The organism is Sellimonas catena (genome assembly GCF_027924685.1).
GTDB classification, from domain to species: domain Bacteria; phylum Bacillota; class Clostridia; order Lachnospirales; family Lachnospiraceae; genus Sellimonas; species Sellimonas catena.
Map to the genome: position 1 here is coordinate 1 of NZ_BSBO01000008.1, position 98,613 is coordinate 98,613.

Below are 98,613 nucleotides of genomic sequence, written 5' to 3' on the forward strand. Positions count from 1 at the left end.
AAGAGCATTCTGTTAAAAAGAAACATAAAATGATCAGATAAAGTCCGAGCTGAATTGTCTGAAAATAAAAGAAATAAACTGATATCAAAAAAAGAAGAAAAAGTGCCAACGATTACTTGACACATACATTGAATCGTTTGGAGTTGAGGTGTAAAATGAAATGTGTTAGAATAAACCGTATTTAGTAAGGAACCGAGGTATTGAATTTGGAATCAAGCAAAAAGCGAAAAGTACAAAAGAAACTCTTCAGTGTGATCTACGGCAGAACTGCTGTCATTCTTCTTCTGATTCTGATCCAGATTCTTGTCATGGTTTTTGGTATTTATTTTCTGACGGATAGCTGGACCTATTTATATGGAGTCTTCAGTATTATCGGTACGATTGCGGTGATTTATATCATTAATTCGGAAGATAATCCGGCGTTTAAGCTGACATGGGTCCTGTGTATCATGGCTCTTCCGATTTTCGGAACGTTTTTCTACATCTATGTCAAATCCGAAATCGGTACGCGGTATATTGGAAAGAGGCTTGAAACCCTCCGGCAAGAGACCGAAGAGTACATGTGTCAGGATATGGAGATCATTGATGCCATGAAGGAGAGTAAACTGGCGAATAAGAATCTGTCCTTTTATCTTGGAAAACATATGGGATTCCCGATTTATGGCAACACCAGGCTGGAATATTACCCTCTTGGAGAGGACAAGTTTGATGCGCTTAAAAGAGAGCTGAGAAAGGCGGAGCATTTCATTTTTATGGAATACTTTATCGTGGAAGGCGGAGAAATGTGGGATGAAGTCCGTCACATTCTGGAAGAAAAAGTAGCCGAAGGCGTGGAAGTCCGGTTTATGTATGACGGTATGTGCAGTATTTCCAAGCTTCCGTCAGATTATCCGTGGTATCTTAGAAGAAGAGGAATCCGGTGTAAGGTATTCAATCCGATCAATCCGATTGTATCCACAATTCAGAATAACCGTGATCACCGAAAGATCTGTGTGATTGACGGCAAGGTAGGATTTACAGGCGGGGTTAATCTGGCGGATGAATATATTAACAGGAGAGAGCGTTTCGGACACTGGAAGGATACGGCGATCATGCTGGAAGGAGATGCCGTACAGAGTCTTACGATCATGTTTCTTCAGATGTGGAATATTGATGAGAAGAAGAGTGATGCCTACGAAAAGTATTTGTATCCTTCCCGTAAACCGTTTGATCCGAAAGACGGATACGTTCTTCCGTACGGGGATACCCCGTACGACAATGAGACTGTCGGTGAGGAAGTATACTTTCATATCCTGAATCATGCAAAAGAGTATGTCCACATTATGACACCGTATCTGATTCTGGATAATGAAATGATAAAAACACTCGCCCGTGTGGCAAAAAGCGGGATGGAAGTGATCATCATCATGCCGCACATTCCGGATAAGCCGTATGCGTTTGCGGTGGCAAAGACATATTATAAAGAATTGATTGAAGCAGGGGCCCGGATTTATGAGTATACTCCGGGATTTGTTCACGCCAAGATCTTCGTATCTGATGATGACACCGCGACAGTAGGAACAATCAATCTGGATTACAGAAGTCTGTATCTTCATTTTGAAGATGGAGTCTTTATTTATAACAATCCGGTTGTCGCGGATATTGAGAGGGACTTTCAGGAGACATTGAAGAAGTGTCACTTTGTGACGATGAAAGAGGTTCAGGAGCGAAGTGTTAAGGAAAAAATCGAAGGACAGGTGCTGAGGCTGTTTGCACCTCTGATGTAGACCTGGATATGTCCCGGAAAGCATCCTGCCGGGCGGAAAGGCTGCGAAATCTTTGGAAAACTTCCGAAAAACGGAAAATCAAATGTACATTTGCCTAAAAATATAGTATAATGCTTAGGTGGTTAAAAAACGATTCACATACAGGAGGATATGTTATGGTAAAAGCAGTAGTAGGTGCTAACTGGGGAGATGAGGGGAAAGGTAAGATTACGGATATGCTCGCAAAGCAGGCCGATATCATCGTCCGCTTTCAGGGAGGAGCAAATGCCGGTCATACGATTATCAACGACTATGGAAAGTTTGCACTTCATACACTACCATCCGGTGTGTTCTATAATCATACAACAAGTGTAATCGGAAACGGAGTTGCACTGGACGTTCCGGTTTTAATAAATGAAATTCAGTCTATCGTGGACAGAAATGTGCCGACTCCGAAGATCAAAGTGTCAAACCGTGCACAGATGGTAATGTCTTACCACAAGCTCTTTGACCAGTATGAAGAGGAGCGTCTTGGAAAGAAATCTTTCGGATCTACCAAGTCCGGAATCGCCCCGTTCTATTCAGACAAGTATGCAAAGATCGGCTTCCAGGTAAGCGAACTGTTTGATGAAGAACTGTTAAAGGAAAAGGTTGTGCGTGTTGCAGAGCAGAAAAATGTTCTTCTGGAGCACTTATATCATAAACCGCTGATTCAGCCGGACGAGCTGTTCGACGAGCTGATGGGTTACAAGAAGATGATCGAGCCGTATGTCTGCGATGTATCTTTATTCCTTCACGAAGCATTAAAAGAAGGAAAAGAGATCCTTCTGGAAGGACAGCTTGGAACATTAAAAGATCCTGATCACGGAATCTATCCGATGGTTACATCTTCTTCCACTCTGGCTGCATACGGTGCAATCGGCGCAGGAATTCCGCCATATGAGATCAACAAGATCGTGACAGTATGTAAGGCATATTCCAGTGCGGTAGGAGCAGGTGCGTTTGTCAGCGAGATCTTCGGAGAAGAGGCAGACGAGCTGAGACGCCGCGGTGGTGACGGCGGAGAGTACGGCGCAACGACAGGCCGTCCGAGAAGAATGGGATGGTTTGATGTGGTTGCATCCAAATACGGATGCCGTATGCAGGGAACAACTGATGTGGCGTTCACAGTACTGGATGTACTTGGCTACCTGGATGAAATTCCGGTATGCGTTGCTTACGATATCGACGGAGAAATCACAACAGAGTTCCCGCCGACTTACCTTCTGGAGAAGGCAAAACCGGTGATCGAAAAGCTTCCGGGATGGAAATGCGATATCCGCGGCATCAGGAAATACGAAGATCTTCCGGAAAACTGCCGGAAATACATCGAGTTCGTAGAAGAGAAGATCGGTTACCCGATCACACTTGTTTCCAACGGACCGGGACGTGAGGATATCATTTACAGATAAAGAAAAACAAGAAAGAGCGGCTGCATGATGATTCATCATGCAGCCGTTTTGGATGTCCGGAATAAGTGGTTCAGAGCGGTTTTGAAATCTATAAAAGCGGAATTCCGTTTACCGCAGCTTCTTCAACCACTTCGTTCGGCCAGATGGAAGACTGAACTTCACCGATATGAGCCTTGCGCAGGTAGAACATACAGATACGGGACTGTCCGATCCCTCCTCCAACTGTATACGGGAGTTCCCCGCCGAGGAGAGATTTCTGGAAATCCAGTTCGGCACGTTCCTCGCAGCCGGCAAGAGCAAGCTGGCGTTTCAGCGCAGCTTCATCGACACGGATTCCCATGGAGGAAAGCTCGAGAGCTGTATCAAGAACAGGGTAGTAGACGATAATATCGCCGTTTAATTCCCAGTCATCGTAGTCAGGAGCACGTCCGTCATGGCGTTCGCCGGACGCTAATGTTTTTCCGATCTGTTTGATGAAGATGGCTTTTTTCTGCTTCGCATAGCGGTATTCCCGCTCCTTCGGCGTACATTCAGGATAGAGATCTTCCAGTTCCTGGGAAGTGATAAATGTAATGTCATCCGGCAGAATTTCTCCGATGTAGTTATAGCGCCGTGCCATAAAGTGTTCGGTTTCCTTCAGTGCCGCATAGACTTTCCGTACCGTGTATTCCAGCGTTTCATCATTGCGCTCTTCTCTGGAGATCACCTTTTCCCAGTCCCACTGATCCACATAGATGGAATGAAGATTGTCGGTATCCTCATCTCTGCGGATCGCACTCATATCTGTATAGAGACCTTCTCCGGAGTGAAAACCATAACGCTTCAGCGCATAGCGTTTCCACTTCGCGAGAGAGTGTACAATCTCCACCTCTTTATCATTCTGCTCTTTTATTCCAAAAGAAACCGGGCGTTCCACACCGTTCAGGTTGTCATTCAGTCCGGATTCCGGACGAACAAAAAGAGGGGCAGATACACGTGTCAGATGAAGGTTCTTTGCAAGAGACCTTTCAAAGTGATCTTTCACCTCTTTGATGGCAACTTCCGTTTCACGGATGGAAAGCGGCGGGCGGTAGCCCTCTGGTATCATTAAGTTTTCCATGTTCGAGTCCTCCTTTAAAAATTATTACTAGTGTAAAATAAAACTTTTATACTGTCAAGAGATAAAGTGATAACAGATAAGAGCGGTTTTGTTTATTTTTTAAGAAAGAAGTTAGATAAATTTTAGAACAGTGCCATAAAACAGACACATTTCGATGGTAAAGTGAAAGATGTAAAGGGGGAGTCATAAAGTTTTTTTCCGTTTCATATAATAGTGATACCGGGAAACAGAAAAAGGAGGTTTTTATATGCAGCAGAGTAGTATACCGGGACGCATGGAAGCAATTTCAATGGAAGAATACTTAAACAGAAGAAAAGAGATGAAAGAAAAAGAAAAAAGAAGCCAGAGAGAAGACGCAGGGGCGGATTTCAACCCGATTCTTTTTTTCAGTCTGGCATGAAATAAAATAGAATAACGCCCGGCCGGAAGTCAGGTCCCGGGCAGATAATAAAACAGTGTGTCCATGGAGAAAATGATTTGCTCCGGGCACACTGTTTTATTCTACAGGAAAATGTTTGCTGAAATCTGATATTCTGGTAAAGAGATTACATATCTTCATCGTTTCGGTGAAGAAGACGGTAAAACAAAGTGTAGGCATAAAGCAGAACAGGAACGAAAATTGTACAGGCGATGGATGCTTTTAACAATCCCAGGGATGCGGAATGATCAATCAATGCAAAAATGAGTGTACTGGCATACATGGTGATCAGAAGAATGATTCCAAGGACAGCCAGAATTCGTTTTGTCTTTTTCATGGTTAAACCTCCTGATGGATTATTTTCATGACAATTATATAAAAGATACGTTAAAAAAGCAATGGAAGAGGGCAGGGTGGTTTTTCTTGCAATATAAAATATCCTGTTATATAATGAAGTCTGCGAAGATTATTTTAAATCAAAGGAGAATTTGATATGAGTACGTTATTGGAACAGTGGAGAGAGACTGCGTATTCCAGAGAGATGACAAAGCAGCAGCTTGAGACTTTCTGGGGCGCATATTTTCAGACTGAAAAAGAAATTTACGAAAAATTACTTTCCAACCCGGATGAGAAAGTGAAAGGCACAGTGAAAGAACTGGCCGAAAAATATGGTGTGGAAGTTATGACAATGGTAGGATTCCTTGACGGAATCAACGAAAGCCTTATAAACGAAAATCCGATCGAGACCATGGAAGAAGATACAGAGGTCAATCTGATCTATGATAAAGAAAAACTTTACAAAAACATGGTAGATGCGAAGGCTGAGTGGCTTTACCAGCTTCCACAGTGGAACATCCTGCTTTCCGAAGAACAGCAGAAAGAGCTGTATAAGGAAGCGAAAAAGATGCATACTTTTGTAAGAGAAGGAAAGAAGATCGGAAGAAACGACCCGTGTCCGTGCGGAAGCGGCAAGAAGTACAAACATTGCTGCGGCAAAAATAAATAATGTCTTTTGTGACAGGAATGTTCTGTCTTCTTTATTATCTGGCTGTATGCCGGTATGTCGGAAGATGGAATTCAACCTTTTCCCGCTTCTGGCTTCTTTGTGGTGTGCTTTGCATCGGGTATGGATTGTTGCAGGAGAGACTTCCGTGGCAGGCTGAACGGGCGGCACTTGTGCTTTGGACACTGCTTTGGACAGCAGTGGCGGCTGTCTGGATCCGGATGTTGCTTTTTGGCAGGCAGAAAGAAGCGAAAGACCTGGAGTATCTGATTGTTCTTGGGGCAAAGGTAGACCGTACCCGGATCACAAGCTCGCTAAAGCTCCGACTTGACAGGGCATACACTTATGCAGTCAGACACAGGGCTGTGAAAATTGTGGTTTCCGGAGGGCAGGGAAGAGGCGAGGATATCCCGGAAGCAGAGGCCATGAAAGAGTATCTGGCCGAAAGAGGGATCGAAAGAGAGCGGATTTTTCCGGAGGACCGGTCTTCCACAACGGAGGAAAATCTAAGGTTTACGGTGCGGCTCATTCCGGAGATCAGGGAAAAGAAAGCCGGCGTGGTGACGAACAGCTTCCACATTTACCGGGCATGGCTTCTTGGAAAGAGGGAAGGGTACCAAAGACTTTTCCCTGTTCCGGCAAAGTCAGAGCCGGTTCTTTATCTGAATTATATGGTGCGCGAAGCACTGGCTGTGCTGCTTTTGCCTGTAAAAGGATGGAGAAACAGGCATTGACAAATAAAATCGGAATGATTATAATTACTCTATATTTGAGAAACGAAAACGTGGTGACGAGACGAGTAGGGTGTGAAACCGGATCCAGAGAGAGAGGCCATTGGCTGGAAGCCTTTTATCACGGACCATCTGAAGACTACCTCTGAGCGGCGGCAAAACCGTCCGGTTTAATACCGTTATCATTATCAGCAAGAGATGTCTTTCATCTTTCGGGGTGGACGGCATAAGCGGGGTGGAACCGCGGGTGAGAACTCGTCCCCTGCAGCGATAGCTGCAGGGGACTTTTTATTTCACAGGGATCTGATTTTACAGTTAAGAAAAGGAGGAACTTGAAATGAACAGTATTAAAGAATGCAGGACGTTGAACAATGGTGTACAGATTCCGTGTCTGGGATTCGGCACTTACAAGGCAGCGGAAGGAAGTACATCAAAGATTATCAAAACAGCTGTCCGGTGCGGATACCGGTATCTGGATACAGCCTCCTTTTATCAGACAGAGACCTATGTGGGAGAGGCTGTGAAAGAAAGCAAAATTCCAAGGGAAGAGTTTTTCCTTGTCTCCAAGGTCTGGAAAGATGAGATGGGATATGATAATACTCTGCGGGCTTTTGAGCAGACATTAAAAAATCTTCAGACAGACTACCTGGATCTGTATCTGATTCACTGGCCGAAGCCATCGCCGGACTGTGAGAACTGGAAGAAACTGGATATCGAAACATGGAAAGCACTGGAGAAGCTCTATCACGAGAAGCGGGTACGCGCTATCGGTGTCAGCAATTTCCTTCCGCACCACATTGAGAATCTTCTGGAATCCTGTGAGGTTGTACCTGCGGTTGACCAGCTGGAGTTTCATCCGGGATATACTCAGGAAGCGGCGGTGCGCTACTGCCAGGAACATGATATTCTTGTACAGGCATGGAGCCCGCTTGGAAGAAGGCGGGTGATGGATGATGAACTGATCCGTGCTCTTGCAGAAAGGCACCATGTGACCCAGGCACAGATCTGCCTGCGGTATGCCTTCCAGAAAGGAATCATTCCAATTCCGAAGGCATCGAGTGAGGAACGGATGAAGAATAATCAGGATATTTTCGGCTTTGAGTTGACGAAAACAGAAATGCAAAAGCTCGATACCATGCCTCCGGTCGGATGGTCAGGTGAACATCCGGACCGTGAGAGGGTTTCCATAGAATAAACAGAATAGAAAGGGGAAGAACAAGATGAAAATTACATTAAAAGACGGGTCTGTGAGAGAGTACGACAAGAGCATGTCTGTATTCGAGATTGCATCCGATATCAGCGAAGGCCTTGCAAGAGTGGCAATGGCAGGAGAAGTCAATGGGGAAGTGGTGGATTTGAGAACGGTGCTTTCCGATGACTGCGAACTCAGCATCCTGACATTCCAGGACGAAGGAGGAAAGGAAACATTCCGGCATACTTCCTCCCATATTCTGGCACAGGCGGTAAAACGTCTGTATCCGGAGACAAAACTTGCCATTGGACCGGCAATTGCTGATGGATTTTACTATGATCTGGACAGAGAGACTCCGTTTACAACAGAGGATCTGGAAAAGATCGAAAAAGAGATGAAAAAGATTGTAAAAGAGGCGCTGCCGATTGAAAGCTTTACACTTCCAAGAGAGGAAGCCATCGCTCTGATGAAAGAAAAAGAGGAGCCGTACAAGGTGGAACTGATCGAGGATCTTCCGGAAGATTCTATTATCAGTTTCTACAAACAGGGAGAGTTTACGGATCTTTGTGCAGGACCGCACCTGATGAATACAAAAGCGGTAAAAGCATTCAAGCTGACAAGCCTTGCAGGTGCCTACTGGAGAGGCAATGAGAAGAACAAGATGCTGACAAGAATCTATGGTACTTCCTTTACAAAAAAAGCAGATCTGGATGAGTATCTGACAATGATGGAAGAGGCGAAGAAAAGAGACCACAGAAAGCTTGGAAAAGAACTGGGGCTGTTCATGCTCAGAGAAGAAGGCCCGGGATTCCCGTTCTTCCTTCCGAAAGGAATGGCGCTGAAAAACGCGCTTCTGGAGTACTGGAGAGAGATCCATACAAAGAACGGCTATGTGGAGATTTCCACTCCGATCATGCTCAGCCGTCATCTCTGGGAGACAAGCGGACACTGGGATCATTACAAAGAAAATATGTATACAACAGTAATCGACGATCAGGATTTTGCCGTGAAGCCGATGAACTGCCCGGGCGGCATCCTCGTTTATGAGTCAGAACCGCGTTCCTACCGTGACCTTCCGCTTCGTATGGGAGAACTTGGTATTGTACACCGCCACGAGAAATCCGGACAGATGCACGGACTGATGAGAGTGCGCTGCTTCACACAGGACGATGCCCATATCTTTATGACACCGGAACAGGTGAAAGATGAGATCAAGGGTGTTGCGCTTCTGATCGATGAAGTTTACAAGCTGTTTGGCTTCAAATATCATGTAGAACTTTCTACAAGACCGGAAGACAGCATGGGAAGCGATGAAGACTGGAATCTGGCTACAGAAGCGCTCAGAGAAGCGCTGGATGCACTGGGAATGGACTATGTAGTCAATGAGGGTGACGGTGCTTTTTACGGACCGAAGATCGACTTCCATCTAGAAGACTCCATCGGACGTACATGGCAGTGCGGAACAATCCAGCTTGACTTCCAGCTTCCGCTGCGTTTCAATCTGGAATATACAGGGGCAGACGGAGAGAAACATCGTCCGATCATGATCCACCGTGTAGCATTCGGCTCCATCGAGCGGTTTATCGGAATTCTGATTGAACACTTTGCAGGGGCATTCCCGACCTGGCTTGCTCCGGTACAGGTGAAAGTGCTTCCGATTTCCGACAAACATCTGGAATACGGAGAGAAAGTATTCGAGGCATTAAAAGAGGCAGGAATCCGCGCCGAGATTGACACAAGAGCAGAGAAAATCGGCTACAAGATACGTGAGGCTCAGATGCAGAAGATTCCGTATATGCTGGTAGTAGGAGCAAAAGAGGAAGAAGAGAGCCTTGTTTCCGTAAGAAGCAGATTTGCAGGAGATGAAGGACAGAAAGCTCTGGAAGACTTCCTGTGCGATATCAAAAAGGAAATCTCTGGAAGAGTGAGAAGAGAAATCGAAACAAAGGAATAGATTATCTGAAAGCTGGACATACTACCTCCTGAGAAATAGAAGGAGGATGAAAAGATGCCAGAATTAAAATGTACGGTGCAGAATTGTATGCACAATCAGAACTATTATTGTAATCTTGACAGTATTCGCGTAGGAGGCGATCAGGCAAAAAATGCATCCGACACATGCTGTGACAGCTTTGAGGAGAGAAAATCCGGAACATTTACAAATGCGTCCATGGAGGCTTCTCCTCTCAGCACGATTGACTGTAAGGCTCAGGAATGCTGTTACAATGAAAACTGCAAATGTAATGCAGGGAAGATCAGTGTAGAAGGCGGCGGGGCATGCAGCTGCGAAGAGACAGAGTGCGCAACTTTCCAGTGCCGGTAAGAAAGAAGTAAGAGAACAGACGGAATGATTTCCGTCTGTTCTTTTGTTGACGCGTTTCAAAGCTTTCGCTATAATAAATTTATATGTGTTTCAACCGGGAGGGAAGAATTTGAAGCGAAAAGATACCAGTCATTCGGGAATCGGAAACAAAAAGGAAAAAGAGCCGGATAAACTGCCTGCTTTTGGAAGAAAAGGCCCGTCCAGAATTCGCCAGTCCTTTGGGAGAGGTCTGACATTTTTCCTTGTAATCGCGGCATGTATCGTTCTTTATTTTGCGTTTCTCAGGGTAGACACGATCTTCGGCGTGATCCGGACGATCATTGGAATTCTGAAGCCGATTATTTACGGATTTGCCATCGCCTATCTGCTGAATCCAATTGTAAAAGCAGTAGACAGATACCTTTGCCCGCTGCTGGAGAAGAAGCTGAAAAAGAAGAGGACGGCAGACAGACTTTCCAGAGGAATTGGAATCTGCCTGGCTCTGCTTGTTTTATTCGCAATTATTATTACTCTGTTGAATATGCTGATTCCTGAACTCATAACAAGCGTTCACAATTTAATGGAGACATTGCCGGGGCAGTTGAACGCAGTGATGGACTCTTTTGATCATATTCAAAAAGAACAGTCGCCCGTCGGTGCTATAGTAGAAAATATTTTGAATCATGCGTCGGAGAATATTCAGAACTGGATTCAAACGGATCTGCTCAGACAGATGAATGTGCTGATGACCAATATAACGACAGGTGCTATTAATGTATTAAGCGAAGTGTTTAATTTTCTTGTCGGATGTATTGTTTCTGTCTACATGCTGTTCGGAAAGGAAACTTTTTCGGCACAGATTAAAAAAATGCTGTATGCGGGCATGCAGGTAGAGCGCGCCAATATGGTGCTGCATATTACAAGAAAAAGCAATGAAATTTTTGGCGGATTTATTATCGGAAAAATCATTGACTCCGCCATTATCGGCGTACTTTGTTTTATCGGGATCACCATTCTGGACATGCCGTACATCCTGCTTGTCAGCGTGATCGTCGGAGTGACCAACGTGATTCCGTTCTTCGGACCTTATATCGGTGCTATTCCAAGTACGATCCTGATTGCCCTTGCAGATCCGCTTAAGGGACTTTATTTTCTGATCTTTATCATTGCCCTGCAGCAACTGGACGGCAATGTGATCGGACCGAAGATTCTTGGAAATTCCACAGGACTTTCCGCGTTCTGGGTGGTGTTTTCCATTCTGCTCGGGGGCGGACTGTTCGGATTTATCGGAATGATCATCGGGGTTCCGACGTTTGCTGTGATTTACTATATCGTGAAGATGGTAGTGGAAGAGAAACTGAAGAAGAAAAAACTGCCTCCGGACACAGAACACTACGGAGATGTAGAGTATCTGGAAGAAGATGGAGAATTTACATATTTAGAAGAAACAAAGGAGAGAAGAGAAGATGCCGATTCGAGTACAAAATGATCTTCCAGCAAAAGAAATACTGGAGCGTGAAAATATTTTTGTGATGGATGAGCACCGTGCGGTGCACCAGGATATCCGTCCCCTGAAAATAGGACTGCTGAATCTGATGCCGCTCAAAGAGGATACAGAGCTTCAGCTTCTGCGTTCGTTTTCCAATACCCCACTTCAGGTGGATGTGACCTTTGTGATGGTGTCCAATCATCAGTCCAAGAACACATCGGCAAACCATCTGAATAAATTCTATGTCCGGTTTCAGGACGTAAAAGACCAGAAGTTTGACGGATTTATCATCACGGGGGCTCCAATCGAGCAGATGCCGTTTGAGGAAGTAGACTACTGGGATGAGATGAAAGAGATCATGGAATGGACAAAAACCAATGTCACCTCCACGATTCATCTGTGCTGGGGAGCCCAGGCAGCTTATTATTATCATTTTGGCATTGATAAATACCCGCTTGATAAGAAGCTGTTCGGCGTATTCCGCCATCGCGTCATGAACAGAAGAATCCCTCTGGTCAGAGGATTTGACGATGTATTTTACGCGCCGCATTCCCGTCATACACAGGTGGATCCGGAGCAGATCAAGGCGTGTGAGGATCTGATGGTGCTTGCAGAGTCTGAAGAAGCGGGAATCTTCCTTGCCATGACTAAAGATGGAAAACAGATTTTTGTCATGGGACATCCGGAATACGACCGGATGACACTGGATCAGGAATATAAGCGTGACAAAGCAAAAGGACTTCCGATTGAACTTCCGGTCAACTATTACCCGGATGACAATCCGGAAAACCGTCCGCTCCTTACCTGGAGATCCAATGCAAATAACCTGTATACGAACTGGCTGAACTATTACGTATATCAGGTGACACCGTACGATATGGTAGGAACACCGTTTTAAGCCAGTATTTTTAAGGAAAGTGAAAGATTTGCAATACCCCACAATCTTTACAAAGTCTTACAAAATTTGACGTATCTGGGCAGAAAAATGGGGGTGCAAAATGGGGTATAGCAGAAAATGAATGGGGTACAAATAAACTATTGAATTTGAATATATGAGAAAAGTCTTAGCATGAGAAAGCCGTATGATACAGTCGTACGGCTTTAAATTTTTTATCACTAAGCTGCCAGAGCTTATATGAGTTCGATTCTCATTAGTGAATTTCTATATTATTTTACACAAAACAAATTCAATATAAAAAGTGTTTCTAATATGCTATAATTATGGTACGAATAATAGTTCGGGAGAGATACCATAATGAGTTGTTCAGATTGGATAAGCATTATTTGCGCTGTCGTTTCTCTTATTGCGACGATTGTTATTGCGGTTTTACAATATCGTCAGAGTAGCCGTATGAATGAGTTTGAACAACGGCAAGATAAACGAGATGAAAACCGCCATGCCGAAAGTGTAAAAACACAGGCAGTTTCGTTCATATCAAAATATTATTCTGATAGAGGGCTAATACCTTTATGTGCGATTGCGGCAATGCACAATGATTTATTTTATTATTCAAGAGATATGTACCGTGAATTTTGCTGTATGACACTGGAAGTACAGAACCGCATTTTAGAGTATTGCGAACTTGATCTGCGTGTTAAGGAGATAAACGAACTTTTTGGAAAATGCATTAAAGAGATGGAAAAAGTATTTTACGAGTATTTTCCTAATGATGACTCTCCGTTCTACGAAGGAGGAAAGTATGTGTTGCGTAGTTTAGAATCCTATGGCAATAAAGAGATTCCAGTTTCACGTATTAAGTATCGCCCTTCTTGTATGGATCCGAATAGTGTAGCAGGTAAAATATTTTCTTCTGGATTTGATGGAACTTCTCCGTATGAATTTTGTATAACGGACACTCTAAGAGATATCCAAGATGCGGAATCTTCACGGAAGACACTTAAAGAACTGGAGAATATATATGAAGTATATGGAGCATCTGGAATTGAAGCATGCCAGTTCTTAACTACTTTGGCTCAATGGCTTGCAATTTTCGGAAGTAAAAACTCAGATTCAAAAAAAGATTACGGCGATCCAGGCGGTTTTGCAGGAGAAACTATTGATACGATGGAAGATTTATTCTTACTGTCAGTATTTGAAATGTACACTCAGTTAGTTTTAGATGAAACAGAATAACTGCTAATCTTAAAATTATTAACATACTACGCATTGAGTAGTATTTTCGGATTATAGAAATTATTGAAGTAGCTGTTAAACAAATCTCCTAAAAGATAACCTAGTAAATTTGAACGTATATCATGTGACACCGTACGATATGGTAGGAACACCGTTTTAGAACCGGGTTCTGATAAAGAAAATGTTGCAAAGGAGGAAAAAGTTATGGGAAACTGTAATATCTGCGGATCCAATTTCAAAATGCTTGGAGGCGGAACAGAACCGTATACCGGATGCAGCTTCACAGTATGCAATACGTGCGGAGATCTGTTGAAAAAAATTAATCAGGCAAAAAAGAACCGGGAATCACAACAATGTATCTCCCTGTCTGTAGAACTGCTGGACCGGTGTAAAGATCCGGATACGAAATCAAAAGTCAAACAGTACACGGACGAAGCATTGGAAAGATCACAGGAGGATCTCAGTAAGGAGGGGATTGATGTTTTCTCTTTCTGTGATTCCGAGGATGCATTTCTTGCCACAACAGGATATTCGTTTGAAGGATACAGAATTGAATCCTATCTTGGAATTGTGAGCGGTGATGTTGTTCTGGGTACCGGTTTTTTCAGTGAATTTTCCATGGAATTAACGGATTTATTTGGAGAGAGGTCAACGACCGCATCTAACAAGATGAAAGAGGTAAAGCGGAATGCCTATGAGGAAATGGTAAAGAATGCAAAAAAGATCGGTGCAAATGCATTGATCGGAGTGGATTTTGATTATATTACCCTTTCCAACAATATTTTGGGAGTGTCCGCAAATGGTACGGCAGTCAGGATTGAAAAGTAAATGAGTAATAAAAAAGAGCAGATTCCATGCGAGATGATGGATCTGCTCTTTTTCGTATCGTGGAAGCGTCAGAGTGTTTCCACGCCCCATGCTTTTTTTACATCCTCAATCGGAAGTTCTTCCCCGGTATACAGGCGGAATGCTGCCGCACCCTGATAGAGAAGCATGCCAAGGCCGTTGCAGCATGGCAGTCCTTTTTCTTTGGCGTACCGAAGCAGCGTTGTCTCTTCCGGAGAGTAGATAATATCCATGACAAAGAGACTTTCATTCAGAAACTCCGGTCCGGGAATCGGACAGGCATCTGTATTCGGTTCCATGCCGATGCTGGTGGCATTGATCAGAATATCGGCACGGACAAGTTCCTGTTTCAAGACAGCAGGATCCCCGATATCCAGAAGTGAAATCTGACATCCGGTTTCTTTCCGGATTTTCTCAAGAAATGCTTCGGATTTCCAGAAGCTTGACTTTCGGACAAAAACAGATATTTCTGAAACGCCGTCCAGTGCCGCCTGTGTGATAATGGCAGTGCCGGCACCTCCGGCACCGAGGATGGCAAGATGCTTTCCTGAAACAGAAACGCCCGCCTCGGAAAGAGCCAGCATAGCGCCGCTTCCATCGGTGTTATAACCGGTCAAATGCCCGCTGTCGTTCACAATGGTATTGACTGCGCCGCAGAGACGTGCTTCTGTGGAGATTTCGTCCAGATACTGCATGACAGCAGTCTTGTTCGGCATGGAAACATTTGCTCCGCGCATCCGAAGGGTACGCATGGACTGAACAGCATCCGGAAGTGTTGTCTGGTCGATCTGAAATGCAAGATACACGTAATCCAGTCCCAGTTTCTCAAAAGCCGTGTTGTACATCAATGGGGATCTGGAATGGGACGCCGGATCGGCAAAGAAGCCTAAAAGTCCGGTATGCCCGCTGATTTGTAATGACATAGGGATTCCCTCTTTCTATCTGGTATTGATTATGGTAAGATTATAAAGAATGAGAAAAAGAAAGTCAATCTATCACGGAAGGCGGAAAACAGGATGAAGCACATATTTTTAACCGGATTTATGGGGACAGGCAAGACAACGATTTCAGGAAGTCTGAAAGAACTCCTGCATATGGATGTGATCGATATGGATCAGGCAATCGAAGACATGGAACAGATGCCGATTCCGGAGATCTTTGCACAGATGGGAGAGACCTATTTCCGGCAGTGCGAGACCGGGTTCCTGAGAAATCTGAAAGAAAGAGAAGGAACCATTATCTCCTGCGGCGGCGGTGTGCCTCTGAGGGACGAGAATGTGGAGGCCATGAAAGCGTGCGGCATTGTAGTCCTTTTGACCGCCAGCCCTGAGACGATCTATGAAAGAGTAAAGGACAGCCATGACAGGCCGCTTCTGGAACAGAACAAGACGCCGGAGTACATCCGTGAACTGCTGGATAAAAGAGAGCCATATTATAAGAGGGCGGCGGATCTGGAAGTTTCCACAGACGGAAAGAGTGCAGGGCAGATTGCAGAAGAAATAAAAAAATTTCTTGACAGCAGTAAAGCAGTGTGATAAAGTATACCCAAGATTTATATTTTAAACCGATGAGAAAGAGGAGTAGATCATCAGGCGAAATCACAGAGAGCGGCAGATGGTGGAACTGCTGTATGGAGCAGATGATTGAATGGACTTTCGAGGGCAGCCTGAAAGCCGCATGGCAAGTATGGTTTGTCGGGAACCGAACCCGTTATCAATCAGGAGTGTATGTTAGTACATGAGAAAGTGGGCATCAGATGCCAATTTGAGTGGTACCGCGATAATAAGATGATTATTACCGTCTCAAGCAGAAGCTTGGGGCGGATTTTTATTTGAAGAAAAGATTTACAGACTTCTTTGAAGGGTTCCACTTCCTTTCTTACTGACAAGGGCCGGATGTTTGGCATACAACATCCGGAAGAATCATCATATTTTATGTAGTAGAAAAGGAGAAAACAATATGAAAAAGAAAATGGTAACCGTATTATTAAGTGCAGTGATGGCAATGGGACTTCTGGCAGGATGTGGAAGCGGTGATGGAAACAGCTCGGGAGATGCGGAATATACAATTGGTATTTCCCAGTTTGCGGAGCATGGATCTCTGGATAACTGCAGAGAAGGCTTTATAGAAGGACTGAAAGAAGAAGGTATTGAAGAAGGAAAGAATCTGAAAATTGAATATAAAAACGCGGCAGCGGATCAGGGAACGACAAAACAGATCAGTGATGCATTTGTATCCGACAAAGTAGATCTGATCTGCGGAATTGCGACACCAAGTGCTCAGGCATCATTTAACTCTGCGTTGAATGCAGACATTCCTGTGATTTATACAGCTGTGACAGATCCGGTAGCTGCAAAGCTGGCTGATGAGGATGGTACTCCGGTTGGAGAAGTGACAGGAACAAGTGACGAGCTTCCGATTAAGGAGCAGCTGGAAATGATCCGTCAGATTCTTCCGGACGCGAAAAAGATCGGAATTCTCTATACAACAAGTGAAGCAAATTCCGTATCTGCGCTGGAAACATACAAAGAGCTGGCAGGAGATTATGACTTTGAGATTGTAGAAAAAGGCGTGACCCAGACAGCGGATATCTCTCTTGCAACTGAGGAGCTTTTAAGCGAAGTGGACTGTCTGACAAACTTGACGGACAATACTGTCGTCAATTCCCTTGCGACGATTCTTGACAAGGCGAACGCACAGAACATACCGGTATTTGGAAGTGAAATTGAGCAGGTAAAACTTGGATGTGTAGCAGCAGAGGGACTGGATTATATCGAACTTGGAAAGCAGACCGGAAAGATGGCGGCGCAGGTATTAAAGGGAGAAAAGAAAGCGTCCGAAATGAATTACGAGACAATTTCAGAACCTGGACTTTATGTCAATACAAAAGCAGCGGAAAATCTTGGAATTACGTTGGATGAAAGCCTGGTAAGCCAGGCGGTGGAAAGTTTCGATGAAATTTCCGCATCATAAAGGAAGAAAACGGGAGGCAGACAGATGAACCTTATTGTAACAACAGTAGAGCAGGGCCTGATTTACGGGATCCTGGCACTTGGAGTCTATATCACTTACAAGATTCTGGATTTTCCGGATCTGACCGTGGACGGCAGTTTCCCTCTGGGTTCTGCCGTGACGGCGGCTTTAATTGTCAAAGGAGTCAATCCGTATCTGACTCTGGTGATTTCCTTTGGGGCAGGAGTACTGGCAGGAGTCTGTACGGGATTGATTCATGTAAAATTCAAGGTCCGGGATCTGCTGTCCGGAATTATCATGATGACCGCGCTCTGGACGATCAATCTTCGACTTGCCGGAACAGCAAACGTGCCGATTTTTGGAGAAAAGAGTATTTTTGATAACGAGTTGATGGATGGAATTTTTACGGGATCTCTTTCTTCTTACAAAGTGTGTGTGATTTCCCTGGTGATTGCGTTGATTGCCAAAATCATTCTTGATCTGTATATGAAGACAAAATCGGGATTTCTGCTCCGGGCGGTGGGCGATAACGCAAATCTTGTGACGTCCCTTGCCAAGGATCAGGGAAATGTCAAGATCCTCGGTCTTGCTATTGCGAATGGACTTGTATGTCTCTCGGGCAGTATTTTCTGTCAGGAACAAAGAGTGTTTGAGATTTCCAGCGGTACCGGTGCGATTGTTATCGGGCTTGCAAGCGTGATTATCGGAACCAGCCTGTTCAAGAGCCTGACGTTCATGAAAGCAACCACGGCGGTTCTGATTGGTTCCGTCATCTATAAGGCCTGTGTTGCGGCAGCGCTGAAGTTCTTTGAACCGCAGGATATGAAGCTGATCACGGCAGTATTGTTCCTGATCATACTGATCATCGGAATGGAAAGAAAGAAGAAGGTAAAAGGAAATGCTTGAATTAAGAGGAATTACGAAATATTATAATCCGGGCACTATCAATGAAATGTGTCTGTTTCAGGATTTCAACCTGACTGTCCGGGAAGGAGAGTTTGTCTCTGTTGTAGGAAGCAACGGGTCCGGAAAGACTTCCATGCTGAATATTCTCTGCGGAAGTATCCCGGTGGAGTCGGGGCAGATCCTGATGGACGGTGAAGATATCACAAAAATGAAAGAATATAAAAGGAACCGTAGAATCGGAAGAGTGTATCAGAACACTGCCATGGGAACATGCCCGTCCATGACGATTCTGGAAAACATGTCTCTTGCGGACAATAAAGGAAAGTTTTATGGACTTGGAAGAGGGATCAACAAAGGACGGAAAGAGCATTACAGGGAACTGCTCCGGCAGCTCAACCTGGGACTGGAAGATAAGATGGACGTCAAAGTCGGAAGCCTTTCCGGCGGCCAGCGCCAGGCCATGGCTCTTCTGATGTCCACGATGACCCCGATAGATTTTCTGATTCTGGATGAGCATACGGCGGCGCTGGATCCGAAGACGGCGGAGACCATTATGGAACTGACCGATAAGATTGTAAAAGAAAAGCAGCTTACGACCATCATGGTCACACATAATCTCCGGTATGCGGTAGAATACGGCAACAGGATGCTGATGATGCATCAGGGACGCTGTATTCTTGACAGATCAGGGAAAGAAAAAGAGGAGACAACAGTCGATACGATTCTGGAACTCTTTAATGAGATCAGTATTGAATGTGGAAATTAGAATAAACCAGGAAAAAGGATCAGAAGCAGAAGATTTGTTTTTGATCTTTTTTTTATTGTAGAATATTCAAAGGAGCACCCGGAATTCAGAATTGAATTTGACTTTCTGCGTTCAGAATAGTATGATGAAATTAATGCAAAACTTGTAAAATAAGGCAGAAAAAGGAGAACACGATGAAAAGAATCGCGAAATTTCAGAAAGTAAGTAAAGAACAGTTCCTGGAGGGGACAGAGGGGATTCTGACCGCAGAGGAGGCAGAGAAGGTGTATGAAGAGATCAGGCTTCCGAGAAGGGCAACAAAAGGCTCTGCGGGATATGACTTCTTCGCCCCGTATCCGGTCACGCTTGCACCGGGAGAGACGGTGAAAATCCCGACCGGCATCCGTGTCTGGATGGAGGAGGAATGGGTGCTGAAATGTTATCCGAGAAGCGGCCTTGGGTTCAAGTACCGCCTTCAGCTCAACAATACGGTCGGTATCATTGACAGTGATTATTACTACTCAGACAATGAAGGGCATATTTTCGCAAAACTGACCAATGATACCAATGAGGGAAAAACTGTGGAGCTGAAAGCAGGAGAAGGATTTATGCAGGGAATCTTTGTGGAATATGGCATCACCCTCGATGACGATGCTGACGGCATCAGAAATGGAGGTTTGGGCAGTACAACAAAATAAGAAGGAGGATGTGTAATGAATCTGGTACAGGAAGTCATGGATTATATCAGTCAGTATGATCCGGAAGTGGGAAAGGGACTGGAAGCGGAGCTGGCACGTCAGAGGAGAAATCTGGAGCTGATTGCGTCGGAGAATATTGTAAGTCCGACGGTCATGCTTGCGATGGGAACAGTGCCGACCAATAAGTACGCGGAAGGATATCCGGGAAGACGCTATTATGGCGGATGCGAACATGTAGACGAGATTGAGACACTGGCAATCGAACGGGCCAGGAAGCTGTTTGGGGCGGAACATGCCTGTGTACAGCCTCATTCCGGTGCACAGGCCAATATGGCGGTTTATCAGGCATTTATTCAGCCGGGGGATACGGTGATGGGGATGAACCTGAATCATGGCGGGCATCTGACCCATGGTTCTCCGGTCAACCAGTCCGGAAAGCTTTATCATTTTGTACCATACAATGTCGGTGAGGATGGTTTTCTTGATTACGATGAGATCCGCAAAATTGCAAAAGAATGTAAACCGAAGATGATTGTAGCAGGTGCGTCCGCCTATCCAAGAGAGATTCGTTTTGATCTGTTTGCGGACATTGCAAAAGAAGTGGGCGCATACCTCTTTGTCGATATGGCGCATATTGCAGGGCTTGTTGCAGCGGGACTTCACCAGAGCCCGGTTCCATATGCGGATGTGGTGTCCACCACGACTCATAAGACATTAAGAGGCCCGAGGGGAGGTCTGATCCTCTGCAAGGAAGAATATGCAAAGCAGGTGGACAAGGCTGTATTCCCGGGCACACAGGGCGGACCTCTGGAACATGTGATTGCGGCAAAGGCCATCTGCTTTGGTGAGGCGCTGAAGCCGGAGTTCAGGAACTATCAGGAACAGATCGTGAAGAATGCCCATGCTCTTGCGGAGGCCATGCTGGAAGAGGGATTTGACCTCGTAAGCGGCGGCACGGACAATCATCTGATGCTGGTGGATTTAAGAAAGATGAATCTGACCGGAAAAGAGATGCAGAACCGGCTGGATGAAGTGTATATTACAGTCAATAAGAACGGAATCCCGAACGACCCGCAGAAACCGGGGATCACAAGCGGTATCCGGATCGGTACGCCGGCAGTGACAACACGGGGATTGAAAGAACCGGAAATGAAAGAGATCGCAGGGCTGATTCGTCTTGCAGCAGTTGATTTTGAAAAGAACGCGGATCAGATCCGCAGGGCGGTGACCGACATCTGCGGCAGATATCCGATCTATCAATAACAGATGAATCCGCAAATCATATCAGGCGGACAGCATACCGTTAACGGGTATGCTGTCCGTTTTAAATATGTGGTTGATTACAGCTTCCAACTCTGACTGATGTCCTGCAGTCCTGCCATATGAGGGTAGATAGTGCCGGACTGAAGAAGTTCTTTTGGAGTTCCCTGTTCCGCAACAGTTCCTTCGGAAAGAACCACGACCTTGTCGGCACCGCTTACTGTCCGCATACGGTGTGCAATGACGAGAACAGTTTTCTCTTTGATCAGACGGGAAAGAGCGCTTTGAATCAGCGTTTCGTTCTCGACGTCCAGACTTGCGGTGGCCTCGTCCAGAAGAATGATCGGGGCGTCTTTCAGAAAGGCCCGTGCGATGGAGATACGCTGCCGTTCACCGCCGGAAAGTTCGCATCCATTTTCTCCGATCATGCTGTTGTAACCGTCCGGAAGCCGGAGAGCAAACTCTTCACAGTTTGCCAGTCTTGCGGCAGCCAGGACTTCAGCGTCTGTGGCGTCTTTTCGTCCGATCCGGATATTCTCCATGATTGTATTATTAAACAGGGTCACGTCCTGAAAGACGATGGAGTAAAAGGAAAGCAGTGTTTCCGGATCCACTTTGGAGATGTCCATACCTCCCACGGTGATGGTTCCACGCTGAATATCCCAGAAACGGGCAGCCAGACGGGAGACGGTTGTCTTGCCGCCGCCGGACGGGCCGACCAGGGCAGTAACTTCCCCCTGCTTTGCAGTGAAGGATACGTCTTTTAAAATGGTTTCTCCGGTATTGTAGGAGAAGCCTACATGATCGAAGCGGATATCATATCCTTTGTTGGTCAGGTCTTTGCTTCCGGTCTGTACCGGGTGATCGAGAATCTCGTTCATACGGCTGATATTTGTCCTGCTGGAAATGACGGCGGCCAGATTCTGGAGTGCGCCTTCCAGCGGAGAGTAAATACGGGATACTACAAGCAGAAACATAAAAAACAGAGGAATATCGATCTCCCCGCGGATCAGAAGCACGGATCCGGTCAGAGCGGTGGTGGCGATTCCAAATTTCAGAATCAGGGTGGAAGATACGACAAAAAGGGCGGTGCCAAGCTCCGTTACAATATGGCGTTTTTCCGACTCGTCGATTTTTCGGTACAGACCGGTAAGATAGCGGTGCTCTGCGTTATATGCTTTCAGATCCTGCATACTTTCGATACATTCCTGGACGCCCTTCTCCAGTGCAACGTTGGCAGCCACCGCTTTCCGGTTGAAATATTCCTGAATCCGGGCAGAAAAGAGAGTAATGGCAAAGGCAACAGGAAGGACCCAGATCGCGGCAAGGGCCATTTTTACATTGAAAAACAGCAGGCAGACCGCAACGAGGGTGGTTGAAATCAAGGATCCGAACAGGGCGGGCACATAGTGGGAAAACGTAGTCTCCAAGGTGGCACAGTCTCCCATGATGGAATTGGTCAGATCGGCGAGATCTTTTTTTCCGAAGAAGGAGAGGGGGATCTTCCGGAGCTGTTCGGCCAGCGAGATCCGCCGCACACCGCTTTCCACATAGGTTGCCAGATAAGTGGCATTATACTGAAACCAGGTGACGACAAAAATCAGAACCAGGCATGCGGCACATCCTGCCAGATAAAAGAGGATCCGGCTGCCGTTTACGCCTCCGGCCATCATGTCAAGCACAAACTGGTATAAAAGTCCGACCGGAAACATAAAGGAAAGATCCTGCAGGACACAGGCCAGACAACCTTTGATCAGGTCAATGGCTCCCTGACGGGATAATGCAAATCGTCTTTGTAATTTCTGAATCATACGTTCTCCTCCTTTTCGATTTTCCATTCCGCCGCTTCGGAATAGTTCCGCCACATATGGGCAAACAGTCCGTTTTTTTGAAGCAGTTCTGCGTGAGTGCCGCTTTCCGTGATTTTCCCATCCTGCATGACATAAATACAGTCTGCTCCGGTGATGGAAGAAAGCCGATGGGCAATCATGAGCACGGTCTTGCCTCTGGAGAGTGTGGAGAGTGCCTGCTGTACACGGACTTCGTTATCGGGATCCGCAAATGCGGTGGCCTCATCCAGGATCAGGACAGGCGCGTTTTTCAAAATCGCCCGGGCAATGGCGATCCGCTGCTGTTCACCGCCGGACAGGTAGATGCCGTCCGCACCGATGACCGTGTCAATGCCGTCCGGAAGCTTTTCGATGATATCCATACACTGGGCGGCTTCCAGTGCCTGAAATACCTCCTGCCGGGAAGCATCAGGCCTTGCCATCCGGACATTTTCCAGAATGGAGGACTTGATCAGCCGACTGTTCTGAAAGACAAAGGATACCTGATTCATCAGATCTTCTTTTGAAATCTGCCGGATATCCACATCTCCGATCAGCACCCGGCCTTTCTGAGGATCAAAGAATCTGGCAGCGATGCCGGCAAGCGTTGTTTTGCCGCCGCCGGAAGGACCAACCAGGGCGGCGACCTGCCCGGATGGAATGGACAGGGAAAGGTCGCTGAGAGCATCTTTCTGGCCGTCGTAACTGAATGTCACATGTTCCAGAGTGATAGAATGGCTGGAAGGGATTGTATGGGCAGCACTTTCGGCAAGGGGCTTTTCATCTAGGATGGTATCGATGCGGGAGAGGGCGTCCGTGACAATCATTGCATCTTCACTCATGAACATGATTTTGGTCAGGGTCGTTCCGATTACCGGCGTAATAATAATATAGAAAATCAGATTCAGAAGAAGGTCGTTTGAGACGCCGTTTCTGGACAGAAAGATTCCGCCTGCAATCAAAAAGGCAAAGACGCCGTTGATGGCTGTGGTATAAAACATCATTGGAAGCCGCAGCGTCTTCGTATAGGCGATCACCCATTTCTCATAGTTGTCAATGGAAGCTTTGAACCGTTTGAAGGAATAGACACTCTGGCCAAAGGTCTTGACAACAGGAATACCGCGGACGTACTCTACCGCTTCATTGGACATGTCTGAGAGGGCGTTTTGATACTCTTTCATTTTTGCCTCCATATCCGGCCCGGTCATTCTCATCATAATCAGAAAGCCGAGTATGACAGGGATGAGACTTAAAAGCCCGAGACGCCAGTCAAATACGAGAAGCAGAAAGAGAAGACCAACGGGAGTTGCAATGGCTCCGGCCTTGTCCGGAAGACGGTGGGCAAGATATGTCTCCGCGGCGGCGCTGGATGTGTTGACAATTCGGCGGAGTTTTCCGCTGCCGTATTTTTCGATGGTGCCAAGCGGGAGAGAAGCAATATGGCGCAGGAGCTCTTTCCGGATGTTGGAAGCAATCCGGAATGCGCTAAGATGAGAACACATCAGCGCAGCAATGTAGACCAGAACAGAAAGTACTGCAAAAAGCACAGCACTCCAGCCATAGGACGCTGTCTGGTCTGCCCTGAAAAAATCAGGGGCTGCTTCCAGAAGATCATGGATGATACGCCAGATGTACCAGAAAGGGACAAGTGCCAGAAGCGCACTGACCACTGACAAAATCCATGAAAGCCATGTCAGGATTTTGTGACCGCCGGCATAGGACAAAAGCCGCGATAAATTTGACTGTTTTTTCATGATAAACCTCCTTATAAAAAGTGTCGGATGCTGTCCGAATACCTGCCAAGCCCGGCCGGAACATACAGGAACGGAGAAGCAGCCGGAGTCCGCTATAAAAAAGTTAGCACAAACTAACCTCTGGATAAAAATTACAGGGCTTACTGCCCCATAATCTTCAGCCATCCTGCAGTATAAAATTCCCGCATCTCTTCGAGATAGTTTTCCGCTTTTGGAAGCGGCATTTCATGGATAATAAGCTCAAAAAAAGCATTAAACATTCCGGTCACAAGGATGTGTTCCAGATGCTCATCAATCGGCGGTGCGGGTCTTCCAAGTGACTTCAGCACATTCAGATAGTCATGAGTCGCCTGAAGCTCGATTCTTACCATTTCATCAATCATACCGGCAAAGCGTGTGCCTGTGGAATGACAGAGAATCAATTTGAACTCCTTCAGATGAGAATAGGCATACAAAAGCATCTCGCGCATACATGAGCCGGACGTGATGCCTACCTGATCAGGCTGAGCTTCCGCCGGAAGAGAAGCGAATTCCTGTTGAGCGCTGCAGAAGCAGTTCATGAAATACTCATACTGTTCTCCGACGAGAGCTTCGAACAGAGCTTCCTTACTGGAAAAATATCCGTAAAAGGCTCCGGTGGTTACACCAGCCTGTTTTACGATATTCCTAAGAGAAGCTGATTGAAATCCCTTTTCCAGGAATTCGTCCATTGCTGCTGTCAGGATAGCCTGCAATGTGTCTGGTTTTGTTTCATTCATGCGGATCCCCTTTATATAACACTGCTATATATCACTGTTATATTACAAAAGAAATGAAAAGATGTCAATAGAATAGTAGGATTTTCCTGAGAATAAACAGAAGATAGATTGAGAAAATGTGCCCGAAAAAGGACTCTGCATTCATGCAGAGTCCCGTAAAAATGTTATCTTTTATTTCCCATGCAGAACGTGGCAACAACGCCAGGACCGGTATGGCTTCCGATAACAGTCCCGATGACATTGATCAGAATATTATCAATTCCGTATTTTTCCCGGATCAGACCGGCAACATACTGGGCGTCTTCTTCACAGTCGCCATGTGTGATCATGACAATTTCATTGTCCCAGCCCTTCATCTGCTCCTCCATGATATCGACGATCTTGTGCAGGGAGCGCTTGCGTCCCCGTTCTTTTCCGATGACACTGAGTTTTCCTTCATTGTCCATGTGGATCATAGGCTTGATCTTTACCATGGTTCCAAGGACGGCGGTAGCTTTGGAAACACGGCCTCCCCGGTGCAGATGGTTCAGATCATCCACTGTAACATTGTGGCAGACGTGAAGCTTGTTCTCCTCTGCCCAGGCCACGATCTCATCGTAAGTTTTCCCTTCTTTTTTAAGCTTCAGAACATAGTAGAGAAGCAGTGCTTCGCCAAGACATGCACAAAGAGAATCGATCACGGTGATCCGTGCTTCAGGATAGTCTTCCATCAGATCCTGCGCGGCCATCCGTTCACTGTTCAGGCTTCCGCTTAATCCGGAAGAAAATCCGATGTGGATAATATCTTTGCCTTCTTTTATGATAGGTTCAAACAGTTCCCTTGCCTGACCTGGTGTCACCTGGGACGTAGTCGGAAGAGAACCTCTTCTGATGCGGTCAAAAAATTCTTTTTTTGAAATCCCCTCCATATCCGGATAGGTTTCGCCGTCAATGGTATATGATAATTTCAGCGTCGGAATATTACGCTCTTCCAGCCATTCTTTTGGAAGATCGACGGTGCTGTCCGTAGTAATAACAAACTCTCTCATTGCTGTAACCTCCTCATCCTGCTTTTTACTTATCATACCATTTTTCAAGGCATGAAGCAAAAGATTTTATGCTGGAGGCTGTAATTTAATTCCTGCGGATATTCAGATAGCTTCGTCCGGAAACCGTACGGTTAAAACAGATGGAACACACGATAATGATGCACCCCGCCGCAAAACCGATCCAGTCAAATAAGGCCGTGAGCGTGAGAAGAAGAAGGCGCATGAATTTTAATGCATACCCCAGTTCAAAATTGGGCTGGGTATAGTTTGCCACAGCAACAAAGGCCATGTAAAGCATGATTTCGGAATTAAACCATCCGGATTGAACGGAAAATTCCCCCATCACAATACCGGCGATAACACTGAGAGGAGTACTGAGCATGCTGGGTGTGTTGAGAGCTGCCAGCCGCAGTCCGTCAATGGAAAGCTCCAGCAGCAGAAGCTGAAAGTACAAGGGGATATTTACAGTAGACCTCACAAGCACAAAATCGAAAATTTCCGGTATCCACTGCGGATTCTGCATAAAAAGCAGGAAAAGTGGCGTGAGAAAAATGGTCATCAGAGTAATCAGACCGCGGGAAATCTTCAGATAAATCCCGGTCAGTGTTGGAAAATAATAATCGTTTGCCTCCTCGATCATATCAAAGATAGATGTCGGCAGAATCATCGCGGAAGGAGAGGTATCTACAAGCAGAATGATTTTTCCCTCCAGAAGACAGGCGGCAGCAGTATCCGGACGCTCTGTATACTTGAACTTCGGAAATGGATTATACCACTTTCTTTTAAAGAGAAGCTCGGCAAGACTCTGCTGATTCATTTTCAGATCTTCTTCCTGCATTGATTCCAGTTTTTGTGTAAGAAGTGAAAGCAGGTTCTGATCTACCCGGTCAGACATATAGCAAAGAGCGACATCTGTCCGGGAAGACTTCCCGATTTCTGTCATTTTCATAGTCAGATGCGGATCGCGAATCCTTCTTCTCATTAATGCGGTGTTAAAGACAATTGTTTCTACAAATCCATCTCTGGATCCCCGGAGTGATTTGTCCTGTGCGGGTTCGTCCACACTTCTGGAAGGATAGGTTCTGCAGTCAATGGCAATGCAGGATTCAAAGCCGTCTACAAAAAGACAGGAGACTCCGGATAAAATATTCTTTATAATTTCATCATATTCTGAAAAAGTATCGATTTCTACATACGAGATCATTGTTCTGGAAAGCTCGGTCGCCGTTTTCGGCATTTCTTCCGGTGTGAGTTTAAAGAGCGTATCCATAACTTTGGACATGACTTCATCTTTCATAAATCCATCGATAAAGAAAAAGCAGCTTTCACGTCCGCCGATGATCATATCGCGTTCTATAATGTCAAAGCTTTCTTTTACCGGAAGGATTTCATTAATATAAGAAATATTTTCCTGTATCATCTTGGAAATCTTCATTAGACTGTTCCTCCGTTTTTCCTGTTTCAGTATGGAGTTTTTCCGAAATGGAGAAAAAGTATGCAAAAAAGCGGGCACAGTATCGAATAATACTGTGCCCGCCAAAGAACTCTTTTTAAACTATACCCAGTGAAATACGGAGCTTAGCAGGATTGCGACAAGGAAAAGCGGAGCGATCCATTTAATCATGACAGAGAAAAGCTTTTCGCTTTTGAATGTTCTGCTGCTCAGACGTACTTCTTCGCCGATAGCCTCCGGTTTGATAAAGAAACCTACAAAAATGCAGGTGAAAAAGGCTACAACAGGCATCATCACGCTGTTGCTGATAAAATCCATGAAGTCCAGAATCGAAAGATTCAGAATTTTGACGAAGCTTAACGGCCCAAATCCCATAGAAGAAGGAGCGCCGAGAATCAGTGCGCATACGGCTACGGTAAGCGCTGAACGTTTCCGGGTCCAGTGCAGTCTGTCGCAGATAATCGAGACAATCGTTTCCATCAGGGAGATGGAAGAAGTCAGTGCGGCAAACAATACAAGGAGGAAAAATACAGCTCCGATCAACTCTCCGAAAGGCATGTTTGCAAATACTTTTGGAAGTGTGACAAACATCAGGCCGGGACCTGTCTGAAGAGCGTCCTTGCCGGAAAAGACGAATACAGCAGGGATAATCATGAGACCGGCAAGAAACGCAAAGCCGGTGTCAAAAATTTCGATCTGCCGTACGGAAGATTCCAGGTTATTGTCTTTCTGCATGTAGGAGCCATATGTTACCATGATTCCCATGGCAAGGGACATAGAGTAAAACAGCTGTCCCATGGCAGCGAGGACGGTTTTGGTTGAAAAATCTTTCAGGTTCGGTTTCAGATAGTAGGCGACGCCTTCACCGGCTCCTGGCAGTGTGATGCAGTATACCGCAATTCCGACTGTCAGGATTACGAGTACAGGCATCATAAACTTGCTGACCTTTTCGATTCCTTTTTCCACGCCCAGAAGGACAATAACAGCTGTGGCGGCGAGAAAAAGAAAAAACCAGCCCAGCGGCTCGACAGGAGAAGCGATAAAATCAGTATAATAGGTATCGGCTGCAGCTGACTTTCCTCCTCCTGTCAAAAAGACTGCAAGATATTTTGTAACCCATCCGCCGATTACGGAATAATAAGGAAAGATGATGATCGGCACAAGGGATGCCAGAATTCCGAGAAACCCAAAACGATGATCCAGTTTTTTGAATGCACCAATGGCACTTAATCCGGTTTTTCGTCCGATGGCGATTTCCGCAAGCATCAGAGAAAAACCAAAAGTGACAGTAAGAATCAGATAAACCAGAAGGAAAGTTCCCCCGCCGTATTGTGCTGCCAGATAGGGAAAACGCCAGATATTCCCAAGACCTACAGCAGATCCGGCCGCAGCAAGAACAAAGCCGAGCCTGCTGGAAAAATTACTTCTTTCTTTCATTTGTACCCCCAAATTCCCAACAATTTATTTTTTTATCACTTTAAAGTGAGTGTGTATATTATGTCACAGAGACGTGTAAAAAACAAGAGAAAAATAGAAAGATCAGATTTCCAAAAAAAAAGTATTTGACAGAAAAAGAAAGCTGTGCTAGAATAACAGCTGTGTGAAAAGAAAGCAGAGTATCCACTCTCACCGCAGCACGAAAGAGTGACTGATGGTTTGATATAGAATTACAATCGTTATCTCTATATTTTATATCAGAGAGCCCGGTTTGTAAAGATAGATCATGTGGATAGTCTGTGCTATCCATTTTTTTATGGCAAGGAATGAGTATTCAAACATGGAGGTGTACAACAATTAGCGATTTAATGATTAACGAACAGATCCGCGACAGAGAAGTGCGGCTGATCGGACAGGATGGAGAACAATTAGGAATTATGTCTGCAAGAGAAGCGCAGAAGATCGCGCAGGAAGCCGAGCTTGATCTCGTGAAGATTGCTCCAACAGCAAAGCCGCCGGTATGCAAGATTATCGATTACGGCAAATACAAATACGAGCAGACAAGAAAAGAAAAAGAGGCAAAGAAAAAGCAGAAGACTGTAGATGTAAAAGAAGTTCGATTATCTCCAAATATTGATACGAATGACTTGAACACGAAAGTAAACAATGCAAGGAAGTTTATCCAGAAAGGGAATAAGGTAAAAGTTACACTTCGTTTCCGCGGACGTGAAATGGCTCATATGCAGCAGAGCAAACATATTCTGGATGATTTTGCGGAACACCTGAAAGAGATTGCGGTTGTAGAAAAGCCGGCAAAGCTGGAAGGAAGAAGCATGAGCATGGTTTTAACTGAAAAACGTTAAAAATAAATTTTATAATTTAAGGAGGATCATTATTATGCCAAAAATTAAAACAAATAGAGCAGCTGCAAAGCGCTTTAAAAAAACAGCAACAGGACAGTTAAAGAGAAATAAAGCTTACAAGAGCCATATCTTAACAAAGAAATCTACTAAGAGAAAAAGAAATCTTAGAAAATCTATCATTACTGATTCTACAAATGTAAAGAACATGAAGAAAGTATTACCATACTTATAAGAGTTGGAAGAATAGAAGGAGGAGTAAGACATGGCAAGAATTAAAGGCGGAATGAACGCAAAGAAGAAACATAATAGAGTATTAAAACTGGCGAAAGGATACAGAGGAGCACGTTCCAAACAGTACAGAGTTGCAAAACAGTCTGTTATGAGAGCTCTTGCAAGCTCCTACGCAGGACGTAAGCAGAGAAAACGTCAGATGCGTCAGCTCTGGATCGCTCGTATCAACGCGGCAGCAAGAATGAACGGATTATCCTACAGCAAGATGATGCATGGATTAAAGGTTGCAGGTGTAGAGATCAACAGAAAGATCCTTGCGGATATGGCAATCAACGATGCGGAAGGATTTACAGCATTAGCAGAACTTGCAAAAGCAAATCAGGCTTAAGATAGAACTGGAAAAACAGAGGAAACCTCCTCTGTTTTTTTTGATGCCTGAAAATGTGGTTCCGAGACTGGCTGTATCCGGCTTGCAGGATATGAATAATAAACTGAAATTATGAAATAATAAGAATATATCATTTTTCTTTATTGAAACTCTGTGTTATGATCATCACTGAAAAGAAAATAGAAGCGGAGGAAATAGAATGTACGATATTTGTGTCATTGGAGCGGGGCCGGCAGGAATCAGCAGTGCGGTATATGCCGCAAGCAGAGGGTTAAAAACCATTGTCTTAGAACAGAAAAAGGTAGGAGGACTTCTTGGAAGTGTGTCGACTGTCACTCATTATGCAGGAATTCTTGCGGACGAAACAGGTGAGAGTTTTTCCCTCAGATTGAAGGAACAGGCCGAACGTGCGGGAATCGAAATTGCAATGGAAAAAGTAGTAGAAGCAGATCTTTCCGGAGAGGTAAAACGGATCGTGACAGAAGGAACGACATACGAAGCGAAGGTGGTAATCATTGCAGCAGGAACGACGCCAAGAAAGCTTGGTATTCCGGGAGAAGATACATTTGCGGGACGTGGAACAGGGCTGAATCCGGCAAAAGATGCAAAGAAGTACGAAGGCAGAGAAGCATTTGTTGTGGGCGGAGCAGACGGAGCGGTGAAAGAAGCGCTTTTTCTTTCGAAATTTGCTTCTAAAGTAACGATTATCCACTTTGAAGATACGCTGGGAGCAATTCCGGAATTTACAGAGAAAGTAAAACGGACGGCGAATATGGAGGTGCGCCTTCACAGCAGACTGTCCCGGATTGAAGGAGAGGGGCAGGCGGATCGAATTGTTATTGAAGATGAACATACGAAAGAGCAGGAGTGGATTGAGGCGCCGGGATGTGCGGTCTATATCTATGCTGGTTCAACGCCGAATACATCGCTCTATCCGGAACTGGAGAAAAAAGACGGGTATCTTGTAACCAACGAAAAACAGGAGACGAATCTGCCGGGGGTATATGCGGCGGGGGATATCTGTGTCAAACTTGTACGACAGGCGGCCACAGCGGTAAGTGACGGGGCGGTTGCTGCGATTTGGGCGGCAGCGTACGTCAGAAGCCTGTCATAATAATAAAGAAAGAAGCGAAAAGACAAGCGGAAAGAAAAAAAGATTTCTTTCTGCTTTTTTGTTTTGGAGTGCGGAAAGAGTGGAAGCTAAAAACCTTCCTTTATTCAAAAAGAAAAAGCTGAAATCCTGCATAAAATGAGGATTTCAGCTGAATAATGAAAAATGCGGAAGATGGGACTTGAACCCACACGACTGCAATAGTCACAAGATCCTTAGTCTTGCTCGTCTGCCAGTTCCGACACTTCCGCATGTGACTGCCTTATCGGCTGTCCGTAAATTATATTACTACAAGTAAAAGAAAATGTCAATATAAAAATTAAAAATAATTGAAAAATGTATATTTTTTAATCAATAGATACAATTTATCATCAGATCGTGCTATAATAGAAAATAACACATTCTGATCAAAAAAGCAGAGCCTGACCTGCAGCACTCTGCTTTCAAGATGCGGAAGATGGGACTTGAACCCACACGACTGCAATAGTCACAAGATCCTTAGTCTTGCTCGTCTGCCAGTTCCGACACTTCCGCATGTGACTGTCTTTCGACCGTCCGAAAGATATATTACTACAGATCAGAAGGAATGTCAACAAAAAAATATAATTATTTTGTAGCATGAGGAGGAAGGACGATGTTAGAGAAAATTGACTTGTCGAAAAAAATGAAGAAACCGGAATACAAAGAAGAGATTCAGACACTTTCGATCAGGCTTGGGGAACTGCAGAGAGCCTGCCAGAGTGCCAAAATTCCGGTGATGATAGTATTTGAAGGCCTGGATGCGTCTGGAAAAGGAGTGCAGATCGGCAAGCTGATCCAGGCATTGGACCCGCGGGGCTTTGAAGTATTTGCAGTCAAAAAAGAAACAGAAGAAGAAAAGTTCTATCCTTACATGAAGCGTTTCTGGACGAAGATCCCGGAGCGGGGCAAGATATCTATTTTTGACACGAGCTGGTACCGGAAGGTGCTTGGGGAGCGGTTTGAAAATCAGATGTCCAAAGGGGAAGTCGCCAAAGCATACCATACTATCCAGAATTTTGAAAAAGAACTGACTGATGACGGTATGGTGATTATTAAACTTTTCCTTTATATCAGTAAAAGGGAGCAGAAAAAGCGGTTTGAAAAGCTGACATCTTCCAGAGAAAGTGAATGGAGAGTGACAGGAAATGACTGGCGCAGAAACGAGGAATATGATGCATATCTCCAGGTGAACGAAGAGATGCTGGCAAAGACGGATACGGACTTTGCTCCTTGGACGATCGTGGAGGCAACGGATAAGAGATATGCTGCCGTCAAGATTTACAAGACGGTGATCAAGGCTCTGGAAGCTGCGGTGGAACGGAAGCCGGAGGAAGAAGAAAAAGCATCGGAACTGGATGAAAAGCCGGTAGAGTCTGTATTGAATAAAGCTGATTTGTCCCTGTCCTACACAAGAGAAGAATATGAGAAGAAAAAGAAAAAGCTTCAGAAAGAACTGACAAAACTTCATGGGGAGTTGTACCGCAGAAGAATTCCGATGATCCTCGGATTTGAAGGGTGGGACGCCGGAGGAAAGGGCGGTGCCATCAAGAGGCTGACTCAGGCACTTGATCCGAGGGGATATGTCGTGATTCCGACGGCAGCTCCGAACGACTGGGAGAAAAAGCATCATTACCTGTGGAGATTCTGGATTAAGATGCCGAAGAAAGGACATATTACCATTTTTGACCGGACCTGGTACGGACGGGTGATGGTGGAACGGATTGAAGGATTCTGCACAAAGCAGGAGTGGAAACGTGCCTATAAGGAAATGAATGATATGGAAGAACAGCTTGCGGATTCCGGCGCGATTGTAATGAAATTCTGGATGCAGATCGATAAAGACGAACAGGAGCGGAGATTTAAAGAACGCCAGGCAAATCCGGCGAAACAGTGGAAGATTACGGACGAAGACTGGAGAAACCGGGAAAAATGGGATCTCTACGAAAGAGCTGTTGAAGAGATGCTCGTGAAAACATCAACCCCGTCTGCACCTTGGATTATTGTAGAAGGAAATGATAAGTACTATGCGAGAATCAAAGTGCTTGAGACGGTAGTAGAAGCAATCCGCAGGCGGCTTTCTGAAGAAAAAGAGAAATAAAAAACAGTCTTTCATCGCTTTTTTGAAAAAATTAAAAAAAGAAAAAGGAAATCAACATCTTTTGTCGAATATATAATTTGTAGGAGAATGTACACAGGCAAGAAGGAAGGGAAAGACGTGTATTATTCAGATGACGTGATAGAAGAAGTAAGAATGAAAAACGATATTATAGACGTGATTTCTTCTTATGTAAGACTGCAGAAAAAAGGAAATTCTTATTTTGGACTTTGTCCGTTTCACAATGAAAAATCCCCGTCCTTTTCTGTCAGCCGGGACAAGCAGATGTACTACTGCTTTGGCTGCGGGGCAGGAGGAAATGTGTTTACATTCTTGATGGAATATGAGCACTATTCATTTACCGAAGCGCTCCGTTATCTTGCGGACAGAGCGGGAGTGGAGCTGCCGAAGGAACAGTATTCCAAAGAGGCAAAAGAAAGAGCAGATTTAAGAGAGACGCTTCTTGCGATCAACAAGCTTGCAGCGAAATATTATTTTGCACAGCTGAAGTCGGAAAAAGGGCGGCAGGCCTATCAATATCTGACCGACAGAGCATTGACAGAGGAGACCATCGTGCACTTCGGGCTCGGATATGCAAATAAATACAGCGATGATCTGAGCAGATTCCTGAAGTTGAAGGGCTATTCGGATGAGCTGATCGTGCAGTCCGGGCTTGCAAGTGTCGATGAGAAACAAGGAATTCATGATAAATTCTGGAATCGTGTGATGTTTCCAATCATGGACGCAAACAGCCGTGTTATTGGATTCGGCGGCCGTGTCATGGGTGACGGGAAACCGAAATATCTGAACTCCCCTGAGACTCCGATTTTTGATAAAAGCAGAAATCTTTACGGGCTGAACCGTGCAAGAAGTTCCAGAAAGCCTTATTTTCTGCTGTGCGAAGGGTATATGGATGTGATTGCGCTTCATCAGGCAGGATTTACCAATGCAGTTGCCTCCCTCGGGACTGCATTTACACCTGGACATGCATCTTTAATTAAGCGGTACGTTCAGGAAGTATATCTGACTTATGACAGCGATGAGGCAGGAACGAAGGCAGCCCTGAGAGCGATGCCGATTCTGAAAGAGGCGGGCATTACGGCGAAAGTGATCCGGATGGATCCGTATAAGGATCCGGACGAGTTTATCAAAAATCTGGGTGCGGCGGCTTTTGAAGAGCGGATCAGCAAAGCCAGAAACGGGTTTATGTACAGTCTGGAGGTGCTGGAACGTCAGTATGACATGAATTCCCCGGAAGGTAAGACCGGTTTCATGAAAGAGGCAGCGGCAAGACTTGGAGAATTTGAAGAGCAGATTGAAAGGGATAATTATACCGAGGCGGTTGCCAGAGCATATAAAGTAGCCTTTGAGGATCTGAAAAAGCTGGTGGCAAAGACGGCTATAGAGAAGGGGCTGGCAGCACCGGCCAGACGGCCGAAGCAGACTGCGGCTGTCAAGGAGAAGGAAGACGGAAATCTGAAGTCCCAGAAGATCCTTCTGACCTGGATGATTGATGATATGACAGTATTTTCTCAGGTGAAGAATTACATTACACCGGACGATTTCACCGGAAGCCTGTATAAGGAAGTTGCCTCACTGCTTTATGAGCAGTATGAAGAGGGAGATCTCAATCCTGCCCGCATTTTGAATCACTTTACGGATGAGGAAGAGCATCGGGAGGCCGCATCACTGTTTCATACAAAGATTCGTGAGCTATCCACGAAAGAGGAGCAGGAAAAGGCTCTCAAAGAGACGGTGATCAAGGTGAAAAACCACAGTATTGAAGAAGCGGGAAGAGCGCTGGACCCGACGGATATCAAAGGTCTTCAGAAGCTCATGGAAGCCAAAAAGGATCTGCAGAAACTGTATCAGATGCAGATATCCATAAAATAAAAGTATAGAACAAGCGATGAGAGGATGGACAAAAGCATGGAAGAAAACGTAGCAAAATTTGAGGAAAAGCTGAAAGAGCTGGTCGAACTTGGAAAAAAGAAAAAGAAAGTTCTGGAAATTCAGGAGATCAGTGATTTTATGGCTGATCTGGAATTATCTTCAGAGCAGATGGAAAAGGTGTATGAGTATCTGGAGGCAATGAACATCGATGTGCTGCGTATTGGAAATGATGATGACCTGGACGCAGATATTGACGATCTGATTCTTGCAGAAGAAGAGGAAGAGGTCGATATGGAAAAGATCGATCTGTCTGTGCCGGATGGGATCAGCATTGAGGATCCGGTGCGTATGTACTTGAAAGAAATCGGAAAGGTTCCTCTTTTAAGTGCAGAAGAAGAGATTGATCTGGCCAAAAGAATGGCGGAAGGCGATGAGAGTGCCAAAAAGAGACTGGCAGAGGCGAACCTCCGTCTTGTAGTCAGCATTGCAAAGCGCTATGTCGGGCGGGGAATGCTCTTTCTGGATCTGATTCAGGAAGGTAATCTTGGTCTGATCAAGGCGGTTGAGAAGTTTGATTACCAGAAGGGATTTAAGTTCAGTACCTATGCGACCTGGTGGATCCGTCAGGCAATTACGAGAGCGATTGCGGACCAGGCGAGAACGATCCGTATTCCTGTTCATATGGTGGAGACGATCAACAAACTGATCCGGGTATCCAGACAGCTCCTTCAGGAGCTCGGAAGAGAGCCGCTTCCGGAAGAGATTGCAAAAGAACTGGACATGCCTGTGGACCGTGTCAGAGAGATTTTGAAGATTTCACAGGAACCGGTGTCTCTTGAGACACCGATCGGGGAAGAAGAGGACAGCCATCTTGGTGATTTCATTCAGGATGATAATGTGCCGGTTCCGGCGGAAGCTGCTGCCGCCACACTGTTAAAGGAACAGCTCAATGAAGTGCTGGATACACTGACAGACAGAGAACAGAAGGTCTTAAGACTGCGTTTTGGAATGAACGACGGCCGGGCAAGGACACTGGAGGAAGTCGGTAAAGAGTTTGATGTTACAAGAGAACGTATCCGTCAGATTGAGGCCAAGGCACTGAGAAAACTGCGCCATCCAAGCCGCAGCCGTAAATTAAGAGACTATCTGGATTAGGAGCGGAGCATGGAATTATCAAAGAGACTTCGGGCGGTCGCCGAGCTGGTGACGCCCGGATACAGAGTGGCAGACATCGGGACGGATCACGCGTATGTCCCGATCTGGCTGGTGCAAAACGGACGGATTCCATCCGCGGTTGCGATGGATGTTAACGAAGGGCCGCTCCAGCGTGCCAGAGAACATATCGGAGAATATGGGCTTGAAGAGCAAATCGGGACAAGAAGATCAGATGGACTCAAAGAACTGAGCATCCAGGAAGCAGACAGTATGATCGCCGCCGGAATGGGCGGCGCTCTTATTATACAGATTTTGTCGGCCTGTCCAGAAACGACGGCTTCGCTGAAAGAATGTATTCTCCAGCCGCAGTCGGAGATCGGGAAAGTCCGCCGGTTTCTGATTGAAAACGGATTTTCCATTGAGTATGAGAATATGATATATGAGGATGGAAAATACTACCCGATGATGAAGGCTGTTCCGGGGAAGAGGGAGCAGTTCCCGTACACGGAAGAGGAATATGAGTATGGAAGAGTTCTTCTGAAAGAGAAACATCCGGTTCTCCATGATTTTCTGAAACGGGAAATCCGGATCCGGACAAACATTCTGGAGAATCTGAGGAAGAGCCAGGATCCGTCGGAAAGTTCCAAAGCCCGGATCATAGAGATAGAAAAAGAACTGAAGCAGCTGTACGCAGCAGAAGGCAGGTACCGGTAAAAGGAGAGGCAAGATGAAGGTAAAAGAAATCCGAAATATTTTGGTGGAGGCTGCACCGGAGAGTTATGCGCTTGACTGGGATAACAGCGGTCTCATACTTGGAAGAGAAGAAAAGGAGGTCCAAAAGGTCCTGATTACGGTTGATGTCGATGATGGTGCCGTGGAGACGGCACTGGAAATCAAGGCGGATATGATCCTTTCTCATCATCCGCTTCTGTTCCGGGCTGTGAAGCGGATTACGGATGAAGCGTTTATCGGAAGAAGAATTCTAAAGCTGATACAGGCAGACGTGGCCTACTATGCCATGCATACAAACTACGATATCTGCAGGATGGGGATGCTTGCCGCAGAAAAAATCGGACTGGAAGAGACCGGTCCGCTTGAGGAAACCGGGGAATGGCTGGGGGTTCCGTGTGGAATCGGTGTGACCGGAACGTTGAAAGAGCCGGAGAGCCTTCTTGAATTTGCGGCCAGAATCAGAACACGTTTTGGCCTGGAGGAACTTCGGTGCTTTGGAGCAGACAGGCCGGTCAAAACGGTGGCGGTCTGTCCGGGATCGGGCGAAAGTGTAGTGCAGGAAGCGCTTTTGAAAGGTGCAGATGTATTTCTGAGCGGAGATATCGGTCACCATACCGGAATTGATGCCGATGCCCAGGGGATGGCAGTGCTTGATGCGGGACACTACGGACTGGAATATCTGTTTATGGAGGATATGAAACAGTATCTGGAGGATAAAACGGAAGGCAGAATCGAAGTGATTACCATGCCGAAGCATTTGCCGTATTCCGTGATTTTATAAAGGCTGGAAAGAAGGTGTTAGTTTGCACGATGTACTACAGTATACGGTTACATTTGAAAATGGAGAAACAAAGCAGTATCCGGAAGGAACCACTTTTCTTGAGATTGCAAAAGACAGACAGAAAGAGTACAAAAATGATGTTGTTCTTGTGATTCAGGACGGAAAACTGAAAGAACTGTATAAAACGCTCCGGAAAGATTGCAGGGTCAGGCTTGTCACGACCGGAGAGGACATCGGGTATAAGACCTACAAAAGAAGTATGAGCCTGATGCTTGTAAAGGCGGTCTATGATACAGCCGGACATGATAAGATTCAAAAAGTGCGGATTCATTACTCGGTGGACCAGGGGTATTACTGTACGATTGACGGGGATATCTGTCTGGATGAGGTATTTCTAAACCGTGTTAAAGATACGATGCGAAAGATCGTAGAGGCTGATATTCCGATAGAAAAACGGAATCTCCATACGGATGAAGCGATTGAGCTGTTTCATCAATATGGTATGTATGATAAAGAAGAATTGTTCAAATACCGGAGAAGTTCCAGAGTCAACCTGTACAGGATGGGAGCTTTCGAGGACTATAACTACGGCTACATGGTGCCGTCCACAGGATATCTGAAATATTTTGAACTCTATCCGTATGATGAAGGATTTGTGATCCAGATGCCGAAAATGTCGGATCCGGAACGGGTTCCGCCTTTACAGGTGCGGGAAAAGTTGTTTCAGGTACAGAAAGAATCCATGAAATGGGGTGATCTCCAGGATATTGAAACCGTTGGCGATCTGAACCGCGAAATTGTGCGGGAGGGAGCTCAGAACATGGTACTGGTGCAGGAAGCACAGCAGGAAAAGAAGATTGCTGAAATTGCGGAACAGATCGCAAAAAGAGGTGATGTGAAGTTTGTGCTTGTGGCAGGACCTTCTTCTTCGGGAAAGACGACCTTTTCGCACAGGTTGTCCGTCCAGCTCAGGGTAAACGGCCTGCGTCCTCATCCTCTTGCGGTCGACAACTATTTTGTCAATCGGGAGCACACTCCAAAGGACGAGAAAGGGAATTATGACTTTGAGTGCCTGGAAGCGATTGACGTAGAACAGTTTAATGAAGATCTGAGACGTCTGCTTCATGGCGAAGAGGTGGAAATTCCGACCTTTGATTTTATCACGGGACAGAGGAAATACGAAGGGAAAAAGCTGAAAATGGAGAGCAGGGATATTCTTGTGATTGAGGGAATTCACTGCCTGAATCCAGAGCTTACCAAAGCTCTTCCGAATGAGCGGAAGTTTAAGATTTATATCAGTGCGCTGACACAGCTGAATGTAGACGAACACAACAGGATCCCGACTACGGACGGACGTCTGATCCGCCGGATTGTCCGTGATGCAAGGACCCGGGGCACTTCCGCGGCAAGAACAATTGCCATGTGGTATTCGGTCAGAAGGGGGGAAGAGCGAAATATTTTCCCGTTCCAGGAGGAAGCGGACATCATGTTTAACTCGGCCCTGATTTACGAACTTGCGGTATTAAAACAGTATGTGGAACCACTGTTATTTCAGATTACACCGGAAATGGAAGAATTCCATGAAGCCAAGCGGCTTTTGAAGTTTCTGGACTATTTTCTCGGGATCGGAACAGAGAGGATTCCGGCAAACTCCCTGTTGCGGGAGTTTATCGGAGGCGGATGCTATGATCTTTAAAGAGTATTCAGAGAAACAGACGGGAAGAAAGAACGCATATCATCCGGCAGCGGGGCGGTAAAGGAAAGAGGATGCCCCGTAACAGGATGGAGAAAAGAGAGACGGCAGGAGTGAAGCGCCTGCCGTTTTATTTTTGTGTAATCCGGACAGTAAAGAAAGTCGCCGGGCAGAGGATGCCCAAGATACTTCATGTGGACACGGATCTGATGGGTACGCCCTGTGTCAAGGCGGAGCCGGACGAGGGAATATCCGCCCTCGGAGTAAAGGAGTTCATAATGGGTACGGGCCGGTTCACCGTGTTCAAAGTCCACCCGGCGTTCGATGGTAGATCCTTCTTTACGTCCGATTGGAGCATCGATGATTCCGGAAACATCCGGAGTGCCTCTGACAACTGCAAGATACTCCCGCTTAATCTGGCGGGCAGAGACCATCCGGGAAAGAAGGGCAGCGCTGTAGGCATGCCTGGCAAGGATGAGAAGTCCGGTTGTGTCCCGGTCCAGACGGTTGATACAGCGGTACACAAATGATTCCCCTTTTTCTTTGAAATACCAGGCGGCAGCATTGGCGAGAGTATTCTCGTAATTTCCCTGAGACGGATGAATCGGCATGTCAGCCGGTTTGTTCACGACAAGAAGATCTTCATCCTCGTATACAACCGGAAACGGAAGCGGACGCGGAACAATATGATCGGAGGAACTGTCTTCGACAATCCTCACCTGAAGGCAGTCGCCCGGCAGGAGTGGATCGTGTGCTCGTGCCCAGACACCGTTTTTTAGAATTCCCTCCGGAGTTTTTTTGAGGGAGACGATGACAGCATGAGAATATCCCCTGCTTTTCAGAAAGCTTTGGACGGTAAGCAGCGCAGCCGTACCGTCCGTTTCTTGTATGATATAGGTCAGTTCTCTTTTCATAAAGGACTTCCTTTCTCTCGTTTGAGCGTGAGATTACCGGTAAATCCGGAGAAGATGATCCATGGAGGCGCTCATGTTCCGAAGCAGCAGATCCACGGTGGTAAGCGCTGCCATGGATTCTACAACGACAACGGCCCGCGGGACAATGATCGGATCATGTCTTCCTTTGACAGAGATGTCAACCTCTTCCATAGAGGAGTTGACCGTCTGCTGCAGAGAGGAGATGGAAGGAGTCGGCTTGATGGCCGCACGGAAAATGACAGTGCTTCCGTCACTCATCCCTCCAAGTGTTCCGCCGGAATGATTTGTCTTCTTGGTGATCTGTCCGTCTTTCAGGCAGAAAGCGTCATTGTTTGTGGAACCGTTTGAACGGGCGGCTTCAAAGCCATCTCCGATTTCAAATCCTTTGACAGCTCCGATGGAAAGAACCGCGTGGGCAAGGAGGGCGTCCAGCTTGTCAAAAACCGGTTCGCCGATGCCGGCAGGAAGTCCCGCGATCTGACATTCGATAATGCCTCCTGCGGAATCCTGGTTTTCCATACAGGTACGCAGATATTCTTCCGCTTTTTGAGAGTATCCCAGATGAGGCATACAAAGCGGACTGCTTTTCAGAACGGAAAAGTCGTACTCATCAGCAGGGATGGTGTATGGACCGATCGCTTTCGTATATGCCTGAACCTGGATGCCGAGATTTTTCAGAAGGAGAGAAGCGATGGCGCCGGCAGCAACACGTCCGATCGTTTCTCGTCCCGAGGAACGTCCGCCGCCCCGGTAATCCCGGAATCCGTATTTTGCATCGAAGGTATAATCCGCATGACCGGGCCGGTAACAGTCTTTGATCTGAGAATAGTCATGGGAGCGCTGGTCCTGATTCCGCACGAGAAGGGAGATTGGTGTACCGGTTGTCTTTCCCTCAAACACGCCGGAGAGGATTTCTACTTCGTCTGCTTCCTTGCGCATGGTAGAGTAAGCATTCTGTCCCGGCTTTCTGCGGTTTAAAAAGGCCTGAATATCGGAAGGGGAGAGTGCAAGCCCTGCCGGGCAGCCGTCTACTACGACACCGATGCCGGCTCCGTGGGATTCTCCCCATGTTGTAATCTGAAAAAGAGTTCCAAAAGATGATCCTGCCATAATGATACCTCCAAATATACAAAATAATCTGAATAAACTTCTATCTATTATATAGAAGCACTGAAAAAACTGCAATCGAAATTTGAGGGAAAACGCCGAAAAGTAAGTAGGATATACGACAAGATTCAACAAATTTTCACTGTACTTTTCCACATAGACATATTATAATAGCGATGTATAAGGTAAAATAGTAAGGGGTAGATATTGAATGAAGAAAAACGAAAATATTCCGGAAGAAGAACTCCGGATTTCGGATCAGGATCATACAATGGACAGTGAAAATGAAATAGCAAGAAAGACGAGAATCAAACATAGACGGGGACCAAGGAAAAAGAAAGAGAAACGCCGGATATCCAAGGCGGCAAAGAAACGGATCGCGATTACCTGCGGCAGCATTGTCGGAATTGTAGCGGTTGCCTATTTTGGCGGAGTGATCTTTTTTCAGAGCCATTTCTATCCGGGAACAACGATCAACGGTAACAGCTTTTCACTCAGAAGCGTTCATGATGCGGAGGATTATATGGCAGAGCAGGTTGCCGGATACACGTTGACATTAAATGAAAAAGACGGAGGAACGGAGACGATCTCCGGAAAAGATATTGACATATCCTATCAGGAGAGCGGTGCTCTTGAGAAAGTCAAGGAGGAGCAGAATCCATTTCTCTGGCCGACGGCACTGTGGACAAAAACCGATGTCACAACGGAAGTCGGAATCGAATATAATGAAGAAAAGCTGGCAGGGTTTGTTTCCATGCTGAAGTGCGTGACTTCCGCAGGCCAGACTGCCTCAGAAAATGCACATCCGGTATATGACGGAAACCAGTTTGTCATCCAGGAGGAAGTAGTCGGAAACCAGGTGAATCAGGAGACGCTTCTTCAGAAGGTAAAAGAGTCCGTAAGCGGCTTTAATCAGGAAATGAATCTGGAGACGGAAGGATGCTATATCACACCGGCTTACACGAAAGATTCTCCGGAAGTGCAGGCTGCGGTTGATACCATGAATAAGTATCTCCAGAGCAAGATTACATATGATCTGTCACCAAAGACAGAAGTAGTAGATAAGACGCTTATTTCCCAGTGGCTGACGGTTGATGAGAATATGCAGGTGACATTCAATACCGATCAGGTGAATGCCTATATTGCGCAGCTTGCCACAAAGTATAATACAGTTGGAACGACGCGGACATTTGTGACGGGCCGCGGAGATACAGTGCAGGTATCCGGAGGTGACTTTGGCTGGTATTTAAATCAGGAAGACGAGTATGCGGCTCTGGTTGCGAATATTCAGAGCGGCGAAGAAGTTTCAAGGGAGCCGAAATGGTCCAGAAGAGGAGCGGATCACGGAGACGACAATGACTACGGAGACACTTACGCGGAAGTGGATCTGACGACACAGAAATTCTGGTTTTTCCAGAACGGAGAAGTGATCATGAACTGTGATATTGTCAGTGGAACTCCGAATGGAGAAGATGACACGCCGCAGGGAAGCTATGACCTGACTTACAAGACCAAGAATGCAGTACTTCGTGGAGAACTGCTTGCAAACGGAGAGTATTCCTATGAATCTCCGGTGGCATTCTGGATGCCTTTCAATGGAGACATCGGATTCCATGATGCGTCCTGGCAGACACGATTCGGAGGGGACTGGTACCTGAACCATGGTTCCCACGGATGTATCAATATGAAATACGATGATGCGGCAAAGCTTTATGATCTGATCAATGAGACGACACCGATCATCTGTCATTTCTAAACCAGATTTCAGAACGGAGCAAAGAAAACATGTATGAATTGTTAAAAAGAGACGGCCTCGCAAAAAGGGGCCGTTTTACAACGGTACACGGTGTTGTTGAAACACCGGTGTTTATGAATGTGGGGACGGCTGCCGCCATTAAAGGAGCAGTGTCCACCGATGACTTAAGAGAGATCAAAACCCAGGTGGAGCTTTCCAATACCTATCATCTCCACGTAAGACCGGGCGATGAGGTAGTAAAAAAACTTGGAGGGCTGCATAAGTTTATGGTATGGGACAAGCCGATTCTGACGGATTCCGGCGGATTTCAGGTGTTTTCCCTTGCGGGCCTCAGGAAGATCAAGGAGGAAGGAGTACATTTCCATTCTCACATTGACGGGAAGAAGATTTTTATGGGACCGGAGGAGAGTATGCAGATCCAGTCCAATCTGGCATCCACTATTGCTATGGCGTTTGACGAATGCCCGGCCAGTACAAAAGACCGGGATTATATTGAGCGTTCTGTCGCGAGAACATCACGGTGGCTTCGCAGATGTAAGGCCGAGATGGAGCGGCTGAACAGTCTTCCGGATACGATCAATCCGCATCAGCTGCTGTTCGGAATCAATCAGGGCGGAATTCTGGAGGATGTCCGGATTGCACATGCGCAGGAAATCGCAGAGCTTGATCTTCCGGGATATGCCATCGGAGGACTTGCGGTAGGAGAATCACATGAGGAGATGTACCGGATTCTGGATGCCGTTGTTCCTTATCTGCCGCTTGAAAAACCAACGTATCTGATGGGAGTCGGTACCCCTGCAAATATTCTGGAGGCAGTGGACCGGGGCGTTGACTTTTTTGACTGCGTTTATCCGACACGAAACGGCCGGCACGGCCATGTGTACACGAATCATGGCAAACTGAACCTTTTCAATGCCAAATATGAACTGGATGACCGCCCGATTGAAGAAGGCTGCGGATGCCCGGTATGCCGGAAATATTCCAGAGCCTATATCCGTCACCTTCTGAAAGCAAAGGAGATGCTCGGCATGCGGTTCTGCGTACTTCACAACCTGTATTTTTACAATACAATGATGGAAGAAATCCGTGCCGCAATCGAAGAAGGCCGCTACAAAGAATATAAAAAGCAGAAACTTGAGGGAATGGCGCAGGGACAGAAAGGATAAAACCTGATAAAATTCCCAAAAGTACTTGATGAAACGGGAAAAATTGTGTATGATAGCAATAGTGTTTAGCTAGAAATTAGGAGGAAAGAATGATGGAATACACGTTACTTACAGAGTCAAGCGGAGGCATTTTCTCAAACCCGCTGTTTTTGATCCTTTTTTATGTAGTTGTTCTTGGCGGACTCTGGTTCATTCTGATGAGACCGCAGAAGAAAGAGCAGAAGAGGGTAGCGGCGATGATCGCTGATATGGAAGTTGGAGATACTGTTCTGACGACAAGTGGATTTTACGGAGTAGTGATCGATATCACAGAAGAAGATGTGATCGTAGAGTTCGGAAATAATAAAAACTGTCGTATTCCGATGCAGAAGGCTGCTATCATGCAGGTAGAAAAGCCTGGTGCAGGTGAAACAAAATAATGATAAGTCAGTGAAAAGAAAAGCAGATTCCGTTTTAGAGGGATCTGTTTTTTGTTGTTGAAAAAGCCTCAGGCAGGTGGTTTTCATGGAGAAAACGGGTGGAAAAGGCACTTTTACGCGGTAAAGGGTTGAAACAAAAACAAAAATATTATATGATATTCTGTAACAGATTTTCTGGGAGGGATAGCAATGAAATTAAACATAGGAATTATAAAAGGAGACGGAATCGGCCCGGAAATTGTCACGGAGGCCATGAAGGTTCTGGATAAAGTAGGAGAGATATACGGACATACCTGTGATTACACGGAGCTTCTTCTGGGAGGCGCATCCATCGATGTGCATGGAGTGCCGCTTACAGATGAGACGGTGGAAAAGGCAAAAGCATGTGACGCTGTACTGATGGGGTCCATTGGAGGCGATGCAAAGACATCTCCATGGTATCAGCTTGAGCCTTCCAAGAGGCCGGAGGCGGGACTTCTTCGTATTCGTAAGGAACTGGGCCTGTTCGCGAACTTAAGACCGGCAGTCCTCTATGAAGAACTGGAAGGAGCATGTCCTCTGAAACCAGAGCTTACGGAGGGCGGATTTGATTTTATGATTATGAGAGAACTGACGGGCGGACTGTATTTTGGTGAAAGAAAGACAGAAGAAAAAAACGGTGTCATGACCGCGGTGGACACACTTTCCTATAATGAAAATGAAATCCGCAGGATTGCAAAGCGCGCATTTGACATTGCCGGGAAACGTTCCCGCAAGGTGACAAGTGTGGATAAGGCAAATGTTCTGGATTCCTCCAGACTGTGGAGAAAGGTGACAGAAGAGGTGGCGGCAGAGTATCCGGACGTGACGCTGGAACATATGCTTGTTGATAACTGTGCGATGCAGATCGTAAAAAATCCAAAGCAGTTTGATGTGATTCTGACAGAGAATATGTTTGGAGATATTTTATCCGATGAAGCCAGCATGGTGACTGGATCTATCGGAATGCTGGCAAGCGCAAGCCTTAATGACAGTAAATTCGGCCTGTATGAGCCGAGCGGAGGATCCGCGCCGGACATTGCAGGAAAGGGAATCGCAAACCCGATTGCCACAATCCTTTCCGCAGCAATGATGCTTCGTTTCTCCTTTGATCTTGATAAGGAAGCGGACGCGGTAGAGAGGGCAGTGGATCAGGTTTTGAAAGACGGATACCGGACAGGAGATATCATGTCTGCAGGATGTAAACAGGTAGGCACAAAGGAAATGGGAGATCTGATCTGTGAAAGAATTCAGGCATAATGACTATAGAAACAGAGTAAGGACAGGAGGAAGAAAGATGAGAAGTGATACTGTAACAAAAGGAAGCCAGCAGGCGCCGCATCGTTCTCTGATGAATGCGCTGGGACTGACAAAAGAAGAGATGGAACGTCCGCTTGTAGGAATTGTAAGCTCTTATAATGAGATCGTGCCGGGACATATGAATCTCGATAAGATTGTGGAAGCAGTCAAAATGGGAGTTGCCATGGCTGGAGGGACCCCGATCGTATTTCCGGCGATTGCAGTCTGTGACGGGATCGCCATGGGACATATCGGAATGAAGTATTCTCTTGTGACGAGAGATCTGATTGCAGACTCTACGGAAGCGATGGCTCTGGCTCATCAGTTTGATGCCCTTGTCATGGTTCCAAACTGTGATAAAAATGTGCCGGGTCTTCTGATGGCGGCAGCCCGGATCAATATTCCGACCATTTTTGTCAGCGGCGGCCCGATGCTTGCCGGACATGTGAAAGGAGAGAAGAGAAGTCTTTCCAGCATGTTTGAGGCGGTTGGAGCTTATGCGGCCGGAACGATTACAGAAGAAGAGCTGGATGAGTTTGAATGTAAAGTCTGCCCGACATGCGGTTCCTGTTCCGGAATGTACACGGCCAACAGTATGAACTGTCTGACAGAGGTGCTTGGAATGGGCTTAAAGGGCAACGGTACCATCCCGGCAGTTTACTCCGAGAGAATCCGTCTTGCAAAACATGCGGGTATGCAGGTAATGGAGCTCTGGAGAAAAAATATCTGTCCTCGTGACATTGTGACCAGGGAAGCCGTTTTAAATGCCCTGACAGTGGACATGGCCCTTGGATGTTCCACAAACAGTATGCTTCACCTTCCGGCAATCGCCCATGAGATTGGAATGGATTTTGAGATTGATTTTGCAAACGGAATCAGCGAGAAGACACCAAACCTCTGTCATCTGGCACCGGCAGGACCGACATATATTGAGGACCTTAACGAGGCGGGCGGCGTTTACGCAGTCATGAATGAGCTGGACAAAAAAGGGCTTCTCTATACAGACTGCATGACGGTGACCGGAAAAACAGTGAAAGAAAATATCGCAGGATGTATCAATAAAAATCCGGAAGTCATAAGACCGGTAGATCACCCATATAGTGAGACGGGAGGCCTTGCCGTTCTGAAAGGGAATCTTGCTCCGGACGGAAGCGTGGTAAAACGTTCGGCGGTAGTAGAAGAAATGATGGTTCATGAGGGACCTGCCAGAGTCTTTGACTGCGAAGATGATGCAATCAAGGCAATCAAAGGTGGAGAGATTCATCCGGGTGATGTAGTGGTTATCCGCTATGTCGGACCAAAAGGCGGACCGGGAATGCCGGAGATGCTCAATCCGACATCCGCAATCGCGGGAATGGGACTTGGATCCAGCGTTGCCCTGATTACAGACGGACGATTCTCAGGGGCATCCAGAGGTGCATCCATCGGACACGTATCACCGGAGGCGGCAGTAGGCGGACCGATTGCACTTGTAGAAGAGGGCGATATCATTAAGATTGATATTCCGGGGCTGAAACTGGAACTGGATGTTCCGGAAGAGGAACTGGAAAGAAGACGCAAGGCATGGCAGCCGAAGGAGCCGGAGGTCAAGACCGGTTATCTGGCACGGTATGCAGCCATGGTAACAAGCGGAAACAGAGGAGCGATCCTGGAGATTCCGAAAAACTAGACGAAAGGAAGAAGAGCAATGAAGCTTACAGGAGCAGAAATTGTAATAGAATGTTTAAAAGAGCAGGGTGTGGATACCGTATTCGGATATCCGGGCGGTGCGATTCTGAATGTATATGATGCGCTGTATAAGCACCAGAACGAGATCCGTCACATCCTGACTTCTCATGAGCAGGGTGCGGCGCATGCGGCGGACGGTTATGCCAGGGCAACGGGAAAAGTCGGTGTATGTCTGGCCACAAGCGGACCGGGGGCGACAAATCTTGTAACAGGTATTGCGACTGCCTATATGGATTCTATTCCTGTTGTGGCAATCACCTGCAACGTCGGAGTATCCCTTCTTGGAAAGGACAGTTTCCAGGAAATCGATATTGCGGGAGTCACCATGCCGATTACGAAACATAATTATATTGTAAAAGATGTCAATAAACTGGCTGATACGATCCGGAAAGCGTTCCGGATTGCACGTAAGGGCCGTCCGGGTCCCGTACTGATTGACATTCCAAAGGATGTAACGTCCAATCTTGCCGAATATGAGCCGAAAAAAATCACACCTCAAAAGAGAAACGAAGAGGTCAATGAAGAAGATCTTCAGACGGCAGTAGAGATGATCCAGAACTCGAAAAAGCCATATATTTTCGTGGGTGGAGGCGCAGTGCTCTCCGATGCGGACGAAGAACTGTTTGAATTTGTCAAAAAGGTGGATGCGCCGGTTGCGGACACTCTGATGGGAAAAGGTGCGTTTCCTGGAACAGATCCATATTACACAGGAATGCTTGGCATGCATGGAACAAAAACATCGAATCACGGAGTCAGTGAGTGCGACCTTCTTGTTGTAGTGGGGGCACGATTCAGTGACCGTGTCACGGGAAATGCGGAGAAATTTGCGCCAAAGGCGAAAATTCTGCAGATTGACATCGATCCGGCAGAAATGAATAAGAATGTAGTTATCACGCATGGAATTACCGGGGATGTCAAGGTGGTACTTTCAAAGCTGAATCAGATGCTGGAGCAGCAGAATCACAGTGAATGGATTCAGACGATCGAAGCATACAAGGCAAAATATCCGATGACCTATCATCCGGACGTGTTAAGCGGACCGTTTGTCGTAGAGGAAATTTACCGGCAGACGAAAGGAGATGCTGTTATTGTAACAGAGGTCGGACAGAATCAGATGTGGGCCGCACAGTATTATAAATATCCAAAGCCGAGAACACTTCTGACATCCGGCGGTCTCGGAACGATGGGATACGGACTTGGGGCGTCCATCGGTGCGAAATGTGCGAGACCGGAAAAATGTGTGGTTAATATTGCAGGTGACGGATGTTTCCGGATGAACATGAATGAGATTGCAACAGCAGCACGTTATCAGATTCCGATTATCGAAGTCATTCTGAATAACCACGTACTTGGAATGGTGAGGCAGTGGCAGGATCTGTTCTATGGAAAACGGTATTCTGCTACCATCCTCAATGACAATGTGGACTTTGTCAAACTTGCCGAGGCGATGGGAGCGAAAGCATACCGCGCCACAACAAGGGAAGAATTTGTCCGGATCTTTGAGGAGGCAAGAAACGCAGACGGACCGGTTCTGATTGACTGTCAGATCGACTGCGATGAGAAGGTATGGCCGATGGTTGCTCCGGGAGAAGCGATCGATCAGGTATTTGATGAGGGAGATCTGAAAGAAAAAGCAAAACAGAATTAAAAATCAACCTGCCGGGCGAAGGGGAATGTTTGGCCGGGAAACAGGGAGGAATCGTATGAGCAGAGTATATAATTTTTCGGCGGGACCGGCTGTTCTGCCGGAGGAAGTATTACAGGAAGCCGCAAAGGAGATGCTGGATTACAGGGGGACCGGAATGTCCGTTATGGAGATGAGCCACCGGTCTGCGGCGTTTGAAACGATCATACAGGATGCCGAGAAGGACATCCGGACACTTTTAAACATACCGGAAGACTATGAGGTACTGTTTCTGCAGGGAGGGGCATCGCTGCAGTTTGCAATGATTCCGATGAATCTCATGAAACACAAAAAGGCAGACTATATTCTGACCGGGCAGTGGGCAAAGAAAGCCTGGAAGGAAGCGCAGAAGTACGGAGAGGCAAAAGCAGCAGCCTCCTCTGAGGAGCAGAATTTTTCCTGCATCCCGGATCTGAGTGAGCTGTCTGCTTCCGGGGATGCGGATTATGTGTACATCTGTGAGAACAATACGATCTACGGAACGAAGTTTCATACCCTTCCGGATACGAAGGGCATCCCTCTTGTAGCGGATGTTTCCTCCTGCTTTCTGTCTGAGCCTGTGGACATTACAAAGTACGGCATCATGTACGGCGGTGTGCAGAAGAATATCGGACCGGCGGGTGTGACGATTGTGATTATACGGAAGGATCTGATCCGGGAAGAGGTGCTTCCGGGAACTCCGACCATGATGCAGTACCATGTCCACGCCAAGGCAGGTTCTCTTTACAATACGCCGCCTGCATACGGAATTTATATCTGCGGGAAAGTGTTCCGGTGGCTTCTGGATCAGGGAGGACTTCCGGGAATTCAGAAGAAGAACCAGAAAAAGGCGGCACTTTTGTACGAATATCTGGATGACAGCCGCCTGTTTTCCGGCACAGCAGCGAAGAAAGACCGTTCTTTGATGAATGTTCCATTTGTGACAGGCGACAAAGATCTGGATGCCAGATTTACGGCAGCGGCTGCAGAACATGGTCTGGTCAATCTGAAAGGACACCGGAGCGTTGGAGGCATGCGGGCCAGCCTCTATAATGCCATGCCATATGAAGGCGTGGAGGCACTTGTATCATTTATGGAAAAATTTGAAAAGGAGAATCGGTAATGTATCAGTATCAATGTTTGAACGCCATTTCGGAAGCAGGGCTTTCCCTCTTTTCGGAAGACTACCAGAGAACAGAAGAGATGGCCGGGGCGGATGCGGTTCTCCTGAGAAGCGCATCTCTGCACGAAACGGTATTTCCGGAGAAGCTAAAGGCAATCGCAAGGGCGGGAGCCGGAGTGAATAATATTCCGCTGGAAGACTGCGCGGAAAAAGGAATTGTTGTATTTAATACGCCTGGAGCAAATGCAAACGGCGTAAAAGAACTGGTGATTGCGGGGATGCTTCTGGCGTCCCGCGATATCATCGGAGGCATCGAGTGGGTGAAGGCCCATGCCGGAGAAGAGAATATCGCAAAGACAGCGGAGAAGCAGAAAAAGATGTTTGCCGGACAGGAGATTGAAGGAAAGAAGCTTGGCGTGATCGGTCTTGGAGCCATTGGCGTGCTGGTGGCGAATGCGGCGCTTCATCTTGGTATGGAAGTATATGGATACGATCCGTATATGTCGGTGGATTCCGCGTGGAATCTGTCGCGCCACATTCATCATGTGAAAAATCTGGAGACGATTTATCAGGAATGTGATTATATTACGCTTCATGTCCCGGCACTGGATGACACGAAAGGAATGATTGACCGGGAGGCTGCAGGGCAGATGAAAGACGGTGTAATTCTCCTGAACTTTGCAAGAGACCTTCTTGTTAAGGAAGAAGATCTGATCGAGGCACTGGAAACCGGGCACATACGGAAATATGTCACAGACTTTCCGACAGCGGGGCTGGCAGGAAGAGATCATGTCATCGTTATTCCTCATCTGGGTGCTTCCACGGAAGAGTCTGAGGACAACTGCGCCAGAATGGCTGTCCGGGAGATCCGGGAGTATCTGGAAAACGGAAATATCATGAATTCCGTAAACTTTCCGAACTGCGATATGGGAAAGAAAGGGAAAAATCCAAGAATTACCGTACTTCATCACAATGTGCCGAACATGATCGGCCAGTTTACGGCTCTTCTTGCAAAGAGAGGAATCAACATCGCGGATTTGACGAACAAAAGCCGCGGACGCTTTGCTTATACGATGATCGATATTGAAGATACGGATTCTTCCGGAATTGCGGAAGAACTTTCCAAAATCGAGAATGTCCTGAAAGTGCGTATCATTCTGTAAAAGAAAGAAAATATAAGGGAAATTTCATTCTTATTTAAGAACTCTTTCATTGTATCCGGGAAAGAAGTGCGCTATAATCGTAACGGATAACATATGAATCGAGGTCAGATACGAATGAAGAGAAACATTCTTTCTGTTGGAAAAAAGACGAAAAAAAATCTGTTTCATACAAAAAGAATACGAAATAAATGGAACGTACCGGCCGCTTTTGCAGCCGGTGTCGTTTTTTGTCTGCTGATTTTCCTTTTGGTGAAAGTTATGCCGCAGTTCAACCGGAACGAAGAAACGCTGATTGTACTGACTGCACGGTCTGAAACAATTTACCAGGGAGAAAATCTGCCGGAATTATCAGCCGGAGCAGAGTTCGCAGACGGAACGGGAAAGAAAGAAAAGGAAGCATGGCTGAGCAAAGAGGCGGGATACCGTGTTCAGGATCTGCTGGATGATCTGAACGAAGGCGGTGATTACGAGGTAGAATGCGATGCGGACGGCAGTGAGGCTGGAGAATTTCCGATCCGGATCAGACTTTCCGGAGAACTGGAAAGTTCCCTTGAGAGTGAATGGAAAGGAAAAGTCCGGATCGAGGTGAAGGACGGTACTCTGACGGTGAAGAAGGATTCTTCGGAGGCAGGAAAATAAGTATTGACAAACCTGCAGATGTGAAGTAATATGGAAACAACTTCATAGATCTGCTTTGAAAATACGAAGAAAAGAAGTAGTAAGTATCATGGAATGTTACAGAGAGTCCCGTGTGGTGGAATGGGATACAGAAAGTGTTACTGAATTCCTCTTGGAGTAGAGTGCTGAATGTACAGACTAGTAGGCATTTCCGGCAGCAGCCGTTATCTGCGAGGGTATATCTGGAGACAGCGTACCTGATGAGGCAGTCATCGTGAGATGGCTGTAAAGTGAGGTGGAACCACGATGACAGTATCGTCCTCTGAGTAAATCAGAGGACTTTTTTATTCTATAGAAAAGATCTTTGGACTCCCTATAGAATCAGGACACTTCCTTTGCAAGGTGATTTTCAAAGTCAGGAAAAGTGTGAGAAAGCAGGAGGAGAAGCATATGATTATTGTACTGAAACCAAGAACAACAGAAGAAAATTTGAACCGGGTAATAAAAATGGTAGAGGCAAAAGGTCTGGAGGCTCATGTCGTCCGGGGAGAAGAGATGACGATTATCGGATGTATCGGTGATACCGTCAGAATTGATCCGCGCCTGTTTGAGGTGGATAAAAGTGTAGATAAAGTCATGCACGTGCAGGAGCCTTATAAACTTGCAAACCGTGCATTCCACCCGGAGGACACCATTGTGGATGTATCCGGTGTCCAGGTGGGAGGCGGAAACATGGCGATGATTGCCGGCCCGTGCTCAGTGGAGAGTGAGGAACAGGTAATTGAAGTGGCAGAGGCAGTCAAGGCCGCCGGAGCCAATTTGTTAAGAGGCGGGGCATTCAAGCCGCGTACAAGCCCGTATTCCTTCCAGGGACTTGGACTGGAAGGACTGGAGATGCTCTGTAAGGCGAAGGAAGTAACGGGCCTTCCGATTGTGACAGAGCTGATGTCCGCAGAATACCTTGATATTTTCGATGAGAAGGTGGATCTGATTCAGATCGGGGCGAGAAACATGCAGAATTTTGACCTACTGAAACAGCTCGGGAAGACCAGACGTCCGATCCTTTTGAAACGCGGATTAAATGCTACCTATGAGGAATGGATTATGTCTGCGGAATATATCATGGCGTCCGGAAATGAAAATGTCATTCTCTGTGAACGGGGCGTCCGGACTTTTGAGACTTATACAAGAAACACACTGGATCTTCAGGCTATTCCGGTACTGAAAAAGATGACCCATCTTCCTGTTGTTGTGGATCCGAGCCATGCCGGGGGCAAATGGTGGCTGGTAGATACGATGGCAAAGGCGGCGGTAGCAGCAGGCACAGACGGGCTGATGATTGAAGTACATAATAATCCGGACTGCGCGCTGTGCGACGGAGGTCAGTCCTTAAAGCCGGAGAAGTATGCGGAACTTTTAAAACAGCTTCGAAAGATTGCACCGATTGTAGAAAAAACTTGGTAGAAGAAGGCAGGCGGAAGAAATGGAATTGAATGTTAATCTGGGAAAAGACAGTTACCGTATTTTGATTGAAAGAGGACTATTAAAAAGAGCGGCCAAAGAAATCCGGGAGATTTATCAGGGGAAGAAAATCGCGGTGATCTCTGACGACAGTGTTTACGCATTTTACGGAGAGAGCCTTCTGGAACAGCTGAAAGAATACTGGGAGTGCAGTGCAGTCATTCTTCCACATGGGGAGGCGTCCAAAAGTATTGATGTCCTTCCGGGAGTGTATGCACAACTGTTAGAGGCGGGAATTTCCAGAAGCGACCTGATCGTTGCCCTCGGAGGAGGTGTTGTCGGAGACCTGGCCGGATTTGCGGCGGCAACGTATCTGAGGGGAATTCCATTCGTACAGATTCCGACTTCCCTGCTGGCTCAGGTGGATTCCTCTGTCGGAGGAAAAGTAGCAGTTGACCTGAAAGAAGGCAAAAATCTTGTAGGGGCATTCTATCAGCCAAAGAAAGTCCTGATTGATCCGGATGTGCTGAAAACACTTCCGGAGCGTTACATCCATGACGGAATGGGAGAAGTCATCAAGTATGGCTGCATCAAGGATGCAGAGCTTTTTGCGCTGCTCAGGCGGGCCGGAAGTTTTGACGGACTTGCGGATCATCTGACGGAAGTAATTACAAGATGTGTGGATATCAAACGTCAGGTGGTGGAGGAAGACCAGTTTGATACCGGAGAGAGGATGCTGCTTAATTTCGGTCATACGCTGGCACATGCAGTGGAGCAGAGGTTCGCATATGAAAGAGAAAGTCATGGGGAAGCGGTTGCGATCGGCATGTATCAGATCACACGGATCTCGGAAGAACTGGGACTGACCCGGGAAGGAACGGCCGGGGAGATCCGAAAGATTCTGGAAAGCTACGGACTTCCGGTTTCCTGCGGCGTGCACCTCTCAGAACTGAAAGAAGCCATGAAGCGGGATAAGAAAAACTTTAAAAACAGTCTGAGGCTTATCCTTCTGAAAGAAATCGGAGAGAGCATCATTTATCCGTCGGATTTGTCATTTTTTGAAGATGAACGTATGGTATAAAAATACAGCAGGGAAGAAGTCTCTTTCCTGCTGTGTTTTTAAGAATTTTGTTTTTCGGTTCCGGAACCCTAAGCATTCCGGCCTGCGATCAGTGCATGAATCTTGTCTGTCGGATTCAGTACAGAACTGATGGCGATATCATGATTCATGGAATCGATGATGATTGCCAGGAATTTGCTCATGTCTGCTTCGATGAAGTATGGACGTTCATAGATCTCCGGCGGCAGATAGGTCAGATTCGTTGTAATCAGACGATCTATATAGCCTGTCCGGTAATAGTCGTCAAATTTCTCAAGCCCGTCGGTAAAGAGTCCGAATGTAGTGCAGACAAATACCCGGGATGCGCCCCGGTCTTTGATCTGTCTTGCAACATCCAGCATACTTTCTCCGGAAGAGATCATGTCATCTACGATGATGGCGGTCTTTCCCTTTACATCATCACCGAGAAATTCGTGGGCAACGATCGGATTTTTTCCATTTACGATTGTGGAGTAATCTCTTCTTTTATAGAACATTCCCATATCCACGCCAAGAACATTGGAAAAATACACTGCACGATGCATCGCACCCTCGTCCGGGCTGATGATCATGAGATGATCCTTGTCAAGCTTCAGGTCAGGCTCCGCTTTCAGAAGCGCTTTGATAAACTGATAAGGCGGATTGAAGTTGTCAAAGCCTTTCAGAGGAATCGCGTTCTGCACACGCGGGTCATGGGCATCAAAGGTGATAATGTTGGATACTCCCATGTCAACCAGTTCCTCCAGTGCCTGGGCACAGTCCAGAGATTCGCGTTTGGTACGTTTGTGCTGGCGGCTTTCGTAAAGAAACGGCATGATGACATTTAATCTGTGAGCTTTGCCGTTTGCTGCGGATATGATACGTTTCAGATCCTGATAATGATCGTCCGGCGACATGTGGTTCAGATGACCGTTCACTGTATAGGTCAGACTGTAGTTGCAGACATCGACCATGACAAAAAGATCTTTTCCGCGGACCGATTCGCCCAGAACGCCTTTTGCCTCACCAGAACCGAAACGCGGGCAGCTGTGCTCTATGAGATAATTTTCGCATTTATAGGATGCGAAAAGTGCGGAATCTACATATTTTTTAAGGGATTCCTTGCGAAATCCGACAATATGGTCGTTGACCTTCTTCCCAAGAGTTTCGCAGCTCTTGAGCGCGGCGATTTTAAGCGGAGCTGTCGGAAGCACCTGCTCTAACATTTTTATATTTGTCATAAACCCTCCTATGTAAGAAAACATGGAATTAAGACGCGGCATCAGCCGTAATCTCAATCCATTTATAACATTTTTTTATAGGTATGGCAAGAAAGGAATAGAAAAAATTGCATTTTGGGAAGGAATTTAGTATTATGAAAAAGGCAGGAAAATGAAGAGGAAAAGGAGACGAGATATGGAAAAACAGCGGAAAAGACATGAACATCTGGTTTCGGCTGTAGAAGAGGGAAGTATTGCATGGGAGATGGGCATCGAACCGGGGGACAGGCTTCTTTCGATAAACGGTCAGGAAATCGAGGATGTTTTTGATTACCATTACTATGTCAATGATGAGAATCTTCTCGTTCTGATTGAGAAGCCGGACGGCGAGCAGTGGGAACTTGAGATAGAAAAAGAATATGAGGAGGATCTGGGTCTGACCTTTGAGCAGGGTCTGATGGATGAGTACCGGTCCTGCAGAAACAAGTGCGTTTTCTGTTTTATTGATCAGATGCCAAAGGGGATGCGTGAAACACTGTATTTCAAAGATGACGATTCAAGACTGTCTTTTCTGCAGGGAAATTATGTGACGCTGACAAATATGAGCGACCATGATATTGACCGGATCACCCGTTATCATCTGGAGCCGATCAATATTTCCTTCCATACGACAAATCCTGAACTTCGATGTAAAATGCTTCATAACCGGTTTGCGGGAGAAGCATTGAAGAAGGTGGACCGCCTTTATGAGGCGGGAATTACGATGAATGGACAGATTGTACTCTGTAAGGGATTAAATGACGGTCAGGAACTGGAGCGGACGATACAGGATCTGACAGCATATCTTCCGAAGCTGCAGAGTGTATCGGTCGTGCCGGTAGGGCTGAGCAAGTACCGCGACGGACTTTACCCGCTGGAGCCGTTTACGAGAGAAGATGCAAGAAAAGTGCTGGATACGATCCACCGGTGGCAGGAAAAAGTATATCAGGAATACGGATATCATTTCATCCATGCCGGAGATGAATGGTACATCCTGGCAGGATACGAAATGCCGGAGGAGAGCAGGTACGATGGATATCTGCAGCTGGAAAACGGGGTCGGCATGATCCGGCTTCTTCAGAATGAATTTGAAGAAGGCTTTCAGAAAATCCGTCCGACAGACCGGAAGATGTCCCTGTCGATTGCAACCGGAGCGCTTGCCTATGATTATCTGAATGAGTTCATCAGGCGGATGAAAGAAAAATGTCCGAATCTGGATGTTCATCTATATAAGATCCGCAATGAGTTTTTTGGAGAAAGCATTACCGTGTCCGGCCTGATTACCGGACAGGATCTGATCAAACAGCTGAAAGGGCAGGAACTTGGGGACAGGCTTCTGCTTCCGTGCAATATGCTAAGAAGCGGAGAGGATGTTTTCCTGGACGATGTGACAGTTTCGGAGTTAGAAGAAACTTTACAAGTGAAGATAGATATTGTAAAATCAAGCGGACAGGATTTTATCGATGCAGTTTTAAAGGAGAGGTACGATGAGTAAACCAGTAGTTGCGATCGTAGGACGCCCGAATGTCGGGAAGTCTACGTTATTTAATGTTCTGGCCGGGGAGATGATCTCGATTGTCAAAGACACACCGGGAGTGACAAGAGACCGTATTTATGCGGATGTATCCTGGCTGGACAGAGACTTTACATTGATTGATACAGGAGGAATTGAGCCGGACAGCTCGGATATTATCCTTTCACAGATGCGGGAGCAGGCGCAGATTGCGATAGATACGGCAGATGTGATTATTTTTATTACAGATGTGAGACAGGGGCTTGTAGATGCAGACTCCAAGGTTGCAGATATGCTGCGCCGCGCGAAAAAGCCTGTGATTCTTGCAGTGAACAAGGTAGATAATTTTGACAAATTTATGCCGGACGTCTACGAATTTTATAATCTTGGAATCGGAGACCCGAATCCGGTATCTGCATCCTCCAGGCTTGGAATCGGAGACCTTCTGGACGCAGTTGTCGCGTATTTCCCGGAAAAAGACAAAGAAGAGGAGGAGGACGAAAGACCGCGGGTTGCCATTGTCGGAAAACCAAATGTCGGAAAATCCTCCATCATCAATAAACTTCTCGGGGAGAACCGTGTCATTGTATCGGATATTGCAGGGACAACACGGGATGCTATTGATACGGAGATTGTTCATAACGGAAAAGAGTATGTATTCATTGATACAGCAGGTCTTCGCAGAAAGAGCAAGATCAAGGAAGAGCTGGAACGGTACAGTATTATCCGGACCGTAACCGCGGTAGAAAGAGCAGATGTTGTTTTGATGGTGATTGATGCAGTGGAAGGTGTAACCGAGCAGGATGCCAAAATCGCCGGAATCGCGCATGAGCGCGGCAAGGGAATCATTATTGTAGTCAATAAATGGGACGCGATCGAGAAAAACGACCGGACCATGCGTGAATATGAAGGAAAGATCAGGAATGTACTGTCCTATATGCCGTATGCGGAGATCATGTATATTTCGGCAAAGACAGGGCAGAGGATTCAGAAGCTCTTTGATATGATCGATATGGTGATTGAAAATCAGTCCCTGCGGATTGCGACAGGCGTGCTGAATGAGATCATGACAGAGGCAGTTGCCATGCAGCAGCCGCCTTCTGATAAAGGAAAACGCCTGAAACTTTACTATATTACACAGGTATCTGTCAAACCGCCTACTTTTGTGATTTTTGTCAACGATAAGGAACTGATGCATTTTTCTTATACAAGATATCTGGAGAACAAGATCAGGGAGGCATTCGGTTTCCGGGGAACTTCACTGAAATTCTTTATCAGAGAAAGAAAGGAAAAGGAGAAGTAAGGTCATGGAACGGATCGTGTGTATTTTGATCGGGTATGTTTTCGGGCTTTTCCAGACAGGATATATTTACGGGAGACTGCAGCATGTGGATATCCGGAAAATGGGGAGCGGAAATGCCGGTTCTACAAATGCGCTGAGAACACTCGGGGTCAAAGCGGGAGCGTGTACGTTTTTGGGGGATTCCTTTAAGTGTATTTTTGCCGTTCTGGCAGTACGGCTGATTTTTGGAGAAACACATGGAGACATTCTTCCTCTTCTTTCTATTTATGCCGGAATGGGAGCAGTGCTTGGACATAATTTCCCGTTCTATCTGAAATTCAAAGGAGGAAAAGGAATTGCGGCCATGGCAGGACTTCTGGCCGCCCTTACGAATGTCTGGATCTGCTTGATTGCGATCGTGGTATTTGTTACAATAGTAGCAGTAACAAAATATGTTTCCGTTGGTTCGATTGCGGTCGTTCTGATTTTCTTTGCAGGTGTCGTATTCCGCGGACAGACAGGAAGCTACGGTATGGCTGCGCCATATCTCCATGAGATGTATGTGGTGGCAGCATTTCTTGCAGTTCTTGCAATCTGGAAGCACAGAGCGAATATTCAGAGACTGTTAAGCGGCACAGAAAATAAAATCAGCATCGGAAAGAAAAAATAGGAGGCACAGTATGGCAAAAGTTGGAATTATGGGAGCCGGCAGCTGGGGAACGGCGATTTCATGGCTTCTGACAAACAATAGACATGAGGTGACTGTCTGGTCTATCGACGCGAAAGAGGTGGAGATGCTTGACAGAGAGCGGGAACACAAGTCCAAACTTCCGGGGGTGAAGCTTCAGGACGGTATCCGTTTCACAAATGAGATCCGGGAAGGCATTGAAGGAAAGGACTTTGTAGTGCTTGCCGTTCCGTCACCATTTACGAGATCGACGGCTCAGAGGATGTGTCCTTATGTGAAAGAGGGACAGATCCTTGTCAATGTGGCAAAGGGGATCGAGGAAAAGACGTTGATGACATTGAGCGAGCAGATTGAGGAAGAAGTGCCTCAGGCGGACGTGGCGGTTCTTTCGGGACCAAGCCATGCGGAAGAAGTAGGAAAGGGTCTGCCTACCACATGTGTAGTCGGTGCAAAAACAAGAGAGACGGCAGAGTACCTTCAGAAAGCATTTATGAGCGAAGTGTTCCGTGTGTATACAAGTCCGGATATCAAAGGCATCGAACTGGGAGGATCTTTGAAAAATGTCATTGCTCTTGCCGCCGGTATTGCGGATGGCCTTGGATACGGCGACAATACAAAAGCCGCTCTGATCACAAGGGGGATTGCTGAGATTGCACGTCTGGGAGTAAAGATGGGCGGAAAGATCGAAACCTTTACCGGGCTGACAGGAATCGGTGATCTGATTGTGACCTGTGCAAGTGTCCACAGCCGGAACCGGAAGGCAGGATATCTGATAGGACAGGGAAGGACGATGCAGGAAGCCATGGATGAGGTCAAAATGGTAGTTGAAGGCGTCTACTCTGCAAAAGCGGCAAAGCAGCTTGCCGGGCAGTACCGGATTTCCATGCCGATTGTAGAACAGGTCAATCAGGTGCTCTTTGAAGGAAAGAGTCCGGCCGAGGCGGTCAAAGAGCTGATGCTTCGTGACCGGAAAGAAGAACACAGTGCCCTTCCTTGGGGAGAAGAAGATACAGATACAAAATAAAACAGGTCTAAATACCTCCTTGCAGGCATACATTGGTATCAGCATTGCAAGGGGGTATTTTCATGGAGAATTTTCAGCTTTATCATGATATGCAGGTCAGAACAAACGGGGAAATCTATTTCGGGGTTGTAGGTCCGGTAAGGACCGGAAAGTCCACGTTTATCAAACGGTTTATGGATCTTCTGGTTCTCCCGCATATGAATGATGAAAATCAGCGGGCGAGGACAATGGATGAACTGCCACAGTCCTCTTCCGGAAAAACCATTATGACAACAGAACCTAAATTTATTCCAAAAGAGGCGGCGGAGATTACACTTTCAGATGATGTCCGGGTTCGGGTCCGGCTGATCGACTGTGTCGGATATATGACAGAAGGGGCAAAAGGGCATATCGAAGACGGGGAGGAACGCAAAGTTAAAACACCGTGGTTTGACTATGAGATTCCGTTTACAAAAGCAGCCGGAATCGGAACAAGGAAGGTGATTCATGATCATGCCACTATCGGAATTGTAGTGACAACGGATGGAACGATCGGAGAGATCCCAAGAGAAGCGTACCGGGACCCGGAAGGAAAGACCATCCGGGAACTGAAAGATATCGGGAAACCCTTTCTCGTTCTGGTAAATTCAGCAAGGCCTTACGGGAAGGAAGCGTCAGAGACCGTAAAAGAGATCCAGGAGTCCTATCAGGTGGCGGCGATGCCGGTCAATTGTGAGCAGCTGAAAGAGGAGGATATCCATCGGATGATGGAGGAGATCCTGTTTGAATTCCCGGTTTCCGAGATGGAATTTTATATACCAAAATGGGTGGAAATGCTGCCGCGAAGCCATAGAATCAAGGAAGAAATGGTATCCTATATCAGAGACTTGATGGAGGAAAAGACGGAAATCCGGGATTTTATCGGAGGAATCGAACAGCCGGATGATACATATATCGAAAGTGTCCGTGTGGATCATATTGCGATGGATACCGGATGTATCCGGATGGAAATCCGTGTTTACGAGAAATACTATTATGAAATGCTCAGTGAGATGACAAACATGAAGATACAGAATGAGTACGAACTCCTTAGGGCCATGAAGGAAATGTCCGCCCTTCAGGAGGAGTATGCCAATGTCAAAGATGCTATGGACAGTGTCAGGGCAAAGGGGTATGGAGTGGTGAGTCCGAAGAAAGAGGAGATTTCCCTTACAGATCCGGAGATCATCAAGCAGGGCAGCAAGTACGGGGTGAAGATCCATTCGGAGGCACCGTCGATTCACATGATACGGGCCAATATTGAAACGGAGATCGCGCCGATTGTGGGCAACGAGCAGCAGGCTCAGGATATCCTGCGGTACATCAAAGATGCGAAAGAGCAGGAAGGAGGAGTCTGGGAAACCAACATTTTTGGAAAAACAATCGAGGAACTTGTGATGGACGGAATGCGGCATAAGATTACGATGATCAATGACGAATGTCAGGGAAAACTTCAGGATACGATGCAGAAAATTGTAAACGACAGCAATGGAGGGATTGTCTGTATCATTATCTAAACCGGATAAATGGGCCTGTACGCAAAAAGTTGAAAAACTTGATGAACGTACAGGCCTCTTTGTGGTATACTTGATCTGTTAGAGAAAGAAGGAGAGCGGATATGATAATGATTACGGGCGGAAGCTTTCAGGGAAAGACAGAGTATGCCAGAGCACAGTACCCGGACCGGGAGATCATCGTACATTTTGAAGAACAGATTTTACAGTGCATCCGGGAGAACAGGGATCCAGCAGCGTACACCGGGCAGTTTATTGAGAGTCATCCGGATGCAGTTGTTCTGATGGATGAAATCGGAAACGGGATTGTTCCGACGGACCGGGAGGAGCGGGCATGGAGAGAGGCTGCAGGACGTGTCGGATGCCGGCTGGCAAAAGAGGCCGGGGAAGTCTACCGTGTCATGGCAGGGATCGGGATCAGGATCAAATGAGCAGGGAAAAATATCCGCGGTTTCCGCTCTTTTTGAGTCTGTGCGGCAGAGAGATCCTGATTGTCGGCGCCGGGAATATCGCGGTCCGGAGAGCCGGCATCCTTCTTCCTTTTGGCTGCAGCATCCGGATGTGCGCTCCGGAAAGAGAGGATGAGCTGAAAGATCCTCTCAGAGGATGGATTCTGGACGGAAAGGTCCGGTACGAGAGCAGGCGGTTTGAAAAGGATGTGCTGACCGGTCGGGAGTTTCTTGTGTTTGCGGCAACGGATGAAAACGAAACAAACGCAGAGATTGTTCAGATATGCAGGGGAAAAGGAATTCTGGTGAATAACGCATCGGACGCTTCCATGTGTGATTTCTTCTTCCCGTCTGTACTGCGGGATGAGGAGATTGTAATCGGAATTGCAGGGGACGGAAGCGACCACAGAAAGGTAAAACAGATACGAAAAAAGATACAGGACATGCTGAAAGGAGAGAAAAGACCCAAATGAAAGTCACTTATCTGTATCACAGTGGATTTACAGTAGAAGATGAACGTGCAATGTATGTTTTTGATTACTATAAGGGGAAGCTGCCTGAGACAGAGGCCGATAAACAGATGTATGTTTTTGTGAGCCACCGCCACAGCGACCACTTCAATCCGGTAATTTTTGAGTGGGAGAAAGAGCATCCGAAGATCCAGTACATTCTGTCGGATGACGTGGAGGCGGATCCTGCTCCCAACCGGATTTTTCTGCCTCCGGATAAAAAAATAAAGATCGGAACGCTGAAAATAGAGACGCTTCGTTCTACGGATGAAGGCGTTGCTTTTCTCGTTGCCTTCCGTGACAAGAGAATTTATCATGCAGGTGATCTGAACTGGTGGCACTGGGAAGGCGAGAGTATTGACTATAACCGCAGTATGCGTAAAAATTACCAGAAGGAAATCAAAAAGCTTGCACGAAAGAAGATCGATCTGGCGTTTGTCGTTCTGGATCCAAGACAGGGCGGAGCGGCATTTTCCGGCATTGATTATTTCATGAGAAATGTGAGGGCAGAGCATGTCTTCCCGATGCACATGTGGAAGGATTATGGGCTGACAGACCGTCTGCTGACTTCAGAAATTTCCTCGGGCTACCGGAACCGGATTCACCGCGTATGGGAGGAAGGACAGACTGTGGAGATCAAGGAACGGAAGGGAGAATAACAATGCTTGTAAAAATCTATACGGACGGTGCGGCAAGAGGAAATCCGGACGGACCGGGAGGATATGGAACGATTCTCTCCTATACCGATCCGAAAGGACAGACCCATATACGGGAGCTTTCCCAGGGGTATGAAAAGACAACTAACAACCGGATGGAGCTGATGGCAGTCATTGCCGGACTGGAAGCGCTGAACAGGCCCTGTGAAGTGGAAATCTATTCGGATTCCAAATATGTAGTGGATGCGTTTAATCAGCACTGGATTGACAACTGGATCCGGAAGGGCTGGAAGCGAGGGAAAAATGAGCCGGTCAAAAACATCGATCTCTGGAAACGGCTTTTGGAGGCGGCAAAGCCGCACAAGATGACATTGATCTGGGTAAAAGGGCATGACGGCCACCCGCAGAATGAACGATGTGACGAACTTGCGACAACGGCAGCGGACGGTGAGGACCGGATCGTTGATGAAGGACTTGCAAGTGAAGGCCAAGTGTGATATTGTATTACAGGTGCAGGTAAGATAAACAGTCGCGGCTGCGAATCCCGAAAGGGTGCAGACGAGGAAAGTCCGGGCTTCACAGGGCAGGATGCCGGATAACGTCCGGTGGAGGCGACTCCAAGGATAGTGCAACAGAAATAAACCGCCGCTTATGCGGTAAGGGTGGAAAGGCAGTGTAAGAGACTACCGCTTTTCTGGTAACAGAAGAGGCACATGTAAACCCCATCCGAAGAAAGACCGAATGAAAACGATACGGCGGCCCGTCGTGTTTTAGGTGGGTTGATGGACTCCCGCGGCGACGCAGGAGCTAGATAGATGACTGTTCAAGACATAACCCGGCTTATCGTCTTGCCTGCCGTTTATACAGAAAGCAAAAAAAGGGTGCGGTGCTTAAACCGCACCCTTTTTATAAGCTTTCCGGCAGAATGATAGATTCCGTTTATGCGACAGCAGTTTTTATTGATAGCGCAGATAATCAGCTGCCATTTCAATCAGTTCTTTTGGGTAAAGAGTACCGTGAGAAAGAAATCCGGGAAAGAAGGCCCGGAGCTGCGCTTCGTTGGCGGCCGCTATCTGGCAGACAGTGCGGATCGCCCTCGCGATACTTGGGACAGAGACGTGATACATTTCGGCAATCGGCCGGTAGATTTCCTTTTGGATGTTACACAGACAATGCTCGTCTTCCATTACAAGAAAGACGGCCTCCTTCAGATAGTAAAAGCCTTTGTATCTCCCTGAAATTCCGATGCTTTTCAGAAAGATACTTAATTTTTCTTCCATATTTGATGTTGTCATCTTTGTTTCCTCCTTGGTTGGCCGGAAGCTTACATAACCTTTATATAAAAAGGGAGGAAAAAAGAAAGTCAAGATATGCAACAAAACGTGGCATTTTAACACGCACACCTAAAATATGGATAAAAAGAACCGGGAGGGCATCAGCCCTCCCGGCAGTTTATTTTCTATGATACTTTTCTTCGCAGTATTTGCAGCGGTACTCTTCACGTTCCGGATCCGTCAGAATAAATACATGATCCAGCTCCTGCTCGATGGAAGTGATGCAGCGCGGATTCTTGCAGCGGATCACATTGGTGATTTTTTTCGGAAGCTTCAGAGACATTTTATCTACAATTTTTTCATTCTCAATGATGTTTACCGTAATATTGTGATCGATGAAACCAAGGATGTCCAGATCGATCATCTCCAGCGGACACTCAATCTTGATGATGTCCTTCTTCCCCATCTTGTTGCTTTTTGCGTTCTTGATAATCGCGACACAGCAGTCCAGCTTGTCGAGACGCAGATATTTGTAAATATCCATACTTTTTCCTGCCTGGATATGATCCAGTACAAAGCCTTCGGAGATTCTTCCGATATTCAATGTATTTTTAACCATAATTAGCTCCTTTCCAGATTTGCAGATCAGTCGACATGGATGTCGAGAAGAGTAAGAATCAGTGCCATCCGTACATAAACACCGTATTTGGCCTGCTTGAAATAAACGGCGCGTGGATCGTCATCCACTTCCACGGAGATCTCATTTACTCTCGGGAGCGGGTGGAGCACAAGCATATCCTTGCTGGCAAGTTCCATCTTTTTCTTGTCCAGAATGTAGAAGTCTTTCATACGGACATAGTCTTCCTCGTTGAAGAAACGTTCTTTCTGAACACGGGTCATGTAAAGGATGTCCAGATCCGGAAGTGCTTCTTCCATACGGACAACCTCTTTGTATGGGACATTGTTGCGTCTCAGTACATCGTGGCGGATGTAGGTTGGAAGACGCAGCTCCTCAGGGGAGATCAGTACAAAGTTCAGATTGTCATAACGGACAAGTGCCTGAATCAGAGAATGAACAGTACGCCCGAACTTCAGATCTCCGCAAAGACCGATTGTCAGGTTGTTAAGACGCCCTTTTAAAGAACGGATCGTCAGAAGGTCCGTCAGCGTCTGGGTCGGATGCTGGTGTCCCCCGTCACCGGCATTGATAATCGGAATAGAAGAATGGGCAGCGGCTACCATCGGAGCGCCTTCCTTTGGATGACGCATCGCAACGATGTCAGCATAGCATGCCACAGTCCGAATCGTGTCCGATACACTTTCCCCCTTTGCAGCGGAACTCGAATCGGCAGAAGAAAAGCCAAGAACACTTCCGCCCAGGTTTAACATGGCAGCTTCATGACTTAAACGGGTACGGGTACTTGGCTCATAAAACAATGTTGCTAATTTTTTTCCTGCACAGGCATGTGCATATTTCGCTGGATTATTTTCAATATCATTGGCAAGATCTAAAAGCTTGTCCAGTTCTTCCACGGAAAAGTCCAGCGGACTCATTAAGTGTCTCATATAACATCCTCCTCTTGCTACCTAGCTCTCCTAATAATATATAATAAATTGATCTTGTTTTCAACAGCCAATTCAAATATGAACGTAGATTTTGCAGAAGAAATGTATTATAATATGGAAGAGTTTAAGCGAAGGAGGAAGCAGATGGCATCGTTAGAGGAACTGCGCGGTGAGCTGGATTGTCTTGATGAGCAGATCATCGCTTTATTTGAAAAACGGATGGAAGTCTGTTCTTTAGTTGCAGACTATAAGATTGAAAATGGAAGAAAAGTCTATGACCGGGCAAGGGAGCAGGAGAAGCTGCTAAAAGCAGCATCCCGGGTGGAGCATGCGTACAACAAGAAAGGAGTACAGGAGCTGTTTACCCTTCTGATGTCGGTCAGCAGGAAACTTCAATATCAGAAACTTTCCGCCTGCGGGACAACGGGGAGACTTCCGTTTATAGAAGTAAAAGAGCTGGATGTAAAGAATTCACGGATTGTATTCCAGGGAGTGGAGGGAGCCTACAGTGAGGCGGCGCTGAAGCAGTATTTCGGAGATGAAGTCAACAGTTATCATGTACGTACCTGGAAAGATGCGATGGACGCCATCGAGGATGGAGCAGCGGATTTTGCCGTGCTCCCGATTGAGAATTCTTCAGCAGGCGCAGTGAATGAGGTATACGATCTGCTTGTAGAATATGAAAATTATATCGTGGGAGAGACCGTGCTTCCGGTCAGCCATGTACTTGCGGGACTGAAGGGGAGCAAAGAGGATGAGATCACAAGAGTCTATTCCCATCCGCAGGGGCTGATGCAGTGTGAGAAATATCTGTATGACCATCCTGCAATGGAGAAGATCAGCGTACCGAATACTGCGGTTGCGGCACGCAAGATTGTGGAGGAGCAGGATGTGCACCATGCGGCAATCTGCAGCGCCTACGCGGCTTCTTTGTACGGACTGGAAATTCTGCGGGAGCAGGTCAACGACAACCGTCATAATTCCACCCGCTTTATTATTGTGACCAACCAGAAGATTTTTCTGGAGCATGCGGACAAGATCAGTATCTGTTTTGAACTTCCGCACGAGAGCGGCTCGCTTTATCAGATAATGTCCCACTTTATCTACAACGATCTCAATATGACAAAGATCGAATCACGGCCGATCGAGGACAGGCCTTGGGAATACCGCTTTTTCGTGGACTTTGAGGGGAATCTGGCAGACGGAGGCGTGAAAAACGCGATCCGGGGACTGCGTGAAGAGACGAAGAGCATGAAAATACTGGGGAACTACTAGAAAACAGAAAAGAAGGAAGAGAAGATGCATACAAACGAACTGATGATTTACAGAAATATGGAATATGGTCGGATTCTCCAGGATATGACTTTTCTGATGGAGCATGCGGGAAGTGATTATTATAATCCGGAGGATCTGAAAAATCTGTTCTTTGAATGTGTCAATAAGATCCTTGAGCTTTCGGAACAGCATGGTCTGGAGGGAAATCTGTGGCATACCTATCTGACATTTCTGCTCGTTAACGACGAAAATGCCTACAGCACAGCCTGCGAGATCCGGGGAGCGGTTGAGGGAAGTGTCAATGACGTGGCGCTGCATGATTTCGCGATTATGAAGGAGCTGTTTGACTATGATGTAAAGGGGCTCGGTGAGAAACTAGGCACGAAAGCCCACAGGATTTTATTTGACTATCAGGGAACGAGGCAGGAAGGACATGTCTACAACCGTAGGGTAAGAGACCGGATCTGCACGTTGGCTGTCCACCTTGCAGGGACTTCTTCGCCGGAAGAATTTAAAACAGTCATGACCCAGTTTTACAAGGAGTTCGGGGTAGGGAAATTCGGGCTTCACAAGGCTTTTCGGGTCGAACATACTGAAGGGGGTGCCAGGATTGTTCCGATTACCAAGATTGCCCATGTCAGACTGGATGATCTGGTAGGATATGAGATCCCAAAGAAGAAGCTGATTGAAAATACAGAGGCTTTTGTACGGGGAAGAAAGGCGAATAACTGCCTGCTGTTTGGGGACGCGGGAACCGGAAAGTCCACTTCCATCAAGGCAATTCTGAACCAGTACTATGAAGAAGGACTGCGTATGATCGAAGTGTACAAGCACCAGTTCCAGGATCTCAATGATATCATTGCCCAGATCAAAAACAGGAATTACAAGTTTATCATTTACATGGATGATCTTTCTTTCGAAGAATTTGAGATTGAATATAAATATCTGAAAGCGGTGATTGAAGGCGGTCTGGAGCGTAAGCCGGATAACGTTCTGATCTATGCCACATCCAACAGAAGACATCTGGTACGGGAACAGTGGAGCGATAAAAATGACAGAAGAGATGATGATCTTCACACATCGGATACGGTACAGGAGAAGCTGTCCCTTGTGGCAAGATTTGGGGTATCAATCTTTTTTGTCGGTCCGGATAAGAAGGAGTTCCAGAATATTGTTCTCGAACTTGCGAAGCGTAACGGCATTCAGATGGAGGAAAACGAACTTCTGCTGCAGGCAAATCAATGGGAGATGACCCACGGCGGCAGATCAGGAAGAACAGCACAGCAGTTTATTGACTACCTGCTGGGGAAAGCATAAAACATAAGAAAAGAGAGGATGAGACGATGAAAAAAGAGAATGTAAAGTATGGAGCGTATGTGCAGATTTTAAAGGAAGAGCTGGTACCGGCAATGGGATGTACGGAGCCGATCGCACTGGCCTATGCGGCAGCGAAGGCAAGAGAAGTCCTTGGGGTAAAACCGGATACAGTGAAGATCGGCGCAAGCGGAAGTATTATTAAAAATGTAAAATCGGTCATTGTACCGAACACAGATCATCTCAAAGGAATCCCGGCGGCAGCGGCAGCCGGAATCATTGCAGGAAAACCGGAAAAAGAACTGGAAGTCATCGCAGAAGTATCACAAGAACAGATTGAGGAGATGAAAGACTTCCTTAAGAACACGGATATTTCCGTAGAATACGTGGATAACGGCATCACTTTTGACATCATTGTAACAGAGACAAAAGGGGAATCCAGCGCGACAGTACGGATCGCGAACTATCATACAAACATCGTACTGATTGAAAAAGACGGACAGGTACTTTTTGAGGAAAAGGTAGAAGGCGAGAAAGAAGAGGGACTGACGGACCGTTCTCTTTTGAATATGAAAGATATTCTGGATTTTGCAGAAACCGTGGACATCGAAGATGTCAGAGAAGTGATCGGACGCCAGATCCGGTATAATACGGCGATTGCACAGGAGGGATTAAAAGGAAACTATGGTGCAAATATCGGAAGTGTTCTTCTCGAAATGGAAGGGGACAATATTCGTGTCCGGGCAAAAGCGATGGCAGCAGCAGGATCTGACGCGAGAATGAACGGATGTGAACTTCCGGTAATCATTAATTCAGGAAGCGGCAATCAGGGAATGACCTGCTCTCTTCCGGTGATTGAATATGCTAAAGAACTGAATTCCGGGGAGGAAAAGCTGTACCGGGCACTGACGTTGTCAAACCTTGTGGCAATCCATCAGAAGACCGGAATCGGAAGATTGTCCGCATACTGTGGGGCAGTCTGCGCAGGTGCGGCGGCAGGAGCCGGAATCGCCTATCTGCATGGAGGCGGATATGAAGAAATTGCGCATACGGTAGTCAACGCACTTGCAATCGTATCCGGAATTGTCTGTGACGGAGCAAAGGCATCCTGCGCGGCAAAGATTGCGTCCTCCGTGGAGGCGGGAATTCTTGGATATAATATGTACAAATGCGGACAGCAGTTCTATGCAGGCGATGGTATCGTGACGAAAGGCGTTGATGAGACGATCAAGAATATCGGACGTCTTGGAAAAGAAGGCATGAGGGAGACCAATGTCGAAATTATCGATATCATGGTAGGAGAAGGGTGTAAATAAACGAAAGTAGGTGAACAGATGCCGGCTTTTTTTGAAGACATCGAAGCATTCCGCGGAGATGGAAGCAGAAACGAAAAGGGAGAATCACTGGAAGCGTTTCTGGAAAAGTATGATCCTTACAAATACAAAAATCCATGCTGTACGGTGGACATGGCAGTATTCGGGTATTCCGGAACAGAACCGGATCGGGCAGAGGACCTGAAAGTCCTCCTGATCCGGAGAAAGAATCATCCGAGTATCGGAGACTGGGCACTGCCTGGCGGGTTTATCGATCTTTATGAAGATCTGGAAGAATCCGCAAAACGGGAACTTTATGAAGAGACACATATTGAAGGAGTCGAGACAGAGCAGATCCGGGCCTTCGGGGATGTCAGAAGAGACCCGAGAGCGAGAGTGATCACTACTGCATTTATGGCTCTTGTCCGGCTGGAAGATGTGAAAGCACAGGCAGGCGATGATGCGAAGGATGCGGCCTGGTTTACAATTGATGTCAGCGAAAAAGAGACAGAAGAAGGGAGCTTCTATGCGATGGAGCTTTCTAATCCGGAACGGAAGCTTCTGTTGAAACCTTTGGTCTGTCTCCGGGAAACCGGGGAATTGATCCGAAAAGAAGAGACTGTCATCCGGGACCGCGGCCATGTGGCATCTGATCATGCGGCCATTCTGCTTCTTGCCTGGCTGAAACTGAAACGCAGGATGGAAAACGCAAGAGCAAAAAAGGAGACAAAAATCAAATGAAATGGAATAAATTCAGACTACAGACGACAACTCAGGCGGAGGATGTTGTCAGTAGTATTCTTACGGACATCGGAATCGAGGGCGTGGAGATCGAGGACAAGGTTCCGCTTACACAGAAAGAAAAGGAGCAGATGTTTGTTGACATTCTGCCGGAGACCGCACTGGATGACGGCGTGGCGTATTTAAGTTTTTATCTGGAAGAGAGCGAGGACAAAGAAGCAGTTCTTGAGAAAGTCAGAAATGAACTGGACGAAATGAGAGAATTCATGGATCTGGGACCTTGCACGATCGAGGAATCCCAGACCGAGGATGTGGACTGGGTCAATAACTGGAAACAGTATTTCCATCAGTTTTACGTGGATGATATCCTGATTATTCCGTCCTGGGAAGACGTAAAGCCGGAAGATGAAGGAAAGATGATTATCCATATCGATCCGGGAACCGCGTTTGGAACCGGGATGCATGAGACAACACAGCTGTGCATCCGGCAGATTAAAAAGTATGTGACAGATACCACACGAATTCTGGATGTAGGATGCGGAAGCGGAATTCTCGGCATGCTGGCACTGAAATTTGGCGCAGACTATTCCGTAGGAACGGATCTGGATCCGTGCGCGATTGACGCCACTCACGAAAACATGAAAGAAAACGGGGTGTCAAAAGATCGCTATGAGGTCATGATCGGAAATATCATCGATGATAAAGAAATTCAGGACCGTGTCGGATATGAAAAATACGATATTGTTGCGGCAAATATTCTTGCGGATGTCCTTGTCGCCCTGACTCCGGTGATTGTAAACCAGCTGAAACCGGGCGGAATTTATATTACAAGCGGCATCATTGATGACAAGGAAGAAGTTGTAAAGCAGGCGGTAAGTGATGCAGGACTGGAACTTCTTGATGTAACCTGTCAGGGAGAATGGGTCTGCGTCACAGCGAGAAAACCGCTGGAAAAGGCGGGAGAGTAACCAGCATGCAGCATTTTTTTGTGACACCGGAACAGGTGGAGGAAGAAGAGATTACGATTACCGGAAGCGATGTGAACCATATCCGGAATGTGCTGCGCATGAAGAAGGGCGAACAGCTTGAAATCAGCGACGGCAATAATAAAAAATATTTGTGTGAGATCCGGGAAATGACTGCGGATACCGTTCAGGCCGGGATCCTGGAGGTTTATCATACAGATACGGAGCCGGCCTGCCGGACTGTCCTGTTTCAGGGGCTGCCAAAAAGCGACAAGATGGACTGGATTGTGCAGAAGGCTGTGGAGCTTGGTGTATCCGAGATTGTTCCGATGGCTACCCGCAGGGCGGTCGTAAAGCTTGACGCGAAGAAAGCAAAAAAGAAGACGGACCGCTGGCAGGCAATCGCCGAGAGCGCCGCAAAACAGGCGGGACGCGGAGTGATACCGGAGGTTCACGATGTAATGAGCTTTTCGGAGGCACTTGCCTTTGGCAGGACACTGGATCATGTATTCATACCGTATGAGCTTGCCGAAGGAATGGAAGAGACGAGAAAACAGCTTCAGTCACTGAAAAAGGGAGAATCTGCAGGGATTTTTATCGGACCAGAAGGCGGATTTGAAGTGGAAGAAGTAGAAAAAGCCGCGGCGGAGGCCGGGGCGGCTCCGATTACACTTGGTAAACGGATCCTGCGTACCGAGACGGCGGGACTATTTGTACTTTCTGTTCTCTCGTATCTGATGGAAGAATAAAACCGGTGTCAAGATCCGGAAGAAATCATATGGTAATAAAAAAGGCGGAAAGGTAAGATCTGATGGAAGTATATTTGGACAATTCGGCAACAACAAAAGCATTTGACGCGGTCGGCGATCTGGTCCGGAAGGTGATGTGTGAGGACTATGGAAACCCGTCATCCCTGCACCGGAAAGGGATGGAAGCAGAGCAGTATGTCCGCAGCGCGAGGGAGACTTTCGCGAAAATCCTGAAAGTCCAGGAAAAGGAGATTTTCTTCACTTCTGGAGGGACAGAAAGCGATAATCTTGCGCTGATCGGGACGGCACGGGCATACAAAAGACGCGGTAACCACCTGATTACAACGGCGATTGAACACCCGGCCATTTTAAATACGATGCGGTATCTGGAAGACGAGGAAGGATTCCGGGTCACCTACCTGCCGGTGGACCAGTACGGCAGAGTGAAGCTCTCCGCGCTCCGGGAAGCACTCTGCAAGGAGACGATTCTTGTTTCCATCATGTATGTAAACAATGAGGTCGGATCTGTTCAGCCGGTCAAGGAGGCGGCCGGCATTGTGAAGGCATACAACAGGGAGATTATTTTCCACTCGGATGCCGTACAGGGATTTGGAAAGTACAGAATTTTTCCAAAAAGAGAAGGAATCGACCTCCTGACAGTCAGCAGCCACAAGATTCACGGACCGAAAGGAATGGGAGCGCTTTATATCAGCGACAAGGTGAAAATCCGTCCGATTGTGTTCGGAGGGGAACAGCAGAAAAATATCCGGTCCGGAACGGAAAATGTGCCGGGAATCGCGGGATTTGCTCTGGCTGCAAAAATGATTTATTCGGATCTGGAAGAAAAGACGGCGCGGATGCGGAAACTGAAAGAGCGTTTCATAGAAGGAATCAGGCAGGTGGACCATGTGTCTGTACACGGACTGCCGGATGAAACAAGCGCTCCGCATATTGTCAGTGTCGGAATTGCCGGAATTCGGAGTGAAGTACTGCTTCATACACTGGAAGAAAAAGGAATCTATGTATCGTCAGGCTCGGCCTGTTCTTCAAATCATCCTGGTATCAGCGGGGTGTTAAAGGGAATCGGTGTGGAGCGTGAATATCTGGATGCGACACTGCGGTTCAGTCTTTCGGAATTTACAACAGAAGAAGAAATTGACTATACGCTGAAAACATTATATAATTGTATACCGATGCTCAGAAGATACAGACGGAGATAAAGGAGAAAGAAATGACATTTCAGACGTTTTTGATAAAATACGGAGAGATTGCGATCAAAGGGAAGAACCGTTACATGTTTGAAGACGCACTGGTGCGTCAGATCCGCTTTGCTCTTCGCAACACAGAAGGAACATTCCGTGTGCATAAATGTCAGGGGCGCATTTATGTGGACTGCGACGGATATTATGACTTTGATGAGACCGTTGAGAGCCTGAAAAAGGTATTCGGGATTGTCGGCATCTGCCCGGTTGTCCGGACAGAGGTCAAAGAGTTTGAAGAATTGAAAAAAGATGTAGTGGCATACATGGACGAAGCATATCCGGACAAAAATCTGACATTTAAAGTGGAGTCGAGGCGCGCAAAGAAGACCTACCCGGTCAACTCCATGGAGATGAACTGTGATCTGGGAGAAGCGATCCTGGATGCGTTTCCGGAGATGCGGGTGGACGTTCACAATCCGGATGTGCTCCTGAACGTGGAGGTACGGGAAGAGGTTTATATTTATTCCCACATCATACCGGGGCCTGGCGGAATGCCGATCGGAACAAACGGCAGTGCCATGCTGCTCCTCTCGGGAGGAATTGACAGCCCGGTTGCAGGTTATATGGTAGCAAAAAGAGGCGTCGGTCTTGAGGCGGTTTATTTCCATGCACCTCCGTACACAAGCGAGCGGGCAAAACAGAAGGTAGTGGATCTTGCAAAGAAGGTGGCGGCTTACACCGGACCGATCCGGCTCCATGTTGTCAACTTTACAGATATTCAGCTTTACATCTATGATAAATGTCCTCATGATGAGCTGACGATCATTATGAGAAGATATATGATGCGGATTGCCGAGACGATTGCAAAGGAAAATGGCTGTCTGGGACTGATCACAGGGGAAAGTATCGGACAGGTTGCAAGTCAGACGATGCAAAGTCTTCTTGTGACAAATGAAGTATGTACCCTTCCGGTATACCGCCCATTGATCGGATTTGACAAGCAGGAAATCGTAGAGATTTCAGAAAAGATTGATACTTATGAGACTTCGATTCTTCCGTACGAAGACTGCTGTACGATCTTTGTCGCAAAGCATCCGGTGACCAGGCCGAAATTGGATGTGATCAAGCGTTCTGAGACAAGGCTGTCGGAAGATATTGACCGTCTCGTACAGGAAGCGCTTGACACAACAGAAGTCATCGATGTGGAAGCATAGGAGAATTGGAAAAGTTTCCAGAGTGAATGAGGGTCCTTTTGACTCTCTTATGGAATAAAAAAATCCCCCGCGCTCAACGTGGGGGATTCGATTTCATCTAAACAAGATAAGGTTTTAAAACTTCTAAAACTTCATCAACGCCAGCATCAGCGTGAATGTTTAAATCAATCGGTTTAGATAAATCCAGGCTGAAGATACCCATAATGGACTTTGCGTCGATTACGTATCTGCCGGATACTAAATCGAAATCGTAATCAAATTTTGTAATGTCGTTTACAAATGATTTTACTTTGTCAATCGAGTTTAATGAAATCTTTACTGTTTTCATTGGAAACACACTCCTCTCTCTTTGTTTATATCAATATCTTATGATAGTACAATTAAAAAGTCAAGAAACAACTTGCCAAAGAAATGGAAGAAATTTCGTCATATTTTATAAAATTTTAGAAAAGGACTGAGGAAAAAATGAAAAAAGCGGCACTTCATAATCTCGGATGCAAAGTAAACGGATATGAGACAGAGGCCATGCAGAAACTTCTTGAAGAAGATGGATATGAGATTGTCCCTTTTCATGAGAAGGCGGATGTTTATGTAATCAATACCTGCACAGTGACAAATATTGCTGACAGAAAATCCAGACAGATGCTCCACCGTGCAAGAAAGCTGAATCCGGAGGCGGTGATAGTGGCGGCAGGATGCTACGTCCAGGCACAGGAAGAAGCGGGACAGGCGATTGAGGGAATCGACATTCTGATCGGGAACAATCAGAAAAAGAATCTGATCAGCCTTCTCCATGCACATGAACAGCATGAGGATATAAAGGCGGTGATTGATATCAATCATACCGGCGAGTTTGAAGAACTCTACGTGGATTCAGCCGGAGACCATACGAGAGCCTACATCAAGATTCAGGACGGATGCAACCAGTTCTGCACGTACTGTATTATCCCGTATGTGCGGGGCAGGATCCGCAGCAGACAACCGGAGGAAATCGTAAAAGAAGTGGAACGGCTTGCGGATGCCGGCTATCAGGAAGTAGTTCTGACCGGAATTCATGCAAGTTCCTACGGGGTGGATTTTGTGAATCCGAAGATGGATCTGGATTCCTGGGTGACTATGGAGGGAGAAAAAAAAGATCTTCTCTACCTGATTCAGCAGATCCATAAAGTAGAAGGAATCAGGAGAATACGCTTAAGCTCGATCGAGCCGAGAATTATTACAGAAAAATTCGCAAAAGAACTTGCAAAGCTTCCAAAGGTCTGCCCGCATTTCCATCTGTCCATGCAGAGCGGCTGCGATGCAACGCTAAAGAGAATGAACAGACACTATACGAGCAGAGAATACTATGAAAAATGCGGTATTTTAAGAACGTATTTTGAGCATCCGGCGATTACAACGGATGTTATTGTAGGCTTCCCGGGAGAGACGCAGGAGGAGTTCGAGACGACCAGGGCGTTTATTGAAAAAGTCGGATTTTATGAGACTCATGTGTTTAAGTACTCCAGAAGAAACGGTACAAAGGCGGCGTCCATGCCGGACCAGGTGCCGGAACAGAAAAAGGCGGAAAGAAGCCAGATCCTGCTTGATCTCTGTAAAAAGAAAAAGAAAGAGTTTGAAGATCAGATGATCGGAAAGCAGGTAGAAGTCCTTCTGGAGGAAACCTTTGAAAAAGACGGGGTCCTTTACCGGACGGGCCTTACAAAAGAATATGTAAAAGTTGCGGTAAAGGCTGATAATACGAGGGAAAATCAGATTCTGGAAATGACTATTGAGAATCATTCTCAAATTATGGATTGAATTTTAGATGGGATTATATTAGAATAGAGTAGTAGTATTGGAGGTCGCAACGATGAAAGATTTATCAAACACACAGTTTTTCCAGGTGGGCCAGGGCCCGCAGATTCAGGCAAAGGATATTCTTGAGATCGTTTATAAGGCTTTGCGTGAGAAAGGATACAATCCGGTCAACCAGATGGTTGGTTATATCATGTCCGGAGACCCGACTTATATCACAAGCCATAACGGTGCAAGAAGTCTTGTCATGAAGATGGAACGAGATGAACTGGTCGAAGAGATGCTCAAAGCATATATTGAGCACAATGGCTGGGAGTAACGATGAGAGTAATGGGATTGGACTTTGGCGCGAAGACCGTAGGAGTCGCTGTGAGCGATCCTTTAGGTCTGACTGCCCAGGGGGTCGAAACAATTACTAGGACGCAGGAGAACAAGCTGAGAAAGACACTGGCGAGGATCGAGACACTTGCCGGAGATTTTAAGGTGGAAAAAATTGTGCTTGGATTCCCGAAACACATGAATAATGATATCGGAGAGCGTGCCGAGAAGACACTCGCGTTTAAGGAAATGCTTGAGAGACGGACCGGGCTTGAGGTGGAATTATGGGATGAGAGGCTCACGACAGTCTCTGCTGAGAAAGTACTGATGGAAAGCGGCGTGCGCCGGGAAAACAGGAAACTCTATATAGATAAAATTGCAGCAGTTTTCATACTGCAGGGATATCTGGATTCCGTTGGTATGAGAGGAGTTTAGAATGGAGAAAATTATGTTTATGCCGGAAGGTTCGGATCAGCCGGCAGCATTCTATGTTTTGGAACAGACAAAAATCAGGGGAATTTCCTATATTCTTGTGACGGATAAAGAAGAGGGAGATGCGGAATGTCTGATTTTAAAAGATAAAAGCAATAGCGAAGGGGAGGACTCCCTGTATGAGATCGTAGAAGACGAAGTGGAACTTCAGGCAGTATCGAAAGTGTTTGAAGAACTTCTGGAAGATGTGGGGATCGAACTGTAGCTTTTTGCGGATCTTATTACCAGTCAGAGAATGAATGGACGGAAAATAAAATCATGGAGGTGTAGATTTGAAAAAAACGAACAATTCAAAATTGCGTATCATTCCGATAGGCGGACTGGAGCAGATCGGAATGAACATTACTGCCTTCGAATATGAAGACAGTATTATTGTGGTAGACTGCGGTCTTGCATTCCCGGAGGACGACATGCTGGGAATTGATCTTGTGATACCGGATGTCACCTATTTAAGAGATAATATTTCAAAAGTGAAAGGGTTTGTGATTACCCACGGACATGAAGACCATATCGGAGCGCTGCCGTATGTATTGAAAGAACTTAATCTTCCAATTTACACGACAAAACTTACGATGGGCATTATCGAAAACAAGTTAAAAGAACACAATCTGATGAGGAGTACGAAGCGGAAAGTCGTACGCCACGGCCAGTCTATTAATCTCGGGAAATTCCGAATTGAATTTATCAAAACAAACCACAGCATTCAGGATGCGTCTGCGCTTGCCATTTACTCACCGGCGGGGATTGTTGTTCATACGGGAGACTTTAAGGTGGATTACACGCCGGTATTCGGTGACGCGATTGATCTGCAGCGCTTTGCCGAGATTGGAAAGAAAGGCGTACTGGCGCTGATGTCGGACAGCACCAATGCGGAGCGGCCGGGATTTACCCAGTCTGAACGTACGGTCGGACGGACATTTGACCATATTTTTGCGGAGCACACTAATACGAGAATTATTATCGCGACGTTTGCATCGAACGTGGACCGTGTGCAGCAGATTATCAACTCTGCTTACAAATATGGCAGAAAAGTTGTCGTGGAAGGACGGAGCATGGTCAATATCATCTCTACCGCCGCGGAACTGGGATATCTGGACATTCCAAAGAATACACTGATCGAGATTGACAAGCTGAAAAACTATCCTCCGGAGAAGACGGTTCTGATTACGACAGGAAGCCAGGGAGAGTCCATGGCGGCACTTTCCCGCATGGCAGCGGATATTCATAAAAAAGTGACCATTATGCCGGGAGATACGGTTATTTTCAGTTCCAACCCGATCCCGGGAAATGAGAAGTCTGTATCGAGAGTGATCAATGAGCTCTCTGCAAAAGGGGCAAATGTGATCTTCCAGGATGCCCATGTATCCGGACATGCCTGCCAGGAAGAACTGAAACTGATCTATTCTCTTGTGAAGCCGAAATATGCGATTCCGGTACATGGAGAGTACCGCCATATGAAAGCAAATGCAGGGATTGCGGAGCAGCTTGGAATTCCGAAGGAAAACATTTTCATTCTCCATGCCGGAGACGTGCTGGAGCTGGATGACAAGGGTGCAAAGATTGCTGACCATGTGCAGACGGGAGCGATCCTTGTCGATGGACTTGGCGTCGGCGATGTGGGAAATATTGTGTTAAGAGACCGCCAGCATCTGGCAGAGGACGGAATCCTGATCGTTGTTCTGACCCTTGCAAAAGGAACAAACCAGCTGCTGGCCGGACCGGATATTGTGTCCCGCGGATTTGTCTATGTACGGGAATCCGAAGGGCTGATGGAAGAGGCGAAAGAGGTGCTTGGTGTCGCTCTGGAGGGATGCTTAAGCAGCCGTAACGCAGACTGGAGCAAAATCAAACTTGTAATCCGTGATACCATGAATGAGTTTATCTGGAAGAGAACAAAGAGAAGACCGATGATTCTTCCGATCATTATGGACGTCAATGTATAGGCGGGAAAGGGACAAAACGGATGATAGTGGATGAGAGGATCGTAGATTACATCCGTTCACTGGAAACACGAAACAGCGAAATACTGGAAATGATTGAGCAGGAAGCACTTAAAGAGCGGGTTCCGATTATCAGAAAGGAAATGCAGAGCTTTTTAAAAGTGCTTCTGCTTTTGAAAAGGCCAGAACGGATTCTGGAGATCGGTGCCGCGGTCGGGTTTTCGGCACTGCTCATGAGCGAGTATGCTGGAAACGGATGCAGAATCGATACGATCGAAAATTATGAAAAGCGGATTCAGAAAGCTGAAGAAAATATCAAAAGAGCCGGAAAAGAAGAGCAGATTCATCTTCTGAAAGGGGATGCGATGGAGATCTTAAAGACACTGGAAGAACCGTATGACATGATCTTTGTCGACGCAGCGAAGGCACAGTATATTGCCTATTTTCCGGAAGTGATGCGGCTTTTAAACAAGGACGGGATGCTGATCTCGGACAATGTCCTTCAGGACGGCGGAATTATGGAATCCCGGTTTGCTGTGGAGCGGCGTGACCGGACGATCCACAGTAGAATGAGAGAGTATCTCTATCTTTTAAAACATGACGAAAGACTGGAGACAGCTGTCGTGCCAATCGGGGACGGGGCGTCTGTCAGTGTAAAGAAGGAGTGAACAAAAATGCGTCATCCGGAATTATTAGTGCCGGCGAGCAGCCTGGAAGTGCTGAAAACCGCAGTGATTTTCGGGGCAGATGCCGTATATATCGGTGGAGAGGCCTTTGGCCTTCGTGCGAAAGCGAAAAATTTTTCCATGGAAGACATGAAAGAAGGAATTGCCTTTGCGCATGAACATCAGGTGAAAGTCTATGTGACAGCCAATATTCTTGCGCACAATGCAGACCTTGAGGGCGTACGGGCATATTTTCAGGAATTAAAGGAAATTGGACCGGATGCACTGATCATTGCAGATCCGGGAGTGTTTGAGATCGCAAAGGAGGTCTGTCCTGAGATTCCGCGCCATATCAGTACACAGGCGAACAATACAAACTATGGTACCTACCTCTTCTGGCATCACCAGGGAGCGGAGAGGGTTGTGACGGCAAGAGAGTTGTCTTTGGATGAAATCCGGGAGATCCGTGAGCACATTCCGGATGACCTTGAGATCGAAACATTTATTCACGGGGCAATGTGTATTTCCTATTCCGGCCGCTGCCTTCTGAGCAATTATTTTACCGGCCGGGACGCGAATCAGGGGGCATGCACCCATCCGTGCAGATGGAAATATTCCATCATGGAAGAGACAAGACCGGGCGAATACATGCCGGTTTATGAAAATGAACGTGGAACCTACATTTTTAATTCCAAGGATCTGTGCATGATTGAGCACATTCCGGAATTGATGGAAGCCGGGATCGACAGTTTCAAAATCGAGGGAAGAATGAAGACGGCTCTCTATGTAGCCACTGTGGCACGGACCTACCGGAAAGCGATCGATGACTATCAGGAGAGCCCGGAGCTTTACGAGGAACATATGGACTGGTACAAAGAGCAGATCGCAAACTGTACCTACCGCAAATTTACAACAGGCTTCTTCTTCGGAAAGCCGAATGAAGAGGCGCAGATTTACGATAACAATACCTATCTGAAAAATTATACGTATCTTGGTATTGTAGACGAGATAAAGGACGGTCTCATCCGGCTGGAACAGAAAAATAAATTCTCTGTAGGTGAGGAGATTGAGATCATGAAGCCGGATGGAAGCGATGTGAAGACGAAAGTCCTTGCAATCTATGACAGCGAAATGCAAAGTCAGGAATCTGCCCCGCACGCCAGACAGCTTTTGTGGGTGAAGCTTGACAGGGAAGCATCCAGATACGACCTTCTGAGGAAAAAAGAAGAATAAAGAAGACATAGTATGTAAAACACGGCAGAAAACGCCGTGTTTTTTTAATCCTCAAAGAAGAGACGGAGTTTTTCGATAGCGCTCTTCTCAATCCGGGAGACGTAGGATCTGGAGATGCCAAGCCTTTTCGCGATTTCACGCTGTGTCAGGATTTCCTCGTTGTAGAGACCGTAACGAAGTTTCAGCACCAGACGTTCTCTTTGAGAAAGTTCGGATTCTACTTTTTGATATAGTTTTCCAATATCATCCTGGAGTGTGATCTGCTCATCCACTTCCCGTGCCTCGGATTCCATAATGTCAAAAAGACGGATTTCGTTTCCCTCCTTGTCAGTTCCGATGGGTTCGTAGAGGGAAACCTCCCCGGATACTTTTTTCCGGGAGCGCATCAGCATCAAAAGTTCATTTTCAATACAGCGGGCGGCATAGGTGGCAAGACGTACGCCTTTGTCCGGATTGAATGTCATGACAGCTTTGATCAGTCCGATGGTTCCGATGGAGATCAGGTCCTCGGTATCTTCGGAAAGATGCTGGTATTTTTTGACCACATGTGCTACAAGGCGCAGATTATGTTCAATCAGGATGTATTTTGCTTCCAGATCTCCCTCTGTATACTTCTGCATATAATACTGTTCTTCGTCGGCAGTGAGGGGCTGTGGAAATGATTTCAAGGGAATACGCACCTCTTAACATGTTTGCTATCAGTTTATGAGAATGCAGGATTTTTTGTGCTTTTCCAAAATAAGAATTGACATTTAGGGACGAAGGGACTACCATGAAAGCAAAGATCTGAAAATTCACATGCCGGTTCCGGCAGAAACAGGGATTCACCTGGGTATTTCAACGGGAAAATCAGAAAAAGAAATATGGGATTTGCAATGGTAAAATCAGCAGTGATGGATGGACTGACGGTGAGAGAAGTCTGCGTGGAGGCTGATACAGGGAGCGGCCTTCCGGTTTTTCACATGGTAGGGTATCTTTCGTCCGAAGTAAAAGAGGCTGGAGAACGTGTCCGGACAGCGATCCGCCATACAAGGGCGCGTCTGCAGCCCCAGAGGATGGTGGTCAACCTGTCGCCGGCAGACATTCGAAAGACAGGTGCCTCATTTGATCTTCCGATTGCGGTGGCCCTTGCTTTGTCGGCGGGGAGTATTATGGACCGGTGTGAAAAGAGGGTCCTTTTCATTGGAGAACTGAGCCTGGATGCCAGAATACGGAAGGTAAGAGGTATCCTGCCGATTGTTTCTTATGCCAGAGAAAATGGATACGAGATCTGTGTCGTACCGTGGGAAAATGAGACAGAAGGGAAGCTGGTTTCGGGAATCGAGGTGGTTGGAGCCGCCACGCTTTCCGAAGTATGGAATTTTCTTGAAACAGGGGAACGGCCGGTCAGAAGGCAGCAGGCGGCAAAAGTGCGTGACAAAGACAAAAGTGAGCTTGACTTTGCGGATATAAAGGGTCAAAGTGGTCTGAAACGAGCTTCGGAAGTGGCTGCCGCAGGAGGTCATAACATTTTATATCTTGGCCCGCCGGGTTCGGGAAAAACCATGGCGGCACAGCGGCTTCAGACCATTTTGCCGGATCTGGACGCCAGGACCGGGATGGAGGTAACGACGATCTACAGTGCAGCAGGACTTTTAGATGAAGCGCAGCCGCTGCTTATCCGGCCGCCGTACCGGGAAGTCCACCATACGGTAACAAAAGCAGCACTTCTTGGAGGCGGCAGATATCCGACACCGGGAGAATTAAGCCTTGCCCATGGGGGAATTCTTTTTCTGGATGAGCTTTCCGAGTATCAGAGAACGGTGCTGGATGCGCTGAGAGAGCCTCTGGAGACAAAGCAGGTACGGATAACAAGAAAAAAAGGCACTTACATCTTTCCGGCGGATGTACTGGTTGCTGCAGCTATGAACCCGTGTCCGTGCGGGAACTATCCGGATCTGGAGCGCTGCCGCTGTACACCCGGCGAGATTCACCGGTATCTTGGCAAGGTCAGTCAGCCGTTTTTGGACAGGATGGATATTTGTATCGAGACGCCGAAAATTTCCTACGGGGAGCTGACATGCGAAAAGCAGGAAGAATCTTCCGGAACAATCCGGGAAAGAGTGCTTCGGGCCAGGAAAATCCAGAAGAAAAGGTATCGGGAAAGGGAGATGTTGACAAACAGCAGAATGGGACGGAAGGAAATCGAGGAATTCTGCTGTTTAGAAGAAAAAGAGAAGCAGATGATTGAACGCGCGTTTGAACGCCTGAATCTGACAGCCCGCACCTACTACAAGACACTGAAAGTAGCGCGGACCATTGCGGATCTGGAAGGAAGCGGACAGATCCGTACGAATCATCTTGCGGAAGCAATCAGTTACCGGATGGTAGACCAGACAATATGGGGGAATCAGAAAAGATGAGTAAAGAAGAGGAGTTTGTATTCTGGCTGGCATGTATCCAGGGAATTTCATCTTCCAAAAAAAGACTCCTGCAGGAGACATTCGGCTGTGCGAAAGCAGTCTATTATATAGAAGAAACAGGACGGAAATCATGCTGGTTTTTAACGGAAAAGGAGAAAGTAGCTCTCAAAGAGCATCAGAAGGAGGCAGTTCTGGATGAACGGAAAAGAGTCTGGGAAAAGGCCAGGAAAAAGGGGATCAAGCTTACATACTGGACAGACAGTGCCTATCCGGAAAAGCTTTCCCGGATCGCGCAGCCACCCTATGCACTGTTCGGAGCCGGGAAGGAATGTTTTGCCTTTGAGGGTGTGACTGCGGCAATTGTAGGAGCAAGAGAGGCAAGCGCATACGGCAGGCAGATGACATATGAGTATGGGAGAGAACTGGCAAAAGCCGGAATGAACATCATCAGCGGCATGGCAAGAGGAATCGATGCTGCAGGACTGGAAGGAGCGCTGCTGGAAGGGAAAGGGCATTGTGCAGTGCTTGGTTCCGGAGTGGATGTCTGTTACCCGAAAGACAATCAAAGGCTTTATCAGAGACTTTGGGAAGACGGAAGGATCCTCTCGGAATATCCGCCTGGAACACCGCCGCTTGCCCGTAATTTTCCTCCAAGGAACAGGATCATCAGCGGGCTTGCCGATGTGGTTCTTGTAATGGAGGCAAGAAAAAGGAGCGGCTCTTTAATCACGGCTGACTTTGCGCTGGAACAGGGAAAAGACGTATATGCCCTTCCGGGGCCTGTGACCAGTGACTTGAGCCGGGGGTGCCACCAGCTGATCCGGCAGGGCGCTGGTATTTTGGTTTCACCGGAGGAATTCCTTTGTGATTTGCCGTATAAATTGCAGAAATCACTCATAGAATTCTGTAAAAATCCGGTTAAAAATTCAAACGAAAATGAAATAATGCTTGAAAGTCCTGAAAAATTGTTGTATAGTGTTCTGAGTTTGGAGCCTAAAAATATACAGGAAATCGAGGATCAGTTATCGCTTCCGAGAGGTGAAATCATGGAAGCGCTGTTGAATCTGGAGATGAATGGATGGATCCAGGAAGTTTCAAAAAATGATTATATCCGATTGAAGTAAGATTTGAAGTTGGATGGAGGAATAGGTATTATGGCACGTTATCTGGTGATTGTGGAGTCACCTGCGAAAGTAAAAACGATCAAAAAATTTCTGGGAAGCAATTATGTGGTGATGGCATCCCAGGGACATGTGCGCGATCTGCCGAAAAGCCAGCTCGGTATTGATGTAGAGCACGATTTTGAACCAAAGTATATTACTATTCGCGGAAAAGGAGAGATCCTTGCGCAGCTTCGCAAAGAGGTCAAAAAGGCGGACAAGATTTATCTTGCGACTGACCCTGACCGTGAAGGAGAAGCAATTTCATGGCATCTGACCAAGGCGCTGAAACTGGAAGGGAAAAAGGTTTACCGTATCAGTTTTAACGAGATCACAAAGAACGCAGTCAAGGAGTCCATCAAGAACGCCCGGGAAATCGATATGAATCTGGTTGACGCACAGCAGGCGAGAAGGGCGCTTGACAGGATTGTAGGATATAAAATCAGCCCTTTGCTCTGGAAGAAGGTAAAACGCGGCTTAAGTGCAGGCCGGGTACAGTCTGTGGCACTTCGGATTATTGCGGATAGAGAGGCGGAGATTGATGCGTTTATACCGGAAGAGTACTGGACGCTGGACGCGGTTTTAAAGGTACAGGGAGAGAAAAAGCCTCTGCGTGCCAAATTCTATGGGACGAAAACAGAAAAAATAGTGATTCGTTCTGCCGAAGAAGAACAGAAGATAGAAAAAGAACTTGAGAATGCCGATTTTCATGTTGCAGAGGTCAGAAAAGGAGAGCGCACCCAGAAGTCTCCGCTTCCGTTTACTACCAGTACCCTGCAGCAGGAAGCATCCAAGGTACTGAATTTTGCGACACAGAAGACAATGCGGATTGCCCAGCAGCTATATGAAGGAATTGATATCAAGGGTCAGGGAACGGTTGGTATCATTACCTATCTCCGTACGGATTCCACCCGTGTTTCCGAGGAAGCGGAGCGTCTTGCGAGAGAATATATCTCCTCTGTTTACGGTGCAGAATATGTAGCGGACACAGAAAAGAAAAAGGACGGGGGAAAAAATATTCAGGATGCCCACGAGGCAATCCGTCCTACGGATATTTCCAGAACACCGGCTTCTCTCAAAGAGTCTCTTTCGAGAGACCAGTTCCGCCTGTATCAGCTGATCTGGAAACGCTTTGCGGCGAGCCAGATGCAGCCGGCGAGATTTGAGACGACTTCCGTCAAGATTGACGCGGGCAATTACCGGTTTACCGTTGCAGCATCCAAAATCGCATTTGACGGATTCCGTTCCGTTTATGTACAGCCGGATGAAGAAAAGGCAGAGAACAATGTCCTGCTCAAAGGGCTGGATGAACAGTCCGTCCTGACAAAAGAGGATTTTGAAAAGAAGCAGCACTTTACGCAGCCGCCGGCACACTACACAGAGGCGTCTCTTGTAAAGGCACTGGAGGAACTGGGAATCGGACGGCCGAGTACGTATGCTCCGACGATTTCCACGATTATTGCAAGACGTTACGTTGCAAAGGAAAATAAAAATCTTTATCTGACCGAGCTGGGCGAAGTAGTCAACAATATGATGCTGAAATCTTTCCCAAGTATTGTGGATGTGAATTTTACAGCCAATATGGAAGGACTTCTGGACCGGGTTGCCGAAGGCAAAGTGCAGTGGAAATCGGTAATCAGCAATTTCTATCCGGATCTGGAGGAAGCAGTGGAAATAGCGGAAAAAGAGCTTGAGGAAGTCAAAATCGAAGATGAGGTGACCGATGTTATCTGTGAAGAATGCGGACGGAATATGGTCATCAAATACGGACCTCACGGGAAATTCCTGGCATGTCCGGGATTTCCGGAATGCCGCAATACGAAGCCGTATCTGGAAAAGGCGGGTGTATCCTGCCCGAAATGCGGAAAGGATGTGGTAATCCGGAAGACCAAAAAAGGAAGACGCTACTACGGATGCGAAAATAATCCGGAATGCGATTTTATGTCCTGGCAGAAGCCGTCTGACAGGAAATGCCCGAAATGCGGCAGTTATATGGTAGAAAAAGGGAACAAACTTGTATGCTCTGATACCTCCTGCGGGTATGTTGAAAAAAAAGAAAAAAAATAATTTCCGAAATTTATTGATAACATGGAAATTGTATGATAATATTAAAATATGAGCCGCATATTCTATAATTTGTTCGTACAATTACATGGAACAACGTCATGAATTTGAATGGAGGAAAATTATGAGTGTACAATTATTGGATAAGACGAGGAAAATAAACAAATTGCTTCACAATAATAATTCCAGTAAAGTTGTTTTCAATGATATATGTGAAGTGCTTACGGAAATTCTGAATTCAAATATCCTTGTGGTAAGTAGGAAAGGGAAAGTTCTGGGAATCAGTAAAAAAGAGGAGATCCGCCCGCTGACAGAACTGATTAATGGAGAAGTTGGCGGACATATTGATTCCATGCTGAACGAACGTCTGTTGAGCGTTCTATCAACGAAGGAAAATGTCAACCTCCAGACACTGGGATTCGATGCCGAAACAGCGAAAGGCTACCAGGCGATTGTATCTCCGATTGAGATCGCGGGAGAACGGCTTGGAACTCTGTTTATTTATAAACAGGATGAAGAATATGAAATTGACGATATTATTCTCAGCGAGTATGGTACAACAGTAGTCGGACTTGAGATGCTCCGTTCTGTCAATGAAGAGAATGCAGAGGAGACGAGAAAAGAACATATTGTTCAGTCGGCGATCAGCACGCTTTCGTTTTCAGAGCTGGAAGCGATTATCCATATTTTTGACGAGCTTGACGGTATGGAGGGAATTCTTGTCGCAAGCAAGATCGCGGACAGAGTAGGAATCACAAGATCTGTCATTGTAAATGCGCTTCGTAAATTCGAAAGCGCAGGCGTGATTGAGTCCAGATCCTCCGGAATGAAAGGAACCTATATTAAGGTGGTGAACGACTACGTATTCACGGAGCTGGAAAAGATAAAAAAAGAAAAGCAAAAATAGAAAGGCATTGAACAGTAGGATATGCAAATAGAAGGGAGCGTCAGTATTCTGAGGCTCCCTTTTAGGAAAGGAGAAATAAAAATGTACGAGGACGGAGCTGCTGTTTTACAAATGAAAAAGGTATTTTTGAAAGATGAGAAATATAACCGGAAAAAATATATGACACGCATAAAAAACTATGATCCGCAGCAAGAAGAGATGACGCTTTACACAAGCCGGGGCGATGTGGACGAGTTTTCCCTGGATGCTGTATATGAATGTATTTTTGAAGTGAAAGAAGGCCGGTTCGGATGCGAAGGAGTCATTCGGAAACGTTTCCGCAGCCAGGAGAAGGATCAGGTTGTATTCCGGATTCAGAACGGGTTTTATAAAGTTTAAACGGACAGAATTATAAACGAATTATAAAGAATGAGAATGGATGTTGACAAATAAAATAGAGAGTGCTATTTTATTACTAGAGTGTTTTAGCACTCTAGTTCAATGAGTGCTGATAAACTGATAGGCAATGAAGGAGGAACAATCATGAAATTAGTACCATTAAGTGACAGAGTTGTATTAAAACAGATGGAAGCAGAAGAAACAACCAAATCCGGGATCGTGCTTCCGGGACAGAATAAAGAAAAGCCGCAGCAGGCAGAAGTCATCGCGGTAGGACCGGGAGGACTGGTCGATGGGAAAGAAGTGGAAATGAAAGTTTCTGTTGGAGATAAAGTCATTTATTCAAAATATGCAGGTACAGAAGTAGAGCTTGACGATGTAGAATATATCATCGTAAGACAGAGCGATATCCTCGCAGTGATCGAAGCTTAAATTCAGAGTGACAGATAATAATATTTAAAATAAACAGATTATGGAGGGATTTGAAATGGCTAAGGAAATCAAATATGGAGCAGAAGCCAGAAAAGCGCTTGAAGCAGGCGTAAATAAACTTGCTGACACAGTCAGAGTTACACTTGGACCAAAAGGAAGAAACGTCGTACTTGACAAATCATTCGGCGCACCGCTGATCACAAACGATGGTGTGACAATCGCAAAAGAGATCGAGCTGGAAGACGCATTTGAAAATATGGGAGCTCAGCTGATTCGTGAAGTTGCGTCCAAGACAAACGATGTAGCTGGAGATGGTACAACAACCGCAACCGTACTTGCCCAGGCAATGGTTCATGAAGGTATGAGAAACCTTGCAGCAGGCGCAAATCCGATTGTTCTTAGAAAAGGTATGAAAAAGGCAACTGACCTCGCAGTGGAAGAGATCGCAAAAATGAGCAGCAAAGTAAAAGACAAGGCTCAGATCGCAAGAGTTGCCGCTGTATCTTCCAGTGATGATGAAGTAGGAAACATGGTTGCGGACGCAATGGAAAAAGTTTCCAACGATGGTGTTATCACAATCGAAGAATCCAAGACAATGAAGACAGAGCTTGACCTGGTAGAAGGTATGCAGTTTGACCGTGGATATATTTCCGCATACATGGCAACGGACATGGATAAGATGGAAGCAAATTTGGAAGATCCGTATATCCTGATTACAGATAAGAAGATCTCCAATATTCAGGAGCTGCTTCCTCTTCTGGAACAGGTTGTTCAGGCGGGGGCAAGACTTCTTATCATTGCAGAAGATGTAGAAGGAGAAGCACTGACGACTCTGATCGTAAACAAACTGCGTGGTACTTTCAATGTTGTTGCTGTGAAAGCTCCGGGATACGGTGACAGAAGAAAAGAAATGCTTCGCGATATCGCAATTTTGACAGGCGGAGAAGTAATCTCTGAAGAACTGGGACTGGATCTGAAAGAGACAACTCTGGATCAGCTTGGCCGTGCAAAATCTGTAAAAGTTCAGAAAGAAAATACAACTATCGTTGACGGTATGGGAGAGAAATCTGAAATTGAAGCACGGATCGCGCAGATCAAGGCTCAGATTGAAGAGACAACATCTGATTTCGATAAAGAGAAACTTCAGGAAAGACTTGCAAAACTTGCAGGCGGTGTAGCAGTCATCCGGGTTGGAGCAGCTACAGAGACAGAGATGAAAGAAGCAAAACTTCGTATGGAAGATGCTCTTGCTGCAACAAGAGCAGCTGTAGAAGAAGGAATTATCGCCGGAGGCGGATCTGCATATGTACATGCGACAAAAGCTCTGGAAAAACTTGTTTCCGAAATGGAAGGGGATGAAAAAACCGGTGCTCAGATTATCATGAAAGCACTGGAAGCTCCTCTTTACAGAATTGCGGCAAACGCCGGACTGGAAGGTTCCGTAATTATCAACAAAGTGAAAGAATCAGAGCCGGGCATTGGATTTGACGCATACAAAGAAGAGTATGTAGACATGGTTGCAGAAGGAATTCTTGACCCTGCAAAGGTTACAAGAAGTGCCCTTCAGAATGCGACGAGTGTTGCCTCCACACTTCTGACAACAGAGTCTGTCGTTGCCAACATCAAAGAAGAAACACCGGCAGCAGCAGGAAATCCGGGCATGGGTATGATGTAAATATAAAAAATTCGAAAACTCCTCGCAAGAGGAGTTTTCTTTTTGTATCAGAAATGATATACTGATTAGGAATAAACAGATGGAGGAAACGTGTATGAGCGATTATTACACAGAACAATTAGTCAAAAAGAAACCGGAAGGGAAAGACATTATCATTAAGATTCTGCTGGTGTTTTGTACGGTCCTTTCCTTTTTCTTTGTTTTGTTGTTGCCGTTTTTGCTGATTCTTCCGGTGCTGATGATTGTACTGGACTACTTTATGTTCCGGAGACTGGATCTGGAATATGAGTATTTGTATGTGAACGGAGATCTGGATATCGACAAGATCATGGGAAAACAGAAGAGAAAAAGAGTATTTTCCATGAATGTCAATGACATGGATCTGCTTGCGCCGCTTGGAGCAGGAGAGCTCAACCAGTACAGAACCGGCAAGGTACTCGACTTCAGCTCCCATATGCCGAATGCGAGATGTTATGTAATGGTGATTACCAAAGACGGACATCAGACAAAAGTGATTTTTGAACCGGAGCAGGTTATTCTTGACGGAATGAGGATGCTGGCACCAAGAAAAGTCATTTTATAGAGAAAAAGAAAGAGTTGACAGCAGATATTTTTTTCGGTATTATATCATTTAATACAAAAACAGTCAGAGAAAGAGAGGAAAAGAAGTCATGGGTAAGATTATTGGAGAAGGTATTACGTTTGATGATGTATTACTGGTACCGGCTTATTCGGAGGTTGTTCCGAATCAGGTCGATCTGTCTACACACTTGACAAAGAAGATTCAGTTAAATATTCCGATGATGAGTGCCGGGATGGATACGGTAACGGAACATCGTATGGCCATTGCTATGGCACGCCAGGGTGGTATCGGAATCATCCATAAGAATATGTCGATTGAGGCTCAGGCTGAAGAGGTGGACAAGGTAAAACGTTCTGAGAACGGTGTTATTACAGATCCATTTTATCTGTCGCCGGAGCACACACTGGAAGACGCCAACAATCTGATGGCAAAATTCAGAATTTCCGGTGTGCCGATCACAGAAAACGGAAAACTGGTTGGTATTATCACGAACCGGGATCTGAAATTTGAGACAGATTTTTCAAAGAAGATCAAAGAGTCCATGACTTCAGAAGGACTGATCACGGCTCAGGAGGGCATCACTCTGGAGGAGGCAAAGAATATCCTTGCCAAAGCCAGAAAGGAAAAACTCCCGATTGTAGATAAGGATTTTAATCTCAAAGGACTGATTACAATAAAGGATATCGAAAAGCAGATCAAATATCCGCTTTCCGCAAAGGACGAGCAGGGACGTCTTCTCTGCGGTGCAGCAGTCGGCATCACAGCCAACTGTCTGGAGAGAGTAGAGGCACTGGTCAATGCAAAAGTTGACGTGATCGTTCTCGACTCCGCGCACGGACACTCGGCAAACGTGCTCCGCTGTGTACGCATGATCAAGGAGAAATTCCCGGATCTGCAGGTAATTGCAGGAAACGTTGCAACAGCGGAAGCGACAAAAGCGCTGATCGAGGCCGGAGCAGACGCTGTCAAAGTCGGAATCGGACCTGGATCCATCTGTACGACACGTGTCGTTGCAGGAATCGGTGTTCCTCAGGTGACAGCAGTCATGAACTGCTATGAAGCGGCAAAAGAGTACGGTATCCCGATTATCGCAGACGGCGGTATCAAGTACTCCGGAGATATGACGAAAGCGATTGCTGCCGGAGCCAATGTATGTATGATGGGAAGTATCTTTGCAGGATGTGACGAGAGTCCGGGAACATTTGAACTGTTCCAGGGAAGAAAATACAAGGTTTACCGTGGAATGGGCTCGATCGCTGCGATGGAAAACGGAAGCAAGGACCGTTATTTCCAGACGGATGCCAAGAAACTGGTACCGGAAGGTGTGGAAGGACGTGTTGCATATAAAGGTACCGTGGAGGATACGGTATTCCAGCTTATGGGCGGACTTCGTTCCGGTATGGGATATTGTGGAACAAAGACAGTGGAAGAGCTGAAAGAAAACGGAAGATTTGTTAAGATTACAGCTGCTTCCTTGAAAGAAAGCCATCCGCATGATATCCATATTACAAAAGAAGCACCGAACTACAGTGTTGATGAGTAAAGGCATGCGATAAATTAAATAACAGACCTCCTGACTTCCTTTCTATGGGAAGCGGGAGGTTTTTTGATTTAACAGGAAACTTCGTTCCCTGCTAAACAAAAACGCTCTGCGGGATCGCGCGCGCAAAGCAGAAATTTGTCGTTAAAGCGACTGTGCCCGGCGCGAGAGTTCCTCGAGAGGAATCCTTTGCTTTTTTCGGTATGAGAACAAGATAAGAAAAGCTTAAGAAATTCGAATCAAAATTTTTAAAAACGCCGGAACCTTTTTGTTTATAATAGAAAGAGGGAAAAAGAAAAGGGGAATAGTATCGTGCGAAAGAGAAGACAAAGAAGAAAAAGAAAAAGCAGAGGGTCGGACAGACTGCTGAAGGCAGGTCTTATGATTTTAATCCTCCTGGCGGTTGTGCTGGGGGGAATGAAACTTACCGGGGCAGGACCGATTTTTAATGGATACAGAGAGCTGGAAGGAGAGGCTGTGGATGCCTATCGTCCGGATATGGAGGTGGAGCTTCTGACACCGAATCCGTATTCCAGACCGGAGACCGGAACATCGAGAATCCGGAATATTGTCATTCATTATACTGCCAATCCGGGAGCTACGGCGCAGCAGAACCGGGATTATTTTGAGGGTCTCAAAGACACACATCTGACACAGGCAAGCAGCCATTTTATTGTAGGGCTGGAAGGTGAGATCGTCCAGTGCATCCCGACCTGGGAGGTGGCGTATGCGTCCAACAGCAGAAACGGAGATACCGTTTCCATCGAGTGCTGTCATCCGGATGAAACGGGAGCATTTAATCAGGCGACATATGACTCCATGGTAGAACTTTCTGCATGGCTCTGTCTGAAGTTCGGACTTACAGAAAATGATCTGATCCGCCACTATGATATTACCGGAAAGATATGTCCGAAGTATTTTGTAGACTATCCTGAAAAATGGGATGAGTTTTGCGGCGATGTCGGGAAAATGCTTGAAAAAATGCAGTAAACTGGTTATGATAGAAAAAGCGAAAAGGGAACAAAAGAAGTGGATGGAGGTAGCTTGATTTATGGAAAAAGAATTTGATGTAATCGCGCTGGGTGAACTGTTAATTGATTTTACAATGAACGGAATGAGCAGCCAGGGGAACCAGATGTTTGAGGCATGTCCGGGAGGCGCGCCGTGTAATGTGCTTGCCATGCTGAACAAGCTTGGAAAAAGAACAGCTTTTATCGGAAAAGTAGGAAAGGACCAGTTTGGTTTACGGCTGAAAGAGACACTGGAACAGGCCGGCATCAATACGGAGCATCTGTATATGGATTCCGAAGTGCATACAACGCTGGCGCTGGTTCACACACTGGAAAACGGAGACAGAGATTTTTCCTTTTACCGGAATCCGGGAGCGGATATGATGCTGACGGAAGATGAAGTGGATACCGAATTTTTGAAGAAAGGAAAAGTGTTCCATTTCGGGACTCTTTCCATGACACACGAAGGAGTACGCAAGGCGACAAAAAAGGCTCTGAAAGCGGCGAAGGAGGCAGGAATGCTGATCTCCTTTGATCCGAATTTAAGACCGCCTCTCTGGGACAGCATGGAAAATGCAAAGGAGCAGATCCGGTACGGTCTTGGATTCTGCGACATTCTGAAAATTTCGGATAATGAGATTCAGTTTATTACCGGTAAAGAAGATTATGATGAGGGCGTGCGTCAGCTGACAGAGGAGTACCACATTCCGCTTGTACTTCTGACCATGGGAGCCGATGGAAGCCGGGCTTATTATCGGGGAATGAGGGTGGAATGCCCGGGATTTTCCTGTGATACGATCGAGACAACCGGAGCAGGAGATACTTTCTGCGGAAGTGCACTGAATTATCTTGTAGATCATGGACTTGAAGAGCTTACCGAAAGTGATCTGAAAGAAATGCTGACATTTGCCAACGCGGCAGCGGCTATTATTACAACGAGAAAAGGGGCGATCCGTTCCATGCCGGAACGCGGGGAAGTGGAAGCGTTGATCCACAGTATGGAGGAGAGAGAATGTTAGAACGGTTTTTCCCGGATGAATATATGGCATCTACCTATGTCATTCCTTTTGAAAAACTGTATAAAGAAGGATACAGGGGAATTATTTTTGATATCGATAATACGCTCGTTCCCCACGGGGCGCCTGCGGACGAGAGGTCCAAAAAGCTGTTCCATGAGCTGAAGAGCATGGGATATTCCTGCTGTCTGCTCTCGAACAATCAGGAGCCTCGGGTAAAGATGTTCAACGAAGAGATCGGTGTCCATTATATCTGCAACGCCCATAAGCCGGCGGTGAAAAACTACCGGAAAGCCATGAGTCTGATGGGAACAAACCGTGAGACCACACTGTTTGTAGGAGACCAGCTGTTTACAGATGTATGGGGAGCGAAAAGGACTGGAATCCGAAATATTCTCGTGCGTCCGATTCATCCAAAGGAAGAAATCCAGATCGTGTTGAAACGTTATCTGGAAAAAATCGTACTTCATTTTTATATAAAAGAAAAGAAGAAACACGTGTAAAATTGACCTGCCCGGGCCAGCTTATCTGAAAACTTTCCCTTCTGAAAAGACTTGACGAAAATTTTTCGGGGGGGGGAGTATAATGGAAAGAGAATTTACAAAAGAGGGCAGAATGATGAGTATACTGGAGTTTATAAAAAAGCAGTTAAAATACAGGTATGAGATTACAGAGATTCAGTGTCTGGATGAGATTCATGGAGAACCGGAACTGGTAGTCGTACCGTTCGACAGGCATTGCTCCATGGACAAGGTAATCGGAAAGATCCGGGAAAGCGGAGGGCATTACAGTTCGATTATCCTTTTGGAAGAGGACCAGAAACAGATGGACCTTGTTGTCGGAAATTTCCAGAAGAACGGACTGGATCTGATTTACATACGGGAAGATACATGCGGTACGCAGTCTTTTACAAGGCTGGATTTTGAAAGACTCTGGTAAAAGAAATGGAGAATGCGATGAAAACGGTCAAAATCAGAAATCTTGTAATTGGCGGGGGAAAGCCGAAAGTATGTGTTCCGATGATGGGTGACGAGGAGGCTGTGCTCCGGACAGCGGAGGGTATAAAGAAAAGCCGTGCAGATCTGGCGGAATGGCGCATCGATACAGATCCGGACTGGAATAATGAAAGCCATATTCTTCAGACAGCGGAAAAACTGCGGAGTGTTCTGGGGGATATGCCGTTGCTTTTTACATTCCGGACAAGGGAAGAGGGAGGTAGTGCGGCGGTTTCTGAAGAGCGCTACCGGGAACTGAATAGAACAATGATCCGGTCCGGCCTGATTGACCTGGTGGATGTCGAGTTTTTCAAGACGGAAGAGACTGTAAAGAGCCTGATCCGGGAGGCAGAAGCACATGGAGTCAGGACGGTGCTTTCCAACCACGATTTTGAGAAAACTCCACAGGAAGAAGAAATTGTCCGAAGACTGTGCGCCATGCAGGAAGCAGGTGCTGATCTGGCAAAAATTGCAGTTATGCCGAAGGAAGAGCAGGATGTTATCGAACTGTTGAACGCGACATGGACTATGAAAAAATTCCATCCGGATACTCCGGTGATTACAATGTCCATGGGGCAAAGAGGAATGATCAGCCGGCTCTGCGGGGAGCTTTACGGTTCGGCTGTGACATTTGCAGCCTATGAAAAAGCATCCGCGCCGGGGCAGATGCAGGTGGAAGAGGTACGTGAAATTATTGAAAAACTGCATGTCTGATACGGGAAAACGAGAGAAATTTGTAAGATGACGGTATTTTTCGTAACTTTCAGTTGAAAAAAGGACAGGAATCATATAAAATAAGACTTAATGAAAGTTTAGAATTAGAAAAGAATACGTTCGTATTCGTTTAAGGAGGATTTAAAGATGATTTCAGCAGGCGAATTTAGAAACGGTTTAACCGTCGAAATTGACGGAAACGTATACCAGATTCTGGAATTCCAGCATGTAAAACCAGGAAAAGGAGCAGCGTTTGTCAGAACCAAATTAAAAAATGTTATAAGTGGTGGTGTGGTTGAAAAGACTTTCAGACCAACTGAAAAATTCCCGAAAGCTCACATTGAGAGAAAAACCATGCAGTATCTGTACTCAGATGGTGATCTCTACCACTTCATGGACGGCGAGACTTATGACCAGATCGCACTGAATGAGGAGACCATCGGAGATGCTCTGAAATTTGTAAAAGAGAATGAAGAAGTGAAGATCTGCTCCTATCAGGGAGAAGTATTCGCGGTAGAACCGCCGTTATTTGCAGAACTTGCAGTAACAGAAACTGAGCCGGGTGTAAAAGGTGACACTGCAACAGGTGCTACAAAGCCGGCTACAGTAGAGACAGGAGCTACCGTTATGGTACCGCTGTTCGTAAACGAAGGAGATGTGCTTAAGATCGATACACGTACAGGGGAATATTTATCACGTGTATAGGAAAAGTTTACAGATAATCAAGAGTTCCGCATTGTGCGGGACTCTTTTTCTTATATGGCTTTAGCCAGTTAAGCGTGATGGAGTTTTTCGTGTTCCGAAAAATGTAGGCACGCTTAACAAAAAACCACCCGCTATGCGGGTGCGCGTCGATCGTTATACACCAAAAATCACCTTTCCGTTATAATATAGTTGTTCAGGCTATCTTATAAGAAAGGAAAGGTGATTTTATGGCCAATAAGGCAAATAGCTTATCGCACACAAAATGGGTATGCAAATACCACATTGTGTTCACTCCAAAGTATAGACGAAAAATTATT

The 98,613-nt window shown here is 46.4% G+C and carries 95 protein-coding genes, 2 tRNA genes, 1 other RNA gene, 1 pseudogene and 2 other annotated features; of the genes and pseudogenes, 80 read left to right on the forward strand and 19 right to left on the reverse strand.

Annotated features, from left to right (window positions below):
* Positions 1-206 precede the first annotated feature (206 nt).
* Positions 207-1,766 (forward strand): cardiolipin synthase, encoded by a 1,560-nt coding sequence (gene cls, locus Selli1_RS05020; RefSeq protein ID WP_281872447.1) that lies wholly within the window; start codon positions 207-209, stop codon positions 1,764-1,766.
* A gap of 155 nt (positions 1,767-1,921) precedes the next feature.
* Positions 1,922-3,196 (forward strand): adenylosuccinate synthase, encoded by a 1,275-nt coding sequence (locus Selli1_RS05025; protein WP_087252798.1) that lies wholly within the window; start codon positions 1,922-1,924, stop codon positions 3,194-3,196.
* Positions 3,197-3,284: 88 nt separating this feature from the next.
* Here Selli1_RS05025 and asnA read toward each other — a convergent pair whose 3' ends face one another.
* Positions 3,285-4,295 carry an aspartate--ammonia ligase gene (asnA, locus tag Selli1_RS05030; RefSeq protein WP_087168277.1) on the reverse strand — a complete coding sequence of 337 codons (1,011 nt, stop codon included), beginning with the start codon at positions 4,293-4,295 and terminating at the stop codon, positions 3,285-3,287.
* Positions 4,296-4,542: 247 nt separating this feature from the next.
* Between asnA and Selli1_RS05035 the strand changes: the two genes are divergently transcribed.
* Complete coding sequence (locus Selli1_RS05035; RefSeq protein WP_158099238.1) at positions 4,543-4,695, forward strand: hypothetical protein; 153 nt, start codon at positions 4,543-4,545, stop codon at positions 4,693-4,695.
* A 145-nt stretch (positions 4,696-4,840) separates the two neighbouring features.
* On the opposite strand, the gene Selli1_RS05040 is transcribed toward Selli1_RS05035, so the two are convergent.
* Positions 4,841-5,050 (reverse strand): hypothetical protein, encoded by a 210-nt coding sequence (locus Selli1_RS05040; protein WP_087168276.1) that lies wholly within the window; start codon positions 5,048-5,050, stop codon positions 4,841-4,843.
* A gap of 156 nt (positions 5,051-5,206) precedes the next feature.
* On the opposite strand from Selli1_RS05040, the gene Selli1_RS05045 reads away from it, so the two are divergent.
* From Selli1_RS05045 to Selli1_RS05085, 9 genes are all read left to right on the forward strand, one after another.
* Positions 5,207-5,719 carry an SEC-C metal-binding domain-containing protein gene (locus tag Selli1_RS05045; protein ID WP_087168275.1) on the forward strand — a complete coding sequence of 171 codons (513 nt, stop codon included), beginning with the start codon at positions 5,207-5,209 and terminating at the stop codon, positions 5,717-5,719.
* Positions 5,719-6,450, forward strand: coding sequence for a YdcF family protein (locus tag Selli1_RS05050; RefSeq protein ID WP_281872432.1), 732 nt, complete (start codon positions 5,719-5,721; stop codon positions 6,448-6,450). Before Selli1_RS05045 ends, Selli1_RS05050 begins: the two co-directional genes overlap by 1 nt.
* Positions 6,451-6,784: 334 nt before the next feature.
* On the forward strand, positions 6,785-7,642 hold the full coding sequence (locus Selli1_RS05055; RefSeq protein ID WP_087252796.1) for an aldo/keto reductase: 858 nt from the start codon (positions 6,785-6,787) through the stop codon (positions 7,640-7,642).
* Positions 7,643-7,667: 25 nt separating this feature from the next.
* Complete coding sequence (gene thrS, locus Selli1_RS05060; RefSeq protein ID WP_087168272.1) at positions 7,668-9,593, forward strand: threonine--tRNA ligase; 1,926 nt, start codon at positions 7,668-7,670, stop codon at positions 9,591-9,593.
* A 54-nt stretch (positions 9,594-9,647) separates the two neighbouring features.
* Positions 9,648-9,962: a DUF1540 domain-containing protein gene (locus Selli1_RS05065; RefSeq protein WP_087168271.1), complete on the forward strand. Its 315-nt coding sequence runs from the start codon at positions 9,648-9,650 to the stop codon at positions 9,960-9,962.
* Positions 9,963-10,071: 109 nt separating this feature from the next.
* Positions 10,072-11,430, forward strand: coding sequence for an AI-2E family transporter (locus Selli1_RS05070; RefSeq protein WP_281872433.1), 1,359 nt, complete (start codon positions 10,072-10,074; stop codon positions 11,428-11,430).
* On the forward strand, positions 11,408-12,328 hold the full coding sequence (gene metA / locus Selli1_RS05075; RefSeq protein ID WP_087168269.1) for a homoserine O-acetyltransferase MetA: 921 nt from the start codon (positions 11,408-11,410) through the stop codon (positions 12,326-12,328). Before Selli1_RS05070 ends, metA begins: the two co-directional genes overlap by 23 nt.
* A gap of 357 nt (positions 12,329-12,685) precedes the next feature.
* The gene (locus Selli1_RS05080; protein ID WP_281872434.1) at positions 12,686-13,564 is read left to right on the forward strand and encodes a hypothetical protein; all 879 of its coding nucleotides are present in this window, start codon (positions 12,686-12,688) and stop codon (positions 13,562-13,564) included.
* A gap of 204 nt (positions 13,565-13,768) precedes the next feature.
* Positions 13,769-14,392, forward strand: a complete 624-nt coding sequence (locus Selli1_RS05085) for a YbjQ family protein (protein WP_281872435.1) — start codon at positions 13,769-13,771, stop codon at positions 14,390-14,392.
* Positions 14,393-14,460: 68 nt separating this feature from the next.
* Here the strand turns inward: Selli1_RS05085 and aroE are convergent, their stop codons facing one another.
* On the reverse strand, positions 14,461-15,333 hold the full coding sequence (gene aroE / locus Selli1_RS05090; RefSeq protein ID WP_281872436.1) for a shikimate dehydrogenase: 873 nt from the start codon (positions 15,331-15,333) through the stop codon (positions 14,461-14,463).
* Positions 15,334-15,426: 93 nt separating this feature from the next.
* Between aroE and Selli1_RS05095 the strand changes: the two genes are divergently transcribed.
* From Selli1_RS05095 to Selli1_RS05120, 6 genes are all read left to right on the forward strand, one after another.
* On the forward strand, positions 15,427-15,945 hold the full coding sequence (locus tag Selli1_RS05095; protein ID WP_281846007.1) for a shikimate kinase: 519 nt from the start codon (positions 15,427-15,429) through the stop codon (positions 15,943-15,945).
* Between the two features lie 23 nt (positions 15,946-15,968).
* Positions 15,969-16,218: a binding site (T-box leader), on the forward strand.
* A 151-nt stretch (positions 16,219-16,369) separates the two neighbouring features.
* On the forward strand, positions 16,370-17,383 hold the full coding sequence (locus Selli1_RS05100) for an ABC transporter substrate-binding protein (RefSeq protein WP_191436169.1): 1,014 nt from the start codon (positions 16,370-16,372) through the stop codon (positions 17,381-17,383).
* Between the two features lie 24 nt (positions 17,384-17,407).
* Positions 17,408-18,289: an ABC transporter permease gene (locus tag Selli1_RS05105; RefSeq protein ID WP_087168264.1), complete on the forward strand. Its 882-nt coding sequence runs from the start codon at positions 17,408-17,410 to the stop codon at positions 18,287-18,289.
* Positions 18,282-19,055 (forward strand): ABC transporter ATP-binding protein, encoded by a 774-nt coding sequence (locus Selli1_RS05110; RefSeq protein ID WP_087168263.1) that lies wholly within the window; start codon positions 18,282-18,284, stop codon positions 19,053-19,055. The genes Selli1_RS05105 and Selli1_RS05110 overlap by 8 nt, the downstream gene beginning before the upstream one ends.
* Positions 19,056-19,228: 173 nt before the next feature.
* Positions 19,229-19,732 carry a dCTP deaminase/dUTPase family protein gene (locus Selli1_RS05115; RefSeq protein WP_087252792.1) on the forward strand — a complete coding sequence of 168 codons (504 nt, stop codon included), beginning with the start codon at positions 19,229-19,231 and terminating at the stop codon, positions 19,730-19,732.
* 21 nt (positions 19,733-19,753) lie between these two features.
* The gene (locus Selli1_RS05120; protein WP_281845849.1) at positions 19,754-20,995 is read left to right on the forward strand and encodes a serine hydroxymethyltransferase; all 1,242 of its coding nucleotides are present in this window, start codon (positions 19,754-19,756) and stop codon (positions 20,993-20,995) included.
* Between the two features lie 77 nt (positions 20,996-21,072).
* Here Selli1_RS05120 and Selli1_RS05125 read toward each other — a convergent pair whose 3' ends face one another.
* The 6 genes from Selli1_RS05125 to Selli1_RS05150 form a co-directional block, all read right to left on the reverse strand.
* On the reverse strand, positions 21,073-22,803 hold the full coding sequence (locus tag Selli1_RS05125) for an ABC transporter ATP-binding protein (protein WP_204863584.1): 1,731 nt from the start codon (positions 22,801-22,803) through the stop codon (positions 21,073-21,075).
* Complete coding sequence (locus Selli1_RS05130) at positions 22,800-24,575, reverse strand: ABC transporter ATP-binding protein (RefSeq protein ID WP_281845848.1); 1,776 nt, start codon at positions 24,573-24,575, stop codon at positions 22,800-22,802. The genes Selli1_RS05125 and Selli1_RS05130 overlap by 4 nt, the downstream gene beginning before the upstream one ends.
* A 140-nt stretch (positions 24,576-24,715) precedes the next feature.
* Entirely contained in the window at positions 24,716-25,333 is a 618-nt protein-coding gene (locus Selli1_RS05135) for a TetR/AcrR family transcriptional regulator (protein ID WP_087168259.1), read from the reverse strand.
* 164 nt (positions 25,334-25,497) lie between these two features.
* Positions 25,498-26,361 carry a DegV family protein gene (locus Selli1_RS05140; RefSeq protein WP_118635956.1) on the reverse strand — a complete coding sequence of 288 codons (864 nt, stop codon included), beginning with the start codon at positions 26,359-26,361 and terminating at the stop codon, positions 25,498-25,500.
* A gap of 85 nt (positions 26,362-26,446) precedes the next feature.
* Positions 26,447-27,796, reverse strand: a complete 1,350-nt coding sequence (locus tag Selli1_RS05145; protein ID WP_281845847.1) for a spore germination protein — start codon at positions 27,794-27,796, stop codon at positions 26,447-26,449.
* A gap of 120 nt (positions 27,797-27,916) precedes the next feature.
* Complete coding sequence (locus tag Selli1_RS05150; RefSeq protein ID WP_087168256.1) at positions 27,917-29,251, reverse strand: sodium-dependent transporter; 1,335 nt, start codon at positions 29,249-29,251, stop codon at positions 27,917-27,919.
* A 368-nt stretch (positions 29,252-29,619) separates the two neighbouring features.
* Here Selli1_RS05150 and infC point away from each other — a divergent pair, with 368 nt between their 5' ends.
* The 4 genes from infC to Selli1_RS05170 all read left to right on the forward strand — a co-directional run bounded on the left by infC (position 29,620) and on the right by Selli1_RS05170 (position 31,847).
* Complete coding sequence (gene infC, locus Selli1_RS05155; protein WP_087168255.1) at positions 29,620-30,114, forward strand: translation initiation factor IF-3; 495 nt, start codon at positions 29,620-29,622, stop codon at positions 30,112-30,114.
* 34 nt (positions 30,115-30,148) lie between these two features.
* Positions 30,149-30,346: a 50S ribosomal protein L35 gene (gene rpmI, locus Selli1_RS05160; RefSeq protein WP_087168254.1), complete on the forward strand. Its 198-nt coding sequence runs from the start codon at positions 30,149-30,151 to the stop codon at positions 30,344-30,346.
* Positions 30,347-30,376: 30 nt separating this feature from the next.
* Positions 30,377-30,733: a 50S ribosomal protein L20 gene (gene rplT, locus Selli1_RS05165; RefSeq protein ID WP_087168253.1), complete on the forward strand. Its 357-nt coding sequence runs from the start codon at positions 30,377-30,379 to the stop codon at positions 30,731-30,733.
* A gap of 199 nt (positions 30,734-30,932) precedes the next feature.
* Positions 30,933-31,847, forward strand: a complete 915-nt coding sequence (locus Selli1_RS05170) for an NAD(P)/FAD-dependent oxidoreductase (RefSeq protein WP_281845846.1) — start codon at positions 30,933-30,935, stop codon at positions 31,845-31,847.
* Positions 31,848-32,010: 163 nt separating this feature from the next.
* On the opposite strand, the gene Selli1_RS05175 is transcribed toward Selli1_RS05170, so the two are convergent.
* Both Selli1_RS05175 and Selli1_RS05180 read right to left on the reverse strand, forming a co-directional pair.
* A tRNA-Leu gene (locus tag Selli1_RS05175) sits at positions 32,011-32,095 on the reverse strand.
* Positions 32,096-32,293: 198 nt separating this feature from the next.
* A tRNA-Leu gene (locus tag Selli1_RS05180) sits at positions 32,294-32,378 on the reverse strand.
* A 100-nt stretch (positions 32,379-32,478) separates the two neighbouring features.
* On the opposite strand from Selli1_RS05180, the gene pap reads away from it, so the two are divergent.
* The 6 genes from pap to Selli1_RS05210 all read left to right on the forward strand — a co-directional run bounded on the left by pap (position 32,479) and on the right by Selli1_RS05210 (position 40,217).
* Positions 32,479-33,963, forward strand: a complete 1,485-nt coding sequence (gene pap / locus Selli1_RS05185) for a polyphosphate:AMP phosphotransferase (protein WP_087168251.1) — start codon at positions 32,479-32,481, stop codon at positions 33,961-33,963.
* A 117-nt stretch (positions 33,964-34,080) separates the two neighbouring features.
* The gene (dnaG, locus tag Selli1_RS05190) at positions 34,081-35,853 is read left to right on the forward strand and encodes a DNA primase (RefSeq protein ID WP_138372463.1); all 1,773 of its coding nucleotides are present in this window, start codon (positions 34,081-34,083) and stop codon (positions 35,851-35,853) included.
* 36 nt (positions 35,854-35,889) lie between these two features.
* Complete coding sequence (rpoD, locus tag Selli1_RS05195; protein ID WP_281845845.1) at positions 35,890-37,008, forward strand: RNA polymerase sigma factor RpoD; 1,119 nt, start codon at positions 35,890-35,892, stop codon at positions 37,006-37,008.
* A gap of 9 nt (positions 37,009-37,017) precedes the next feature.
* Positions 37,018-37,722 carry a tRNA (adenine(22)-N(1))-methyltransferase gene (locus tag Selli1_RS05200; RefSeq protein WP_087168249.1) on the forward strand — a complete coding sequence of 235 codons (705 nt, stop codon included), beginning with the start codon at positions 37,018-37,020 and terminating at the stop codon, positions 37,720-37,722.
* A gap of 13 nt (positions 37,723-37,735) precedes the next feature.
* Positions 37,736-38,521: a Nif3-like dinuclear metal center hexameric protein gene (locus tag Selli1_RS05205; RefSeq protein WP_191426699.1), complete on the forward strand. Its 786-nt coding sequence runs from the start codon at positions 37,736-37,738 to the stop codon at positions 38,519-38,521.
* 22 nt (positions 38,522-38,543) lie between these two features.
* The gene (locus Selli1_RS05210; RefSeq protein WP_087168247.1) at positions 38,544-40,217 is read left to right on the forward strand and encodes a nucleoside kinase; all 1,674 of its coding nucleotides are present in this window, start codon (positions 38,544-38,546) and stop codon (positions 40,215-40,217) included.
* On the opposite strand, the gene Selli1_RS05215 is transcribed toward Selli1_RS05210, so the two are convergent.
* Positions 40,214-41,128 carry an RluA family pseudouridine synthase gene (locus Selli1_RS05215; protein WP_281845844.1) on the reverse strand — a complete coding sequence of 305 codons (915 nt, stop codon included), beginning with the start codon at positions 41,126-41,128 and terminating at the stop codon, positions 40,214-40,216. The two genes, Selli1_RS05210 and Selli1_RS05215, sit on opposite strands and share 4 nt — an antisense overlap.
* 33 nt (positions 41,129-41,161) lie before the next feature.
* Positions 41,162-42,259: a chorismate synthase gene (gene aroC, locus Selli1_RS05220; protein WP_087168245.1), complete on the reverse strand. Its 1,098-nt coding sequence runs from the start codon at positions 42,257-42,259 to the stop codon at positions 41,162-41,164.
* A 208-nt stretch (positions 42,260-42,467) separates the two neighbouring features.
* Between aroC and Selli1_RS05225 the strand changes: the two genes are divergently transcribed.
* The 11 genes from Selli1_RS05225 to aroB all read left to right on the forward strand — a co-directional run bounded on the left by Selli1_RS05225 (position 42,468) and on the right by aroB (position 55,751).
* Positions 42,468-44,012 carry a L,D-transpeptidase family protein gene (locus tag Selli1_RS05225; RefSeq protein WP_281845842.1) on the forward strand — a complete coding sequence of 515 codons (1,545 nt, stop codon included), beginning with the start codon at positions 42,468-42,470 and terminating at the stop codon, positions 44,010-44,012.
* Between the two features lie 29 nt (positions 44,013-44,041).
* On the forward strand, positions 44,042-45,178 hold the full coding sequence (gene tgt, locus Selli1_RS05230; protein ID WP_087168243.1) for a tRNA guanosine(34) transglycosylase Tgt: 1,137 nt from the start codon (positions 44,042-44,044) through the stop codon (positions 45,176-45,178).
* Positions 45,179-45,270: 92 nt separating this feature from the next.
* Positions 45,271-45,597 (forward strand): preprotein translocase subunit YajC, encoded by a 327-nt coding sequence (yajC, locus tag Selli1_RS05235; protein WP_087168242.1) that lies wholly within the window; start codon positions 45,271-45,273, stop codon positions 45,595-45,597.
* A gap of 189 nt (positions 45,598-45,786) precedes the next feature.
* Positions 45,787-46,875, forward strand: a complete 1,089-nt coding sequence (gene leuB / locus Selli1_RS05240; protein WP_281845841.1) for a 3-isopropylmalate dehydrogenase — start codon at positions 45,787-45,789, stop codon at positions 46,873-46,875.
* Between the two features lie 37 nt (positions 46,876-46,912).
* On the forward strand, positions 46,913-48,583 hold the full coding sequence (ilvD, locus tag Selli1_RS05245) for a dihydroxy-acid dehydratase (protein WP_281845840.1): 1,671 nt from the start codon (positions 46,913-46,915) through the stop codon (positions 48,581-48,583).
* 18 nt (positions 48,584-48,601) lie between these two features.
* Positions 48,602-50,290: a biosynthetic-type acetolactate synthase large subunit gene (gene ilvB / locus Selli1_RS05250; RefSeq protein ID WP_087168239.1), complete on the forward strand. Its 1,689-nt coding sequence runs from the start codon at positions 48,602-48,604 to the stop codon at positions 50,288-50,290.
* A gap of 55 nt (positions 50,291-50,345) precedes the next feature.
* Positions 50,346-51,428, forward strand: coding sequence for a 3-phosphoserine/phosphohydroxythreonine transaminase (gene serC / locus Selli1_RS05255; protein WP_138372457.1), 1,083 nt, complete (start codon positions 50,346-50,348; stop codon positions 51,426-51,428).
* Positions 51,428-52,591: a phosphoglycerate dehydrogenase gene (locus tag Selli1_RS05260; RefSeq protein ID WP_087168237.1), complete on the forward strand. Its 1,164-nt coding sequence runs from the start codon at positions 51,428-51,430 to the stop codon at positions 52,589-52,591. Before serC ends, Selli1_RS05260 begins: the two co-directional genes overlap by 1 nt.
* A 114-nt stretch (positions 52,592-52,705) precedes the next feature.
* On the forward strand, positions 52,706-53,230 hold the full coding sequence (locus Selli1_RS05265) for a hypothetical protein (RefSeq protein WP_087252783.1): 525 nt from the start codon (positions 52,706-52,708) through the stop codon (positions 53,228-53,230).
* A 57-nt stretch (positions 53,231-53,287) separates the two neighbouring features.
* Positions 53,288-53,535, forward strand: a binding site (T-box leader).
* A 124-nt stretch (positions 53,536-53,659) separates the two neighbouring features.
* Positions 53,660-54,673: a 3-deoxy-7-phosphoheptulonate synthase gene (gene aroF / locus Selli1_RS05270; RefSeq protein WP_138372456.1), complete on the forward strand. Its 1,014-nt coding sequence runs from the start codon at positions 53,660-53,662 to the stop codon at positions 54,671-54,673.
* Between the two features lie 19 nt (positions 54,674-54,692).
* Positions 54,693-55,751: a 3-dehydroquinate synthase gene (gene aroB, locus Selli1_RS05275; RefSeq protein WP_191436090.1), complete on the forward strand. Its 1,059-nt coding sequence runs from the start codon at positions 54,693-54,695 to the stop codon at positions 55,749-55,751.
* 68 nt (positions 55,752-55,819) lie between these two features.
* Here aroB and Selli1_RS05280 read toward each other — a convergent pair whose 3' ends face one another.
* Positions 55,820-56,989, reverse strand: coding sequence for a ribose-phosphate pyrophosphokinase (locus tag Selli1_RS05280; protein ID WP_087252781.1), 1,170 nt, complete (start codon positions 56,987-56,989; stop codon positions 55,820-55,822).
* Positions 56,990-57,164: 175 nt separating this feature from the next.
* Between Selli1_RS05280 and Selli1_RS05285 the strand changes: the two genes are divergently transcribed.
* The 10 genes from Selli1_RS05285 (at position 57,165) to rnpB (ending at position 65,519) form a co-directional block, all read left to right on the forward strand.
* The gene (locus tag Selli1_RS05285) at positions 57,165-58,502 is read left to right on the forward strand and encodes a DUF512 domain-containing protein (RefSeq protein WP_191433463.1); all 1,338 of its coding nucleotides are present in this window, start codon (positions 57,165-57,167) and stop codon (positions 58,500-58,502) included.
* Positions 58,495-59,823, forward strand: a complete 1,329-nt coding sequence (gene der / locus Selli1_RS05290) for a ribosome biogenesis GTPase Der (protein WP_087168231.1) — start codon at positions 58,495-58,497, stop codon at positions 59,821-59,823. The genes Selli1_RS05285 and der overlap by 8 nt, the downstream gene beginning before the upstream one ends.
* A gap of 4 nt (positions 59,824-59,827) precedes the next feature.
* On the forward strand, positions 59,828-60,472 hold the full coding sequence (gene plsY / locus Selli1_RS05295) for a glycerol-3-phosphate 1-O-acyltransferase PlsY (protein WP_087168230.1): 645 nt from the start codon (positions 59,828-59,830) through the stop codon (positions 60,470-60,472).
* A 10-nt stretch (positions 60,473-60,482) separates the two neighbouring features.
* Positions 60,483-61,514, forward strand: coding sequence for an NAD(P)H-dependent glycerol-3-phosphate dehydrogenase (locus tag Selli1_RS05300; RefSeq protein ID WP_281872437.1), 1,032 nt, complete (start codon positions 60,483-60,485; stop codon positions 61,512-61,514).
* A gap of 62 nt (positions 61,515-61,576) precedes the next feature.
* Positions 61,577-63,049, forward strand: coding sequence for a stage IV sporulation protein A (spoIVA, locus tag Selli1_RS05305; RefSeq protein ID WP_087252778.1), 1,473 nt, complete (start codon positions 61,577-61,579; stop codon positions 63,047-63,049).
* A 101-nt stretch (positions 63,050-63,150) separates the two neighbouring features.
* On the forward strand, positions 63,151-63,477 hold the full coding sequence (locus Selli1_RS05310; protein WP_281872438.1) for a bifunctional adenosylcobinamide kinase/adenosylcobinamide-phosphate guanylyltransferase: 327 nt from the start codon (positions 63,151-63,153) through the stop codon (positions 63,475-63,477).
* The gene (locus tag Selli1_RS05315; protein WP_281872439.1) at positions 63,474-63,968 is read left to right on the forward strand and encodes a precorrin-2 dehydrogenase/sirohydrochlorin ferrochelatase family protein; all 495 of its coding nucleotides are present in this window, start codon (positions 63,474-63,476) and stop codon (positions 63,966-63,968) included. Before Selli1_RS05310 ends, Selli1_RS05315 begins: the two co-directional genes overlap by 4 nt.
* A complete protein-coding gene (locus tag Selli1_RS05320; protein WP_087168225.1) occupies positions 63,965-64,663 on the forward strand; it encodes an MBL fold metallo-hydrolase in 699 nt (232 codons plus the stop codon). The genes Selli1_RS05315 and Selli1_RS05320 overlap by 4 nt, the downstream gene beginning before the upstream one ends.
* Positions 64,664-64,665: 2 nt before the next feature.
* Positions 64,666-65,157, forward strand: a complete 492-nt coding sequence (gene rnhA, locus Selli1_RS05325; RefSeq protein ID WP_087168224.1) for a ribonuclease HI — start codon at positions 64,666-64,668, stop codon at positions 65,155-65,157.
* A gap of 16 nt (positions 65,158-65,173) precedes the next feature.
* Positions 65,174-65,519: RNase P RNA component class A (rnpB, locus tag Selli1_RS05330), an RNA gene on the forward strand.
* A gap of 97 nt (positions 65,520-65,616) precedes the next feature.
* On the opposite strand, the gene Selli1_RS05335 is transcribed toward rnpB, so the two are convergent.
* The 3 genes from Selli1_RS05335 to pyrB all read right to left on the reverse strand — a co-directional run bounded on the left by Selli1_RS05335 (position 65,617) and on the right by pyrB (position 67,500).
* A complete protein-coding gene (locus Selli1_RS05335; protein WP_087168223.1) occupies positions 65,617-65,955 on the reverse strand; it encodes a sporulation initiation factor Spo0A C-terminal domain-containing protein in 339 nt (112 codons plus the stop codon).
* A gap of 157 nt (positions 65,956-66,112) precedes the next feature.
* Positions 66,113-66,553: an aspartate carbamoyltransferase regulatory subunit gene (locus Selli1_RS05340; RefSeq protein ID WP_087168222.1), complete on the reverse strand. Its 441-nt coding sequence runs from the start codon at positions 66,551-66,553 to the stop codon at positions 66,113-66,115.
* 26 nt (positions 66,554-66,579) lie between these two features.
* Positions 66,580-67,500 carry an aspartate carbamoyltransferase gene (gene pyrB / locus Selli1_RS05345; protein ID WP_087168221.1) on the reverse strand — a complete coding sequence of 307 codons (921 nt, stop codon included), beginning with the start codon at positions 67,498-67,500 and terminating at the stop codon, positions 66,580-66,582.
* 144 nt (positions 67,501-67,644) lie between these two features.
* On the opposite strand from pyrB, the gene pheA reads away from it, so the two are divergent.
* From pheA to thiI, 8 genes are all read left to right on the forward strand, one after another.
* Positions 67,645-68,775, forward strand: a complete 1,131-nt coding sequence (gene pheA / locus Selli1_RS05350; RefSeq protein ID WP_281872440.1) for a prephenate dehydratase — start codon at positions 67,645-67,647, stop codon at positions 68,773-68,775.
* Between the two features lie 24 nt (positions 68,776-68,799).
* On the forward strand, positions 68,800-70,092 hold the full coding sequence (locus Selli1_RS05355) for an ATP-binding protein (RefSeq protein WP_191426715.1): 1,293 nt from the start codon (positions 68,800-68,802) through the stop codon (positions 70,090-70,092).
* A 26-nt stretch (positions 70,093-70,118) separates the two neighbouring features.
* Positions 70,119-71,405 (forward strand): L-cysteine desulfidase family protein, encoded by a 1,287-nt coding sequence (locus Selli1_RS05360; protein ID WP_281872441.1) that lies wholly within the window; start codon positions 70,119-70,121, stop codon positions 71,403-71,405.
* An 18-nt stretch (positions 71,406-71,423) separates the two neighbouring features.
* Entirely contained in the window at positions 71,424-72,143 is a 720-nt protein-coding gene (locus Selli1_RS05365) for an NUDIX domain-containing protein (protein WP_087168217.1), read from the forward strand.
* Complete coding sequence (gene prmA, locus Selli1_RS05370; protein ID WP_281872442.1) at positions 72,140-73,111, forward strand: 50S ribosomal protein L11 methyltransferase; 972 nt, start codon at positions 72,140-72,142, stop codon at positions 73,109-73,111. Before Selli1_RS05365 ends, prmA begins: the two co-directional genes overlap by 4 nt.
* A 5-nt stretch (positions 73,112-73,116) precedes the next feature.
* On the forward strand, positions 73,117-73,857 hold the full coding sequence (locus tag Selli1_RS05375) for a 16S rRNA (uracil(1498)-N(3))-methyltransferase (protein WP_191433471.1): 741 nt from the start codon (positions 73,117-73,119) through the stop codon (positions 73,855-73,857).
* A gap of 62 nt (positions 73,858-73,919) precedes the next feature.
* Positions 73,920-75,077, forward strand: coding sequence for a cysteine desulfurase family protein (locus Selli1_RS05380; RefSeq protein ID WP_281872443.1), 1,158 nt, complete (start codon positions 73,920-73,922; stop codon positions 75,075-75,077).
* Positions 75,078-75,088: 11 nt separating this feature from the next.
* Positions 75,089-76,273, forward strand: coding sequence for a tRNA uracil 4-sulfurtransferase ThiI (gene thiI / locus Selli1_RS05385; RefSeq protein WP_138372446.1), 1,185 nt, complete (start codon positions 75,089-75,091; stop codon positions 76,271-76,273).
* A gap of 97 nt (positions 76,274-76,370) precedes the next feature.
* Here the strand turns inward: thiI and Selli1_RS05390 are convergent, their stop codons facing one another.
* A complete protein-coding gene (locus Selli1_RS05390) occupies positions 76,371-76,601 on the reverse strand; it encodes an HPr family phosphocarrier protein (RefSeq protein WP_087168212.1) in 231 nt (76 codons plus the stop codon).
* Between the two features lie 137 nt (positions 76,602-76,738).
* On the opposite strand from Selli1_RS05390, the gene mtaB reads away from it, so the two are divergent.
* From mtaB to Selli1_RS05425, 7 genes are all read left to right on the forward strand, one after another.
* Entirely contained in the window at positions 76,739-78,070 is a 1,332-nt protein-coding gene (gene mtaB, locus Selli1_RS05395) for a tRNA (N(6)-L-threonylcarbamoyladenosine(37)-C(2))-methylthiotransferase MtaB (protein ID WP_087168211.1), read from the forward strand.
* A gap of 52 nt (positions 78,071-78,122) precedes the next feature.
* The gene (locus Selli1_RS05400) at positions 78,123-78,386 is read left to right on the forward strand and encodes an IreB family regulatory phosphoprotein (protein ID WP_087168210.1); all 264 of its coding nucleotides are present in this window, start codon (positions 78,123-78,125) and stop codon (positions 78,384-78,386) included.
* 2 nt (positions 78,387-78,388) lie between these two features.
* Positions 78,389-78,820 carry a Holliday junction resolvase RuvX gene (ruvX, locus tag Selli1_RS05405; RefSeq protein ID WP_087168209.1) on the forward strand — a complete coding sequence of 144 codons (432 nt, stop codon included), beginning with the start codon at positions 78,389-78,391 and terminating at the stop codon, positions 78,818-78,820.
* A gap of 1 nt (position 78,821) precedes the next feature.
* Positions 78,822-79,082, forward strand: coding sequence for a DUF1292 domain-containing protein (locus tag Selli1_RS05410; RefSeq protein ID WP_087168208.1), 261 nt, complete (start codon positions 78,822-78,824; stop codon positions 79,080-79,082).
* A gap of 67 nt (positions 79,083-79,149) precedes the next feature.
* On the forward strand, positions 79,150-80,820 hold the full coding sequence (locus Selli1_RS05415; protein WP_087252767.1) for a ribonuclease J: 1,671 nt from the start codon (positions 79,150-79,152) through the stop codon (positions 80,818-80,820).
* A 20-nt stretch (positions 80,821-80,840) separates the two neighbouring features.
* On the forward strand, positions 80,841-81,485 hold the full coding sequence (locus Selli1_RS05420; RefSeq protein WP_087168206.1) for an O-methyltransferase: 645 nt from the start codon (positions 80,841-80,843) through the stop codon (positions 81,483-81,485).
* Positions 81,486-81,491: 6 nt separating this feature from the next.
* Complete coding sequence (locus tag Selli1_RS05425; protein ID WP_087168205.1) at positions 81,492-82,715, forward strand: peptidase U32 family protein; 1,224 nt, start codon at positions 81,492-81,494, stop codon at positions 82,713-82,715.
* A gap of 44 nt (positions 82,716-82,759) precedes the next feature.
* Here the strand turns inward: Selli1_RS05425 and sigK are convergent, their stop codons facing one another.
* Entirely contained in the window at positions 82,760-83,383 is a 624-nt protein-coding gene (gene sigK, locus Selli1_RS05430) for an RNA polymerase sporulation sigma factor SigK (protein WP_087168204.1), read from the reverse strand.
* 195 nt (positions 83,384-83,578) lie between these two features.
* Between sigK and Selli1_RS05435 the strand changes: the two genes are divergently transcribed.
* From Selli1_RS05435 to Selli1_RS05510, 16 genes and pseudogenes are all read left to right on the forward strand, one after another.
* Positions 83,579-85,117 (forward strand): YifB family Mg chelatase-like AAA ATPase, encoded by a 1,539-nt coding sequence (locus Selli1_RS05435; RefSeq protein ID WP_281872444.1) that lies wholly within the window; start codon positions 83,579-83,581, stop codon positions 85,115-85,117.
* Positions 85,114-86,241, forward strand: a complete 1,128-nt coding sequence (gene dprA / locus Selli1_RS05440) for a DNA-processing protein DprA (protein ID WP_281872445.1) — start codon at positions 85,114-85,116, stop codon at positions 86,239-86,241. The genes Selli1_RS05435 and dprA overlap by 4 nt, the downstream gene beginning before the upstream one ends.
* Positions 86,242-86,271: 30 nt before the next feature.
* Positions 86,272-88,344 carry a type I DNA topoisomerase gene (gene topA, locus Selli1_RS05445; RefSeq protein ID WP_281872446.1) on the forward strand — a complete coding sequence of 691 codons (2,073 nt, stop codon included), beginning with the start codon at positions 86,272-86,274 and terminating at the stop codon, positions 88,342-88,344.
* A gap of 121 nt (positions 88,345-88,465) precedes the next feature.
* Positions 88,466-89,248, forward strand: a complete 783-nt coding sequence (gene codY / locus Selli1_RS05450; protein ID WP_087168200.1) for a GTP-sensing pleiotropic transcriptional regulator CodY — start codon at positions 88,466-88,468, stop codon at positions 89,246-89,248.
* Positions 89,249-89,329: 81 nt separating this feature from the next.
* The gene (locus Selli1_RS05455; RefSeq protein WP_087168199.1) at positions 89,330-89,626 is read left to right on the forward strand and encodes a hypothetical protein; all 297 of its coding nucleotides are present in this window, start codon (positions 89,330-89,332) and stop codon (positions 89,624-89,626) included.
* Between the two features lie 144 nt (positions 89,627-89,770).
* Positions 89,771-90,058 (forward strand): co-chaperone GroES, encoded by a 288-nt coding sequence (locus Selli1_RS05460; RefSeq protein ID WP_087168198.1) that lies wholly within the window; start codon positions 89,771-89,773, stop codon positions 90,056-90,058.
* A gap of 55 nt (positions 90,059-90,113) precedes the next feature.
* Positions 90,114-91,733, forward strand: a complete 1,620-nt coding sequence (gene groL, locus Selli1_RS05465; RefSeq protein ID WP_087168197.1) for a chaperonin GroEL — start codon at positions 90,114-90,116, stop codon at positions 91,731-91,733.
* Between the two features lie 94 nt (positions 91,734-91,827).
* Positions 91,828-92,316: a DUF6106 family protein gene (locus Selli1_RS05470; protein WP_087252763.1), complete on the forward strand. Its 489-nt coding sequence runs from the start codon at positions 91,828-91,830 to the stop codon at positions 92,314-92,316.
* An 88-nt stretch (positions 92,317-92,404) separates the two neighbouring features.
* On the forward strand, positions 92,405-93,859 hold the full coding sequence (guaB, locus tag Selli1_RS05475; RefSeq protein ID WP_087168195.1) for an IMP dehydrogenase: 1,455 nt from the start codon (positions 92,405-92,407) through the stop codon (positions 93,857-93,859).
* 378 nt (positions 93,860-94,237) lie between these two features.
* Positions 94,238-94,846, forward strand: coding sequence for a peptidoglycan recognition protein family protein (locus tag Selli1_RS05480; protein ID WP_087168283.1), 609 nt, complete (start codon positions 94,238-94,240; stop codon positions 94,844-94,846).
* A 61-nt stretch (positions 94,847-94,907) separates the two neighbouring features.
* On the forward strand, positions 94,908-95,885 hold the full coding sequence (locus Selli1_RS05485) for a PfkB family carbohydrate kinase (protein WP_087168194.1): 978 nt from the start codon (positions 94,908-94,910) through the stop codon (positions 95,883-95,885).
* Positions 95,879-96,385 (forward strand): YqeG family HAD IIIA-type phosphatase, encoded by a 507-nt coding sequence (locus Selli1_RS05490; RefSeq protein WP_087168193.1) that lies wholly within the window; start codon positions 95,879-95,881, stop codon positions 96,383-96,385. Before Selli1_RS05485 ends, Selli1_RS05490 begins: the two co-directional genes overlap by 7 nt.
* Before the next feature lie 82 nt (positions 96,386-96,467).
* Entirely contained in the window at positions 96,468-96,821 is a 354-nt protein-coding gene (locus tag Selli1_RS05495; protein WP_087252762.1) for a hypothetical protein, read from the forward strand.
* A gap of 17 nt (positions 96,822-96,838) precedes the next feature.
* The gene (aroD, locus tag Selli1_RS05500) at positions 96,839-97,591 is read left to right on the forward strand and encodes a type I 3-dehydroquinate dehydratase (RefSeq protein ID WP_087252761.1); all 753 of its coding nucleotides are present in this window, start codon (positions 96,839-96,841) and stop codon (positions 97,589-97,591) included.
* Positions 97,592-97,738: 147 nt separating this feature from the next.
* On the forward strand, positions 97,739-98,296 hold the full coding sequence (gene efp, locus Selli1_RS05505; RefSeq protein ID WP_087168190.1) for an elongation factor P: 558 nt from the start codon (positions 97,739-97,741) through the stop codon (positions 98,294-98,296).
* A 227-nt stretch (positions 98,297-98,523) separates the two neighbouring features.
* Positions 98,524-98,613 (forward strand): annotated as a pseudogene (locus Selli1_RS05510) (IS200/IS605 family transposase); the annotation flags it as partial.

Excerpts from the sequence above, each read along its gene's own strand:
- Selli1_RS05025 (WP_087252798.1), top strand. The coding sequence starts at position 1,922 with ATGGTAAAAGCAGTAGTAGGTGCTAACTGGGGAGATGAGGGGAAAGGT.
- asnA (WP_087168277.1), bottom strand. The coding sequence starts at position 4,295 with ATGGAAAACTTAATGATACCAGAGGGCTACCGCCCGCCGCTTTCCATC.
- Selli1_RS05035 (WP_158099238.1), top strand. The coding sequence starts at position 4,543 with ATGCAGCAGAGTAGTATACCGGGACGCATGGAAGCAATTTCAATGGAA.
- Selli1_RS05040 (WP_087168276.1), bottom strand. The coding sequence starts at position 5,050 with ATGAAAAAGACAAAACGAATTCTGGCTGTCCTTGGAATCATTCTTCTG.
- Selli1_RS05045 (WP_087168275.1), top strand. The coding sequence starts at position 5,207 with ATGAGTACGTTATTGGAACAGTGGAGAGAGACTGCGTATTCCAGAGAG.
- Selli1_RS05050 (WP_281872432.1), top strand. The coding sequence starts at position 5,719 with ATGTCTTTTGTGACAGGAATGTTCTGTCTTCTTTATTATCTGGCTGTA.
- Selli1_RS05055 (WP_087252796.1), top strand. The coding sequence starts at position 6,785 with ATGAACAGTATTAAAGAATGCAGGACGTTGAACAATGGTGTACAGATT.
- thrS (WP_087168272.1), top strand. The coding sequence starts at position 7,668 with ATGAAAATTACATTAAAAGACGGGTCTGTGAGAGAGTACGACAAGAGC.
- Selli1_RS05065 (WP_087168271.1), top strand. The coding sequence starts at position 9,648 with ATGCCAGAATTAAAATGTACGGTGCAGAATTGTATGCACAATCAGAAC.
- metA (WP_087168269.1), top strand. The coding sequence starts at position 11,408 with ATGCCGATTCGAGTACAAAATGATCTTCCAGCAAAAGAAATACTGGAG.
- Selli1_RS05080 (WP_281872434.1), top strand. The coding sequence starts at position 12,686 with ATGAGTTGTTCAGATTGGATAAGCATTATTTGCGCTGTCGTTTCTCTT.
- Selli1_RS05085 (WP_281872435.1), top strand. The coding sequence starts at position 13,769 with ATGGGAAACTGTAATATCTGCGGATCCAATTTCAAAATGCTTGGAGGC.
- aroE (WP_281872436.1), bottom strand. The coding sequence starts at position 15,333 with ATGTCATTACAAATCAGCGGGCATACCGGACTTTTAGGCTTCTTTGCC.
- Selli1_RS05095 (WP_281846007.1), top strand. The coding sequence starts at position 15,427 with ATGAAGCACATATTTTTAACCGGATTTATGGGGACAGGCAAGACAACG.
- Selli1_RS05100 (WP_191436169.1), top strand. The coding sequence starts at position 16,370 with ATGAAAAAGAAAATGGTAACCGTATTATTAAGTGCAGTGATGGCAATG.
- Selli1_RS05105 (WP_087168264.1), top strand. The coding sequence starts at position 17,408 with ATGAACCTTATTGTAACAACAGTAGAGCAGGGCCTGATTTACGGGATC.
- Selli1_RS05110 (WP_087168263.1), top strand. The coding sequence starts at position 18,282 with ATGCTTGAATTAAGAGGAATTACGAAATATTATAATCCGGGCACTATC.
- Selli1_RS05115 (WP_087252792.1), top strand. The coding sequence starts at position 19,229 with ATGAAAAGAATCGCGAAATTTCAGAAAGTAAGTAAAGAACAGTTCCTG.
- Selli1_RS05125 (WP_204863584.1), bottom strand. The coding sequence starts at position 22,803 with ATGATTCAGAAATTACAAAGACGATTTGCATTATCCCGTCAGGGAGCC.
- Selli1_RS05130 (WP_281845848.1), bottom strand. The coding sequence starts at position 24,575 with ATGAAAAAACAGTCAAATTTATCGCGGCTTTTGTCCTATGCCGGCGGT.
- Selli1_RS05135 (WP_087168259.1), bottom strand. The coding sequence starts at position 25,333 with ATGAATGAAACAAAACCAGACACATTGCAGGCTATCCTGACAGCAGCA.
- Selli1_RS05140 (WP_118635956.1), bottom strand. The coding sequence starts at position 26,361 with ATGAGAGAGTTTGTTATTACTACGGACAGCACCGTCGATCTTCCAAAA.
- Selli1_RS05145 (WP_281845847.1), bottom strand. The coding sequence starts at position 27,796 with ATGAAGATTTCCAAGATGATACAGGAAAATATTTCTTATATTAATGAA.
- Selli1_RS05150 (WP_087168256.1), bottom strand. The coding sequence starts at position 29,251 with ATGAAAGAAAGAAGTAATTTTTCCAGCAGGCTCGGCTTTGTTCTTGCT.
- infC (WP_087168255.1), top strand. The coding sequence starts at position 29,620 with ATGATTAACGAACAGATCCGCGACAGAGAAGTGCGGCTGATCGGACAG.
- rpmI (WP_087168254.1), top strand. The coding sequence starts at position 30,149 with ATGCCAAAAATTAAAACAAATAGAGCAGCTGCAAAGCGCTTTAAAAAA.
- rplT (WP_087168253.1), top strand. The coding sequence starts at position 30,377 with ATGGCAAGAATTAAAGGCGGAATGAACGCAAAGAAGAAACATAATAGA.
- Selli1_RS05170 (WP_281845846.1), top strand. The coding sequence starts at position 30,933 with ATGTACGATATTTGTGTCATTGGAGCGGGGCCGGCAGGAATCAGCAGT.
- pap (WP_087168251.1), top strand. The coding sequence starts at position 32,479 with ATGTTAGAGAAAATTGACTTGTCGAAAAAAATGAAGAAACCGGAATAC.
- rpoD (WP_281845845.1), top strand. The coding sequence starts at position 35,890 with ATGGAAGAAAACGTAGCAAAATTTGAGGAAAAGCTGAAAGAGCTGGTC.
- Selli1_RS05200 (WP_087168249.1), top strand. The coding sequence starts at position 37,018 with ATGGAATTATCAAAGAGACTTCGGGCGGTCGCCGAGCTGGTGACGCCC.
- Selli1_RS05205 (WP_191426699.1), top strand. The coding sequence starts at position 37,736 with ATGAAGGTAAAAGAAATCCGAAATATTTTGGTGGAGGCTGCACCGGAG.
- Selli1_RS05215 (WP_281845844.1), bottom strand. The coding sequence starts at position 41,128 with ATGAAAAGAGAACTGACCTATATCATACAAGAAACGGACGGTACGGCT.
- aroC (WP_087168245.1), bottom strand. The coding sequence starts at position 42,259 with ATGGCAGGATCATCTTTTGGAACTCTTTTTCAGATTACAACATGGGGA.
- Selli1_RS05225 (WP_281845842.1), top strand. The coding sequence starts at position 42,468 with ATGAAGAAAAACGAAAATATTCCGGAAGAAGAACTCCGGATTTCGGAT.
- tgt (WP_087168243.1), top strand. The coding sequence starts at position 44,042 with ATGTATGAATTGTTAAAAAGAGACGGCCTCGCAAAAAGGGGCCGTTTT.
- yajC (WP_087168242.1), top strand. The coding sequence starts at position 45,271 with ATGGAATACACGTTACTTACAGAGTCAAGCGGAGGCATTTTCTCAAAC.
- leuB (WP_281845841.1), top strand. The coding sequence starts at position 45,787 with ATGAAATTAAACATAGGAATTATAAAAGGAGACGGAATCGGCCCGGAA.
- ilvD (WP_281845840.1), top strand. The coding sequence starts at position 46,913 with ATGAGAAGTGATACTGTAACAAAAGGAAGCCAGCAGGCGCCGCATCGT.
- ilvB (WP_087168239.1), top strand. The coding sequence starts at position 48,602 with ATGAAGCTTACAGGAGCAGAAATTGTAATAGAATGTTTAAAAGAGCAG.
- serC (WP_138372457.1), top strand. The coding sequence starts at position 50,346 with ATGAGCAGAGTATATAATTTTTCGGCGGGACCGGCTGTTCTGCCGGAG.
- Selli1_RS05260 (WP_087168237.1), top strand. The coding sequence starts at position 51,428 with ATGTATCAGTATCAATGTTTGAACGCCATTTCGGAAGCAGGGCTTTCC.
- Selli1_RS05265 (WP_087252783.1), top strand. The coding sequence starts at position 52,706 with ATGAAGAGAAACATTCTTTCTGTTGGAAAAAAGACGAAAAAAAATCTG.
- aroF (WP_138372456.1), top strand. The coding sequence starts at position 53,660 with ATGATTATTGTACTGAAACCAAGAACAACAGAAGAAAATTTGAACCGG.
- aroB (WP_191436090.1), top strand. The coding sequence starts at position 54,693 with ATGGAATTGAATGTTAATCTGGGAAAAGACAGTTACCGTATTTTGATT.
- Selli1_RS05280 (WP_087252781.1), bottom strand. The coding sequence starts at position 56,989 with ATGACAAATATAAAAATGTTAGAGCAGGTGCTTCCGACAGCTCCGCTT.
- Selli1_RS05285 (WP_191433463.1), top strand. The coding sequence starts at position 57,165 with ATGGAAAAACAGCGGAAAAGACATGAACATCTGGTTTCGGCTGTAGAA.
- der (WP_087168231.1), top strand. The coding sequence starts at position 58,495 with ATGAGTAAACCAGTAGTTGCGATCGTAGGACGCCCGAATGTCGGGAAG.
- plsY (WP_087168230.1), top strand. The coding sequence starts at position 59,828 with ATGGAACGGATCGTGTGTATTTTGATCGGGTATGTTTTCGGGCTTTTC.
- Selli1_RS05300 (WP_281872437.1), top strand. The coding sequence starts at position 60,483 with ATGGCAAAAGTTGGAATTATGGGAGCCGGCAGCTGGGGAACGGCGATT.
- spoIVA (WP_087252778.1), top strand. The coding sequence starts at position 61,577 with ATGGAGAATTTTCAGCTTTATCATGATATGCAGGTCAGAACAAACGGG.
- Selli1_RS05310 (WP_281872438.1), top strand. The coding sequence starts at position 63,151 with ATGATAATGATTACGGGCGGAAGCTTTCAGGGAAAGACAGAGTATGCC.
- Selli1_RS05315 (WP_281872439.1), top strand. The coding sequence starts at position 63,474 with ATGAGCAGGGAAAAATATCCGCGGTTTCCGCTCTTTTTGAGTCTGTGC.
- Selli1_RS05320 (WP_087168225.1), top strand. The coding sequence starts at position 63,965 with ATGAAAGTCACTTATCTGTATCACAGTGGATTTACAGTAGAAGATGAA.
- rnhA (WP_087168224.1), top strand. The coding sequence starts at position 64,666 with ATGCTTGTAAAAATCTATACGGACGGTGCGGCAAGAGGAAATCCGGAC.
- Selli1_RS05335 (WP_087168223.1), bottom strand. The coding sequence starts at position 65,955 with ATGACAACATCAAATATGGAAGAAAAATTAAGTATCTTTCTGAAAAGC.
- Selli1_RS05340 (WP_087168222.1), bottom strand. The coding sequence starts at position 66,553 with ATGGTTAAAAATACATTGAATATCGGAAGAATCTCCGAAGGCTTTGTA.
- pyrB (WP_087168221.1), bottom strand. The coding sequence starts at position 67,500 with ATGAGACACTTAATGAGTCCGCTGGACTTTTCCGTGGAAGAACTGGAC.
- pheA (WP_281872440.1), top strand. The coding sequence starts at position 67,645 with ATGGCATCGTTAGAGGAACTGCGCGGTGAGCTGGATTGTCTTGATGAG.
- Selli1_RS05355 (WP_191426715.1), top strand. The coding sequence starts at position 68,800 with ATGCATACAAACGAACTGATGATTTACAGAAATATGGAATATGGTCGG.
- Selli1_RS05360 (WP_281872441.1), top strand. The coding sequence starts at position 70,119 with ATGAAAAAAGAGAATGTAAAGTATGGAGCGTATGTGCAGATTTTAAAG.
- Selli1_RS05365 (WP_087168217.1), top strand. The coding sequence starts at position 71,424 with ATGCCGGCTTTTTTTGAAGACATCGAAGCATTCCGCGGAGATGGAAGC.
- prmA (WP_281872442.1), top strand. The coding sequence starts at position 72,140 with ATGAAATGGAATAAATTCAGACTACAGACGACAACTCAGGCGGAGGAT.
- Selli1_RS05375 (WP_191433471.1), top strand. The coding sequence starts at position 73,117 with ATGCAGCATTTTTTTGTGACACCGGAACAGGTGGAGGAAGAAGAGATT.
- Selli1_RS05380 (WP_281872443.1), top strand. The coding sequence starts at position 73,920 with ATGGAAGTATATTTGGACAATTCGGCAACAACAAAAGCATTTGACGCG.
- thiI (WP_138372446.1), top strand. The coding sequence starts at position 75,089 with ATGACATTTCAGACGTTTTTGATAAAATACGGAGAGATTGCGATCAAA.
- Selli1_RS05390 (WP_087168212.1), bottom strand. The coding sequence starts at position 76,601 with ATGAAAACAGTAAAGATTTCATTAAACTCGATTGACAAAGTAAAATCA.
- mtaB (WP_087168211.1), top strand. The coding sequence starts at position 76,739 with ATGAAAAAAGCGGCACTTCATAATCTCGGATGCAAAGTAAACGGATAT.
- Selli1_RS05400 (WP_087168210.1), top strand. The coding sequence starts at position 78,123 with ATGAAAGATTTATCAAACACACAGTTTTTCCAGGTGGGCCAGGGCCCG.
- ruvX (WP_087168209.1), top strand. The coding sequence starts at position 78,389 with ATGAGAGTAATGGGATTGGACTTTGGCGCGAAGACCGTAGGAGTCGCT.
- Selli1_RS05410 (WP_087168208.1), top strand. The coding sequence starts at position 78,822 with ATGGAGAAAATTATGTTTATGCCGGAAGGTTCGGATCAGCCGGCAGCA.
- Selli1_RS05420 (WP_087168206.1), top strand. The coding sequence starts at position 80,841 with ATGATAGTGGATGAGAGGATCGTAGATTACATCCGTTCACTGGAAACA.
- Selli1_RS05425 (WP_087168205.1), top strand. The coding sequence starts at position 81,492 with ATGCGTCATCCGGAATTATTAGTGCCGGCGAGCAGCCTGGAAGTGCTG.
- Selli1_RS05435 (WP_281872444.1), top strand. The coding sequence starts at position 83,579 with ATGGGATTTGCAATGGTAAAATCAGCAGTGATGGATGGACTGACGGTG.
- dprA (WP_281872445.1), top strand. The coding sequence starts at position 85,114 with ATGAGTAAAGAAGAGGAGTTTGTATTCTGGCTGGCATGTATCCAGGGA.
- topA (WP_281872446.1), top strand. The coding sequence starts at position 86,272 with ATGGCACGTTATCTGGTGATTGTGGAGTCACCTGCGAAAGTAAAAACG.
- codY (WP_087168200.1), top strand. The coding sequence starts at position 88,466 with ATGAGTGTACAATTATTGGATAAGACGAGGAAAATAAACAAATTGCTT.
- Selli1_RS05455 (WP_087168199.1), top strand. The coding sequence starts at position 89,330 with ATGTACGAGGACGGAGCTGCTGTTTTACAAATGAAAAAGGTATTTTTG.
- Selli1_RS05460 (WP_087168198.1), top strand. The coding sequence starts at position 89,771 with ATGAAATTAGTACCATTAAGTGACAGAGTTGTATTAAAACAGATGGAA.
- groL (WP_087168197.1), top strand. The coding sequence starts at position 90,114 with ATGGCTAAGGAAATCAAATATGGAGCAGAAGCCAGAAAAGCGCTTGAA.
- Selli1_RS05470 (WP_087252763.1), top strand. The coding sequence starts at position 91,828 with ATGAGCGATTATTACACAGAACAATTAGTCAAAAAGAAACCGGAAGGG.
- guaB (WP_087168195.1), top strand. The coding sequence starts at position 92,405 with ATGGGTAAGATTATTGGAGAAGGTATTACGTTTGATGATGTATTACTG.
- Selli1_RS05480 (WP_087168283.1), top strand. The coding sequence starts at position 94,238 with ATGATTTTAATCCTCCTGGCGGTTGTGCTGGGGGGAATGAAACTTACC.
- Selli1_RS05485 (WP_087168194.1), top strand. The coding sequence starts at position 94,908 with ATGGAAAAAGAATTTGATGTAATCGCGCTGGGTGAACTGTTAATTGAT.
- Selli1_RS05490 (WP_087168193.1), top strand. The coding sequence starts at position 95,879 with ATGTTAGAACGGTTTTTCCCGGATGAATATATGGCATCTACCTATGTC.
- Selli1_RS05495 (WP_087252762.1), top strand. The coding sequence starts at position 96,468 with ATGGAAAGAGAATTTACAAAAGAGGGCAGAATGATGAGTATACTGGAG.
- aroD (WP_087252761.1), top strand. The coding sequence starts at position 96,839 with ATGAAAACGGTCAAAATCAGAAATCTTGTAATTGGCGGGGGAAAGCCG.
- efp (WP_087168190.1), top strand. The coding sequence starts at position 97,739 with ATGATTTCAGCAGGCGAATTTAGAAACGGTTTAACCGTCGAAATTGAC.